General features: G+C 64.7%; 95 protein-coding genes, 5 tRNA genes and 1 pseudogene (2 of these 101 running past the window's edge). 50 read left to right on the top strand and 51 right to left on the bottom strand.

All coding sequences use genetic code 11. The features are described 5' to 3' along the window. From AC56LV_RS04845 to AC56LV_RS04835, 3 genes are all read left to right on the top strand, one after another. Positions 1-123 carry the 3' end of a TonB family protein gene (locus tag AC56LV_RS04845; RefSeq protein WP_499556280.1) on the top strand. It extends 1185 nt beyond the left edge of the window, so only the last 123 of its 1308 coding nucleotides appear in the window; its start codon lies beyond the left edge, outside the window; its stop codon occupies positions 121-123. Positions 124-151: 28 nt separating this feature from the next. Further along, the gene (locus AC56LV_RS04840) at positions 152-391 is read left to right on the top strand and encodes a hypothetical protein (RefSeq protein WP_499556279.1); all 240 of its coding nucleotides are present in this window, start codon (positions 152-154) and stop codon (positions 389-391) included. Positions 392-472: 81 nt separating this feature from the next. Next, entirely contained in the window at positions 473-1375 is a 903-nt protein-coding gene (locus AC56LV_RS04835) for a YdcF family protein (RefSeq protein WP_499556278.1), read from the top strand. Here the strand turns inward: AC56LV_RS04835 and AC56LV_RS04830 are convergent. Continuing rightward, complete coding sequence (locus AC56LV_RS04830; protein WP_499556277.1) at positions 1372-1839, bottom strand: FKBP-type peptidyl-prolyl cis-trans isomerase; 468 nt, start codon at positions 1837-1839, stop codon at positions 1372-1374. The two genes, AC56LV_RS04835 and AC56LV_RS04830, sit on opposite strands and share 4 nt — an antisense overlap. Before the next feature lie 89 nt (positions 1840-1928). Next, the gene (locus AC56LV_RS04825) at positions 1929-5528 is read right to left on the bottom strand and encodes a hydantoinase B/oxoprolinase family protein (protein ID WP_499556276.1); all 3600 of its coding nucleotides are present in this window, start codon (positions 5526-5528) and stop codon (positions 1929-1931) included. Positions 5529-5637: 109 nt separating this feature from the next. On the opposite strand from AC56LV_RS04825, the gene AC56LV_RS04820 reads away from it, so the two are divergent. After that, entirely contained in the window at positions 5638-7182 is a 1545-nt protein-coding gene (locus AC56LV_RS04820; RefSeq protein WP_499556275.1) for an NAD(P)H-hydrate dehydratase, read from the top strand. Here the strand turns inward: AC56LV_RS04820 and AC56LV_RS04815 are convergent, their stop codons facing one another. Continuing rightward, positions 7183-7860 (bottom strand): ABC transporter ATP-binding protein, encoded by a 678-nt coding sequence (locus tag AC56LV_RS04815; protein ID WP_183553667.1) that lies wholly within the window; start codon positions 7858-7860, stop codon positions 7183-7185. Positions 7861-7909: 49 nt separating this feature from the next. Between AC56LV_RS04815 and AC56LV_RS04810 the strand changes: the two genes are divergently transcribed. Both AC56LV_RS04810 and mnmH read left to right on the top strand, forming a co-directional pair. After that, on the top strand, positions 7910-8566 hold the full coding sequence (locus AC56LV_RS04810; protein WP_499556274.1) for an arylesterase: 657 nt from the start codon (positions 7910-7912) through the stop codon (positions 8564-8566). Then, entirely contained in the window at positions 8563-9624 is a 1062-nt protein-coding gene (gene mnmH / locus AC56LV_RS04805) for a tRNA 2-selenouridine(34) synthase MnmH (protein ID WP_499556273.1), read from the top strand. The genes AC56LV_RS04810 and mnmH overlap by 4 nt, the downstream gene beginning before the upstream one ends. 2 nt (positions 9625-9626) lie before the next feature. On the opposite strand, the gene AC56LV_RS04800 is transcribed toward mnmH, so the two are convergent. The 12 genes from AC56LV_RS04800 to AC56LV_RS04745 all read right to left on the bottom strand — a co-directional run bounded on the left by AC56LV_RS04800 (position 9627) and on the right by AC56LV_RS04745 (position 25422). Then, the gene (locus tag AC56LV_RS04800; RefSeq protein ID WP_499556272.1) at positions 9627-11786 is read right to left on the bottom strand and encodes a beta-glucosidase; all 2160 of its coding nucleotides are present in this window, start codon (positions 11784-11786) and stop codon (positions 9627-9629) included. A 143-nt stretch (positions 11787-11929) separates the two neighbouring features. Then, complete coding sequence (locus AC56LV_RS04795) at positions 11930-13849, bottom strand: SurA N-terminal domain-containing protein (RefSeq protein WP_499556271.1); 1920 nt, start codon at positions 13847-13849, stop codon at positions 11930-11932. A 119-nt stretch (positions 13850-13968) separates the two neighbouring features. Continuing rightward, positions 13969-14045, bottom strand: a tRNA-Asp gene (locus AC56LV_RS04790). Positions 14046-14070: 25 nt separating this feature from the next. Beyond that, positions 14071-14147 (bottom strand) — tRNA-Asp (locus tag AC56LV_RS04785). 81 nt (positions 14148-14228) lie between these two features. Continuing rightward, positions 14229-14501 carry an HU family DNA-binding protein gene (locus AC56LV_RS04780; protein WP_499504351.1) on the bottom strand — a complete coding sequence of 91 codons (273 nt, stop codon included), beginning with the start codon at positions 14499-14501 and terminating at the stop codon, positions 14229-14231. A gap of 208 nt (positions 14502-14709) precedes the next feature. After that, positions 14710-17124, bottom strand: coding sequence for an endopeptidase La (gene lon / locus AC56LV_RS04775; RefSeq protein ID WP_499556270.1), 2415 nt, complete (start codon positions 17122-17124; stop codon positions 14710-14712). A 269-nt stretch (positions 17125-17393) separates the two neighbouring features. After that, positions 17394-18662 (bottom strand): ATP-dependent Clp protease ATP-binding subunit ClpX, encoded by a 1269-nt coding sequence (clpX, locus tag AC56LV_RS04770; RefSeq protein WP_183552143.1) that lies wholly within the window; start codon positions 18660-18662, stop codon positions 17394-17396. Positions 18663-18844: 182 nt separating this feature from the next. After that, positions 18845-19462 (bottom strand): ATP-dependent Clp endopeptidase proteolytic subunit ClpP, encoded by a 618-nt coding sequence (gene clpP, locus AC56LV_RS04765; protein ID WP_307732379.1) that lies wholly within the window; start codon positions 19460-19462, stop codon positions 18845-18847. Between the two features lie 78 nt (positions 19463-19540). After that, positions 19541-20881 (bottom strand): trigger factor, encoded by a 1341-nt coding sequence (gene tig, locus AC56LV_RS04760; protein ID WP_499502146.1) that lies wholly within the window; start codon positions 20879-20881, stop codon positions 19541-19543. Between the two features lie 31 nt (positions 20882-20912). Beyond that, positions 20913-20999 (bottom strand) — tRNA-Leu (locus AC56LV_RS04755). Between the two features lie 158 nt (positions 21000-21157). Further along, positions 21158-24256: an efflux RND transporter permease subunit gene (locus AC56LV_RS04750; protein ID WP_499556269.1), complete on the bottom strand. Its 3099-nt coding sequence runs from the start codon at positions 24254-24256 to the stop codon at positions 21158-21160. Then, positions 24253-25422 carry an efflux RND transporter periplasmic adaptor subunit gene (locus AC56LV_RS04745; protein WP_499556268.1) on the bottom strand — a complete coding sequence of 390 codons (1170 nt, stop codon included), beginning with the start codon at positions 25420-25422 and terminating at the stop codon, positions 24253-24255. The genes AC56LV_RS04750 and AC56LV_RS04745 overlap by 4 nt, the downstream gene beginning before the upstream one ends. 119 nt (positions 25423-25541) lie before the next feature. Here AC56LV_RS04745 and hpnC point away from each other — a divergent pair, with 119 nt between their 5' ends. The 6 genes from hpnC to AC56LV_RS04715 all read left to right on the top strand — a co-directional run bounded on the left by hpnC (position 25542) and on the right by AC56LV_RS04715 (position 30513). Further along, positions 25542-26351: a squalene synthase HpnC gene (gene hpnC / locus AC56LV_RS04740; protein ID WP_499556267.1), complete on the top strand. Its 810-nt coding sequence runs from the start codon at positions 25542-25544 to the stop codon at positions 26349-26351. 105 nt (positions 26352-26456) lie between these two features. Then, the gene (hpnD, locus tag AC56LV_RS04735; RefSeq protein WP_258837886.1) at positions 26457-27290 is read left to right on the top strand and encodes a presqualene diphosphate synthase HpnD; all 834 of its coding nucleotides are present in this window, start codon (positions 26457-26459) and stop codon (positions 27288-27290) included. Continuing rightward, positions 27277-28680, top strand: a complete 1404-nt coding sequence (gene hpnE, locus AC56LV_RS04730; protein ID WP_499556266.1) for a hydroxysqualene dehydroxylase HpnE — start codon at positions 27277-27279, stop codon at positions 28678-28680. The genes hpnD and hpnE overlap by 14 nt, the downstream gene beginning before the upstream one ends. A 31-nt stretch (positions 28681-28711) precedes the next feature. Further along, positions 28712-28861 carry a hypothetical protein gene (locus tag AC56LV_RS04725; protein WP_343028146.1) on the top strand — a complete coding sequence of 50 codons (150 nt, stop codon included), beginning with the start codon at positions 28712-28714 and terminating at the stop codon, positions 28859-28861. A 15-nt stretch (positions 28862-28876) separates the two neighbouring features. Continuing rightward, positions 28877-29701: a DUF1700 domain-containing protein gene (locus AC56LV_RS04720; RefSeq protein WP_499556265.1), complete on the top strand. Its 825-nt coding sequence runs from the start codon at positions 28877-28879 to the stop codon at positions 29699-29701. 17 nt (positions 29702-29718) lie between these two features. After that, positions 29719-30513: a GIN domain-containing protein gene (locus AC56LV_RS04715; RefSeq protein ID WP_499556264.1), complete on the top strand. Its 795-nt coding sequence runs from the start codon at positions 29719-29721 to the stop codon at positions 30511-30513. Between the two features lie 184 nt (positions 30514-30697). Here AC56LV_RS04715 and AC56LV_RS04710 read toward each other — a convergent pair whose 3' ends face one another. Next, positions 30698-31915 (bottom strand): YeeE/YedE family protein, encoded by a 1218-nt coding sequence (locus tag AC56LV_RS04710; RefSeq protein WP_499556263.1) that lies wholly within the window; start codon positions 31913-31915, stop codon positions 30698-30700. Between the two features lie 176 nt (positions 31916-32091). On the opposite strand from AC56LV_RS04710, the gene arfB reads away from it, so the two are divergent. Further along, a complete protein-coding gene (gene arfB, locus AC56LV_RS04705) occupies positions 32092-32499 on the top strand; it encodes an alternative ribosome rescue aminoacyl-tRNA hydrolase ArfB (protein ID WP_499556262.1) in 408 nt (135 codons plus the stop codon). A gap of 3 nt (positions 32500-32502) precedes the next feature. Here arfB and AC56LV_RS04700 read toward each other — a convergent pair whose 3' ends face one another. The 3 genes from AC56LV_RS04700 to AC56LV_RS04690 all read right to left on the bottom strand — a co-directional run bounded on the left by AC56LV_RS04700 (position 32503) and on the right by AC56LV_RS04690 (position 35437). Beyond that, entirely contained in the window at positions 32503-32862 is a 360-nt protein-coding gene (locus tag AC56LV_RS04700; protein ID WP_499556261.1) for a hypothetical protein, read from the bottom strand. Between the two features lie 52 nt (positions 32863-32914). Continuing rightward, positions 32915-34105, bottom strand: coding sequence for a tetratricopeptide repeat protein (locus AC56LV_RS04695; protein WP_499556260.1), 1191 nt, complete (start codon positions 34103-34105; stop codon positions 32915-32917). Positions 34106-34180: 75 nt separating this feature from the next. Beyond that, positions 34181-35437 (bottom strand): TIGR03862 family flavoprotein, encoded by a 1257-nt coding sequence (locus AC56LV_RS04690; RefSeq protein WP_499556259.1) that lies wholly within the window; start codon positions 35435-35437, stop codon positions 34181-34183. Between the two features lie 136 nt (positions 35438-35573). Between AC56LV_RS04690 and AC56LV_RS04685 the strand changes: the two genes are divergently transcribed. From AC56LV_RS04685 to dctP, 5 genes are all read left to right on the top strand, one after another. After that, the gene (locus tag AC56LV_RS04685; RefSeq protein WP_499556258.1) at positions 35574-35984 is read left to right on the top strand and encodes a hypothetical protein; all 411 of its coding nucleotides are present in this window, start codon (positions 35574-35576) and stop codon (positions 35982-35984) included. Further along, positions 35981-36184 (top strand): helix-turn-helix transcriptional regulator, encoded by a 204-nt coding sequence (locus AC56LV_RS04680; RefSeq protein ID WP_183552114.1) that lies wholly within the window; start codon positions 35981-35983, stop codon positions 36182-36184. The genes AC56LV_RS04685 and AC56LV_RS04680 overlap by 4 nt, the downstream gene beginning before the upstream one ends. Further along, positions 36181-37116, top strand: a complete 936-nt coding sequence (locus tag AC56LV_RS04675; RefSeq protein ID WP_499556257.1) for an alpha/beta fold hydrolase — start codon at positions 36181-36183, stop codon at positions 37114-37116. Before AC56LV_RS04680 ends, AC56LV_RS04675 begins: the two co-directional genes overlap by 4 nt. A 12-nt stretch (positions 37117-37128) precedes the next feature. Then, positions 37129-37353: a hypothetical protein gene (locus AC56LV_RS04670; RefSeq protein WP_499556256.1), complete on the top strand. Its 225-nt coding sequence runs from the start codon at positions 37129-37131 to the stop codon at positions 37351-37353. A gap of 179 nt (positions 37354-37532) precedes the next feature. Beyond that, positions 37533-38573 carry a TRAP transporter substrate-binding protein DctP gene (dctP, locus tag AC56LV_RS04665; protein ID WP_499556255.1) on the top strand — a complete coding sequence of 347 codons (1041 nt, stop codon included), beginning with the start codon at positions 37533-37535 and terminating at the stop codon, positions 38571-38573. A gap of 12 nt (positions 38574-38585) precedes the next feature. Here dctP and moaD read toward each other — a convergent pair whose 3' ends face one another. From moaD to AC56LV_RS04635, 6 genes are all read right to left on the bottom strand, one after another. After that, the gene (gene moaD / locus AC56LV_RS04660; protein WP_482898659.1) at positions 38586-38843 is read right to left on the bottom strand and encodes a molybdopterin converting factor subunit 1; all 258 of its coding nucleotides are present in this window, start codon (positions 38841-38843) and stop codon (positions 38586-38588) included. Between the two features lie 7 nt (positions 38844-38850). Next, entirely contained in the window at positions 38851-40110 is a 1260-nt protein-coding gene (locus AC56LV_RS04655; protein WP_499556254.1) for a molybdopterin molybdotransferase MoeA, read from the bottom strand. Position 40111: 1 nt separating this feature from the next. After that, positions 40112-41587, bottom strand: a complete 1476-nt coding sequence (thrC, locus tag AC56LV_RS04650) for a threonine synthase (RefSeq protein ID WP_499556253.1) — start codon at positions 41585-41587, stop codon at positions 40112-40114. A 160-nt stretch (positions 41588-41747) separates the two neighbouring features. After that, the gene (locus AC56LV_RS04645; protein ID WP_499556252.1) at positions 41748-43130 is read right to left on the bottom strand and encodes an L-serine ammonia-lyase; all 1383 of its coding nucleotides are present in this window, start codon (positions 43128-43130) and stop codon (positions 41748-41750) included. 37 nt (positions 43131-43167) lie between these two features. Then, positions 43168-44130: an NAD-dependent epimerase/dehydratase family protein gene (locus AC56LV_RS04640; RefSeq protein ID WP_499556251.1), complete on the bottom strand. Its 963-nt coding sequence runs from the start codon at positions 44128-44130 to the stop codon at positions 43168-43170. Positions 44131-44158: 28 nt separating this feature from the next. After that, positions 44159-45364 (bottom strand): glycine C-acetyltransferase, encoded by a 1206-nt coding sequence (locus tag AC56LV_RS04635; protein WP_499556250.1) that lies wholly within the window; start codon positions 45362-45364, stop codon positions 44159-44161. A 174-nt stretch (positions 45365-45538) separates the two neighbouring features. Between AC56LV_RS04635 and AC56LV_RS04630 the strand changes: the two genes are divergently transcribed. Then, positions 45539-46114, top strand: a complete 576-nt coding sequence (locus tag AC56LV_RS04630; RefSeq protein ID WP_482898654.1) for a helix-turn-helix domain-containing protein — start codon at positions 45539-45541, stop codon at positions 46112-46114. A gap of 79 nt (positions 46115-46193) precedes the next feature. Here the strand turns inward: AC56LV_RS04630 and AC56LV_RS04625 are convergent, their stop codons facing one another. The 4 genes from AC56LV_RS04625 to AC56LV_RS04610 all read right to left on the bottom strand — a co-directional run bounded on the left by AC56LV_RS04625 (position 46194) and on the right by AC56LV_RS04610 (position 51179). Continuing rightward, positions 46194-48365, bottom strand: a complete 2172-nt coding sequence (locus tag AC56LV_RS04625) for a prolyl oligopeptidase family serine peptidase (protein WP_499556249.1) — start codon at positions 48363-48365, stop codon at positions 46194-46196. A gap of 93 nt (positions 48366-48458) precedes the next feature. Continuing rightward, positions 48459-49106, bottom strand: a complete 648-nt coding sequence (locus tag AC56LV_RS04620) for a tetratricopeptide repeat protein (protein ID WP_499556248.1) — start codon at positions 49104-49106, stop codon at positions 48459-48461. A 108-nt stretch (positions 49107-49214) separates the two neighbouring features. After that, a complete protein-coding gene (locus AC56LV_RS04615; RefSeq protein WP_499556780.1) occupies positions 49215-49874 on the bottom strand; it encodes a 3'-5' exonuclease in 660 nt (219 codons plus the stop codon). 39 nt (positions 49875-49913) lie between these two features. Continuing rightward, the gene (locus AC56LV_RS04610) at positions 49914-51179 is read right to left on the bottom strand and encodes an Hsp70 family protein (protein ID WP_499556247.1); all 1266 of its coding nucleotides are present in this window, start codon (positions 51177-51179) and stop codon (positions 49914-49916) included. 203 nt (positions 51180-51382) lie between these two features. Between AC56LV_RS04610 and AC56LV_RS04605 the strand changes: the two genes are divergently transcribed. From AC56LV_RS04605 to cphA (AC56LV_RS04595), 3 genes are read left to right on the top strand one after another with little or no spacing between them, the layout of a single operon-like run. After that, positions 51383-52294, top strand: a complete 912-nt coding sequence (locus tag AC56LV_RS04605) for an isoaspartyl peptidase/L-asparaginase (protein ID WP_499556246.1) — start codon at positions 51383-51385, stop codon at positions 52292-52294. A gap of 8 nt (positions 52295-52302) precedes the next feature. Further along, positions 52303-53172: a cyanophycinase gene (locus AC56LV_RS04600; protein ID WP_499556245.1), complete on the top strand. Its 870-nt coding sequence runs from the start codon at positions 52303-52305 to the stop codon at positions 53170-53172. Next, positions 53169-55757, top strand: a complete 2589-nt coding sequence (cphA, locus tag AC56LV_RS04595; RefSeq protein WP_499556244.1) for a cyanophycin synthetase — start codon at positions 53169-53171, stop codon at positions 55755-55757. The genes AC56LV_RS04600 and cphA (AC56LV_RS04595) overlap by 4 nt, the downstream gene beginning before the upstream one ends. A gap of 410 nt (positions 55758-56167) precedes the next feature. On the opposite strand, the gene cphA (AC56LV_RS04590) is transcribed toward cphA (AC56LV_RS04595), so the two are convergent. The 4 genes from cphA (AC56LV_RS04590) to bcaP form a co-directional block, all read right to left on the bottom strand. Beyond that, positions 56168-58801: a cyanophycin synthetase gene (gene cphA, locus AC56LV_RS04590; RefSeq protein ID WP_499556243.1), complete on the bottom strand. Its 2634-nt coding sequence runs from the start codon at positions 58799-58801 to the stop codon at positions 56168-56170. A 90-nt stretch (positions 58802-58891) separates the two neighbouring features. Further along, positions 58892-60346 carry an iron-containing redox enzyme family protein gene (locus AC56LV_RS04585; protein ID WP_499556242.1) on the bottom strand — a complete coding sequence of 485 codons (1455 nt, stop codon included), beginning with the start codon at positions 60344-60346 and terminating at the stop codon, positions 58892-58894. A 132-nt stretch (positions 60347-60478) separates the two neighbouring features. Next, the gene (locus AC56LV_RS04580; RefSeq protein WP_499556241.1) at positions 60479-61105 is read right to left on the bottom strand and encodes an isochorismatase family protein; all 627 of its coding nucleotides are present in this window, start codon (positions 61103-61105) and stop codon (positions 60479-60481) included. Between the two features lie 114 nt (positions 61106-61219). Further along, positions 61220-62620 (bottom strand): branched-chain amino acid transporter BcaP, encoded by a 1401-nt coding sequence (gene bcaP / locus AC56LV_RS04575; protein ID WP_499556240.1) that lies wholly within the window; start codon positions 62618-62620, stop codon positions 61220-61222. Positions 62621-63084: 464 nt separating this feature from the next. Here bcaP and AC56LV_RS04570 point away from each other — a divergent pair, with 464 nt between their 5' ends. Then, positions 63085-65058 (top strand): GGDEF domain-containing protein, encoded by a 1974-nt coding sequence (locus tag AC56LV_RS04570; RefSeq protein ID WP_499556239.1) that lies wholly within the window; start codon positions 63085-63087, stop codon positions 65056-65058. Between the two features lie 26 nt (positions 65059-65084). Here AC56LV_RS04570 and AC56LV_RS04565 read toward each other — a convergent pair whose 3' ends face one another. The 6 genes from AC56LV_RS04565 to AC56LV_RS04540 all read right to left on the bottom strand — a co-directional run bounded on the left by AC56LV_RS04565 (position 65085) and on the right by AC56LV_RS04540 (position 69763). Beyond that, positions 65085-67052 carry an MHYT domain-containing protein gene (locus AC56LV_RS04565; RefSeq protein ID WP_499556238.1) on the bottom strand — a complete coding sequence of 656 codons (1968 nt, stop codon included), beginning with the start codon at positions 67050-67052 and terminating at the stop codon, positions 65085-65087. A gap of 278 nt (positions 67053-67330) precedes the next feature. Continuing rightward, positions 67331-67405, bottom strand: a tRNA-Val gene (locus AC56LV_RS04560). A 132-nt stretch (positions 67406-67537) separates the two neighbouring features. After that, positions 67538-67612 (bottom strand) — tRNA-Val (locus tag AC56LV_RS04555). Positions 67613-67694: 82 nt separating this feature from the next. Then, positions 67695-68396, bottom strand: a complete 702-nt coding sequence (gene dnaQ, locus AC56LV_RS04550) for a DNA polymerase III subunit epsilon (RefSeq protein ID WP_499556237.1) — start codon at positions 68394-68396, stop codon at positions 67695-67697. A 71-nt stretch (positions 68397-68467) separates the two neighbouring features. Continuing rightward, on the bottom strand, positions 68468-68932 hold the full coding sequence (rnhA, locus tag AC56LV_RS04545) for a ribonuclease HI (protein WP_499556236.1): 465 nt from the start codon (positions 68930-68932) through the stop codon (positions 68468-68470). 42 nt (positions 68933-68974) lie between these two features. Next, a complete protein-coding gene (locus tag AC56LV_RS04540; protein WP_499556235.1) occupies positions 68975-69763 on the bottom strand; it encodes a class I SAM-dependent methyltransferase in 789 nt (262 codons plus the stop codon). A gap of 26 nt (positions 69764-69789) precedes the next feature. Here AC56LV_RS04540 and gloB point away from each other — a divergent pair, with 26 nt between their 5' ends. Continuing rightward, positions 69790-70590, top strand: a complete 801-nt coding sequence (gene gloB, locus AC56LV_RS04535; protein ID WP_499556779.1) for a hydroxyacylglutathione hydrolase — start codon at positions 69790-69792, stop codon at positions 70588-70590. 7 nt (positions 70591-70597) lie between these two features. Here the strand turns inward: gloB and aceB are convergent, their stop codons facing one another. Beyond that, complete coding sequence (gene aceB / locus AC56LV_RS04530; RefSeq protein WP_499556234.1) at positions 70598-72187, bottom strand: malate synthase A; 1590 nt, start codon at positions 72185-72187, stop codon at positions 70598-70600. Positions 72188-72359: 172 nt separating this feature from the next. Here aceB and AC56LV_RS04525 point away from each other — a divergent pair, with 172 nt between their 5' ends. Next, complete coding sequence (locus tag AC56LV_RS04525; RefSeq protein WP_499556233.1) at positions 72360-73265, top strand: LysR family transcriptional regulator; 906 nt, start codon at positions 72360-72362, stop codon at positions 73263-73265. 92 nt (positions 73266-73357) lie between these two features. On the opposite strand, the gene AC56LV_RS04520 is transcribed toward AC56LV_RS04525, so the two are convergent. The 3 genes from AC56LV_RS04520 to upp all read right to left on the bottom strand — a co-directional run bounded on the left by AC56LV_RS04520 (position 73358) and on the right by upp (position 74910). Further along, positions 73358-73561, bottom strand: coding sequence for a cold-shock protein (locus AC56LV_RS04520; protein WP_137176112.1), 204 nt, complete (start codon positions 73559-73561; stop codon positions 73358-73360). A gap of 319 nt (positions 73562-73880) precedes the next feature. After that, positions 73881-74252 (bottom strand): Hpt domain-containing protein, encoded by a 372-nt coding sequence (locus AC56LV_RS04515; protein WP_499556232.1) that lies wholly within the window; start codon positions 74250-74252, stop codon positions 73881-73883. A gap of 7 nt (positions 74253-74259) precedes the next feature. Next, positions 74260-74910: a uracil phosphoribosyltransferase gene (gene upp / locus AC56LV_RS04510; RefSeq protein WP_499502106.1), complete on the bottom strand. Its 651-nt coding sequence runs from the start codon at positions 74908-74910 to the stop codon at positions 74260-74262. Positions 74911-75400: 490 nt separating this feature from the next. Here upp and AC56LV_RS04505 point away from each other — a divergent pair, with 490 nt between their 5' ends. Together AC56LV_RS04505 and AC56LV_RS04500 are read left to right on the top strand one after the other, a co-directional pair. Beyond that, positions 75401-77137 carry a putative bifunctional diguanylate cyclase/phosphodiesterase gene (locus AC56LV_RS04505; RefSeq protein ID WP_499556231.1) on the top strand — a complete coding sequence of 579 codons (1737 nt, stop codon included), beginning with the start codon at positions 75401-75403 and terminating at the stop codon, positions 77135-77137. Further along, positions 77134-78627, top strand: a complete 1494-nt coding sequence (locus AC56LV_RS04500) for an HDOD domain-containing protein (RefSeq protein WP_499556230.1) — start codon at positions 77134-77136, stop codon at positions 78625-78627. Before AC56LV_RS04505 ends, AC56LV_RS04500 begins: the two co-directional genes overlap by 4 nt. Before the next feature lie 42 nt (positions 78628-78669). Here AC56LV_RS04500 and aroC read toward each other — a convergent pair whose 3' ends face one another. Then, on the bottom strand, positions 78670-79764 hold the full coding sequence (aroC, locus tag AC56LV_RS04495) for a chorismate synthase (RefSeq protein WP_499556229.1): 1095 nt from the start codon (positions 79762-79764) through the stop codon (positions 78670-78672). A 216-nt stretch (positions 79765-79980) separates the two neighbouring features. On the opposite strand from aroC, the gene AC56LV_RS04490 reads away from it, so the two are divergent. Then, positions 79981-82290, top strand: coding sequence for a GGDEF/EAL domain-containing response regulator (locus AC56LV_RS04490; RefSeq protein WP_499556228.1), 2310 nt, complete (start codon positions 79981-79983; stop codon positions 82288-82290). 12 nt (positions 82291-82302) lie between these two features. Here AC56LV_RS04490 and AC56LV_RS04485 read toward each other — a convergent pair whose 3' ends face one another. Next, positions 82303-82755, bottom strand: coding sequence for a CBS domain-containing protein (locus AC56LV_RS04485; protein ID WP_343028101.1), 453 nt, complete (start codon positions 82753-82755; stop codon positions 82303-82305). 201 nt (positions 82756-82956) lie between these two features. Between AC56LV_RS04485 and AC56LV_RS04480 the strand changes: the two genes are divergently transcribed. Next, positions 82957-83745, top strand: coding sequence for an alpha/beta fold hydrolase (locus AC56LV_RS04480; RefSeq protein ID WP_499556227.1), 789 nt, complete (start codon positions 82957-82959; stop codon positions 83743-83745). On the opposite strand, the gene AC56LV_RS04475 is transcribed toward AC56LV_RS04480, so the two are convergent. Continuing rightward, positions 83738-85168, bottom strand: a complete 1431-nt coding sequence (locus tag AC56LV_RS04475; protein ID WP_499556226.1) for a YihY family inner membrane protein — start codon at positions 85166-85168, stop codon at positions 83738-83740. The two genes, AC56LV_RS04480 and AC56LV_RS04475, sit on opposite strands and share 8 nt — an antisense overlap. Before the next feature lie 78 nt (positions 85169-85246). Between AC56LV_RS04475 and wrbA the strand changes: the two genes are divergently transcribed. The 12 genes from wrbA to AC56LV_RS04415 all read left to right on the top strand — a co-directional run bounded on the left by wrbA (position 85247) and on the right by AC56LV_RS04415 (position 100506). Further along, entirely contained in the window at positions 85247-85858 is a 612-nt protein-coding gene (gene wrbA / locus AC56LV_RS04470) for an NAD(P)H:quinone oxidoreductase (protein ID WP_499556225.1), read from the top strand. Then, positions 85858-86256, top strand: a complete 399-nt coding sequence (locus AC56LV_RS04465) for a DUF2069 domain-containing protein (protein ID WP_499502097.1) — start codon at positions 85858-85860, stop codon at positions 86254-86256. Before wrbA ends, AC56LV_RS04465 begins: the two co-directional genes overlap by 1 nt. Continuing rightward, positions 86249-87670: an FAD-binding oxidoreductase gene (locus tag AC56LV_RS04460; protein WP_499556224.1), complete on the top strand. Its 1422-nt coding sequence runs from the start codon at positions 86249-86251 to the stop codon at positions 87668-87670. The genes AC56LV_RS04465 and AC56LV_RS04460 overlap by 8 nt, the downstream gene beginning before the upstream one ends. A 112-nt stretch (positions 87671-87782) precedes the next feature. Then, entirely contained in the window at positions 87783-88121 is a 339-nt protein-coding gene (locus AC56LV_RS04455; RefSeq protein WP_499556223.1) for a DUF4124 domain-containing protein, read from the top strand. Continuing rightward, positions 88109-90658: an FtsX-like permease family protein gene (locus AC56LV_RS04450; RefSeq protein WP_499556222.1), complete on the top strand. Its 2550-nt coding sequence runs from the start codon at positions 88109-88111 to the stop codon at positions 90656-90658. The genes AC56LV_RS04455 and AC56LV_RS04450 overlap by 13 nt, the downstream gene beginning before the upstream one ends. Next, a complete protein-coding gene (locus AC56LV_RS04445) occupies positions 90658-91737 on the top strand; it encodes a lipocalin-like domain-containing protein (protein ID WP_499556221.1) in 1080 nt (359 codons plus the stop codon). The genes AC56LV_RS04450 and AC56LV_RS04445 overlap by 1 nt, the downstream gene beginning before the upstream one ends. An 18-nt stretch (positions 91738-91755) precedes the next feature. Then, complete coding sequence (locus AC56LV_RS04440; RefSeq protein ID WP_499556220.1) at positions 91756-93585, top strand: ABC transporter transmembrane domain-containing protein; 1830 nt, start codon at positions 91756-91758, stop codon at positions 93583-93585. Positions 93586-93760: 175 nt separating this feature from the next. Continuing rightward, entirely contained in the window at positions 93761-95797 is a 2037-nt protein-coding gene (locus AC56LV_RS04435; RefSeq protein WP_499556219.1) for a methyl-accepting chemotaxis protein, read from the top strand. 102 nt (positions 95798-95899) lie between these two features. Next, a complete protein-coding gene (locus tag AC56LV_RS04430; RefSeq protein ID WP_499556218.1) occupies positions 95900-97033 on the top strand; it encodes a threonine aldolase family protein in 1134 nt (377 codons plus the stop codon). A 261-nt stretch (positions 97034-97294) separates the two neighbouring features. Then, positions 97295-98269, top strand: coding sequence for a thymidylate synthase (locus tag AC56LV_RS04425; protein WP_499556217.1), 975 nt, complete (start codon positions 97295-97297; stop codon positions 98267-98269). A 234-nt stretch (positions 98270-98503) separates the two neighbouring features. Further along, positions 98504-99367: a PAS domain S-box protein gene (locus AC56LV_RS04420; protein WP_499556216.1), complete on the top strand. Its 864-nt coding sequence runs from the start codon at positions 98504-98506 to the stop codon at positions 99365-99367. Between the two features lie 107 nt (positions 99368-99474). After that, positions 99475-100506 carry a diguanylate cyclase domain-containing protein gene (locus AC56LV_RS04415; RefSeq protein WP_499556215.1) on the top strand — a complete coding sequence of 344 codons (1032 nt, stop codon included), beginning with the start codon at positions 99475-99477 and terminating at the stop codon, positions 100504-100506. On the opposite strand, the pseudogene AC56LV_RS04410 reads toward AC56LV_RS04415, so the two are convergent. Beyond that, a pseudogene (locus AC56LV_RS04410) lies at positions 100488-101191 on the bottom strand (FAD-dependent monooxygenase). The gene AC56LV_RS04415 and the pseudogene AC56LV_RS04410 sit on opposite strands and share 19 nt — an antisense overlap. Before the next feature lie 456 nt (positions 101192-101647). Between AC56LV_RS04410 and AC56LV_RS04405 the strand changes: the two are divergent. Both AC56LV_RS04405 and AC56LV_RS04400 read left to right on the top strand, forming a co-directional pair. Next, positions 101648-102166 carry an AraC family transcriptional regulator gene (locus tag AC56LV_RS04405; protein WP_499556214.1) on the top strand — a complete coding sequence of 173 codons (519 nt, stop codon included), beginning with the start codon at positions 101648-101650 and terminating at the stop codon, positions 102164-102166. Positions 102167-102472: 306 nt separating this feature from the next. Beyond that, complete coding sequence (locus AC56LV_RS04400) at positions 102473-104059, top strand: Atrophin-1 multi-domain protein (RefSeq protein WP_499556213.1); 1587 nt, start codon at positions 102473-102475, stop codon at positions 104057-104059. Positions 104060-104071: 12 nt separating this feature from the next. Here AC56LV_RS04400 and AC56LV_RS04395 read toward each other — a convergent pair whose 3' ends face one another. Then, the gene (locus AC56LV_RS04395) at positions 104072-104836 is read right to left on the bottom strand and encodes a hypothetical protein (RefSeq protein ID WP_499556212.1); all 765 of its coding nucleotides are present in this window, start codon (positions 104834-104836) and stop codon (positions 104072-104074) included. 57 nt (positions 104837-104893) lie between these two features. Then, positions 104894-105169 (bottom strand): hypothetical protein, encoded by a 276-nt coding sequence (locus AC56LV_RS04390; protein WP_499556211.1) that lies wholly within the window; start codon positions 105167-105169, stop codon positions 104894-104896. Between the two features lie 159 nt (positions 105170-105328). On the opposite strand from AC56LV_RS04390, the gene AC56LV_RS04385 reads away from it, so the two are divergent. The 7 genes from AC56LV_RS04385 (at position 105329) to AC56LV_RS04355 (ending at position 113936) form a co-directional block, all read left to right on the top strand. After that, positions 105329-107182 carry an Atrophin-1 multi-domain protein gene (locus AC56LV_RS04385; RefSeq protein WP_499556210.1) on the top strand — a complete coding sequence of 618 codons (1854 nt, stop codon included), beginning with the start codon at positions 105329-105331 and terminating at the stop codon, positions 107180-107182. A gap of 147 nt (positions 107183-107329) precedes the next feature. Continuing rightward, a complete protein-coding gene (locus tag AC56LV_RS04380; RefSeq protein ID WP_499556209.1) occupies positions 107330-108298 on the top strand; it encodes an IS1595 family transposase in 969 nt (322 codons plus the stop codon). 278 nt (positions 108299-108576) lie between these two features. Continuing rightward, positions 108577-109764 carry a glycosyltransferase family 2 protein gene (locus AC56LV_RS04375; protein ID WP_499556208.1) on the top strand — a complete coding sequence of 396 codons (1188 nt, stop codon included), beginning with the start codon at positions 108577-108579 and terminating at the stop codon, positions 109762-109764. Next, positions 109757-110902 (top strand): WecB/TagA/CpsF family glycosyltransferase, encoded by a 1146-nt coding sequence (locus tag AC56LV_RS04370; protein WP_499556207.1) that lies wholly within the window; start codon positions 109757-109759, stop codon positions 110900-110902. The genes AC56LV_RS04375 and AC56LV_RS04370 overlap by 8 nt, the downstream gene beginning before the upstream one ends. Before the next feature lie 41 nt (positions 110903-110943). Next, a complete protein-coding gene (locus AC56LV_RS04365; protein WP_499556206.1) occupies positions 110944-111975 on the top strand; it encodes a glycosyltransferase in 1032 nt (343 codons plus the stop codon). 78 nt (positions 111976-112053) lie between these two features. Further along, positions 112054-112962, top strand: a complete 909-nt coding sequence (locus tag AC56LV_RS04360; RefSeq protein ID WP_499556205.1) for a beta-1,6-N-acetylglucosaminyltransferase — start codon at positions 112054-112056, stop codon at positions 112960-112962. Between the two features lie 29 nt (positions 112963-112991). Next, positions 112992-113936, top strand: a complete 945-nt coding sequence (locus AC56LV_RS04355; protein ID WP_499556204.1) for a glycosyltransferase family 32 protein — start codon at positions 112992-112994, stop codon at positions 113934-113936. A gap of 26 nt (positions 113937-113962) precedes the next feature. Here the strand turns inward: AC56LV_RS04355 and AC56LV_RS04350 are convergent, their stop codons facing one another. Further along, positions 113963-114823, bottom strand: coding sequence for a glycosyltransferase (locus AC56LV_RS04350; RefSeq protein WP_499556203.1), 861 nt, complete (start codon positions 114821-114823; stop codon positions 113963-113965). A gap of 61 nt (positions 114824-114884) precedes the next feature. Next, positions 114885-115343, bottom strand: partial view of an MOP flippase family protein gene (locus AC56LV_RS04345; protein ID WP_499556202.1) — the 3' end only. Its footprint extends 975 nt past the window's final position; only the last 459 of its 1434 coding nucleotides appear in the window; the start codon falls outside the window, past its right edge; its stop codon occupies positions 114885-114887.

Raw genomic sequence — 115343 nt, 5'->3', positions numbered from 1 at the left:
AGGTATGTGCAGTTGCGGCCCGCGGTGCTGGTGGCCGATCCCCGGGACAGCCATTCGCCGCAGTGGGCGCAGCTACAACGCTGGTGCAGTACCGGCCCCGCAATGCAGCCGCGCTTCGAATGATGCTGCAACCGGACCACAATCACATAGCATGGCACTGCCCTCTCTCGTTCTGACACTGCTGTCGGCGCTGACCTTCTGGCTCGCCATCACGATCTTCATCCTGCCGCCGCTGGCCGCGTATGCCGGTTATCGGGCGTATCGCATACAGCTGCAGCGGCAACCGCGCATGAGCCGGAGTCAAAAACTGCTGTGGATGCTGCCCATGCTGCTGGCCATCGTCGCCATGCCGCTCGAGTTGTACGTGCTCAATGCCGGCTATCGCGCCTAGGCCTGCCAACTTGACGCACTGCACAAGTTACGGTCTACTGTCGATGTCATTGTTATTACAGCGGCCCGATCGCCTTCCATTTTGCTCGACCTAATCAACGCCCTTCCCCGTAACCTCTTCCTGCCTCCCACCAGCCTGTTCCTGATCATCGCGCTGGGTTTATTGCTGTGGCGTTTCCGGCCCAGAGCCGGGCGCATCGTTGCCGGCACCGGGCTGGCCTTGCTGACCTTCATGTCGAGTAACGCCGGATCAAGCTTTTTGGTCGGGCCGCTGGAAAAGATGACCAAGCCGCTCGCGCGGCCCGAAAGTGCCGGCGCCCAGGCCATCGTCGTGCTGGCGGCGGGGCGATTGAGCAGCGCAGGCGAATACGATAACCGCGACATTCCCGACCACACCGCGCTGGCACGCCTGCGCTATGGCGCGCACCTGCAGCGGCGCACCGGCCTGCCCATCCTGGTCACCGGCGGCAATGGCGGCAGCGGCGCCGATCCGGCCACGATCGACATGGCCTATACCAAGGCCGACGCAATGGCCAGGGCGCTGCGCGAGGATTTCGGAGTACCGGTCAAGTGGATCGAGCGGCGCTCGCGCGATACAGGCGAAAATGCCATCTACAGCAATGTGCTGCTGCGCCCGGCAGGCGTCAAACGGATTTTGCTCGTGACCGATGCGATGCACATGCACCGCGCACGCAATGTGTTCGAACGCGAAGGTCTCGATGTGGTCGAGGCGCCAACGATGTTCGTCTATAGCCCGTACTACGGCTTCGATGCGTGGCTGCCGAGCGCGGAAGGCATGCGGCGCTCGTGGTATGCGACCTACGAATTACTGGGTTATGCGTGGTACCGAATCCGCGATCGCGAAGCACCAGGGGCAAAACAGGACCCGGTGGCGAGTCCGCCGCGCCGGACGGCGGTGGCGCCGCCGTTGACACCAGCGCCAGCGCCAGCGCTCGAACAAGCGCCGGCGCAGCTCGCCAATTAACGGACGTCGAGCAGCTCGACCTCGAACACCAGCGTGGCGTCCGGCGGGATCGGGCCTGCGCCGCCGGCGCCGTAGCCCATGTCGGCCGGCACGATCAGCGTGCGCTTGCCGCCGACTTTCATGCCCTGCACGCCCACGTCCCATCCCTTGATGACCTGGCCGGCGCCGAGCTGGAAGCTGAATGGCTCGCGGCCGATCGACGAATCGAACTCCTTGCCGCGCTGCTGCGGCGCCGCCGGCTCGTACAGCCAGCCGGTGTAGTTGACCACGGCGGTTGCGCCGGCAGTGGCTTCCTTGCCGGTGCCGACAACGGTGTCGATCTGTTGCGAGGCGACGGCTGGCGCGGTGGCGGTGCTGTCGGCGCTGGCAGCAGCGGGGGTAGCCGGTGCTTCGGCGCGCTTGCAGGCGGTGACCGTCAGGAGCATTGCCGCAACCAGGGCGGAGCAGGTCAGTACACGTTTCATGGTTTCTCTCGTAGGTGAATAATGTGGTGAAAATCGGTGCTGGTGCAGCATACAGGGCGCGCGGGCGCGCCACAATATGCTGCCCCTCGCTATGGCGTGCCGTAACCGCCGCCGCCCGGCGTCTCGATGACGAACACGTCGCCCGCGGCCATGTCGATCTTGCCGATATGCCCCACCTGCTCGATACGTCCGTCGGCGCGCTCGACGCTGTTCCGGCCGCGCTCTGCATCCCCGCCCCCAGCCATGCCGAACGGCGCGTGAATCCGGTTGTTCGACAGGATGGCCGCCGTCATCGGCTCTAAAAAGCGCACGCGGCGCACGCCGCCATTCCCGCCATGCCAGCGCCCCGCCCCGCCCGAACCGGGCCGGATCTCGTAACGCTCAAGCCGCACGGGGAAGCGGAACTCGAGGATTTCAGGATCGGTCAGGCGCGAGTTGGTCATATTGGTCTGGACCACGTCGGTGCCGTTGAAACCGTCGCCCGCGCCGGAGCCGCCCGAGATGGTCTCGTAATACTGGTAGCGGTCATTGCCGAACGTGAAATTGTTCATCGTGCCCTGCGCCGCCGCCATCACGCCCAGCGCGCCATACAGCGCATTGGTGATGCAGGTGGAGGTTTCGACATTGCCCGACACGACGGACGCCGGATAATGCGGATTGAGCATCGACCCGGGCGGAATGATCACCTCCAATGGTTTCAGGCACCCGGCGTTGAGCGGAATCTCATCGTCGACCAGCGTGCGGAATACGTACAGCACGGCCGCCATGCACACGGCCGACGGCGCGTTGAAGTTGTTCGGCAGCTGCCCCGATGTGCCAGTGAAGTCGATCTGGGCACTGCGCGCCGCAGCGTCCACGCGAATCGCGACGTCGATGTGCGCACCGTTATCGAGCTGGTAGTGGAAGCTGCCATCCTTGAGCGCCGAGATCACGCGCCGCACCGCCTCTTCGGCGTTGTCCTGCACGTGGCCCATATAGGCGCGCACGACGTCCAGGCCGAAGTGCGCGACCATCTTGTGCAGCTCTTCGACGCCCTTCTGGTTCGCGGCCACCTGCGCGCGCAGGTCGGCCAGGTTCTGGTCGGGATTGCGGGCCGGATAGCGCGCGCCCACCAGCAGCGCGCGCGCCGCGTCTTCACGCAGCACGCCATCCTGCCCGTCGATCAACTTGAAATTGTTGATCAGGACGCCCTCCTGCTCGATGTGGCTCGAGTCGGGTGGCATCGAGCCGGGCGTGGTGCCGCCGATGTCAGCGTGGTGGCCGCGCGAGCCGACGTAGAACAGGATCCCGGTGCCCGCTTCGTCGAACACGGGCGAGATCACCGTCACGTCGGGCAGGTGCGTGCCGCCGTTGTACGGGTCGTTCAGGATGTAGACGTCGCCTGCATGCATGCGGTCCGCGTTCTCGCGCATCACGGTCTTGATGCTCTCGCCCATCGAGCCCAGGTGCACCGGCATGTGCGGCGCATTGGCCACCAGGTTGCCGTCCTGGTCGAAGATCGCACAGCTGAAGTCCAGCCGTTCCTTGATGTTGACCGAGTGCGCCGTGTTCTGCAGGCGCAGGCCCATCTGCTCGGCAATCGACATGAACAGGTTGTTGAAGATCTCGAGCATCACCGGATCGGCCGTGGTGCCAATCGCGCGGCGTTCGGGCAAGGCTTCCACGCGCTGCAGCACCAGGTGGCCATACGGCGTCACGCGCGCTTCCCAGCCCGGCTCGACAACCGTGGTCGCATTGTCTTCGGCGATGATCGCCGGGCCGCGCACCGCGTGCCCCGGCTGCAGCGCGCCGCGCGCGTAGACACCGGTATCGTGCCAGCGGCCAGCGCTGTACATGCGCAGGGTGTCCTGCGGGGCCGCTTCGCCGCTTGGGGTGGTCGTCGCCACCACCTGCTCGGCCGGCGCATCGGACTGCCCAATGGCCTCGACCGACACCGCTTCGACGATCAGCGCGCGCGCCGGCATCAGGAATGAGTAGCGGCGTTTGTAGGCTTGTTCAAACTGCGCCGTCATCCCTGCCATGTCGCCCGCGAGCACGACGAGCGCCGAGTCGGTGCCTTCGTAGCGCAGGTGCACGCGTTCCACGAGCGTGATGCGCGCCGGCGCCACACCCTGCGTCTGCAACTGCGCGCGTGCGGCCTCGCCCAACACGCCGAGACGATCGGCCAGCGCCGGCAAGACCGCATCGACCAGGCGCTCTTCGACGGCCTGTTCGCGCATCGCACTCTGGTCGGCCAGCCCCATGCCGTAGGCCGACAGCACGCCGGCCAGCGAGTGGATGAATACCGTCCGCATGCCGAGGGCGTCGGCGACAAGGCACGCATGCTGGCCGCCGGCGCCGCCGAAACTGGTGAGAACATACTCGGTGACGTCGTGGCCGCGCTGCACCGAGATCTGCTTGATCGCATTCGCCATATTGCCCACCGCGATGGCGATGAAGCCTTCGGCCACGGCTTCCGGTGCAGGCCGTTTGCCCGTCGCGGCGCCAATCTCGTCGGCCAGTGCGTCGAAACGGCGGCGCACGGCGGCCACGTCCAGCGCTTCATCGCCGCGCGCGCCGAACAGGCGCGGGAAATAATCCGCCTGCACCTTGCCGAGCATGACGTTGCAGTCGGTGACGGCCAACGGGCCGCCACGCCGGTAGCTGGCCGGGCCGGGATTGGCGCCGGCGCTGTCGGGGCCTACGCGATAGCGGCTGCCGTCGAAGTGCAGGATCGAACCGCCACCAGCGGCGACGGTGTGGATGCTCATCATCGGCGCGCGCATGCGCACGCCGGCAACCTGGGTTTCGAACACCCGCTCGAACTCGCCCGCGAAGTGCGACACGTCGGTGGACGTGCCGCCCATGTCGAAGCCGATCACGCGCTCGAAGCCGGCCTGCCGGCTCGCGCGCACCATGCCGACGATGCCGCCGGCGGGGCCGGACAGGATGCTGTCCTTGCCCTGGAACGCGCGCGCATCGGTCAGGCCGCCATTGGACTGCATGAACTGCAGGTTCACGCCGGGCAGTTCGTCGGCCACCTGGTCGACGTAGCGGCGCAGGATCGGCGACAGGTAGGCGTCGACGACCGTCGTGTCGCCGCGCGCGACGAGCTTCATCATCGGACTGACTTCGTGCGAGACGGACACTTGCGTGAAGCCGATCGCGCGCGCGATGCGGGCCACCGCAGCTTCGTGCGCCGTGTAGCGGTAGCCGTGCATGAAGACGATGGCCAGCGAACGCAGGCCGGCGTCGAATGCCCGCTGCAGGCTGGCCTGCGTGGCCGCCTCGTCGAGCGGCTGCACGATATCGCCGTGCGCGCCGACGCGCTCATCGATCTCGATGACCTGCGCGTACAGCAGCTCGGGCAGCACGATGTGGCGGTCGAACAGGCGGGGCCGGTTCTGGTAGGCGATGCGCAGCGCGTCGCGGTAGCCGCGCGTGATCGCCAGCACCGTCGGCTCGCCCTTGCGCTCGAGCAGCGCATTGGTGGCCACGGTCGTGCCCATTTTTACCGCCTCGATGCCGGCCGCCGGCAGCGGCGCGCCCGCGGCGACGCCCAGCAGGTGGCGAATGCCTGCAACCGCCGCGTCGCGGTACTGCTCGGGGTGCTCGGACAGGAGCTTGTGCGTGACAAGTTGTCCATCCGGACGGCGCCCCACGATATCGGTGAATGTGCCGCCACGGTCGATCCAGAACTGCCAATCCATACTCACTCCCTGTGCTCACCAGATGATGGCAGCCATTGTAGTGCGGACGGCGCGCCAACGTTGGCGCGAATGCACGACAATGGTGGCATTCTCATTCACGCAAACGACCATGGCATACCCTCTTTACACCGTCGCGCAGCTGCGCGCCATCGAACACGCGGCCAGCAGCACGCTGGCGCCGGGCACCTTGATGACCCGTGCCGGCAAGGCCGCCGCTGACTATGCGCTCGAGTTACTGCGCGAATCAGCGGGCGCATCTCCGGATGACCTGCGTGGCGCGCCGGTGCTGGTGCTGGCCGGCCCCGGCAACAATGGCGGCGATGCACTCGAGGTGGCGGCCAACCTGGCCGAAGCGGGCGTCAACGCCACCGTGCTGCACTTGCCGGGCGAGGGCAACGACGACGCCTCGAGCGAAACCGCCGCGGCCTACGAGCGGGCGCGTTCCGGCACGGTCGGCTGGCTCGACATGCTGCCGCCCGATGGCCAGTGGGCGCTCGTCGTCGACGGCTTGTTCGGCATCGGCCTGACCCGCGCGCTCGCCGGCGAGTACCGCGACGTCGTCGCGGGCCTGGATGACGTGCGCTGTCCAATCCTGGCGCTGGACGTGCCGAGTGGCCTGGACGCCGACACGGGCGCCGTCATCGGCCCGGACGGTATCGCGGTGCGCGCCACACACACGATCACGTTCATCGCCGACAAGCCGGGCCTGCACACGGCCGACGGGCGCGATCACGCAGGTGTAGTGCGCGTGGACACGCTCGGCGTGGATGCTGCGGCCACGCCCACAACGGCAGCCATGAACGGGTTGCCGGCGTTTGCGCACTGCTTCACGGCGCGCCGCCAGAACTCGCACAAGGGCAGCTTCGGTGACGTCGCCGTGATTGGCGGCGCGCACGGCATGGCCGGTGCACCGGTACTGGCCGCGCGCGGCGCGCTGTATGCAGGCGCGGGGCGCGTGTATGTCGCGGCGCTGAACACGCCGCCCGGCTACGACAGCAGCCAGCCCGAAATCATGTTCCGCGCGGCCGACGACCTGGATCTGTTTGGGCGTACGCTGGTGCTCGGGCCGGGCATGGGCGACTCGGTCGACGCGATGCGGCTGGTGGCCAAGGCGCTCGACAGCGACTGCCCGCTGGTGCTCGACGCTGATGCGTTGAACCTGGTCGGCGCCAGCCCCGACCTGCAGGCGCGGCTGGCGCAGCGCACTGCGCCGGCCGTGCTCACGCCGCATCCACTGGAAGCGGCGCGCATGCTGGGCATGACGGTGTCGGTGGTGCAGGCTGACCGCCTGGCCAGTGCGCGCGAACTGGCGCAGCGCATGCATGCCGTCGTGATTCTCAAGGGGTCGGGCACCGTGATCGCCGGACCGGATGGCGCGGTGCTGATCAACCCGACCGGCAACGCGGGGCTGGCCACGGCAGGCAGTGGCGACGTGCTGGCAGGGATCTGCGGCGCCCTGCTCGCGCAAGGCTGGCCGGGCAAAGAGGCGGCAGCGGCGGCGGCCTGGCTGCATGGCGCGGCGGCCGACGCGCTGGTCGACGATGGCGTGGGGCCAATCGGCCTGACCGCGGGCGAGCTGCCGGCGGCAGTGCGCAAGGTGCTCAACGCGCAGGTGCGCGCAGGTGCACGCAGGTGCGCGCAGGCAGCTGATTAATTATTTGACGAGGCGGCCGGCGGCGATCGTGATCGTCCGGCCGCAGCGCGCGGCCATGCCCGGATCGTGCGTGACCAGCACCAGCGTCGAACCGCGCTCACGATTGAGTTCGAACATCAGCCCGATGATCGATTCGCCGGTGGCGGCATCGAGGCTGCCGGTGGGCTCGTCGGCAAACAGCAGCGGCGGCTGCGTGACAAAAGCACGCGCCAGCGCGACGCGCTGCTGCTCGCCGCCCGACAGAAACTTGGGGTAGTGCTTCAGGCGGCTGCCCAGGCCAACCCGGCCCAGCATGTCGGCGGCCTTTTCGCGTGCACCGGATTCGCCCCGCAATTCGAGCGGCAGCATCACGTTTTCGAGCGCGTTCAGGTGCGTGAGCAGCTGGAACGACTGGAACACGAAGCCCAGTTTGGCCTTGCGAAACGCTGCGCGGCCGTCTTCATCGAGCGCGAAGATGTCGGTGCCATCGAGGCGCACGGTGCCGGATGATGGCGTGTCCAGGCCGGCCAGCAGGCCGAGCAGCGTCGACTTGCCGGAGCCGGAAGCGCCGACGAGCGCGAGCGTCTCTGCCGGTTGCACGGTAAAATCAATCTCTTGCAGGATGGTTAGCTCGCCGCTGGCGTCTGCGACCTTCTTCGACAAGCCGCTGACCTCAATCGCGGGCGGCCGGCCTGTCATTACATCGACGTCAGTGACGTCATTTTTGAATGCCTCGGGATGATCACGCATGCTTGCTTTTCTTAAGAACGCAGTTCTCGGTAAATTAATTGTCGGCGCTGCACTGGGGTTGAGTCTGTCCCTGGCGGCGACGGCGAACGCTTATTCTGCACCAAAAACCGTCCTCGTGGTGGGCGACAGCCTGTCGGCCGAATACGGCATCGCACGTGGCGCCGGCTGGGTCGCGCTGCTCGAAAAAAAAATGAAGACCGAAAAAATCGACGCGAAGGTCGTCAACGCCAGCATCAGCGGCGAGACCACCAGCGGCGGCAAGGCGCGCCTGCCCGCCCTGCTGGGCCAGCACAAGCCGGACCTGGTCGTGATTGAACTGGGCGCCAACGACGGCCTGCGCGGCTTGCCCGTGCCGTCGGCGGAAGCGAACCTGCGCGCGATGATCGCCGCAGCACAGGCGCAGAAAGCGCGCGTGCTGCTGGTGGGCATGCGCATGCCGCCCAACTACGGGCGCGCCTACACCGAACGCTTCTTCGGCATGTTCCAGACCGTGGCGACGTCGACGAAGTCGCCGCTGGTGCCGTTCATGCTCGAGGGCGTGGCTGACAAACCGGCCCTGTTCCAGCAAGACCGCCTGCATCCGACCGCGCAGGCGCATCCCATCATCCTGAACAATATCTGGCCGACGTTCGAGAAAATGGTGAAGCAACCATGAAGTACCCGGAAGTCGCAGGGTTCGACGCCCTGCTCCCGCGCCTCGGTGAATTCGACACCATTATCGACGTGCGCAGCGAAGCCGAATTCGCACTCGACCATATCCCCGGCGCGATCAACTGCCCGGTGCTGAACAACGACGAACGCATCCTGATCGGCACGCTGTACAAGCAGACCAGCGCATTCGACGCCAAGAAGGCGGGCGCGCCGATCATCGCGCGCAATATCGCGCACCACATCGACACGCTGTTTCACGACAAGCCGCGCGACTGGCGTCCGCTGGTGTACTGCTGGCGCGGCGGCAACCGCAGCGGCGCGATGGCGCTGATCATGGCGCGCATCGGCTGGCCGGTGGCGCAGCTGGACGGTGGCTACAAGAATTACCGCGCCTGGGTCAGCGCGGCGCTGGCCGAGCCGCCTGCCGTTGATTTTCGCGTCGTCTGCGGCCCGACCGGCAGCGGCAAGAGCCGCCTGCTCGAAACGCTCGACGGCATCGGCGCGCAGGTGCTCGACCTGGAGCAGCTTGCCGCCCACCGCGGCTCGGTGCTGGGCCACTTGCCGAACGAACCACAGCCAAGCCAGAAGATGTTCGAGACGCTGGTGCTGGCCAGGCTGCGCAGCTTCGACCTGGCCCGCCCCGTATTCGTCGAGGCCGAGAGCAAGAAGGTCGGCAACCTGCGCGTACCTGATGCGGTGATGACCCGCATGCGCGCCGCGCCCTGCATCGACCTGCAACTGGCGCGTCCCGCGCGCGTGCGCCTGCTGATGGAAGACTACCAGCACTTCTGCGCCGATCCGTCGGTGCTGGCCGATCAGTTGACACACCTGACGCTGGTGCACGGCCGCGCGAAGATCGCCGACTGGCAGGCGATGGCGCAAGGCGGCGCGCTGCCGGCGCTGGTCGACGAGCTGCTGGTGCAGCACTACGACCCGGCCTACCTGCGCTCGATCGACCGCAACTTCGTGCAGTATCCGCAGGCGCAGGTGGTGGAACTGGCCGATATCGGCACCAGCGATTTTCTGGCAGCGGCGCGGCGCCTGCACGACGCGCCAGCCTGAGGCTACGGCGCGATAAGGCGGGTCTCGTCGATCGCAACATCCTGCCAGAGCGCGTCGTCGCCCGCGTGCTGCGCCGCCCACACGCGGTAGACGCCAGGTTCGATGGCAAAGCCCGGCGCGTCGTTGCCTACCCGGTAACGTGCAAGGATGCGCGGCTCGAGGTCGATCTCGACGCTGGAATGCTCGCCGGCTGCCAGCACCGTTTTGGTGAACCCGGCCAGGCGCTTGACGAAGCCGTCAGCGCCGGGTTTGGCGACATAGATCTGCACCACGACTGCGCCCGTGCGCGCACCGGTATTGGCCACCTCAACGCTCGCGGTGTAACGCCCGTCAACGCCCACGCGCAGAGCGCTCAGTGCAAACGTCGTGTACGACAAGCCGAACCCGAACGGGAACAGCGGCTGATGCCCTTCGCGCGCGAACCAGCGGTAGCCGACATCCGACCCGTCGATATCGTAGTCGAGCGCGATGATGCCGCCCTTGCGCGGCGTGGCGGGATTCGACGTCGTGGTCTCCGGATCGATCTGCCCGGGACGCGGCAACTGCGCCTCGCTGGCCGGGAACGTCACGGGCAAGCGGCCCGAGGGATTGACGCGCCCGAACAGCACGCCCGCCACGGCCGGCCCGCCGCCCGATCCCGGGTACCAGGCCGCCAGGATCGCGGCCACGCTGTCCCGCCACGGCATCGTGACGGGTCCGCCCGACTGGATGACGACGATCGTCGCCGGGTTGACACCGGCGATGGCCTCGATCAGCGCATCCTGGTCGTCAGGCAGTGCAAGGCCGACGGCATCCAAGCCTTCCGAGCGCCACTCCTGCGCGAACACGATCACCGCATCGGCCTCGCGCGCGGCGTCCAGTACCTGTTGCCGATCGGTGCCGTCGACGAACACGACGGCGCCTGCGCCGCTTTCTTCTTTGATTGCGGTAACGAGCGACGACGGCTGGACGACCTTGGCCACGTCCATCCCCATGATGCTGGTGCCGGACAGCTGCAGGCTGCCGATGGGCGTCACGGCCGACGAACCGCCGCCACACAGCACGCCATGGTCGGCATGCTCGCCGACGATCAGCAACCGGGCCAGGCGCTGCGGCAGCGGCAGCGTGGCGTTCCGGTTGGTCAGAAGTACGATGCCTTCCTCGGCTTCGCGCTGCGCAGTCAGCTTGTGCTGGCTGAAGTCGATCGGCTGCGTGCGATCGTCAGGCGGTGTCTCATCGAGCACCCCATCGAGCGCACCGACGTCAATCAGGCTCGTGAAGATACGCGCCACCATATCGTCGATGCGCGACTGCGGCACCTGGCCGTCGCGTACCGCGTCGCGCAGGGCCTGGCCAAAGTAATGCACATCGTCGAGATTGGCGCCCGATTGCACGTCCAGCCCTGCCAGCGCCGCCTTGACGGTCGAATGCGTGGCGCCCCAGTCCGACATGACCCAGCCGGCGTAACCCCATTCATCCTTGAGCACCTGCTGCAGCAGGAACGCGTTTTCGGATGCGTAATGGCCGTTGACCAGGTTATAGCCGGGCATGACGGCGCCCGGCTTGCCAATCTCGATGGCGATCTGGAACGCCAGCAGGTCGGATTCGCGCAGCGCCGCTTCGCCCAGGTTCGCGCTGACCATCACGCGCCCCGTTTCCTGGCCGTTGGCGACGAAATGCTTGACGGTCGAGACAACGCCCTGCGCCTGGATGCCGGCGACCGAGTGGCCAGCCACTACGCCGGTGAGCAGCGGGTCCTCACTGATGTATTCGAAATTGCGCCCGCCGCGCGGTTCGCGAATCAGGTTCGCGCCGCCTGCAAGCTGCACATTGAAGCCCTTGGCCCGGGCTTCGCGCCCGACCAGCGCGCCGCTGTCGTAAGCGAGCTGGCGGTTGAAGGTGGCGCCCAGCAGCAGCGAGCTGGGCAGGCCAGTCGCATGGTCGCCGGGGCGCACGCCGCCGATATTGCTGATTCCGAGACTGGCGTCGGCCTGCTGCATGGCAGGAATGCCCAGGCGCGGGATGCCGGGATAGAACGCGGCCGAGCCGATGGCGCCCTGCGCTTTGAGCTCGTCCGTAAGAGGAATGGCCATCGGGCCAGACAGCCAGGCGAACTTTTCGTCCCCGGTCATGCGCGCAACCAGGTCCTGGGCGCGCTGACGGCTCGTGGTGGCAGGGGTCAATGGAACGGTCCTTTCATGATTGCGCGTCGCTGATCCGTCCAGTGTTCCAGATGCCATCTTCCGGGTCGGTTAAGCACATCGCAAAAAAGCCCGGCTGCTTGCGCAACCGGGCTTTTTTCAGCTAGGGCCGAACAGGCGACGATTTACTGCGCGTCGGTATTCGTGCCCAGTTGCGACGCCGTGGCCGTTACCTTGGCCTTGGCCTTGACCTTCAGCGCTTCGACGTAGTCGACCATCTGCTGCTGGCCCATCATGTTGCCGATCTGGTCGGCTTCCTGCTTGCGGCGCGCCGCGTCGAGCTGCGCCGGCTGCGAGACCTTGTTGATGCGGTAGACCGCGTAACCCTGGCCCGGCACATCGACACCGACATACGCCGGCAGCTTGGTGGCGTCAGCCTTGAGCACGGCAATCGCGCCTGCCTGGTTGATCGTCGGCTTCATGGTGCGCGAGACCGTCACGGGAGGGCCGAAACCGGTTGCGTCGCCTGCTGCCTTGGCTGCGGCCAGCTTGGCTTCGCCGGCCTGGCGTGCCAGGCGCACAGCTTCCTCGATCGTCACGCGCTGACGAATCTGCGCCTCGACCTCGGCCAGCGGACGCTTGGCCGCCGGACGCAGTTCAACCACACGACCTGCCACCAGCACGCTTGGCGCGACTTCCACTGCTTCGGTATTGCGCTTGTTTTTCAGCGCATCGTTACTGAACAGCGCAGTCAGGAACTTGGCGTTGTTGAACGGTGCATCCCCCAGCGCCGGATTCGGCGTACGGGTCAGGTTGTCGACGGTCTGGATCTGCAGCTTGAGCTTGTCGGCCACCGGCTTCAGGCTGTCCGACTGGTCATACGCCGTCTCGCTGAACACGCCAGCCAGTTCGGTGTACTTGGCAGCCATCTTCTGCTTCTTGAGGTCGCCCGCAATCTGTTCGCGCGCCGTGTCCAGCGACTTTTGCGTCGCCGGCTTGACCGAGTTCAGCTTGATGATGTGCCAGCCGAATTCAGACTGCACCAGGCCGCTCGTTTCGCCTTCTTTCAGCGTGAAGATCGCATCGTCCATCGACTTGCTGAACGTGCCCTTCGCTACCACGCCCAGGTCACCGCCCGACGGGGCCGAATCGGTGTCTTGCGAGTTGGCCTTGGCAATGGCAGCGAAGTTCGCTGGCGCTGCGCGCACTTGCGCCAGCACGGCTTCCGCCTTGGTCTTGGCGGCTGCCTGTGCGGCGGCACTGGCGTCTTTCGACACCGTGATCAGGATGTGACTGGCGCTACGCTGCTCGGGCGTCGTGTAGTTCTTGAGGTTCTTGTTATAGAAGTCGCTGATTTCGGCGTCCGACACCTGCACCTGGTTTTCGACGGTGGCGGCATTGAAGACGACGTATTCGGCCTTGACCTGCTCGGGAATCTGGAACAGCGGCGCGTTCTTGTCGTAATAGGCCTTGACCATCGCATCGGTGACTTTCACCTGCGGCAGATAAGTCGCGATCGGGAACACGATCTCCTGCACTTCACGTTCCTGGTCGTTGATGTTCGACAGGCGCGTTGCGACGCTGCGCGGTGCGAATGCCGTGGCCTGGATCGAACCGGTCAGCTGCTGCACGGTGAGGTCGCGGCGCAGGCGCTGGTCGAACATCGCCGGCGTCAGGCCTTGCGCTGCCAGGGCGGCCTTGTAGCCTTCCATGTCGAAGCCACCGTCCGGCTGGCGGAACTGCTGGATCTCCATGATGGTCTTTTGCAGCGTCGCGTCGCTCACGTTCATCTTGGAACGGGCAATTTCGGCGCTGATGGCCCGCTCACCGACCAGATTGTTGAGGATCGTTTTCTTCGCTTCGGCCGTCTCGAACATCTTCTGGTCGAACTGGGCGCCCATCATCTGGCGTGCCTGGTCGATCTGGCGACGCTGCGCATCTTCCCATTCCTGGCGCGAAATCTTTTCGCCGCCAACGGTGGCAACGTGGGTTCCGGCATCATTACTCTGGTAACTCTCCATCCCGACAAACACGAACGATGGGACGATCAAAAGAAGCAGGATCCCGTACATCCAACGCTTGTTGTTCCGAATAAATTCAAACATGGTCAGCCATTCAAGGTTGAGAATGCAATAACAGCACAAGTTAAAAAAAAAGGCGAACTCGCGTTCGCCTCTTCTCATCATGAGGCGGCTCAGCGAGCCACCCCTATTTTACGCAATTCTGGCGGAGCGGACGGGACTCGAACCCGCGACCCCCGGCGTGACAGGCCGGTATTCTAACCAACTGAACTACCGCTCCAGACATAATGTTTGTGCGTTTTTTGTGGCGGAGCGGACGGGGCTCGAACCCGCGACCCCCGGCGTGACAGGCCGGTATTCTAACCAACTGAACTACCGCTCCAGCAAAAAACACACCAACGAACATCAGGGACTACACAACAACCCCTGTTGCTTTCCTTCGCTTGTCACCGCGAAGAAGGCATTAGTTTACAGCATCTTTCAGCGCTTTACCAGCCTTAAATTTCGGGACGCGTGCAGCCTTGATTTTGATGGGCTCCTTGGTACGCGGATCGCGGCCCGTGCGTGCCGCGCGCTCGCCGACCGTGAAGGTGCCAAAGCCGACCAGGGTCACGCTGTCGTTCTTTTTCAGGGTCTCGGTCACGGCGTCGATCACGGCGTCGAGGGCACGCGCTGCCGATGCCTTGGTAATGTCCGCGGACTTCGCGATTTCTTCGATCAGTTCTGACTTGTTCACTCGTTCCCTCGTTTCCCGTTCGTGACGCACATGCGCCGCTGCTGCAAAAGTGCAGGCCGTATTAAACAAGGGCAACATGACGCTGTCAAGCGAGGCCGCTTCAACGCAGGTTCATCTGTGGCATAAGACGCGCCATCCCGACGACGCAAAAAAAAACAGGCGCCACCCGGGCGCCTGTTTCAGAAAGCTGCAAGCAGCTCGATACTATTTAGTGCTTGACCACTTCGGGCTTGGCTTCCACTGGCGCCGGCGCGACGGCCACTGCGGGATCTTCCACCAGCGGCTGCGGCTGACGCTCCAGTGCGATCTCCAGCACTTTCTCGATCCAGCGCACCGGCACAATCTCGAGCTTGTTCTTGACGTTGTCCGGAATCTCGGCCAGGTCCTTCACGTTCTGCTCGGGAATCAGCACCGTCTTGATGCCACCGCGATGCGCTGCCAGCAGTTTCTCTTTCAGACCGCCGATCGGCAGGACTTCACCGCGCAGCGTGATCTCGCCCGTCATCGCCACATCGGCGCGCACCGGGATGCCGGTGAAGGCCGAAACCAGCGCCGTCGTCATGCCGATACCAGCCGACGGACCATCCTTCGGCGTCGCGCCTTCCGGCACGTGGATGTGGATGTCGGCCTTCTCGAACGCCTCGTTCTTGATACCGAGGCGTGCGGCGCGGCTGCGCACCACGGTGCGGGCGGCTTCAATCGATTCCTTCATCACGTCGCCCAACGTACCGGTGCGGATGATGGCCCCCTTGCCCGGCACGTTGACGGCTTCGATCGTCAGCAGATCGCCACCGACTTCGGTCCAGGCCAGACCGACCACCTGGCCGACCTGGTTGTCTTTCTCGGCCACGCCGAAGTCATAGCGGCGCACGCCCAGGAACTTGTCCAGGTTCTTGCCGTTGACGATGACGCGCTTGTCGGCGCCCGCGCCCGGCTTTTTGAGCAACAGCATCTTGACGACCTTGCGGCAGATCTTCGACACTTCGCGCTCGAGCGAACGTACGCCGGCTTCGCGGGTGTAGTAACGGATGATGTCGCGGATCGCGGTCTCTTCGACCTTGATTTCGTCTTCCTTCAGGCCGTTGTTCTTCAACTGCTTCGGCAACAGATAGCGCAGCGCGATGCTGGTCTTTTCGTCTTCGGTGTAACCCGACAGGCGAATGACTTCCATCCGGTCCAGCAGCGCTGGCGGAATGTTGTACGAGTTCGAGGTCGCCACGAACATCACGTCCGACAGGTCGAAGTCCACTTCCAGGTAATGGTCCGAGAACGTGTGGTTCTGTTCCGGGTCCAGCACCTCGAGCAGGGCCGACGACGGATCGCCACGGAAATCGGCGCCCATCTTGTCGATCTCGTCGAGCAGGAACAACGGGTTGCGTACGCCGACTTTCGCCAGCGATTGCAGCACCTTGCCCGGCATCGAGCCGATATACGTGCGGCGGTGGCCACGGATCTCGGCTTCGTCACGCACGCCACCCAGGGCCATGCGCACGAACTTGCGGTTCGTCGCGCGGGCGATGGACTGGCCAAGCGACGTCTTGCCGACGCCCGGAGGACCGACGAAGCACAGGATCGGCGCTTTCAGCTTGTCGACGCGTTGTTGCACTGCGAGGTATTCCAGGATACGTTCCTTGATCTTGTCCAGGCCATAGTGATCCTGTTCCAGCACGGCTTCGGCACTGGCCAGATCGATCGCGACCTTCGACTTCTTGCGCCATGGGAGCGACACCAGCGTATCGATGTAGTTGCGCACGACGGTGGCTTCGGCCGACATCGGCGACATCAGCTTGAGCTTGCGAATTTCGGCCTGGGCTTTTTCCATGGCTTCTTTCGGCATCTTGGCAGCGACGACTTTCTTTTCGAGTTCCTCGATGTCGGCGCCCTCTTCGCCCTCGCCCAGCTCTTTCTGAATCGCCTTGACCTGCTCGTTCAGGTAGTACTCGCGCTGCGATTTTTCCATCTGGCGCTTGACGCGGCCACGGATACGCTTCTCGACCTGCAAGATGTCCAGCTCGCCTTCCAGCTGGCCGAGCAGGTGCTCGAGGCGCTTGGCGACGTTGAAGATCTCCAGGATCACCTGCTTCTGCTCGAGCTTGAGCGGCAGGTGCGCAGCGACGGTATCGGCCAGGCGGCCTGCGTCATCGATGCCGGCGAGCGACGCCAGGATTTCTGGTGGAATCTTTTTGTTGAGTTTGACGTACTGGTCGAACTGCTGGACGATCGCGCGGCGCATCGCCTCGACTTCGGAGTCGTCGCCGATTTCCGATTCGACCGGCGTCAGTTGCGCCGTGAAGTGCGTGGCGCCGTCATTGATCGTATCGATGCGGGCGCGCTGCGAACCCTCGACCAGGACCTTGACGGTGCCGTCCGGCAGTTTCAGCATCTGCAGAATATTGGCGACGCAGCCGATCTCGTAGATGTCTGCGGCGGACGGTTCGTCCTTGGCGGCGGCCTTCTGGGCGGCCAGCATGATGCTTTTGCCCTGCTCCATCGCGGCTTCCAGAGCCTTGATCGATTTAGGGCGGCCAACGAACAGAGGTATCACCATATGCGGGAACACAACCACATCGCGCAACGGCAGAAGTGGCAGCGTCGTTTGCTCGGTTAATTTCGAAGTTGTCATGGCATACCTTATAAAAAGCGTGTTCTGAACTTGGGCGCTGGACAGCCAAAACACAAGACCGTCCGGTAAAAATATATTCTGTAAGTAAAAGAAAACGTACTTGTCAGAGCATATAGCCGTTCCAATAAAAGACCCTCGGAAAATGAAAAAGCCACCGCACGGCGTACCGCGAGTGGCTTTTCGAATGAAGCCGGGATCTCTTATTGAGATTGATTGTACCGAGTTGAATCCGTGCGGCAAGCAATTTGTCGCTTGCCGACGGATTTTTTTCAGTTTTCTCCCGAAGCTTTTGCCGTTTCGCTGTAAATCAGCAAAGGTTTCGCGCCGTTCGTGATCGTATTTTCATCGATCACGACTTTCACGACATTCGACTGGCCTGGCAATTCATACATCACGTCAAGCAGCGCGTGTTCGAGAATCGAACGCAGGCCACGTGCACCGGTTTTACGGGCCAATGCTTTCTTTGCAATTGCATGCAGCGCTGCCGGACGAATCTCCAGTTCGGCGCCTTCCATTTCCAGCAATTTTGAATATTGCTTGATCAAGGCATTCTTCGGCTCGATCAGGATCTGGATCAGCGCTTCTTCGGTCAGCTCGGACAAGGCAGCCACCACCGGCAGACGGCCGACCAGCTCGGGAATCAGGCCGAACTTGATCAGGTCTTCGGGTTCGGCTTCGAGCAGGATCTCGGCGTTGTAGCCAGAATCGAGACTCTTGACCGTGGCGCCGAAACCGATGCCGCTCTTGACCGAACGGTTCTGGATCACCTTGGCCAGGCCATCGAACGCGCCGCCGCAGATGAACATGATGTTGGTCGTGTCGATCTGGACGAAGTCCTGGTTCGGGTGCTTGCGCCCGCCCTGCGGCGGCACCGATGCCATCGTGCCTTCGATCAGCTTGAGCAGCGCCTGCTGCACGCCCTCGCCCGACACGTCACGGGTGATCGACGGGTTGTCGGACTTGCGCGAGATCTTGTCGATCTCGTCGATGTAGACGATGCCGCGCTGCGCCTTTTCAACCTCGTAGTTGCAGCTCTGCAGCAGCTTCTGGATGATGTTCTCGACGTCTTCGCCGACGTAGCCGGCTTCGGTCAGCGTGGTCGCATCGGCGATCACGAACGGCACGTTCAGCATGCGGGCGAGCGTCTGGGCCAGCAGCGTCTTGCCGGAGCCGGTAGGGCCGACCAGCAGGATGTTGCTCTTGGCCAGTTCGACTTCGTCTTTCTTGCCCAGGTGCTTGAGGCGCTTGTAGTGGTTGTACACCGCCACCGACAGGATGCGCTTGGCCGTTTGCTGACCGATCACATACTGGTCGAGCAGCTCGGTGATTTCAAGGGGCGTCGGCAGGTCGGACTTGGCGCCCGTGACCGTTTCGACGTTCGAGGTTTCATCGCGGATGATGTCGTTGCACAAGTCGATGCATTCATCGCAGATGAACACCGACGGTCCTGCGATCAGCTTCTTGACTTCGTGCTGGCTCTTTCCACAGAACGAGCAGTACAACAGTTTTTCGCCGCTGGAGGATTTTTTCTCTGACATGGGGGCAGGACTCTATTGAATTGCTATGAATATAACGCTTAACCGGAAACGCAACAAGGGCGAATCCAAGGGCGCAACTGGTGCGCATGCGAACATGCTACCCGAAATAAAAAACAAACGCCCGAACGTGTTCGCGTCCGGGCGTTTTTTTCCAACATCACGCTGGATGCTCGGGCAATTTCTTAACCGCGGTGCGTGAGGACCTTGTCGATCAACCCATATTCGACCGACTCTTCGGCCGACATGAAGCGGTCACGGTCGGTGTCACGGTGGATCTGTTCGATGCTCTGGCCGGTGTTATCGGACATGATGCGGGCCAGACGCTCGCGCAGGTACAGGATTTCCTTGGCCTGGATTTCGATATCCGAGGCCATGCCTTGCGAGCCACCCGATGGCTGGTGAATCATGACGCGCGAGTTCGGCAGCGAGAAACGCTTGCCCTTGGCGCCGGCTGCCAGCAGGAAGGCGCCCATGGAGGCCGCCAGGCCCGTGCACAGCGTCGAGACGTCGGGCTTGATGAAGTTCATCGTGTCGAGGATCGCGAGGCCGGCCGAGACCGAGCCACCCGGCGAGTTGATGTAGAGCGAGATATCCTTGTCAGGATTTTCGCTTTCCAGAAACAGCATCTGGGCGACGATCAGGTTGGCCATCTGGTCATTGACGGGACCGACCAGGAAAATCACGCGTTCTTTCAAGAGGCGCGAGTAAATGTCGTAGGCGCGTTCGCCGCGACCACTTTGCTCGACGACCATCGGCACCAAGCCGAGTGCCTGTGTATCCAGTGCTGGATTGTGCATCATACCTGTCTCGTTCCTTGTTAGGGGTTGGTCAAATGGGCCATTGAAAAAAGCCGGCCTCGAGGGGCCGGCCTGCTTTTCTTAAGCCTGTGGGACGCTGCCCATCAGTTCATCGAAAGCGACGGTCTTGTTCGAGACCTTGGCCTTGCCAAGTACGTAGTTGACGACGTTTTCTTCCAATACAAGGGCTTCGACTTCACCGAGGCGACGACGATCACTGAAATAGTACTTCAGGACTTCTTTCGGGTCTTCGTAGCTCTGCGAGAAATCTTCGATCTGGGCTTTTACCTGGTCTTGCGTGGCTTGCAGATCGTTGTCGGCAACGAGTTGCGACAGGATCAGACCCAGGCGCACGCGGCGCTCGGCCTTGTCCTTGAACATCTCGGACGGGAATGGCAGCTTGGCCACGTCCATGCCGCGCTGTGCCATGTCCTGGCGGGTCATTTCGGCCAGACGCTCCGAATCCTGCTCGACCATCACGGTCGGCACGTCCAGTTCGGTGGCCTTGACCAGTGCATCCATCACGGCTTCCTTGTTGCGGGCCTTGACGCGGGCGCGCACTTCGCGCTCCAAGTTCACCTTGATGTCTTCGCGCATTTTCTCGATCGAGCCGTCTTCGATTCCCAGCGACTGGGCGAATTCGGTGTCGACTGCAGGCATGTGCGCCCACTCGAGTGCTTTCAGCGTGATGGTGAACTCGGCGGTCTTGCCGGCGACGTCCTTGCCATGGTAGTCCTCTGGGAACGCCAGCGGGAAGGTCTTGGCTTCGCCGACTTTCAGGCCGATCGTTGCAGCTTCGAACTCAGGCAGCATGCGGCCTTCGCCCAGCACGAATGCGTAATCTTCAGCCTTGCCGCCGTCGAATTCGACGCCGTCCAGCGTGCCGACGAAGTCGACGGTGACGCGGTCACCCTCGGCTGCGACTGGCTCGCCGCCGGTGCCGTGTTCGCCCTCTTCGCCCTTGGTGTGGTAGTGCACACGCTGCTTGCGCAGGATGTCGATGGTCTTGTCGATTTCGGTGTCGGACACTTCGGTCACGACGGTTTCGACTTCAACGGCTGCCAGGTCGCCAATGACGACTTCAGGATAGACTTCGAAGGTCGCGTTGAATTCGAGGACGCCTTCAGGAGCGTCGTCTTTTGGCTCGATTTTCGGGAAACCGGCAACGCGCAGTTCGTTGGCGACAGCGGCTTCGTTGAATGCGCGGCCAACTTTGTCGTTGAGCACGTCCGATTCGATCTGGTAGCCGTACTGGGCAGCGACCATCTTGAGCGGCACTTTACCCGGACGGAAGCCAGGCGCCTTGGCGGTCTTGGCCTGCTGTTTCAGGCGCTTCTCGACTTCAGTGCGGACGTCAGCGACCGGAAAAGAGATCGTCAAGCGACGTTCGAGTTTACCCAGGGTTTCGACTGCAGTTGCCATTGTAAAAATCGTCCAAAAAAATAATTATTCGTGGTGCGAGGAGGGGGACTCGAACCCCCACACCATTGCTGGCGTCAGGACCTAAACCTGGTGCGTCTACCAATTTCGCCATCCTCGCTCAGGATTGCAATATCGCCTCAAAAACAAAGGGCGCCCGACAGTAGAACCCGGCCGCCCTGCACTCCATTGTTTAGGGGCTACAACTTCAATCGATTATTTTACTGGAATTTCTGACACTATTGGGCATCATTTTTTCCAGTGCGGGGGTGAGTGCATTCATTTGCCGCCCACCCCTGCCGGCTTTTTCACGCGGAACCACGCCGCGTACAAGGCCGGCAGGAATAACAGCGTCAATGCCGTTGCCACCATCAGGCCGCCCATGATCGCCACCGCCATCGGGCCCCAGAACGTCGAGCGCGACAACGGGATCATCGCCAGCGCCGCCGCGGCGGCCGTCAGCAGGATCGGCCGGCAGCGGCGCACGGCCGCTTCGACGATTGCATCCCACGGATGGCTGCCGGTGGCAATGTCCTGCTCGATCTGGTCGACCAGGATCACCGAGTTACGGATGATCATGCCGAACAGCGCGATCACGCCCAGATTCGCGACAAAGCCGAACGGCCGGTCGAGGATCAACAGCGCCATCGCGGCGCCCGCCACCCCCAGCGGGCCGGTGAGGAATACCAGCAGCGAGCGCGAGAAGCTGTGCAGCTGCAGCATCAGCAGCGCAAACACGATGAACAGCACCAGCGGCACATTGGCGGCGATGGACGCCTCGGCTTCGGAGCTGTCGGCGGCGGCGCCTTCGATCGTCAGGCGGTAGCCGGCCGGCAGCCTGGCGCGGATCTCACCCAGCTGTTTGTCGACCTGCGCCGTCACGGTCGGCCCCTGGATGCCGTCGATCACGTCGGCCTGGACCATGATGGCCCACTCGCGGCCTTCGCGCCAGACGACGCCCGGTTCCCAGACGAAGCGCACGCGCGCCACCTGGCCGATCGTCACGGCCTGCCCGCTGGCGGTGGGCACCAGCGTTTCGGACAGGCGCGTGATGGTCGAACGCTCTTCCAGTGGCTGGCGCACGACCATGTCGATCAAGCGGTTCGATTCGCGAAACTGGCCGACCGCCGTGCCGGTGAGCGTCGTGTTGACCGCGCGCCGCACGGCCTGCGACGTCACGCCCAGCGCGCGCAGCTTGTCCTGGTCCAGATCGAGACGCAGCACCTTGATCGATTCGTTCCAGTTGTCGTTCACGCCCAGCGTGTTCGGATTGGCCAGCAGCGTCGCCCTGACCTGGTCGGCAATCCCGCGCACGACGCCGATGTCCGGCCCCAATACCTGGAACTGCACCGGGTACGGCACCGGCGGGCCATTGGCCAGCAGCCTGACGCGGCCGCGCACTTCGGGGAAATCGTGCTTGAAGATGTCGACGATCTTCAGCCGCAGCGCGTCGCGCGCAGCCGTGTTCACGGGCAGCACGACCACCTGCGAGACGTTCGACTGCGGGAAGATCTGGTCCAGCGGCAGGTAGAAACGCGGGCTGCCGGTGCCGACATAGCTCGTCACGCTCTGCACGCCCTGCTGTTTGGCCAGAAACGCCTCGAAGCGCTTGACGGTCGCCTCGTTGGCGGCAAAGCTCGTGCCCTCGGGCGACCACAGCTCGACCATCAGTTCGGGCCGGCTCGAATCCGGGAAGAACTGCTTCTCGATGAACGTGAAGCCGAAAATGCCCAGCGCGAACACGGCGAGCGTCAGCGCGATGGTCGTCTTGCGCCACTCGACGCACCAGGTCACGATGCGCCGGAAGCGCCGGTAAGCCGGGGAATCGAACACTTCATGGCCACTCTCGCCATGCGCGTGCGGCTTGACCTTGAGCAGCATGAAACCGATGTACGGCGTGAACATCACCGCCACCACCCAAGAGATCAGCAGCGCCAGCCCGTTGACCGAGAACATCGTGAACGTGTACTCGCCCGCAGCCGATTCGGCAAGACCGATCGGCAGGAAGCCCGCCGCCGTGATCAGGGTCCCGGTCAGCATCGGCATCGCGGTGGACGTGTAAGCGAAGGTGGCGGCTTCGAAGCGCGACAGGCCCTCTTCCATTTTGCGCACCATCATTTCGACGGCGATGATGGCGTCGTCCACCAGCAGGCCCAGCGCGATGATCAGCGCGCCCAGCGAAATCTTGTGCAGCGAGATGTCGAGCATGCGCATGGCCAGGAACGTGATGGCCAGCACCAGCGGGATCGACAGCGCCACCACCAGGCCCGGGTAGATATCGATGCGCCACTTGGGCTTGGTGTGCAGGCCCAGGGCGAGGAACGACACGACCAGCACGATGACGACCGCCTCGATCAGCACCTTGACGAATTCACCGACCGACTCCTTGACGGCCTGCGGCTGGTCGGCCACCCGTTCGAGCTCGATCCCGACCGGCAGCTGCGCGCGGATGCGGGCCACCGTGTCGGCCAGCCCCTTGCCCATCGTGATGATGTTGCCGCCCTTTTCCATCGATACGCCCAGGCCGATCACTTCCTTGCCATTGAAGCGCATCTTGTCGGCCGGCGGGTCCTGGTAGCCGCGCTTGACGGTGGCGAAGTCGCCGAGGCGGAACGTGGTGCCGCCGGCGCGCAGTTGCAGCGCCTCGATCTGGTCGAGCGTGCCGAGCGCGCCCGTCACCCGCACCGACAGGTTGTCTGTCGGCGTGACCAGCACGCCGCTGGCCTCGACCGCGTTCTGCGTGGCGATCTGGTTCACGATCTGCTCGAACGGGACCCCGAGCTGGGCAAATTTCTTGCTCGAGAACTCGATATACACTTTTTCGTTCTGCACGCCGAACTGCTCGACCTTTGCCACCAGCGGCACGCGCAGCAGTTGCTGGCGCACGAAGTCGGCGTAGTCGCGCATTTCGCCGTAGGTGAAGCCGTCGCCTGACAACGCGAAGATCGACCCGTAGGTGTCGCCGAATTCGTCGTTGAAGAACGGACCGATGACGCCCTGCGGCAGCGTGGCGGTGATGTCGCCGATTTTCTTGCGCACCTGATACCACGCGGCCGTTGTCTCCTTGGGCGGCGTCGATTCACGCAGCTCGATCAGGATCGTGGTTTCACCCGGCTTGGAAAAGCTGCGGATCGTGTTGACGTAGGGTGTCTCCTGCAGCTTGCGCTCGAGCGGGTCGGTGACCTGCTCGGCCATCTGCAGCGCCGTGGCGCCCGGCCACACGGCGCGCACGACCATCGCGCGGAAGGTGAATGGCGGGTCTTCGTCCTGGCCCAGTTCGAAGTAGCTCAGGATGCCGAACAGCAGACAGGCGGCGATCAGGAAGCGCGTGAGCGGGATGTGTTCCAGCGCCCAGCGCGACAGGTTGAAGCCCTTCATTGTGCGGCCCCGCCGTTGGCGGTCATGGCGGCTTCGGCGTCTGCCCGGCGCGCGATGTCGGCGGTGAGGATGCGCACCTTCTGCCCCGGCTTGAGCAGGTTCACGCCGGCCGTGACCACGTTCTGGCCGGCGCGCACGGCCCCGGAGACCAGCACGTCGTTGTCGACCTGGCCGGCCACCTGCACCGGCACGAGCCTGACGGCGCCGTTTTCGACCACCCAGACGCTGCTCGCGCCCTTGTTGTTGACCAGCGCGCTCAACGGCACACGCAGGCCGCCGGTGGTCGCCGCGCCTGTTGCCAGCTCCACCATCGCGCTCATCCCCAGGCGCGCATCGGCGCGGGCGGGCAGCGCGACTTTCACGGTGTAGGTGCGGGTCGCCGCATCGGCCATCGGCGCGATTTCGCGGATCTTGCCCGGGATGGTCTGCCCGGCATCGGCCCACAGGCGCACGACCACGTCGGCCGACTGGCGCAATCCGTCCACCTTGTTCTCGGGGATGCCGATCACGACTTCCTTCTCCGCGGTGCGGGCCACGTGCACCACTGGCGTGCCAGCCTGGACGACCTGCCCCACTTCGGCATCAATGGCCGTGACGACGCCATCGACGTCGGCGACGAGGGTCGTGTAATCGGCCTGGTTCGACTGGCCGCGCAAGCCGGCGCGCGCGGCGTCGACGTTGGCCTGGGCCGCCTTGAGCGCGCTTTGCTTGGCGTCGAGGACAGCCTGGCTGACGAAATTCTGGGAGCGCAGATTGACGTGCCGCTGGTAGTCGGCAGCGGCCAGTTCGCGCTCGGTGTCGGCAGCGCGCAGCGTGGCGCGGGCCTGGGTTTCCGCCAGCTTGACGTCTTGCGGATCGAGCCGCATCAGCACCGTGCCGCGCTTGACGGTCGCGCCCACATCCACCTTGCGTTCGATGATCTTGCCGCCGACCCGAAAGCCCAGCTGCGACTCGTAGCGTGGCCGCACGTCGCCTGAAAACTGCGACCGCTCGGCGCCCGCATCCGCCACCAGTTGAATCACCCGCACCGGACGGATATCCTCAGTCGGCGGCGCGGGCTTGGAGCATGCAGCCAGGGCGCCGGCGGCGCAGAAGGCGAGCAAGGCCGCCCGCAGGATTGGGGAAGAAAATCGGACAAACACGGTGGTGATCCTTTGACTGGGCATGCGGCGTCTCGCGCCGAAGCTGGCTGCGCGTCGCATGCTGCGTTGGCGCCAGTTTGTAATTCAGCAATTATAATCATGCAAATAGACAATGTGACGACTTTAGCGTCTTCCCTCTAAACATGGCCGTCAATCACTACGAGAACTTTCCTGTTGCGTCGATCCTGATGCCGCGCCGCCTGGTGCCGGCGGTCGAGGCGATCTACGCCTTTGCGCGCAGTGCCGACGACCTCGCCGACGAAGGCGACGCCGCGCCCGGCGAACGGCTGGCGGCGCTGCAAGCCTATGACCAGCAGTTGGACCGCATCGAGGCCGGCGCCGTTCCCGATGAGCCGATGTTCGCGCGGCTGGCCCATGTCGTGGCGCAATACCAGCTGTCGGTCGGGCCGATGCGCGATCTGCTGTCGGCCTTCCGGCAGGATGTCGTGACGCCCCGCTACCAGGAGTACGCGAGCCTGCTCGATTATTGCCGCCGCTCGGCCAACCCGGTCGGACGCCTGATGCTGGCCCTCTACGACACGGACGACGCGGTCAATCTGCGCGACTCGGATGCGATCTGCAGCGCGCTGCAACTGATTAACTTTATCCAGGACGTCGGAATCGACCTGGCCAAGGGCCGGATCTACCTGCCGCTGGAAGACCTGGCGCGGTACAAGGTCAGCGAAACGGCGCTGAAGGCAGGCGTCGTCGATGCGCCGTTCCAGGCCCTGATGCGATTCGAGGTCGAGCGCGCCCGCGCGTTGATGCTGTCGGGCGCGCCGCTGGCCAGGCGGCTGCCGGGACGCATCGGCTGGGAGCTGCGCATGATCGTCCAGGGCGGCCTGCGCATCCTCGACCGGATCGAGCGGGCCGGTTACGATGTGTTCAACCGCCGCCCGACGCTGGCCACCCCGGACTGGGTCGCCGTGGGCTGGGGCGCGCTGCGCATGTAAAAGTCACGGCGCACATCGCCGGCAGCGCTGTCTACCCTGCTAGAATGCTCGCCTGACGGTACAGCCGTGCCGCAGCCGCCCAACCAGCACTCCACGACGATTTTCATGTCTCCAGACGAATACTGCCAGCAAAAGACCGTTCAAAGCGGCTCCAGTTTCTACTACAGCTTCCTGTTTTTGCCGCCCGAACGCCGGCGCGCGATCACGGCGTTGTACGCCTTTTGCCGCGAGGTGGACGACACCGTCGACGAAGCCACCGACGGTTCCGTCGCGCGCATCAAGCTGGCCTGGTGGCGCACCGAGGTCTCGAAGATGTATGCGGGCACGCCGACGCATCCGGTGATGCTGGCGCTGCAGCCCCATATCGCCGTCTACAAGCTCGAAGAACAGCACCTGCAGGCGATCGTCAACGGCATGGAGATGGACCTCGACCAGAGCCGCTACCTCGATTACCCGGGCCTGCAGCGCTATTGCTGGCACGTGGCGGGCGTCGTGGGCATCCTGTCGGCCAGCATTTTCGGCTACACCAATCCGCAAACGCTGGCGTATGCCGAAAAACTGGGCCTCGCGTTCCAGCTGACGAACATCATCCGCGACGTCGGCGACGACGCGCGCAAGGGCCGCATCTATCTGCCGGTGAACGAGTTGCAGCAGTTCGGCGTCACGGCGAACGACCTGCTCAAGCTTCAGCACAGCGAAAAATTCGAAGCGCTGATGGCGTTCCAGGCCAAGCGCGCGCAAGCCATCTACGACGAAGCGCTGGCCCTGCTGCCAAAGGAAGACCGGCGCGCCCAGCGTCCGGGCCTCATGATGGCGTCGATCTACCGCACGCTGCTCGATGAAATCCAGCGCGACGGCTACCACGTACTGAATCAGCGTATCTCGCTCACGCCACTGCGCAAACTGTGGCTGGCGTGGAAGACGTATGTCCGCACCTAGGCTGCGCGTTGCAGTCGTCGGCGCGGGCTGGGCCGGCTGCGCGGCGGCAGTGACGCTGGCGCGCAAGGGCGCAGACGTCATCCTGTTCGAAGCGGCGCGCACCCTTGGCGGGCGCGCCCGTGGGGTCGACGTACGCGGCCTGGCGCTGGACAACGGCCAGCACATCCTGCTGGGCGCTTACGCCGAATCGCTGCGCATGCTGCGCGAGGTGGGCGTCGATCCCGATGCAGCATTGCTGCGCCTGCCGGTGCAGATGCGCTATCCGCCGGGTGGCGATGGCATGGACTTCGTCGCACCGCGCCTGCCAGCGCCGCTGCACCTGGCGTTCGCGCTGCTGCGCGCGAAGGGCCTGGCCCGCGCCGACAAGCTGGCACTGGCCCGCTTCAACAGCGCCGGGCGCTGGATGGGCTGGGCGCTGGACGTCGATTGCACGGTGGCCGAACTGCTCGAACGCTTCGACCAGACCGAGCGACTCACAACACTGATGTGGCGTCCGCTGTGCATCGCGGCGCTCAATACGCCGCCCGAACGCGCATCGGCCAATGTATTTTTGGCCGTGCTGCGCGACAGCCTGGGCGCCAGCCGGCGCGCGGCGTCGGACATGCTGCTGCCGCGCGTGGCGATGGGCGCCCTGTTTCCGGAGCCTGCCGGCGCCTGGCTGGTTCGCCAAGGTCACAGTGTGCGCCCTGGCGTCAAGGTTGCGGCGATTGCGCGCGAGGGCGACGGCTGGTGCCTGACGACGGGCGCTGGCGACGAGCGGGTCGATGCCGTGGTGCTGGCCACGCCGGCAACGGCCAGCGCCACGCTGCTGGCGCCGTTTGCCGACTGCGCCGCGCTTGGCGCGCAACTGGATGGCTTCACCTACGAGCCGATCGCGACCTGTTACCTGCAATATGCACCGGGCACGCGCCTGGAGCTGCCGTTCTACGCACTGCTGGACGATCCGCAAGCGGGCCGCTGGGGCCAGTTCGTGTTCGACCGCGCCCAGCTCGATCCTGGCCAGGAGGGCGTGTTTGCCGTCGTGGTCAGCGCCGCCGCCGAGGCTGCTGCGCTGCCGCGTGAGGCGCTCGCGGGCGCCATCGCGGCGCAACTGGCGCACGACTTTGGCCGGCCCGAACTGGGCACGCCAGTCTGGACCCAGCTGATCACGGAAAAGCGCGCCACGTTCACCTGCGCCCCCGGCCTGGTCCGGCCAGCCAACGTCACGCCGCTCGCGGGCGTGGTGCTAGCCGGTGACTACACGGCCAGCGATTACCCGGCGACGCTCGAAACGGCGGTGCGCAGCGGCCAGGGGGCGGCGACGGCCATCCTCGCCTACGGCGCCCTGCCCCGCGAAAAGCGCAGCCTGTCGCACGGCGATGGTGCAGCGGCGGCCGGCGCCGTACAGTAGCACCATCGAAACACCCCTGATGGACACCACCATGACACCCCGACTCGGACTGCGAACGGTCGCCCTGCTGCTTCTTGTGGCGGCCAGCACGCTCGTACTCGTCATGCCCGAACTGATCGGCGGCGCCGCGCACGGCACCGCCAGCGCGATCGGTGCAATCCCGGTCCTCGGTCACCACTAGGCCGGCGCGTATCGTATGGCGTACTTTTTCTCCAAGCTCGACTACCTCGACGCGCTCAAGCGCGCGCTGATGGGGCTGCCGCCCGACGTGCAGGCCAAGACGCTCGCGTGGTACGAGCAGCGCTTCGTCGACGGCGCAGCAGTCGGACGATCCGAACAGGATGTGGCCAAGGAGCTCGGTGACCCGCGCGACGTCGCGCTGACGCTGCGCACCAACGCTCATTTCGCGCAGCTGGCGCAAAAGCCGGCGTCCCCGGCGAGCTCCTTGGCGCGCACCGTCGTGTCGGGCTTTGGCCTGCTGGTCTTCAACCTGTTCATGCTGATTCCAGCGGCGGTGTTTGCGTCGTTGCTGATGGCGCTGTACATGTCGGCCTTTGGCGTCTATGTGTCGGGCATCGCCGTCACCGCCAGCGGCTTGGCCGGCTCGAACGAGCTGGTGCTGAGTGCCCCGCTGAGCCGCCTGGAAATGACGAACGACGACGACGGCGCGAGCGAAACGCAGACCCGGGTGTCGATCGGCGAGCATGGCATTCAGGTCTATGAAGAACCGGTTTTGAGGCCGGATTTGCGCTCCGAGGCCGGTGACGGTGGATCGGCCGCCGACAGCGAGAACCGTCATCAGCGTTCGCGCGTGCTGCGCGGCGCCGAGGCCGTGGCCGAACGCCGTATCCAGATCACCACTGACCTCGATCCCGATTCGCGCACGACGCAGGTGGTGCTCGGGTGCGCGCTGATCCTGGGCGGCATTGCGCTGTTCCTGCTGTCGCTGGTGTTCAGCAAGTACACGATCGCCGGCATCCGCCGCTACGTGAACATGAACATGTCATTGTTGAGGGGATAGCCGCCATGCGCTCATTGATGAAAGTTGGTTTCAGCCTGCTGCTGCTGGCAGCGGTGCTCGTGGCGCTCAGCTACAGCATGCTCAAGGCCAGCGGCACGGTCAGCGCCGCCGAAGGCCGCGCCGTCGCGCAGGACACGCGTCCGGTGCCGGCCGGCGTGGAGATCGTCGAACTCGACGGCCCCATCGACCTGAACCTGCGCTACGGCGCCACGCCGATGCTGCGGGTCAGCGGCGAGCAGCGCATGCTGGGCAATGTCGAGGTCACGGGCGACGGCAAGATCCTGCGCATCGGCATCCGCGGCATGGTGCTGCGCCACCGCGAACCGCTGGTGGTCGAGCTGGTGCTGCCGGTACTGACGTCGGTGACGATCGAAGGCAGCGGCGACAGCACGATCAGCGGCTTTTCGGGCGACGCCATCGCAATCCAGCTCAACGGCTCCGGCAGCGTGCGCTTCAATGGCCGCTACCGCGACGCCACGGTCGGCCTGACCGGCAGCGGCGACCTTGACGTGAATGGCGGCGCCGCGATGGACCGCGTCGAAACCCGCCTGATGGGCTCCGGCAGCATCACGGTCTCCGGCACCACCCGCGCCCTCGAAGCCGACACGACAGGCTCCGGCCGCCTCGACGCCGAACACCTGCGCGCCAGCGAAGTCACGCTAAGCCAGACCGGCTCCGGCGACAGCGTCGTCCAAGCCCGCAACACCATCCGCATCACCCTCAGCGGCAGCGGCGACGTCGAAGTCTACGGCAACCCCGCCGAACGCAGCACCAGCCGCACAGGCAGCGGCAGCGTCACCTACGAAGAATAACCCCCCAACAAATAGGGTCAGTGTCGAATTGTTTGACAACTTCAGTAAATCAGTTGCTCAATAATTCGACTCTGACCCCAATTGTTGGGCAATTGTCTTTTGGATAATTGGGGTCAGAGTCGAATTGTTTGACAACTTCAGTTAATCAATTGCTCAATAAATCGACTCTGACCCTACTTTTTGCTTAGCAGGCGGTGGGTTTCAGGCGTTCGACTTCGAGGCCGAAGAAGGGGCGCAGGCGGGTGCCGACCACGTTGCCGATGAAGGCGACGACCAGCCACAGCCAGCCGTGCAGGCTGCCCGACAGGATGCCGCTGAAGTACGCGCCGATGTTGCAGCCGTAGGCCAGGCGAGCGCCGTAGCCCAGCAGCAAGCCGCCGACGATGGCGGCGATCAGCGAGCGCATTGGCAGGCGCCAGACTGGCGCGTAGCGGCCGGCCAGCGCCGCCGCCAGCATCGCGCCAAGCACGATGCCGATGTCCATCACCGACGTGACGTCCTGCGAGATTGGCGAGGCCAGTGCGGCGGCATTGGCTTTCGTGGACCAGTACGCCCAGCTGGCCGTGTCGATGCCCATCACCGCGGCCGCTTTCGCGCCCCACAGTGCGAAGGCTGATGTGACGCCCCACGGACGACCTGACAGCGCCAGCGTCGCGAAGTTGAGCACGACCAGCGCGAGCGCGCCGGCCAGCAGCGGCCACGGGCCATGCAGCCATGGGGAGCGATGCGGCGGCTGCACGTGCGCCGGGACCAGTTTGCCGTGGCGGCGCTTTTCGACGACGATCGTGATGAATGCGATCAGCGCGAAGATGCCCCAGTTCAGTGCCAGCGCCGGCGCCAGGCCCAGTTCCTTGACGGCCGATAGCGGCGCCAGTTGCGGCATCGAGGTCCAGAACGGCATGTGCGCCGTGCCGATCAATGAGCCAATGATGAAGAACAGCAGCGTGACGATCATGCGCGTGCTGCCGCCACCGACCGTGTACAGGGTGCCGGACGCACAACCGCCGCCCAGCTGCATGCCGATGCCGAAAAGGAACGCGCCGACGATCACCGACGTACCGGCCGGCTGCACCAATCCAGTTACCGGCGCGCCGAACAGCGTACCGGCGGCCAGCGCCGGGAAGAACAGCGCCACGCCGACGGCCAGCATGACCATCTGCGCGCGCAGGCCGGCACCGCGGCCGTCGGCGATGAACACGCGCCAGGCCGACGTGAAGCCGAACGCCGCGTGGTACAGCGCCACGCCGAGCAGCGCGCCGACGATGTACAGCGCCGACTGGCGACCGCTCACCGCTTGCGCGAGATACCACGCGCCAAGCACGAGCAGGAACAACGCAACGCCAAGCGGGCGCACATTGAGGTCGACACGGGGCGGCATCGACAGAGTGGAAGAATTGGACATGACAGGCACCGTGCAAATGAAAGTAGGCCGGTATTGTCGTCGCTTTTGACAATCATTGCAGGCAACCCGCCAGTTTTGCACATCGCAGACACGGCAGGCAGCAGGCCGGCACGCCAGCGCTTACAATGCGCCAGCTGCTGCGAACCTGCACGGCGCATCATGCAACCAGGACCAAGATGGCCGCAATCACTCCACATATCAATCCGGCCGAGGTCGAATTCACCGCGATCCGCGCCCAGGGCCCGGGCGGGCAGAACGTCAACAAGGTCTCGTGCGCCGTGCATGCGCGTTTCGACATCCCGGCGTCGTCGCTGCCACAGCCGGTCAAGGAGCGGCTGCTGGCGCTGCGCGACACGCGCATCTCGCACGAAGGCGTGCTGGTACTGAAAGCGCAACAGTCGCGCAGCTTGGAACAGAACAAGGAAGACGCGCTGCGGCGCCTGCAGGAGCTGGTCGACAAGGCCGCGATCGTTCCCGTCACCCGCCGCCCCACTCGCCCGACACGCGGCTCGCAACTGCGGCGGCTCGATGGCAAGACGCGCAGCAGCCAGACCAAGGCGCTGCGGGGCAAGGTTACCGACTGAACGTCACGCGGGAGCGTGCAAAGTCCCGGACTCCACGCCGTCCAGCGCCGCATACCACGCCGCATACGGCGTATTGACCGCCATGCGCCGGTTGTAATCCGGCGCGCCATCGGTCCACCAGACCGGCCCCCGCTCTCCCAGTGCCCGCTTGGCCTCGTCGACACCGGCGCGGGCCGTGCGCTCGGCCGCCTCGTCACGCACCTTGAGCGCCGCCCCGACCTGCCGCCGTGCATCCATCAACCGGTTTACCCATTGTTGCCGCTCGTCCGGCGCCAGATGCGGATTACTGCTGCGCCAGAGGCGCCCCTTGACGACGAAGTAGCGGCCGTCCGGCGTGTTCGGATAACGGGGAGAAGAAGGCATGATGTTGACTATACCCGCCAGCCCGGGATGCCAGCGCCCGGCAGCAGGATACTCAAGGCATCACGCCATAGCGGTCGATGAAGTACTTGACCCCGCCGGGATTGGCCGCCATCCAGGCCTGCAGCGCCGGCCGGTACGCCTGACGGAACATCAGCAGCAGGATGGCCGGTTCGAGCTGCCCTTCACGCGCCAGCGCCCGCACCTGCAGCAGGCCCGGATCAAGGATACCTTCGCCGCTATTGGCCTCGGCCTCGTCGGCGATCTTCAAGGCCAGCCGCCACGCTTCGAGCTCGATCCCGAACGCCGACTTGGCCTTGGCCTTGTCTTCGGTGCGTAGCCGGACTTCCGTCATGCCCAGCGCCAGCCGGAACGCGTGATCAGGCGTCTTTTCCGCATCCGTTTTCGAATCGAGACTGATCACGTATTTGCCGTCCGCGTTTTCCGCCACGCGCACGCCACGGCGCAGGCCCAGCGCCTTCAAGGGCAAGCCGGCGCCGGCACGGTACATGGCCAGCTTGCTCCAGTTCGGCCGCTGCGACGGATCGGCCTCAATGGCCTTGTACAGCATCGCCTCGGCCGCGCCCCGTTTGTCCTGGTAGAACAGCGCGTCGGACAAGTAGCGCCAGGCCTGCGAATTGTGCGGCTCGATTAGGGTCGCCTGGCGAAACAGCGCCTCGGCGCCCTTCCAGTCCCGTTGCACGTAATAACAATTCCCGGCGGCGACCCAGGCACTGGAATACTGCGGATCGGCCAGCATCGTCGCCTCGTACTTTGCCAGCGCGGCCTTGATGTCCTGGCGCGCGAACGCCGCCTCGCCTTCGGCCATCAATTTCGCCACCCTGGCGTTTGGCTGATGCAGCGGTGGCGGCGCCGGATCGTCCAGCATGCGCAACACTTCCTGCGCCACCGGATCGTCGGCTGCCAGCAGGGTTGCCCGCTCGGCCAGCGCGCGCGCCATGTCGCGCAGCTGCGGCGCCTTGTCCTGCGGCGCCACCGTCGAGAGTTTCAGCACCAGGCCTGCCGCCAGCGACAATGGGATCGACGCGGTCGGATCGGCCAGTTCGGCCTGCTTGTACTTCGTCAGCGCTTCCTGGTAGCGGGCGCGGCCCTCCAGCGCCTGCGCTTCGAGCACCAGGCCACGACACGGCTGGCCGCAGCCGACGTCTGCATGGGCGCTCGGGGCGCCGGCGACATGCGTAGCGGCGAGAAGAGCTGCGAGCGTCAGTACGCGAAGAGAAGTCATTAAGGGGCCGTGGCGCGAAACGCTGATGAAGCGCTTATCTTACCAAGCACGCGCGCCGGAATAATTCACGGAATGTCACCGCTGTGCAGCATCCAGCCAGGCCAGCACGTCCCGCCCCGCCGCACGTCCGCTGGCAAAGCAGGCAGTCAGCAGGTAGCCGCCGGTGGGCGCTTCCCAGTCCACCATTTCGCCGGCGACGAACACGCCCGGCAGCGCGCGCAGCATCGCGCTCTCGCCGTCCATCGCATCGAATTGCACGCCCCCCGCGCTGCTGATCGCCTCGTCGATCGGGCGCGGGCGCAGCAGCGTCACCGGCAGCGCCTTGATGGCAGCGGCCAGCCGCGCCGGATCGGCAGAATCGGCTTTCGACAGGCACTCGTGCAGCAACCCGGCCTTGACGCCCTTGATCCCGAGCCGGCTTTGCAGGTGACTGGACATCGAGCGCGAACCGCGTCCTCGCGTGACTTCATCAAACACCCGCTGCGCACTGTGGTCCGGCGCCAGGTCGAGCCACAGCGTGGCCTTGCCATCGCGCGCAATCGCGTCGCGTAGCGGTGCCGACAGCGCATACACCAGGCTGCCTTCGACGCCGCCTGCCGTGACGACGAACTGGCCCTTGCGCCAGGCGATGGCGCCGTCGGCACCGCGCACGCCGGCCGCCACTGTCAACAGCGGCGCGCCGGCAAAGCGGCTGCTGAAATGCGCGCTCCAGCCGGTGTCAAAACCGCAGTTGGCCGGCGCCAGCGGCGCCACCTCGACACCGCGCTCGCGCAGCAGCGGCACCCAGGCGCCGTCCGAGCCCAGGCGCGCCCAGCTCGCGCCGCCCAGCGCCAGGATCGTCGCGTCGGCCTCGACCAGCCGTTCGCCGTCCGGCGTGGCAAAGCGCAGGCGGCCATCCTGCCAGCCGAGCCAGCGCTGGCGCATGTGAAAGCGCACGCCACTTTCCTTCAGGCGGTGCAGCCACGCGCGCAGCAGCGGCGCGGCCTTCATCTCGAGCGGGAACACGCGGCCCGACGTGCCGACGAAGGTCTCGATGCCAAGGTCGTGGATCCAGGCGCGCACGGCGTCGGCATCGAACCCATCGAGCCAGCCGTTCACGTGCACCTGGCGGTCGCGGTAGCGCTGCACGAAATCGGCATACGGTTCCGAGTGCGTGATGTTCATGCCGCCCTTCCCGGCCAGCAGGAACTTGCGGCCGACGCTGGCCATCGCATCGTAAACGTCGACCTGCACGCCCGCTGCCGCCAGCGTCTCGGCCGCCATCAGGCCCGCAGGACCGCCGCCGATCACGACGACACGGGGCGAGAAGGTGGAAGCGGCGGGCTGAGTCATGGTGACGAACGAGAAAAAGCGGGACCCGCATTGTAGTCGACTTCCCGCTCCAAAAAACGCTGTAAAGGATGCTTGACATCACAAAATAACGGGCCTACGATGTAAAGCATCCTTTACTAACCAAGAGAGGCACCAGATGGCTGCGAGCAAGCATGAAAAACGGGTTTACAAGGCGTACCTGCGCGAGATGGCCGGCGCGTTTCTGGTCTATGCCGTCCTGCTGATGGCCTCCATCCGCTTCGGCCGGCCGATGGACGACGGCCTGCCCCGCATCCTGGTGCTGCTCTCGCCGATGCTCGGCTTTTGCCTGGCGCTGTGGGCGATCGCCCGTCATCTCGGCCGGGTCGACGAATACCTGCGCAGCTTTTTGCTCGAATCGTTTGCGCTGGCCGCCGGGCTGACCGCCGGGCTCACGTTCAGCTACGGGTTCCTCGAGACCGCCGGCTATCCGCGCATGTCGATGTTCTCGGTCTGGATGGTGCTGTGCGGCGCGACCATGCTGGTATGCCTGGTACGCTCGGTGCACGAGAAGCTGCAGACACGATGAAAAACCGTATCCGCGAACTGCGCGCCACGCAGGGCTGGAGCCAGGCCGACCTGGCCGAGCGCCTGGACGTTTCGCGCCAGAGCGTCAACGCGATCGAAACGGGCCGTTACGATCCCAGCCTGCCCCTTGCCTTTGCCATTTCCCGGCTGTTCGGCCTGCCGGTCGAAGCCATCTTCACACCTGATCAGGAGACCGCATGAAAGCTGCACTGTTGTTGACCCTGGCGCTCGGCGCCGCCCCCTTTGCCGCAGCACAGTCTCCGGCCCCGGCAACCCAGAGCGCGAACCGCTTTGCCGCCAGCATCAAGCCGGCCGAAACGTTCGAATCCGGCGCGCTGCTGGTCGAGCGCCATGGCAGCAAGGGCCGCCCGGTGATCCTGATTCCTGGCCTGGCCAGTGGCCCGTGGGTGTGGCAGGACGTGATCCGCCAGTTCAAGGACGAGTTCACGCTGTATGTCGTGACGCTGCCCGGCTTCGACGGCCGTCCCGGGCCCACTGGCGAACCCTTCGAAGGCGCGCGCGCCGCACTGGAAGGCTTGATCGCGCAGCGCAAGCTGAACAAGCCGATCCTCGTCGGCCACAGCCTGGGCGGTACGCTCGCCTACGCCGTGGCGCAGGACCTGGGCAACGGCATCGGCGGCGTCGTGGCGCTCGACGGCTTGCCGGTGTTTCCCGGCACCGAAAACATGCCGCCCGCACAGCGCCCGCAAGCGGCGCAACGCGTGCGCGACACGATGGCCGTCGCCGATCCGAACGCCTGGGCCGCGCAGCAGCGCCAGTATATGCGTGGCCAGGGCGTACTCGACATCGGCAAGGCCGACGACATCACGCCGCTGCTGCTGCGCAGCGACCGCGCCGCCGTCGGCGCCTACGTGGCCGACGCGCTGGCGCTCGACCTGCGTCCGGGCCTCGAAAAAATCACTGCGCCGCTGCTGGTGGTGGCGCCGTTTTACCAGTACGATGGGGCGCAGGACACCATGACGGCCGACGACAAGGTCGCGCACTACCGCAGCCTGGTCGAGGGCATTCCCTCGGTCGAGGTGGTGCCCATCGCGCCGTCCCGGCACTTCCTGATGATCGACCAGCCGCTGGCCCTGGCCGGCATCCTGCGCCGCTTTTTCGACCGTCGTTGAAAGGAGTTTTCCATGCGCCCTGTCACCTACTGGATCGGCCAGTTCCTGCTGGCCGCCGGCACCATGTTCCTGCTGCTCGCCGCCGTCGACCTGATGCGCGGCGACAGCCTGGCCGCCACCTGGCCCGCGACGCTGGGCTGGTCGGCCGCGGCGGCGGCGATCTTCGTCGCCTCGCGCTGGCGCCAGGCCAGCCGCGGGATCGGCTGCGCTGTCTGCAAGGATGAGCAGGCGCGCTGACGATTACCGGTCAGTCTATTCCTCCAGCATGTTCGGTTTGTCAGATCTGCAATATTCTGCTTGACATGCCGCGCAGCAGGCATATTCTTGTCGTGGCCAGCTGCGAACGATGACGCCCGCACCGACGAGGCACGCCACGATTCGCCCGGCAGTCCGTTACAACATCTTGGAGGATGTATATGTCGGTAGAAATCGAATCGTTCGCTACGCGCAGGACAGTACTCGGTGCGCTCGCCACCAGCCCGCTCTGGATCGGCTCGGCGTGGGCCCAGCCCAACAATCTCAAGATCTCGCACCAGTTCCCCGGCGGCAGCATCGCGCGGGGCGACTTTCGCGATCGCCTGTGCCGCATGTTCGCTTCCGAGGTCGAAAAGCGCACGCGCGGTGGCGTGAAGTTCTCGATCTATCCGGACTCGACCATGATGCAGCCGGGCGCGCAATTCGGCGCACTGCGCAGCGGCAAGCTCGACATGGCACTGGTGCCGCTGTCGTACGCGGGCGCCGAGGCGCCGGAAGCCAATATCGGGCTGATGCCGGCGCTGGTCACGTCGTACGAACAGGGTTATGGCTGGCGCAATGCACCGGTCGGGCGTGAACTGTCGCGCATCCTTGGCGAACAGGGCCTGGTCATCGTCAGCTGGATCTGGCAAGCGGGTGGCGTCGCGTCGCGCGGCGACCCGATCATTGCCCCGGAAGACGCGCGTGGCCTGAAAGTACGCGGCGGCTCGCGCGAGATGGACATGCTGCTGCAGAACGCCGGCGCCACGGTCGTCAACATGCCATCCAATGAAATCTACAACGCCCTGCGCAGCGGCGCCCTCGATGCGGCGCTGACGTCATCAACGTCGCTGATCTCGTTCCGCCTGCAAGAAACCGCCCGTTCGCTGACGACGGCGCGTGCCGGTTCGTACTGGTTCATGTTCGAGCCGCTACTGATGTCGCGCACCGTGTTCGAGCGCCTGACCAAGGCGCAGCAGCAGGCGGTGATGACGGTGGGTGCCGATCTGGAAAAGTTCGCGATGAATTCGGCGCGCATGGACGATGCCGAGGTTGCGACCGTCTACCGCGGCGTTGGCGCGCGCGTGGTCGACCTGAATCCCGACGCGTTGCGTAGCTGGCAGGAAGTCGCGCGCAACACGGCGTGGAAGGACTTCGCAGCCCGCAACAGCAACTGCGCCAAACTGATGGCGCTGGCCGAGCAGTCGATCGCCGCGATCTGACCTTGTGAAAGCCTACCCGCCTGTCACGGGCGGGAAGAATGCCACTTCAGCGCCGGCCGCCACGGGTGTGGCGCCGTCGCACATCACTTGCTGATGGGCCATGCGCACTGCGCGCTCGGGCGCCAGCGCCTCGGCCCAGACGCCACCGCGCGCGCGCAGCAATTCACGCACGGCACCCACGGTCGCCACATCAGGGGGCAGGTCCAGCTGTTCCTGCCCCGTACCGACTGCTTCGCGCAGCGCGGCAAAATACTTCACGTTGATCTTCATGACTATCCTAATGCTGTAGTTCTGCGAACGGAATGAAGCGCACCAGATCGCCCGCTGCAATCGCATTGCCCGGCGGGTTATCGATCAGGCCATCGCCCCACACGGTGGACGTCAGCACGCCGGAACCCTGGTTCGCAAACAGTTCGAGGCCACCGTCTGCATTGAAGCGCGCGCGCAGAAATTCGTTGCGGCGGTCGCCCTTGGGCAGATCGAAATCGGCGCGCACCAGATAGCCGCGCGGCTCGACCGGACCACGCACGCCCTGCAGGCGCAGCAGGAACGGCCGCACGAACAGCAGGAAGGTAACGAAGCTCGACACCGGATTGCCGGGCAAGCCGAGGAAGAACGCATCAGCCTCATTGCCCTCTACCTCGCGGCGCACCTCGCCAAACGCCAGCGGTTTACCGGGCTTGACGGCGATCTGCCACATCGACAGGCGCCCTTCCGCCTCGACGGCCGGCTTGATATGGTCTTCTTCGCCCACCGACACACCGCCCGACGTGATGATCAGGTCATGCGCCTGCGCAGCGTCGCGCAACGTGGCGCGCGTCGCGGCCAGCGTATCGGGCACGATGCCGAAGTCGGTGATCTCGCAGCCGAAGTTTTCCAGCAGCGCGCGCAGCGTGAAGCGGTTCGAGTTGTAGATCGCACCCGGTGCCAGATCCTGAGCCGCCACTTCACCCGGCATGGCCAGTTCGTCGCCCGTGAAGAACACGGCCACGCGCAGGCGCCGGTGCACGGGCAGCGCGGCCAGACCGACCGAGGCCGCCAAGCCCAGCTCCTGGCTGCGAAGACGGGTACCAGCGCTCAAGATCACGCTGCCGTTGCCGATGTCTTCGCCTTTGCGGCGGATCCACTCGCCGTCGGCCGGCGCGTGGCGCACGGTGACGCTGTCGCCTGCGGCCTCGCACTGCTCCTGCATGACGACGGCGTCGGCGCCCGGCGGAATCAGCGCGCCCGTAAAGATGCGTGCTGCCGTGCCGGGTTCGAGTGGCTGGCCGACGTGGCCGGCCGGGATGCGCTGGGCCACGCGCAGCGTCGCCTCGCCGCTCGCGCAGTCGGCGGCGCGTACGGCGTAGCCATCCATCTGCGTGTTGTCGGCCGATGGCACGTCAATGGTGGCCAGCTGGTCGTCCGCCAGCACGCGGCCGTTGGCGTCCAGCGTGGGGATCGTTTCGATGTCCGTCACCGGGCGCGCGGCGGCGAGCAGCACGTCCAGCGCCTCGCGCACCGTCAGCATCGGCGGTCGTTGTCCTGGTGCGTTCATGTTACAGCCCCGTGTGGTCGGCGATGTACGCCTTCATTTGCGCCACGTCGGCAGGCATCACGACATAGCGCTGCGGCAGCGCCTCGATGTCGTCGAAGCCGGCCGGCCGCTCGGCATCGGTGCCCAGCGCTTCGAGGATCGTCTCGTTGAACTTGGCGGCCAGCGCTGTTTCCAGCACGATCATCGGCACGCGCGGCGCCATGTGCTCGCGCGCGACCTTGATGCCGTCGGCCGTGTGGGTGTCGATGGTGATGTCGTAGTCGTCGGCCACGTCGCGGATCGTATCCAAACGGTCGTTGTGTGTCGAGCGGCCCGAGGCGAAGCCGAAGCGGGCCACCTGCTTGAATTCGTCGCCATCGGCGCCCGGCTTGCCGGACAGGTCGAAGCCGCCATGCGTGTCGACCTTGCGGAACAACGCGTGCGTACGGTCGGCGTCGCGCCCGACCAGGTCGTAGACGAAGCGCTCGAAGTTCGACGCCTTCGAAATATCCATCGACGGGCTGCTCGTGTGGAACGTCTCGGCCGCCTTGCGCACGCGGTACACGCCGGTGCGGAAGAATTCGTCGAGTACGTCGTTCTCGTTGGTGGCGGCCACCAGCTTGTCGATTGGCAGGCCCATCATGCGGGCGATGTGGCCGGCGCAGATATTGCCGAAGTTACCCGACGGGACGGTGAACGAGACCTTCTGGTCATTGCTCGTCGTCGCTGCCAGGTAGCCGCGGAAGTAGTACACGACCTGGGCCACGACGCGCGCCCAGTTAATCGAATTGACAGTGCCGATCTTCTGGCGCGCCTTGAAGGTGAGGTCGTTCGAGACGGCCTTGACCAGGTCCTGGCAATCGTCGAAGTTGCCCTTGACGGCGATATTGAAGATGTTCGGGTCTTGCAGGCTGAACATCTGCGCGGTCTGGAACGCGCTCATCCGCTCGTGCGGCGACAGCATGAACACGCGCACGCCCTTCTTGCCGCGCATCGCGTATTCGGCGGCGCTGCCGGTGTCGCCCGAGGTCGCGCCGAAGATGTTCAGTTCATCGCTGTTTTTGGCCAGCGCATACTCGAACAGGTTGCCGAGCAACTGCATCGCCATGTCCTTGAACGCCAGCGTCGGGCCATTCGACAGCGCCTGCAGGATCAGCTTGCCATTGCGGCCGTCTTCCAGCACGCGCAGCGGGGTGATCTCGGCGGCGGACTCGCCGGCACGCGCGTTGCAGTACACGGCGGGCGTGTAGGTGCGCGTCGTGATGGCTTTGAGGTCGGCATCCGGGATATCGGTGGCGAACTTGCGCAGGATCTCGAAGGCCAGGTCGGCGTACGACAGCGTGCGCCATGCGTCAAGCTCGGCGCTCGTGACCTGCGGGTACTCGGCTGGCAGGTACAGGCCGCCGTCCGGGGCCAAGCCGCCGAGCAGGATGTCACAGAAGTTCTCGGGATTGCGTGCTGCGGACGCGCTCGTCGCGCGGGTGGACACATAGTGCATACGGTTGTAGATCCAGTTGGCTCGGGTGGATCGTCAATTATAGTGGGAGCCAGAGAAATTGTATGCTGTGCTGCAAAAAAGTCATGTCACCCAATAAAATTGGGCGGCCGATGCTCTGGCCGCCCAACGATTGCCGAACCGGCCTTAGTCAGCAAGCGAATCAGCAGGCGGCGTGATTCACCGTCACGACGTGGATGGCCAGGCCGCCCAGCGACGTTTCCTTGTACTTCACCTGCATGTCGGCGCCCGTCTGGCGCATCGTTTCGATCACGCTGTCCAGGCTCACGAAGTGCACGCCATCGCCCTTGAGCGCCAGCGACGCCGCGGTGATCGCCTTGATCGCGCCCATGCCGTTGCGCTCGATGCACGGGATCTGCACCAGGCCGCCGATCGGATCGCAGGTCATGCCCAGATGGTGTTCGATGCCGATTTCGGCCGCGTTCTCGATCTGCTCGTTGGTACCGCCCAATGCTGCCACGAGGCCCGCCGCCGCCATCGCGCACGCCACGCCGACCTCGCCCTGGCAGCCCACTTCGGCGCCCGAGATCGACGCGTTCTTCTTGCACAGCATGCCGATCGCGGCCGACGTGAGCAAAAAATCGCGCACGCCGCGCTGCGGATCGATCGGGCGGCAGTCTTCCGCGTAGTAGCGCAGCACGGCCGGGATGATGCCGGCTGCGCCGTTGGTCGGCGCCGTGACGACGCGGCCACCGGCGGCGTTTTCTTCGTTGACGGCCATCGCGTACAGACTGACCTGCTGCACGGCGTCGTGCGGCAAGGCGTTCTGCGGCTGGGTTTCCTGCGCCTGCTTCCACAGCGCGGCCGCGCGGCGGCGCACGTTCAGGCCGCCGGGCAGGCGCCCTTCTGTCTTCAGGCCCTGGCAGATACAGTCGCGCATCACGCGCCACAGGCGATCCAGGCCGGCATCGAGGTCGGCGTCGCTCATGCGCACGCGCTCGTTCGCGCGCAGCATGTGCGGGATCGTCAGGCCGTGCATGCGTCCGTGCTCGAGCAATTGCACCATCGTGTCGAACGGGTACGGCACCGGTGTGCCGACCGGTTCCGCGGCGCGCGCCTGCGCTTCGCCGGCTGCCGTGATGAAGCCGCCGCCGACCGAGTAATAGATGCGCTCGATAATGCTGCCGTCACGCAGCTGCAGCACGAAGCGCATGCCGTTCGGGTGTTCGGGCAGCGTCGAGGCCTTGTGCCAGACCAGGTGGACACGGGCGTCGAACGGCACGGTCTTGATGCCCAGCAGTGCGATCTGTCCATCGAGCGCGGCGAGATCGAGCTTGTCGTCGACCGACGCTGGATCGAGCTCCTGCGGCGTCTCGCCCATCAGCCCCAGGATCACGGCCTTGTCGGTTGCATGGCCGACGCCCGTCAGCGCCAGCGAACCGTACAGGTGCGCCTCGACGCCGACCGCCTCGTCCAGCATGCCGCTCTCCAGCAGAAAGCGGCGCGCGGCGACCATCGGCCCCACCGTGTGGGAACTCGACGGGCCAATGCCGATCTTGAACAAATCAAACACGCTCATGTCCATCTTGTGTCTCCTGCTTTTTTATTATTGAGGCGAGGTCTTACGCTGCCGCCTTGATGCCGACATCGATATTGGCCAGCATCGAATCGACCATTTCATCGATGCCGATGCGGGATTGCCAGCCCCAGTCCGCCGTCGCGCGGCTGTCGTCCAGGCTTTTTGGCCACGAATCGGCGATCTGCTGGCGGCTGTCCGGGGCGTAGGCAATGGCGAACCCGGGACGCGCCTTTTGAATGGCGGCGGCCAGTTCGCGCGGGTTGAACGAGACGCCGGCCACGTTGTACGACGAACGGATCGCGACCTGTTCGGCGGGCGCTTCCATCAGCTCGATGGTGGCGCGGATCGCGTCGGGCATGTAGATCATCGGCAGCGTGGTCTCGGGGCCGAGGAAGCATTCGTAGGTCTCGCCGCGCAGCGCCGCGTGGAAGATCGCGATCGCGTAATCGGTGGTGCCGCCGCCCGGTGGCGACTTGTAGCTGATGATGCCCGGGTAGCGAATGCTGCGCACGTCCACGCCATACTTGCTGTGATAGTACTCGCACAGGCGCTCGCCGGCCAGCTTGCTGATGCCGTAGATCGTGGTCGGGTCCATGATCGTGAACTGCGGCGTCTGCTCGCCCGGCGTGTTCGGGCCGAAGGCCGCGATCGACGATGGCCAGAAGACTTTCAGTGGCTTGCCGGCCTCGCCCCGTTCACGCGCGATTTCGAGGATGTTGAGCAGGCCATCCATGTTCAGGCTCCAGGCCTTGAGCGGCGCTTTTTCGCCGGTGGCCGACAGCATGGCGGCCAGCTGGTAGACCTGGGTGATGTCTTCGGCGGCGATCAGGCTTGCCAGCGCATCGTTGTCCAGCACGTTCAGGCGGGTGTAGCGCGCGGCGCCGTACAGGTTGTTCTCGCCGATGTCCGACGCGATGACGTTCTGCGCGCCGTGGCGCTCGGCCAGCGCGCTGACCAGTTCACTGCCGATCTGGCCGTTGGCGCCGATGATGAGGATGCGTTCCATGCTGTGATTCCTTGCGTGTATTTATTATTTATTGTTGCTTGATGATGTCCAGCTCGCGGCCGGCTTGTTCGAATGCCTTGAGCACGAAGTCCAGTTGTTCGCGGGTGTGCGCAGCCGACAGTTGCACGCGCACGCGCGCCTGGCCCATCGGCACCACCGGATAGAAGAAGCCCGACAGCAGCACGCCCAGCTCGAACATGCGCGCCGCGAATTTCTGCGCGACCGGCGCGTCGAACAGCATCACCGGCACCACCGGGTGCGTGCCCGGCTTGATGGTAAAGCCGATGCGCTCGATCTCTGCGCGGAAGTACGCCGTGTTCTCCATCAGGCGGTCGCGCAGTTCGGTCGACTTGGAGATGCGCTCGAGTACCGCGAGCGAGGCGCCGGCAATCATCGGCGCCAGCGTGTTCGAGAACAGGTATGGGCGCGATTTCTGGCGCAGCGTTTCGATCACTTCTTTTTTGCCCGACGTGAAGCCGCCCATCGCGCCACCCAGGGCCTTGCCCAGCGTACCGGTGATGATGTCGATCTTGCCGATCACGCCGCAGTGTTCATGCGTGCCGCGGCCGGTCGCGCCCATGAAGCCCGATGCGTGGCACTCGTCGATCATCGTCAGCGCGCCGTACTGCTCGGCCAGTGCGACGATCTTGTCCAGCTGGGCAATGGTGCCGTCCATCGAGAACACGCCGTCGGTGACGATGATCTTGTGGCGCTTGCCGGCTTCAGTGGCGGCGATCAGCTGCTTTTCCAGGTCCGCCATGTCGTTGTTGGCATAGCGGTAGCGCGCCGCCTTGCACAGGCGCACGCCGTCGATGATCGACGCGTGGTTCAGCGCGTCCGAGATGATCGCGTCGTTCTCGTCGAACAGCGGCTCGAACACGCCGCCGTTGGCGTCGAACGCGGCGGCGTACAGGATCGTGTCTTCGGTGCCCAGAAAGTTCGACAGCGCCGCTTCCAGTTCCTTGTGCACGGTTTGCGTGCCGCAGATGAAGCGCACCGACGACAGGCCGTAGCCGTACTTTTCAAGCGCGGCGGCGGCTGCCTGCTGGGTCTCGACGTCGCCCGCCAGGCCCAGGTAATTGTTGGCGCACATATTGATCAGGGTTCGGCCATCCTGCGCGACCACTTCGGCGCCCTGGCGCGAAGCCAGCACGCGTTCCGGCTTGAACAAGCCATCGCTACGCAAGGTGTCGAGTTTTTGCTGCAGGCCGCTGTAGAAAGTCTGGTCGCTCATGGTGTTTTTCCTGTTCCGTGGATGGTCCGGCTTGACCGGCAGTTGGCGGATGCTGTACCGTGGGTTTGTTCGAAGTAGAAGACTTATCCTGTATATCGAACAAAGATTCAATATAGTGGATATTACCCGCGCCCAATCGACTTGGCAAGCCGGCCCTTATAACCTTATGCGGCAATGAATACAATTTCAACCAACAACGCGCCACCCGAAGTCGGCGCCACACTGCAACGCCTGCGCCTGGCCCGTGGCCTGACGCTGGAAGACCTGTCGCGCATTGCCGGCGTATCGAAATCGATGCTGTCGCAGATCGAACGCGAAAAAGCCAACCCCACCATCGCCATCACCTGGCGCCTGGCCAATGCGCTGGGCGTGCAGATTGGCGAACTGCTGTCGTCCGAAGTGCGCCCGACGGAGCTTATCCGGCTGGTGGACGCGCACGAAATCCCCACCCTGCCCGGCGCGCATGCCGGCTATTCGCTACGCATCCTCGGCCCGATGGATTTGGCAGGCAAGTATGAATGGTATGAGCTGACGCTGGCGCCCGGTGGCGAACTGGCGTCGCAGGCGCATGATCCGGGGACGGGTGAACACCTGACGGTGATCACGGGGACTGTGGAGCTGGAAGTGGGACCGGAGAAGAAAAAGGTGCGCCACGGCGCGACGGCGCGCTACCCGGCCGACCAGAATCATGTGATCCGCAATACGGGCAAGACCGAGGCCAAGGCGGTGCTGGTGGTCGTGCACCGATAGTGTAAGCCCCAGGCAGCGGCTGCACAAAACAACATGGCCGCCGGATCGCTCCGGCGGCCATGTTTGCATGCGCCCGGTATTACTTGGCGCCGGCGGCCGTCACGGCGGCGTCATTCATGTGCAACTCGCGCGACAGGAAGCCCCAGCGATCTGCCACTTCCTCGATCTGCTTGCCCGTCGGCTTGCCCGCACCGTGACCCGCCTTGGTGTCGATGCGGATCAGGATTGGCGCGCTGCCGGCCTGCGCCGCCTGGGCAGCGGCGGCGTACTTGAAGCTGTGCGCCGGGACCACGCGGTCATCGTGATCGGCCGTCGTCACCATCGTCGCCGGGTAGCAGGTACCGGCCTTCAGGTTGTGCAGCGGCGAATACTTGACCAGCGCCTTGAATTCATCCGGGTTCTCGGACGAACCGTAGTCCGAGGTCCAGGCCCAGCCGATCGTGAATTTGTGGAAGCGCAGCATGTCCATCACGCCCACCGACGGAATCGCCGCCGCGAACAGGTCCGGGCGCTGCGTCGTTGCCGCGCCGACCAGGAGGCCCCCGTTACTGCCGCCGCCAATGGCCAGCTTCTGTGGCGACGTGACCTTGTTCTCCACCAGCCACTCGGCCGCGCCGATGAAGTCGTCGAACACGTTCTGCTTCTGCAGCTTGGTGCCCGCCTGGTGCCACGCTTCGCCGTATTCGCCGCCACCGCGCAGATTGGCCACGACATACACGCCGCCCATTTCCATCCACGCCAGATTGGCCGGCGAGAAGGCGGGCGTCAGCGAGATATTGAAGCCGCCATAGCCGTACAGATAGGTCGGGTTCTGGCCGTTCATTTTCAGGCCCTTCTTCGACACGATGAACATCGGGACCTTGGTGCCGTCGCGGCTCGTGTAGAACTGCTGGCGCGTTTCATAGTCGGCCGGATTGAACGCGACCTTCGGCTGGCGGAAGACGGTGCTCTGGCCGGTGGTCATGTTCAGGCGGTAGATCGTGGTCGGATTGGTGAACCCCGTGAACGAGTAAAAGGTTTCGGTGTCGCCACGCTTGCCCGACAGGCCGGCGACGGTGCCGATCCCCGGCAGCGCGATCTCGCGCACCGGCTTGCCGTCGAGCGAGACCACACGCACGACGCTGCGGGCATCCTTCAGGTATTCGAGCACCAGCTGGTTGTTGACGATGTCGGCGCCGGCCAGCGTGTCGGCGCTTTCGGCAACGACCTCTTTCCAGTTGGCCTCCGCAGGTTTGCTCACGTCGATCGCGATCACGCGCTTTTTGGGCGCCTTGCGGTCGGTGCTGAAGTAGAACACGCTGCCGACGTTGTCGATGAAGTCGTAGCCGGCGTCGAAGTTGTCGATCAGGTCGACCACCTTCGCGTCAGGCTTCGACAAATCCTTGTACGACACGCGGTACTTTGGCGCCGTGCCCTTGGTGGTGGTGATGATCAGGTAACGGCCGTCGTCCGTGGTCTGGCCGCCGAAGCCCCATTCCTTCTGGTCGGCGCGGTCGTATACCAGCGTGTCGGCGCTTTGCGGGGTGCCGATGCGGTGGTAGTACAGCTTCTGGAAGTAGTTGACGTCGGCCAGCTTGGTCGCTTCCTTCGGCTCGTCGTAGCGGCTGTAGAAGAAGCCCTTGCCATCCTTGGTCCAGGCGGTGCTCGAGAACTTGACCCACTTGATGTGGTCCGGCAGGTCCTTGCCGGTCTCGATGTCGCGCAGCTTGATTTCGTTCCAGTCCGAGCCCGACGCGGCGATGCTGTAGGCCAGCAGCTTGCCGTCGGGGCTCACTTCGGCGCCGGCCAGGGCGACCGTACCGTCGGCGGCCAGCTTGTTCGGGTCAAGCAGCAGGCGCGGCTCGTCATTCAGGTTTTTCAGCGTGTACAGGACCGCCTGGTTCTGCAGGCCATCGTTGCGCGTGTAGAAGTAGCGGCCGCCTTCCTTGCCCGGCACGCTATAGCGCTCGTAGTTCCACAACTGCGTCAGGCGCTGGCGGATCGCTTCGCGTTGCGGGATCGCGGCCAGGTAGGCCTGGGTGACCTTGTTCTGGGCGTCGACCCACATCTTCGTTTCGGCGCTGTTGGCGTCTTCGAGCCAGCGGTACGGATCGGCGACGACGGTGCCGTGGTAATTGTCCGTCTGGTCGACTTTCTTCGTCACCGGATAGGTCGGCCCGGTGCCTTGGGTGGAACAGCTTTGTGCGAGCGCCGGATTGGCGCTGAAGGTCGTGGCCAACACGGCGGCAAGCGTGGCAAGTTTCATGTGCATGTTGTTCTCGGTCTGTGAATGATGAGGTCGGCTTGTGGCCGCAGGGCATCATAGCGCGAAACGACAACAGTGCAAACCGCCCGCCGGCGGCGCCTACATCAGGTCAAGGGCGCGCCTGGCCACGGGATTGCCGGCGCCCGCCGCATGGCGGTACCAGTACAGGGCGCGCGCACTGCTGGCCGTCACGCCCAGGCCACGCGCGTACATATGCGCCAGCTGGACCTGCGCGGCCACGTGCCCCTGCAGTGCGGCCTTGCGGTACCACGCCATCGCCAGCGGATGGCTGACCGTGACGCCCAGCCCATGCAGATAGCCGTGTGCCAGCTGCGCCTGTGCGCGCGCCATGCCCTGCTCGGCCGCCCGGTAGAACCAGCTCAGTGCAGTGGGATGCGACAGGGTCACGCCGCGGCCCTTGCGGTAGAGCAGGCCGAGATTGTATTGCGCCGAGCGATCGCCCTGCTGCGCTGCGCGGCGGAACCAGCGTGCAGCGAGCGCGTGGTCGGGCGGCACGCCCCGGCCGCTGTAGTGCAAGGCACCGAGATGGTTCTGGGCATAGGCCAGGCCTTGCGAGGCGGCGCGCGCCAGCCAGGCGGCGGCCTGCGCGTCGTCGCGCTCGACGCCGTGGCCGCGCAGGTAGAGCTGGGCCAGGTTGAACTGGGCGTACGGGTTGCCTTGCCAGGCAGCGCGGTGGTACCAGGAGAACGTGGCGGCGCCGGCGCGGGCGGCATGGTCGGAGCTCATCCAGATCCTTTCGGCAAGTCGTGCGAACGGCCGCACTTGCGACCGATTCCATTGCCAAAAGTTTAAGTAGATCGGCGCTGCGCGGTTTGCGAGCGCGCAATCAGCGCTTCAGGTGCAATCAGCTGCAGCTGCCATCCGGCGTTCGCGCACGGTGGCCGCATATTTTTCGAGAAATACCGGGATCTTGGCGGCAGCAACCTTGTTGATCGAGACCAGCAGACTCGGCTCGACGCGCTCGATGCCGCAGGTGCGGCCAAGATGCCGCGCAGCATGCAGCAGCACGTCGGCCGCGACCTGGGCGTCGGCCTCGGCCCGGTGGGCGGTGCCGACAAAGGGAATGCCAAGCTGGCTCGACAGCTGGCCCAGCTTGTAGCTAACCAGGCCGGGGAACAGACGGCGCGACAGTTTCAGCGAGCACACGAGGCCCACGTGCTGCGTCGTGCGGCCCAGGCGCGCACCTTCGGCCTTCAAGAATTTTTCGTCGAAGCTGGCATTGTGCGCCGACAGCACGTCGCCGCCGATGAAGTCGAGCAGCTCGGGCACGACCTGGTGCGAAGGCGGCGCGCTGTCGACCATCTGCTGGGTGATGCCGGTCAGGGCCGTGATGAACGACGGCACGCGCACGCCGCAATTGACGAGCGAGACATAACGCTCGGTCACTTCGCCGCCAACGATGCGCAGTGCCGCCACTTCCGTGATGCGGTCGCCCATGTCGGGCGACAGGCCGGTGGTCTCGAAGTCGAGCATCACCAGCGGTCGGTCGTACATACTCATCCTTGCTCCTTTGTGTGCTTTTCCAGCGGGGTGTCAGCCGAACTTGCGCAGCGCGTCGAGCGCCAGCCCGGTGCCGATGCTGCCGAACAGGTCGCCCTCGACGCGGCGCGCATCCGGCACCATTGCACCAATCCGCGCGCGCAGCAAGCCCACGCCGCTCGAACCGCCGGTGAAAAAGACCGTGTCGACATCGCTAGGGCGCACGCCAGCATCGGCGAACAACTTGCCGACGGTGGTGGCGACCTGCTCGACCAGCTGCGCGATGGCCGCTTCGAACTGCGCGCGCGCGATGTCCAGCGACTCGGGCGGCGACAGGCGGTCGAGCTGCAGATTGACCATGTCGGCGTCGGACAGCGCAATCTTGGCGCCCTCGACCTGCATCGCCAGCCAGTGGCCGGCGCGGTCTTCGATCAGGTTCTGCAGGCGCGCGATGCGGGCCGGTTCGGCCGCGTCGCGCGCCAGGTCGGCCAGTTGCGTCACGCTCTTGCGCGTGTAGGCCTGGTTGATCGTGTGCCAGGTGGCCAGGTTGAAGTAATAACTCGACGGGATCTCGGCGCCCGAGCGCAGCTTGCTGCCATAGCCGAGCAGCGGCATGACGCTCGCGAGGCTCAGGTATTTGTCGAAATCGGTGCCGCCAATGTGCACGCCGCCATTGGCCAGGATGTCGTCGCGGCGGTCGGGCCGGCCGGCGCGCTCGGGGCCCAGGCGCACCAGCGAAAAGTCGGACGTACCGCCGCCGATGTCGGCGATCAGGACCAGTTCTTCACGGTCGATGCGCGATTCGTAGTCGAAGGCGGCGGCGATCGGCTCGTACTGGAAACCGATGTCGCGAAAGCCGACCGAACGCGCCACGTCGAGCAGTGTATCCTCGGCCAGCTGGTCGGCCTGGGCGTCGTCGTCGATGAAGAACACGGGGCGCCCGAACACGGCGCTCTCGAACGGCTGGCCGGCCTGTGTTTCGGCGCGGTGCTTGACCTCGCCGATGAACTGGGCCAGCAGCGAACGGAACGACACCGAACGGCCCGCGACCTCGGTCTGGCCGTCGATCAGGCTCGTGCCCAGCAGGCTTTTCAGCGAGCGCATCAGGCGGCCTTCGTAGCCTTCGAGATATTCGGCAAGCGCGGCGCGGCCATAGCTGACGCGGTCGTCGTCGGCGTTGAAGAACACCACCGACGGCAGCGTGGGCTTGCCGTCCTCGAGGGTCAACAGCGCCGTCGGGGCGGATTGCATCATGCCGGGCCGATACCAGCCGACCGTGGAATTTGACGTGCCGAAGTCAACGCCGCAAGCGTGCACCATAGGAACCTTTATCTTGAAGGGGCGGTATGGTAACAGATTCCGTCAAGTATCGCTTCGCCGCTTCCCGCTGTAAGCAAGCTCTTACAGGGAGGCGGCAGGCGTACCGATATGGTGTGGTTGGTGAACACCGGATAATCGCCCGGCAATGCACTGCCGGCGCTGTACGCTGGCCACGACAACAATAAAGCAGAAAGATTGACCGCATGAGCAATACCCCCCACGCTGGCGCCGTTGTCGTTCACGGCGGCGCCGGCACGTCGCGCGACCATGAAGACGGTTGCGTGCTCGCCGCGCGCCGCGCCCTGGCGCAACTGGAAATCAATGGCGATGCCCTCGACGCCGCCATCGGCGCCGTGACCACGATGGAAGATGATGGCCGCTTCAATGCGGGCAGCGGCTCGGTGCTGGGCCTGGATGGCGCCACGGTCGAAATGGACGCGGCGATCATGGACACGCGCGGCCGCCTCGGCGCCGTCGCCTGCGTGCAGTCGGTGAAGAACCCGGTGCGCCTGGCGCACGCGGTGGCCGACACGCCGCACTGGCTGCTCGTCGGCGAAGGTGCGAGCCGCTTCGCGCGCACGATCGGCATGCCGGACGCGGCCCCGGTGACAGAACGCCAGCGCACGGCGCACCGCAAGCTGCTGGCGCAACTGGCTGGCTCGATGCCGGTGATGCCGGGCCTGGACCGCAATCTGATCGAGCACTACTGGAATTACAATACGCCGGTGTGCTTGCCTGCAGGCGTGGCCTGCGACACCGTTGGCGCCGTCGTACGGGGCGCCGATGGCCACTTTGCCGTGGCCTGTTCGAGCGGCGGCTCGGCGCCGGCCCTGCTGGGCCGCGTCGGCGATGCGCCGATCATCGGCAGCGGCTTTTTTGCCGGCCCGGAAGGCGCCGTCGCCGCCACCGGCATCGGTGAGCAGATCGTGCGCCATCTGCTGGCGCGTACCGTGTACGGCTGGATTGCCGATGGCATCCCGCTGGCCGATGCGCTGCAGCGTGGCGTCGCCCTGTTCACCCCGGACATCAAGGTCGGCCTGATTGCGGTGAGCCGCACGGACGCCGGCGCCTTCAGCAATAGTGATATGCCTACTTCGAAAATGGTACAACGATGACCCAGGAAATGAACGCACCGCGCAACGGCCACCTCGTCATCATCGGCGGCCACGAAGACCGCCAGCACGACATGCAGATCCTGTCGCGCTTTGTCGAACTGGCCGGCGGCGTCGACGCACGCATTGTCGTGATCACGGCCGCCAGCCAGATCGCCGACGAGATGTGGAAAATCTACGATGACGCCTTCGGCTCGCTTGGCGTAACGCGCCACAGCCACCTCGAAATCACGAGCCGCGACGATGCCAACGACGAGAACTTCGTGCGCCAGGTCGCCGAAGCCGATGGCATCTTCATGACGGGCGGCGACCAGAAACGCCTGCTCGCGCTGATCGGTGGCACGGCGCTGGACGCCGAAATGCACGCCGCACTAAAGGTGCGCGGCGCCACCATTGGCGGGACCAGCGCCGGTGCATCCGCCATGTCCGGCCACATGCTCGCGCAGGGCCGCACCGACCTGCTGCCCGAAAAAGGCTCGGTTAGCCTGGGCGCGGGCCTGGGCTTTCTGCACCGCGTGGTCGTCGACCAGCATTTCTCGGAGCGCCAGCGTCTGTCGCGCCTGTTGTCGATCGTCGCGCAGAACCCTTACCTGCAAGGCATCGGCATCGATGAGGACACGGCGCTCGTGATCGAGCGCGGCGTGGGCATCGAGGTGCTGGGCGAAGGCGCGGTGACCGTCGTCGATGGCCGCTCGATGAGCAGCAACGTCGCCGAGATCAAGGACCGGGCCATCCCGGAACTGATCGACGTGCGCCTGCACCTGCTGCCTGCCGGCGCCAAGTATTCACTGCCGATTGGCGACGAACAGGTCGGCAGGCGCATTCCGGCTTCGCTGCTGGACTTCCTGCAGATCGTCACGAAGCGTACGCCTCTCTCATGAAAGTGATCGAAAAGCGCCTGCTGCGGGGCCCGAACCTGTATGCCGGGACGCCGTGCCTGATGGCGGTGGTCGACAACCTGACTACGAAGGGGCGTGGCTTCGGTGCGCGCCTGCTGGCGCTGCTGCCGGAGCTGCCCGCTGCGGCGGCCGTGCGCTTGTCTGACGATGCGCTGCCCGTCGATGCGCTGGAACCGGCCATCATGGAACTTCAGCGTCTGGCGGGCATCCCGGGTGAGCACAGTGCGACGCTGGCAGTGCTCGGTTACGAGCAACGCCGCCGCATCTTGTGCGGCTATGGCGTCGAGCAGGTGGCCAGCGAAGCGCTGCGCACCGGCGTCAAGCTGCTGGCCGCGCTGACGCGCGATGAAGCATTCGATCTCGATGCCGCTGTCGCGGCGTTGCGGGAGATCGCTTCGGCGCATGCGATCGGCACCAGCACCGGCGCCGTGCTCGATGCGGCGCACCAGCGCGGCATTCCATCGCGGCGGCTGCTTGATGACACCAACCTGTTCCAGCTGGGCTGGGGCAGCCGCCAGAAGCGCTTGCAGGCGACGATCACCGGCGCCACCAATTCGATTGCGGTGAGCATCGCCAGCGACAAGCACCTGACCAAGACGCTGCTCGCACAGGCCGGCGTGCCGGTGCCGCGTGGCGAAGTCGTGACCACAAGCGTGGCCGCCCAGCGCGTCGCACGCCGGCTGGGCTGCGCGGTGGTCGTCAAGCCGCTGGACGCGAATCAGGGCAAGGGCGTGACAGTCGATTGCGCCACGCCGGACAGCGTCGAACGGGCATTCGAGCACGCGCGGCGACACGGTCGCCGTGTAATCGTCGAGCAGTACTTACGGGGACGCGACTACCGCGTGCTGGTCACGGGCGGCCGCATCGCCGCTGCCTCGTGGCGGCGCCCGCCTGGCGTGACGGGCGATGGCCACTCGACGATCCGCGCGCTGGTCGAGCGTGAAAACAGCAATCCAGCCCGGGGCGACGGGCACACGAATATCCTGACAAAAATTCCGCTCGACGCATTGGCGCTCGAGACGCTGGCCAGCCAGGGTTACGAGCTCGATACGGTGCTCACGGCCGGCATCGGCGCCGACCTGCGGGGCAACGCCAACCTGTCCACCGGCGGCACCGCCGAAGACGTGACCGACCTGCTGCCGGGTGAAACGCGCGACATCTGCATCCGCGCTGCGCGCACGATTGGCCTGGACATCGCGGGTATCGACATCATCTGCGACGACATCGCCCTGCCCTTGCGCGATCAGCGCGGCGGCGTCATCGAAGTCAATGCCGCGCCGGGGATCCGGATGCACCAGTATCCGAGCCGCGGCGCGCCGCGCGATGCGGGTGACGCGATCGTCGAAGCCCTGTTCGGGGCCGACGACGGCCGCATTCCCGTGGTCGCCGTGACGGGCACGAATGGCAAGACCACCACCAGCCTGTTGATCGAACACGTAGTACGGCTGGCCGGACTGCGTACCGGCGTCACGACGACCAGCGGCGTGTACCTGGACGGGCAGCTGGCCTATGAAGGCGACTGCACCGGCTACCACTCGGCACGCAGCGTGCTGGGATCGCCCGATGTCGATTTCGCCGTGCTGGAAACGGCGCGCGGCGGCATCCTCAAACGGGGCCTGGCCTACGACCGCTGCGATGTGGCGGTGGTGCTGAATGTCTCGGCCGATCACCTGGGGCTGGATGGCATCGACACGATCGAGGATCTGGCCAGGGTCAAGGCGGTCGTCGCGGCCAGGGCGACGCGCGCGGTGGTGCTCAATGCCGAAGACGTCCTTTGCGTAAAGATGGCGGACACGCTGGCCGACGGCGTCGAGATCATCTATTTCGCGCTCGACGCCGAAGACCCGGTACTGGTGCCGCACATCGAACATGGTGGCCGCGGCGTGTACCTGCAGGATTCGACCATCGTACTGGCTGGGGGCGTGCGGCACGAGGCCTTGCTCGACGTGCGCGACATGCCCGTGTCGCTGGGCGGTCGTGCGCGCTACAACATCGCCAACGCGATGGCGGCAGTGGCAGCGCTGATGGCCAGCGGCTTCAGCAACCGTGACATCGCCGCCGGCTTGCGCGGGTTTGTCTCGGACAACAAGCACAATCCGCTGCGCTCGAACCTGTACGACGTCGACGGCGTGACGGTCGTCGTCGACTACGCCCACAACTGCGCCGCCTACGCCGCGCTGGCCGAGATGGCGCGCGCCATGACGGCCGGCCGCCTGGTCGGCGTCGTAGCCGCCCCGGGCGACCGCCGCGACGCCGACCTGATCGACATCGGCCGCACCTGCGCCGCCGGCTTCGACGAACTGGTCGTCTACGACAGCGAAGCACGCGGCCGCGCAAAGGGTGAATCCGCAAGACTCATCGCCCGCGGCGCCCAGCTGGCAAAGATTGCGCCAGACCACCTGCAGATCGAGCACGACGTCCACTGCGCCATCCGGCTTGGCCTGGCACGCTGCGTCCCGGGCGACGTCCTGGTCTTCGGCTGCGGCTCATCCATCTCCGAACTCACGGAAGCCCTCCGCCCCACCCGTCCGGACCTGGCTAATAAAATCGAAGCCGCCGCAATTTAATCCCCAACGACAAACGGCCCCAAAAGGGCCGTTTTTTTACACACCGTCAGTGCTCCCGAATCAATTACCCAACAATTCGACACTGACCCCAGTTAATCATTGCACTAGGGCTCTACCCAAAGAAACTGAACAATTAGGGTCAGTGTCGAATTCTTTGATAACTTTTTCGAATAGGCAAGCCTGTATAAGCTGAGACTGCTTCACTCGGGAGAAATTGCCCAACAATTCTACTCTGACCCTGATTAAATCTTTTGCCTCAGATTTGCAATTAGAAACTGAACAATTAGGGTCAGTGTCGAATTGTTTGATTACTTTTCCAGATTAGACGGACTCAATTGGCTGAGTCCGTCTAAATCCGGAGCAATTGCTCAATAATTCTACTCTGACCCTAATTGTTCGTGATCTTCGGGTTAGGCGGTTTGGGCGGCGATCAGGGCTGCGCTTTCGGGGTCGGTGACGCGGATGGCGTCGATGAACACTTGCAGGGATGAGCCGCAGGCGAAGATCAGGACGTCGCCGGGGTTGCACAGGTCGAGGCCCAGGCGGATAGCGTTGCCGACGTCGAGCTCGCGGTGCAGCGTGTCGCTGATGCCGACCACTTCTTCGGCGCCGGACAGGATCAGGTCGACCGCTTCGCCGGGTTCGCGGCCGCGGCTTTGCGATTCGTAGACCACGAGTTCGTCGAACCGCTCGCCGCAGACGCGGCCAACCTGTTCCAGGTCGGTGTCGCGGCGGTCGCCGGGCGCCGTCACGATGCCGATCAACTGGCCGGGCAGCATGCCGCGCGCCATGTCGGCCATGGCGGCGTAGGCGGCCGGGTTGTGCGCATAGTCGACGATGACCGTCACGCCGCGCACGTCGAACATGTTCGTGCGCAGCGGATTCGTGCGGCCGTTCGAGACGAACGTCGACAGGCCGGCGGCGATGTGCAGGTGGTTGAAGTTGGCGGCCATCAGGCCAGCGGCGGCGGCCAGTGCATTGGCGATATTGAAGCGTGCCAGTCCGCCGAACGAGATCGGCATGCTTTCCACCCGCAGCAGCGCTTGCTGGCTGTGGCCATCGGCCAGCACTACCGCGCCATCCTGCAGATACGCGCCGCGCCCGCCGTCTTCCAGGTGCTTGAGCATCACCGGGCTTTCCGGATCCATCGAGAAGAACAGCACTTCGGCGCCCGGCTTGATGCGGCGCGCCATCTGCACGCACAGCGCGTCTTCCGCGTTGAGCACAACGGCCTTCGAGGCCGACTGTGCCACCACGGCCTTCACCTGCGCCAGATCCTCGATCGTGTCGACGCCATCCAGGCCAAGGTGATCGGCCGCGATGTTCAGCACGATTGCGACGTCGCAGCGATCGAACGCAAGGCCACGTTTGAGGATGCCGCCACGCGCCGTTTCCAGCACCGCGACCTCGACTTCCGGTGCGCCCAGCACCGTGCGCGCCGACCAGTAGCCGGTGCAATCGCCCTTGACGACCTGCTTGCCGTCGATGAAGACGCCCTCGGTGGTCGTCACGCCCGTCACCTTGCCTGCCATGCGCGCCGCGTGCGCGACCAGCAAGGTGGTGGTGGTCTTTCCGTTGGTGCCGGTCAGTGCGATGACGGGAATGCGCCCGTCCGTATTGCCCATCAAGCCTTCGACGATGGCGTCGCCTGCATCGCGCGGTTCACCGGCGCTCGGGTACTGGTGCATGCGGATGCCCGGTGCGGCGTTCACTTCGATGACGGCGCCCCGCTGCGCTGCGAGCGGCTGCGCGATGTCCTGGCACACGATGTCGATGCCGGCCACGTCCAGGCCGATCTTGGCGGCGGCCCGCACGCACAGCAGGCGTGTCGATTCCGGCAACTGGTCGGTCACGTCTTCGGCGGTGCCGCCGGTCGACAGGTTCGCATTGCCGCGCAGTTCGGCCGTGACGCCCACCGGCAGCACGCTGTCGAGGTCGAAACCCTGGCGCGCCAGCATGTCGTTCGCGTGCTCGTCAAGGGTGATGCGGGTCAGGATGGTCGCATGCCCGGCGCCGCGCGCAGGGTTCGCGTTTTCGATCTCGACCAGTTCGCGGACCGTCAGGTTGCCGTCGCCGACAACATGCGCCGGGCGGCGGCATGAGGCGGCCGCCACGCGCCCGCAGGCCACGAGCACGCGGTAGTCGCGTCCTTCGACATGGCGTTCGACGATCACGCGCCGGCCGAAGCCACGGGCAAATTCGAACGCCAGCGCCACGTCTTCCGGTGTCGCGCAGGCGACCGTGACGCCCTTGCCCTGATTGCCGTCGAGCGGCTTGAGCGTGACCGGCACCGCCAGGCGCCGCGCCACGCGCTGCGCTGCCTCAACGGTGGTGACCACGTCGCCCTCGGGCACCGGCACGCCGGCTTCCTTCAACAACGCTTTCGTTAACTGCTTGTCGCTGGCGATCTTGACCGCGATGAAGCTGGTCTCGCCCGTGGTCGTCGCTTGCAGGCGCTTTTGCCGTACGCCCCAGCCGAGCAGGAACAGGTTCGCCTCTTCGGTGATGCGCTGGGTCGGGATGCCCCGCTCGTGCGCCGCCGCCAGTACGGCCGCGGTGCTGGTGCCGATGACGTAGCGCCCGGCGATGCCGCGCAGTTCTTCCAGGCGCGGCTCGAGTGCAAACGCTTCGCCGCGTGCCAGCGCCGTCACCAGGTCGACCGCCAGCTCGAAGGCCGGCTCGGCCAGCTTTTCGCAGGTGTACGCGACAACCACGCGGAACTGGCCCGGATGACCATTCACCGGGCGCGTACGGCCAAAGGTGGCGGGCGCGCCGGCCAGCGATTGCAGCTCGAGGGCGACGGTTTCGATCACGCGACCCAGGTAGGTGCCGGCCACCAGGCGCTGCGCGAAGCCGCCCGGGGCGCCATCGGACAGGCGCTCGCCGCGCAGTGCCGGCAGCAGGCCCAGCAGCGCATCGTTGAAGCCAGGGATATCCCGCGTCGAGAGGCCGTACAAGTCTTCCAGATCGACGACGGACAGCAGGCAGGGTGAATCGGCGTGGACGTTCGGTCCGCGCAGAAAGCGTTGTTCCAGGATTTGCACGTTGGTGTTCCCTTGTTATGGTGTTGATGAAGCGACGGCCGGCACACGCTCTCTACGTGTACCGGCCGCTTTGTGCACTGTACGGACGCCTCAGGCGTCGAACAGTTGCGTGTACATCCGGGTAGCCATCAGGCCCACCGTGGTGTGATGCACTTCCGGCGACAACAGGCGCGCCAGCAGCGCCATGGCCTCCTGCTTGCCGCTGCTGGCCGCGACTTGCTGTTCCAGCACGCGCAGCTCGTTGCCTGTATCTTGCGCATCGGCGCCCGTGTGGCGACGGATCAGGCCACGCACCGGGAATGCGGTCCCGCGCTCGGTGCCCAGACCGTGCTGGTCGAGCGTGCGCTGGCGCGCCCGGGCGGTCAGCACGCGCGGGCCGGCGGCCTGCCCGCCGTCCGGGTGGCTCGTGATCCAGTCGCGCAGCACCTGCAATTCGTAGGCATTGAAGACACCGAACATCTCGGCGCGCTCGCCTTCGACCAGGCGCCAGAAGCGGCTGTGCTCGACCGCTTCACCGCGCTTGATCCAGCCAGCTTCTTCGAGCGCGGCCAGGAAAGCGGGAATCCGCGCAGGTTCGGCCAGCCAGTCGTTGACCGAGCGCCCCGCCACACGGCAGTAGTCGGAGTGCATGTTCTTGCCGACGATGCTCTTGGCCGCCATGATGTCGACCAGCTCGTCCTGCAGATCGAACTCGCCAATCACCGACGTGGTGCTCGCGCCCAGCTCATTGAGCCGGTAGCCATTGACCACGCGCTGCCAGAAGGCATCGCGATCACCCACGCGCGGCATCAGATCGTGGACCGACTGGACCGCCTTGCGGGCATGGCCGCTGCCGGCGTTGTCGACCGTCACGTGCAGCGTGAAGTAATACGGGTCGATGCCCAGCTCGTTGAGCTCGTAGGACGTGATCAACAGGTGCAGCGGCAATTGCTCGTAGCCGAGGTTGTAGCCGATGATCTCCGGCAGGTAATGTTCGGCGTTGTGACCCAGCGCCAGTTGCAGCGCGCCCTGCAGGAAATGGCTGTCGCTCAGCCCTGCCCAGCTGTCGCAGCCGTGCGTGGCCAGCAGCTTGCGGTACAGCGTGACGTGGTTCTTGTCCGGCAAGCCGTCACCCAGCTCTTCGAGATACGTCTTGATCAGCGGGTGGAATGCGACGTCGTCCCACTGGCGCACCAGGCCATACAGCCAGGCGCCGTCGACCAGCTTGGTCGGGGCCACGCCCTTGATGAAGTACAGCGCATGGGCGCGGGTGCTGAAGTAGCGGCGCGGCGCGCCATTCTTGCGCGCAGCCAGGTATTCGCGGTATTCCTGTCCGACGATGTCGGCGCGCTCTTCGATCCACGCTTGCAGGTCATTGATATTCGATGGCAGGTCGACCGGCAGCTCGCGCGCGAGCACGAGCTGGTCATCGACAAACGCCCTGGCGACGTCGGGCTGCGCTGCCGGATCGGCATACAGCGAGAAATACAGATTCCGCGCACCCTGCCCGGTAGGCAGTGGCGCGTGGTGGACGCCTGGCGCGTCGGCTAACAGCATTGGGCTCATGTCTCGATTCTTGAAATGCGTTCTATGGACGGTGATGCATTATCCGTGCTGAACCGTGTCAAGAAAATCGGTAGGCGCCCTGTGAGCCTGTAAGATAGGGATTACAAAAATATTATCGAGTGACGCAGGTAATCACGCTGCTGCGCCCAGAGTCAAGTGTGCAACCGGGTCTGCAACCAGGCCTGTGCCCGACAGTTGCACCGGTACGGCACCGGCATCGAGCATGCGCGCCTGCGCACGCGCGCCATCACCCGTATTGACATTTACCGCGCGCATCGCTTCGGTCGCGAGCAACACCTCGAACCCTGCCGCCAACCCATCGACCACCGTATTGAGCACGCAATAATCCGTTGCCAGGCCGCACACAGTCAGGCGCCGGATGCCGCGCTCACGCAGCGTGGCGGCCAGGCCAGTACCGTTGAAGGCCGAATAGGCATCGACATCGACGGTGGTCGCCTTGGAGACGACCACGGCATCACCGAGCTGCAGCGCGTCGGCAAAGCGCGCGCCATCGCTGCCTGCGACGCAGTGCACGGGCCACGGGCCGCCCTGGTCGGCAAACGAACAATGCAATGCAGGATGCCAGTCGCGCGACACATACACCGGCAGCGCATGCGTGCGGTACAGGTCGATCAGGCGATTGATCGGGGCCAGCACGGCGTCGCCTTGCGGGACGCCCAGGCTGCCGCCGGGAAGGAAGTCGACCTGCGGGTCGACGATCAGGAGGGCGTCGCCCCCACCCAGCACGATGGCACTCATGGTTGTTTCCTTTGCTGTTCGTTCACATGACGCCATGACAGCGTCGCCAACGAAAGCCTACCATGAAGCCCCCGTGCTGGCAGGGGCGCAAAACATGCAACTTATTGTGGTGCCTTACTGCGGCGTGTTGTTCAGCAGCGAGTGCTTGCGTGCATAGCCGAAGTAGACGATCGCGCCGATTGACAGCCAGATCGCGAACGCGACCCAGGTATGCCAGCTCAGGAACGACATCAAGACCAGGCAGAAGATGATCGCCAGGATCGGGATCAGCGGGACGGCCGGGCAACGGAACGCACGTGGCAGGTCAGGACGCTTCTTGCGCAGCACGATCACGGCGATCGAGACCAGCGTGAAGGCGGCGAGCGTGCCGATATTGACCAGCTCGGCCAGCACCGTCAGTGGCACCACGGCAGCGATCAGGCCAAAGATGATGCCCACCAGCCAGGTCGCGAAGAATGGCGTGCCGTATTTCGGGTGCACCTTCGACAGGCGCGCCGGCATCAGGCCGTCACGCGACATCGCAAACAGGATGCGGGTCTGGCCATACGCCATCACCAGCATCACGGTGCTCATGCCCAGGATCGCGGCCAGGTCGACGAAGCCGGCGACCCAGTCTTCACCAGCCACCTGCAGCGCCAGCGACACCGGATGGTCGACGCCCTTGAAGTTCATGTGCGGCACGATGCCGGTCATGATCGCGGCGACCACGACGTACAGGATGGTGCAGATGATCAGCGAACCGATGATGCCGATCGGCAGGTCGCGCGCCGGGTTCTTGACTTCCTCGGCAGCCGAGGTGACGGCGTCGAAGCCGATGAAGGCGAAGAACACCAGCGCGGCAGCGCTCATCACGCCCGTCATGCCGTATGGCATGTACGGCTGCCAGTTCTCCGGCTTGACGTGGCCCACACCGACCGCGATGAACAGCAGCACGACGCTGATCTTGATGATCACCATCACGTTGTTCAGGCGGGCCGACTCACGCATGCCGAGCGACAGCAGGAACGTGATGGCCATCATGATCAGGAAGGCCGGCAGGTTGAACAGGGTCTCGACGCCGGGGCGCGCGCCGGGGGCGGCGGTCAGCGCATCAGGCAGCACCAGGCCGAAGCCCGACAGCAGCGACTGGAAATAGCCCGACCAGCCGACCGCAACGGTCGATGTGGCCAGGCCGTATTCGAGCAGCAAGTCCCAGCCGATCATCCAGGCGACGAATTCGCCCAGCGTGGCGTAGCTGTAGGTATAGATGGAACCAGCGACCGGAACGGTCGAGGCGAATTCGGCGTAGCACAGCGCGGCGAAGCAGCACGCCATGGCCGCGATGACGAACGACAGCGACAGGCCGGGGCCGGCCGTGACGGCGCCGGTGCCGGTCAGCACAAAGATACCGGTGCCGACGATGGCGCCGATGCCGAGCAGGATCAGGTCGGTCGGGCCGAGCACTTTCTTGAGGCCGCCCGGCTTGGCGCTTGCGGCGATCATCGCATCCAGATTCTTGGTTCTAAAAATACTCACTACGTGTTCTCCAATCAAATAATGGTGTGGTCCCGCGTCTTGTCATTACTGCGCCTGCCTGATGGGCGGGCGCACTCCCGGGATCCTGCCTGGTGGGCCGGCTTGCCTGACCTTGAAACCGCTGCTGCTTGTACCTGTCATCTCCAGCTTTTTTGCAGGTGTGCCAATATAACCAGAATGTTGTCTCGAATCAAAGCAATCTGCGGAAACAAGTGCAATTTACGTGCCTGCTGGCAAATCCGACAAGCGTTGCGTAAACAGCGCGCCCGCGTCGAGCGCTCTTGATTTCCCAAGTGCAACATTCGATAATGGGTGGTAGCCACCGCCCCAGCTCGCATGGGCCGCCTCCCGCCGTTTGGACACCGCTGTCCCCCGCCATGATTGTCACCTCAGGACACTTGATTACCGGACTGCTCGCGCACGCCTCGAGGCAGACCGGACTGCGGCCACGACTGCGGACTGGAATGCGCCGCGCATTGGTAGCCTGCAGCGTCACACTGGTGCTCGGCGGCGCACTGGCAGCGCCGCATCCGGCTTCGCGCCTCGAGGACATTGCCGTCATCGCTGAACAACATCATGGGCAGGCCCGCACCCTGCTGGTGCAGGAAGGCCCGGCACTGATCGCCGGCGCGTCCTATGCGGTGCGGATCCGGTATCTGTTCCTGCTGCGCCGGGTACAGGTCGATGGCGGCAATTTCCGCGAAGCGTACGAGACCAACGAACAGATCATCAAGTTGGCCACGACCGCGCACGATTCACGCAACCTGGCACTGGCCAGCCTGGGCCGCGTGGTTCGCCTGATTGAAAACAATGATCCCGCCGCTGCGCTGGCCTTGCTGGAAACGCTGGGCGCCCGCTACCGTGATCTCGACAGTCTGGAATTCAAGGCCGGGTTCGATGCACTCCAGGGCGCCGCCTTCAGCGCCGTCGGCCAGTACGATCGCGCGCTGCAGCGCTTCCTGCCCGCGCTCGAGCTGGTCAACAACCATCCCGACCTGTGGAGTCCGCGCAAAGCCGATATCCTGCTGGCCATGGCGCGCATGTACGTCAACGCGCGCGATCCCGTGCGCGCGCTCGAGGTGCTGCGCGAAGTGCGCGCCAGCAAGGCAAGCCTGCCGCCGCGGCTGGATGCGGCGGCGTCGTTCTTCGAAGGCCGTGCGCTCATTACGCAAGACCAGCCCGATGCCGGCCTGGTGGCGCTCGAGCGGGCGCTCGGGCTGGCGCAAACGCATCAACTGCTGTCGGTCCAGGCCAATGTGCTGGGCAATATTGCCAACGCCTACCTCAAGCTGGGCCGCTACGCCGAGGCCGAAAGGGCCGCGCGCGCCGCCTTGACCCCTGCTAAAGACAGCGAAGACAGGATCAGCCTGCAGATGGCAACAGCGAACCTGGGCTTTGCGCTGTTCGGCCAGCGCCGCTATCAGGAAGGCATGCACCTGGTCGACGAGGTCAGCGCGGCCATGCGCCACGCCGGGGCCCTGTCCACGCTGGGGCGCATTCTGGCCGAAAAAAGCCAGGCACTGGAGCGGGCTGGCCGTTTCAAGGAAGCGCTTGCCACGCTGCGCGAGCGCGAAACGGTCATGCAGCAACTGGCGCTGAATGACCGCAACAAGGCGATCTCGGCGCTGCAAGAACAGTTCAAGTCGCGCGAGCGCGTGGCCCAGATCGACAGCCTGCGCCTGGAAAACGCCGCGAAGGACGCCGCACTGCGTCACCGCACGCTGATCCAGACGGCCGCATCGCTGGGGACCGCGCTGGCGCTGCTGCTGTGCTCCGGCGTGCTGTGGCTGTATCGAAAATCGGAACGTACCGGCCAGCGCCTGTCGGAACTGAACGCCGAGCTGGCCCACCATTCGGCGCACGACCCGCTGACCGGGCTGCACAACCGGCGCTCGTTTCAGGACCGCATGCGCAGCCGCACCGGCGAAGCGGCGCCGCAGCCGGACGCCGCAGACTGCTTCACGCTGCTCGACATCGACCATTTCAAGCGCATCAACGACGACTACGGCCACGCGGCCGGCGACGCCGTGCTGGTCGAAGTGGGCAAGCGCCTGCGCGCCACGCTGCGTGAGTCGGACATGGTGCTGCGCTGGGGCGGCGAAGAATTCCTCGTGTATTCGCAGGGCGTCACGCCGGCGCAACGGCCGCTGCTGGTGCAGCGCATCCTCGACGCGCTGGCGAGCGCCCCGGTCCTGCTGGCGGACGGCACACTGCTGGCCATCAGCGCCACGGCCGGCGCCGTGGCGCTGCCGTTTGCCACCGATGAAGATGAGCTGCCAGCGCCGTCGATGGATTGGCAGCAAGCCATTGCGCTGGCCGATCGCGCCATGTACAAGGGCAAGGAAGCAGGCCGCAACCGCGCGTATATCGTGGCCGGCCTGCGGCGCCCGGAAGGCGCCCTCGAGCTCGACCTGGTGTTGCCGGGCGTGGCAGCCTGAAGGTAGACCTGGGCCTGGACCTGGACCTAGACCGGCAGCGGGGTGCGGCGCGCGTTGACGGCCGCCACGGTCTGCAGCAGCGCCGCCGGCACCAGCGGCTTGGCCAGAAATTCATCGAATCCTGCCGCCAGCACCTTCTGTTCGTCTTCCTTGCGCGAAAACGCGGTCAGTGCGATCACCGGCACGCTGGCGATCAGGCGATCCGGCAAGGCCCGCACCTTGCGAATGAAATCGAACCCGTCGATGACCGGCATGCCGATGTCGCTGATGATCAGGTCGGGCCGGTACAGCGCGATCAGGTGCAGCGCTTCCTGGGCGCCGGTGGCGGTCAGTATCCTGGCCTGGCTGGGCGCCAGCACGGCCTGCACCAGTTCGAGCGAATCGAGCGCGTCGTCGATCACCAGTACTGTCAGGCCCTGCAGCGCCAGCGCCGTCAGCGGCAAGCCTGGCGCAGGCGCCGCCGCGGCGGGCGCCGGGGCGCAACCGCTTGCCAGCGGCATGCGCAGCGTGAAGGCCGCCCCCTGCCCTTCGCCCGCGCTGGCCACGCTCAGCGTACCACCCTGCAAGTCGATCAGCTGGCGCGCAATGGCCAGCCCAAGGCCCAAGCCGCCATGGCGCCGTGAAGATGAGCCATCGGCCTGGCGGAAGCGGTCGAACACGAATGGCAGGAACGCGGCCGGGATCCCGGCGCCGGTATCCTGCACGGTGATCACGCTGGCGTCCGCGAGGGTGCGCAGCGTCACGGTCACGACGCCGCCCGGCTCACTGAACTTGATGGCATTGGACAGCAGGTTCACCATCACCTGCTGCATACGGCCGCTGTCGCCGAGGATGCGCCCAGCCCCGGCGTCGAGATCTGCGAGCAGCGTCACCTGGCGCGCCAGGGCTGCCGGCCGCGTCGTGTCGAGCGCAACGTTGATGAAGTCAGGGGGCGACAGTGGCACGGTATCGATGCGTACCTTGCCGGCCAGCAGGCGGCTCATGTCGAGCATGTCTTCGATGAGTTCGGACTGCGCGCGCGCATTGCGCTCGATCGTGGAAAGGCCGCGCTTGAGCGACGCGTCATCGCGCCCGCCCTGCAACAGCAATTGCGACCAGCCGAGCATGGCGTTGAGCGGCGTGCGCAGCTCGTGCGACAGCGTGGCCAAAAAATCATCCTTCATCTGGCTGACATTTTCCGCGTCGAGCCGCGCCTGCTGCTCGATCAGGAACAGCTTCTGACGCTCGGCCGCGGCGACGAGCGAGGCGGCAATCGTCTGGTTGCGCTCCTCGAGGCGCGCGTCGAAAATCGTTGCCAGCAGCGTGATGCTCAATAGCGCCACCGTCGTGACCGTAACCAGCGCCGCCAGGTAATCCTGGTCGACGCCCACCAGCGCCGCGCCGCAGACACTGCCCGGCGCAAAGTTCGCGGCGGCCATGCCGGTGTAGTGCATGCCGGCGATCGCGCCGCCCATGACGACGCTGGCCGCCAGTTGCAGCGTGCGGCGCGAGCGGGCGCCCTCCTGCATGCGCATGCCGATCTGCAGCGCCAGCGCCGACGCGCCGATCGCGATCGCGACCGAGAGTCCGAACAGCCAAGGCGAATAGGTGATCGCAGGATGCATCTGCATGCTGGCCATGCCGGTGTAATGCATGGCATTGATGGCAAGGCCCATCAGCAGCGCACTGGCGACAAGATGCCGCGGGCGCACCGTGTGGTATCGCAATTGCCAGAGCGCGAGGCCAGACGCCACCACCGGCAACAGCCACGAGACGAAGGTCGTCGTGGTGTCGTAGCCGATCGGCAGCGGCAGGCGAAACGCCTGCATCCCGACGAAGTGCATGGCCCAGATACCGCTTCCCATGGCCATGGCGCCGCCGGCCACCCAGACATACCGTGTACGTCGCTGCGCCTGCCTGACGCGCATGGCCAGACTCAGTGCAGTGTACGACGCAAGTATGCCGACCAGAATCGAGACGACGACCAGCAAGGGTTGGTAATGCCCATTCACCATGAAAGCTTCGCTGCTTGAGTGTTTCGGACGCCGGCACGTGCCTGGAGGCACGGTGTATGCCGCGTGGTTGTACGACAAGTGTACAGGGCGAAGCCACGGGCGCGGTTGGATTCCGGTCGTCTTGCGACCTGTTTGACCGCGTTTTTGTGACAATAACGCATGTCAAAAACATGCGTGACGGTCGGCGGGCTGACAGGCTAATCGGCGCGAAGGGGGATGCACAATGCAAAAAAGGCTTGCACAGTAAAGTGCAAGCCTTTTTGGTCAACCATATTCGTTGGTGGGAAGTGCAAGTTTCGAACTTGCGACCCCTGCAGTGTGAATGCAGTGCTCTACCCCTGAGCTAACCTCCCAGCGAGGCCGTATTATGCCACAGCCGATAAATTATGCCAAATGGCAATCGACTGCGTGCATCCGGTTGGCGCACCGTAAAAACCTGCACAGAAACGAACAAGGCCAGCATCTCTGCTGGCCTTGCAAATTCTTGGTGGGAAGTGCAAGTTTCGAACTTGCGACCCCTGCAGTGTGAATGCAGTGCTCTACCCCTGAGCTAACCTCCCGAAGCGAGGCATATTATGGCACAGAATTTTCTTGGCGTCACCCCTGCGCCGCGCAATCAGCTCACTTAATCAGCTCACTTAATCAGGCCCCGTAAGTCCGCCAGACGCAGTTGCCCTTCACACTTTTGTCCAGGCCAGCCAGAACCGTATCGTGCTCGGCCAGTTCATCGCTGCTGGCCGCCACGACGATGATCTCGCCCAGCGGCACGATCTCGAGCGCCTCACCGTCGTTGCTCGTCTCTTCTTCCACATCCATGGTCAGCGAATTCTGGCCACGCGTCATCGCCAGGTACACATCGGCCAGCAATTCCGAATCGAGCAGCGCGCCGTGCAGCTTGCGGTGCGCGTTCGAGATGTCGTAGCGGTCGCACAGCGCGTCGAGCGAGTTGCGCTTGCCGGGATGCAGCTCTTTCGCCTGCACCAGCGTGTCGATGACGCCGGCGCAATACTGGACGAACGGCGGCAGCCCCATGCGCGTGAACTCGGCGTTCAGGAAACCCAGGTCGAACGGCGCGTTGTGGATGATGACCTGCGCGCCCTGGACAAAGTCACGCAGTTCGTGCGCGATCTCGTGGAACTTCGGTTTGTCGCTCAGGAACTCGGTCGTCAGGCCGTGCACGGCCAGCGCGCCCTCGTCCGACTCGCGCTCGGGATTGATGTAGCAGTGGTAGTTATTGCCGGTCAGCTTGCGGTTGAAAATTTCAACGCAGCCGACTTCGATGACGCGGTCGCCGGTGCGGGGGTTCAGGCCTGTGGTTTCGGTATCGAGAACGATCTGACGCATGGTGCAATTCTTCAAAGTGGGTGCGGGCGCAGTATAACAACTGCGGCGGCGGGATGCTCAGCAGCGGCTGCTCAGCGCCGTACCGATGCAGCGCCCTTGTTGGCCAGCACATCGGCACGCTCGTTGCCCGGGTGGCCATTGTGGCCGCGCACCCAGCGCCATTCGACGGCGTGCTGCTGCTGGGCCAGGTCAAGGGCCTTCCACAGGTCTTCGTTTTTGACGGGCTCTTTCGCCGCCGTCTTCCAGCCACGCGCCTTCCAGCCGTGGATCCACTCGGAGATGCCTTTCTGGACGTACTGGCTGTCGGTGTGCAGCACGACCTCGCATGGCCGGTTCAGCACGCCCAGCGCTTCGATCACGGCGCGCAATTCCATGCGGTTATTGGTGGTGTTGGGTTCGCCGCCGAAGATTTCCTTTTCGTGCCCGTTCGACACCAGGAGCGCGCCCCAGCCGCCCGTGCCCGGATTGCCCTTGCAGGCGCCGTCGCTGAAAATCTCGACGCGGGTCGGGTTGACGTCGCTCTTTGCTTCAGTCATTGCCTCAGTCGTTGTTTCGTTCGTTAAGTCGCTCATGCCCTGCTAATCACTTTCTATTCGTTCAATGCGGTTTGCCGCCGGCACTGCCGCCGGCCGCTTGCTGGTTTTCTTGTTCCATGCGGGGCCGATCAGATGCATGCCCTTGACGCGCTTGATCGCATGCACGACGTAGACGGCGCCAAGATATGGCCACCAGCGCCCGCCGGCCGATTCCATCATCGCAAAGCGGCTGAGCCAATGGGCGGTGCGGCATGGTGGCGCATAACAGCCGAAGTGGCTGCGCGTCGCGCTCAGGTTGAGCAATTTTAGCCAGTCTTTCAGGCGCGGCATAGAAATGAATTCGCCCGTGTCCGGCAAGTAGCCATTGCGCGTGACCCGCCCGATCCCCTGGCGCATGCCCCACAGGCTGGCCGGATTGAAGCCGCAGATGATGACCTGCCCTTCGGGAATCAGGATGCGTTCGACTTCGCGCAAGACCTGGTGTGGTTCTGCAGCGAACTCGAGCACGTGCGGCAGCACGACCAGGTCGATGCTGCTCGACGCAAATGGCAGCTCGGCGAAGTCGGCCGCGGCGGCGATCTGGCGGCCGCTTGAGGCAAACGCGAGCTCGTCCGCATTCGACGTGCGCGTGGCCACCTGCCACCGGTTGGGCATGCGGCTAGCGGCCAGCGCATCGAGCTGCGGCACGCCAATCTGCAGCGCGTTGTAGCCGAAAATATCCGCCGTCAGTTCCTCGAGGCAGGCTTGCTCGAATGCGCGCACGTACGCGCCGGCTGGCGATTGCAGCCAGTTGTCGAGCGCTATAATGGATTTCTCGGCAGCGCTATCCATGCCACCTCTTGACCATACACATGACCATGACACCTCCACGGCAGCCGGCCCTGTCGGTAATGACAGTGCCGGCCTTCAAAGACAATTACCTCTGGCTGGTTCACGACGGCACCCATGCAGCCATCGTCGACCCGGGCGACGCAGCACCGGTACGCGCGGCGTTGGCCGCGCACGACCTGCGCCTGACTGCCATTCTACTCACCCATCATCATGCTGACCATATCGGTGGCGTGCCCGCCCTGCTGGCTGAATGGGATGTGCCGGTGTTCGGCCCGAAGAACGACGGCATCGATGGCGTGACGCACCCGTTGGCGCAGGGCGATCGCATTACCGTGCCGGGCATTGACCTGACGCTCGATGTGCTGGATGTACCGGGCCATACGCTGGGGCACATTGCCTATGTGCGACGCGATGCGGACGCGCCCTGGCTGTTCTGCGGCGACACGCTGTTTGGGGCCGGCTGCGGACGCCTGTTCGAAGGCACGCCGGCGCAGATGGCCGCGTCGCTGGAGCAATTGGCGCAGTTGCCGGACGAGACGCTGGTGTATTGCGCGCACGAATACACGATGTCGAACCTCGCATTCGCGCAGGCCGTCGATGGCGGCAACACGGCACTGGCTGCGCGCGTTCAAGCCGATGGGGCCAGCCGCGCTGCCGGCCAGCCGACCATCCCCTCGACGATTGCGCTGGAAAAAGCCACCAATCCGTTCCTGCGCACGACGAGCGCGCCAATCGTGCGCAGCCTGATCGCTGCCAGCCGCGTGACTGAAGGGGCAGCGCCGCTCGAAGTGTTCACAGCGCTGCGGGAGTGGAAGAATACGTTCTGACGCGGCGTCAGATTTCTTCGTACAGCGGCAGCGTCAAAAATTCCGCGAACGCCTCTGCCGTCGACATCTCTTCGAAGATGGTGGCGGCGCGCTCGTAGCTCGCGTGCGTGCCATCGGCCGCCACCAGCTTCACATTCTCCAGCTCCTCCGGAATCATCGCGCGCACCATGTCGGCCGTGACCTTGCGGCCGTCTTCCAGCACGCCCTTGGCTGACCGGATCCACTGCCACACCTGCGAGCGGCTGATTTCGGCCGTCGCGGCGTCTTCCATCAGATTGTGGATCGGCACACAGCCATTGCCGGCCAGCCAGGCGCCCAGATAGTGGATGCCGACGTTGATGTTGTAGCGCAGGCCCGCCTCGGTGATCGGCGCTTCCGGCTTGAAGTCAAGCAATTGCGCGGCCGTCACGACGACGTCGGGTCGCTGCTTGTCGAACTGGTTCGGCCGCTCGCCCAGCACCTTGGTGAATTCTTCCATCGCCAGGCCCACCAGCCCCGGATGTGCGACCCAGCCGCCGTCATACCCATCGGTCGCATCGCGCGCCTTGTCGTTGCGCACGCCGCCCATCGCGATCTCGTTTTTCTCCGGATCGTTCTTGATCGGGATCAGCGCGGCCATGCCGCCGATGGCCGGCGCGCCCCGTGCATGGCAGGTCTTGAGCAGCAGCAGCGCGTAGGCGCGCATGAACGGCGCCGTCATCGTCACTTTCGCGCGGTCGGCCAGGCAGAAATCGTTGTCGCGCTTGAACTTCTTGATGCACGAGAAAATGTAATCCCAGCGCCCCGCGTTCAGGCCAGCGCTGTGCTCGCGCAGCTCGTACAGGATTTCGTCCATTTCGAACGCGGCCAGGATGGTTTCGATCAGCACTGTCGCCTTGATCGTGCCCTGCGGGATGCCGAGCAGGTCTTGCGTCATGACGAAGATGTCGTTCCACAGCCGCGCTTCCAGGTGCGACTCGAGCTTCGGCAGGTAAAAGTACGGACCGGCACCCCGTGCCAGCAATTCTTTCGCGTTATGGACCATGAACAGCGCGAAGTCGAAGATGCCGCCCGAGACGCGCTTGCCGTCGACCAGCACGTGTTTTTCATCCAGATGCCAGCCGCGCGGACGCACCAGCAGCGTGGCCACCTTGTCGTTCAGGCGGTACGACTTGCCATTTTGTTCGAGCGAAATGGTCTTGCGGATCGCATCGAACAGATTGATCTGGCCGCTGATCTGGTTATCCCAGTTGGGCGTGTTCGAATCCTCGAAGTCGGTCATGTAGCTGTCGGCGCCCGAATTCAGCGCGTTGATGACCATTTTGCGCTCGACCGGGCCCGTGATTTCGACGCGGCGGCAATGCAGCGCGGCCGGAATGGGCGCGATGCGCCAGTCGCCGTCGCGCACTGACGCGGTCTCGGGCAGGAAATCCGGACGCTCGCCGGCATCCAGGCGCTCTGCCCGCTCGGCACGCGCGGCCAGCAGGGCCTGGCGCCGCGGCTCGAATGCGCGCGTCAGCGTGGCCACCAGCGCCAGCGCGTCGGGTGTCAGGATCTGCTCGTAGGCCGGCTGGATGGTGCCGGTAATTTCCATGCCTTGGGGGATGCTGAGGGACATATCGACTCCTGAAGATGAATGAAAATCGCGTGCGGCGCTGCGCCGGGACTGGCCCTGCTTGGCGTTCCTGTTGGCATCCAGTATATTCACCCGCGTAACGCTAAACGAGACAAATACGCACTTCATCTGTGTGTTTTTGTATTAAATCAACGCCAGCAGCAGGATCGTTTGCATGAGCAAGTTCACCCAGATGGCCACCTTTGTCGAGGTCGTGGCGCGCGGCAGCCTGTCGGGCGCGGCGCGCGCCGAGGGCATTGCACCAGCGATGATCGGGCGCCGGCTCGACGCACTGGAGGCCCGACTGGGCGTCAAGCTGCTGCGCCGGACAACGCGCAAGCTCGTGCTGACCGACGAAGGCGTGGCGTTTCTCGAGGATTGCCAGCGCATCCTGGCCGAGGTCAACGAGGCAGAATCGGCGATCTCGGAGCGCAGCGGTCGTGCATCGGGCCACCTGACGGTGTCGGCCCCGGCCGGCTTTGGCCGTCAGCACGTGGCGCCGCTGCTGCCCTCGTTCCTGGCCGAGCACCGCGACGTGACGGTCAACCTGAACCTGAACGACCGCGTCATCGACCTGATCGGCGATGGCGTCGACGTCGCCATCCGGATTGCCCGCCTGGGCGACTCGAACCTGGTGGGCGTGAAGCTGGCCGACAACGGGCGCGTGCTGGTTGCCGCGCCCGCTTACCTGAAGCGCCACGGGACGCCACGCACACCGGGAGACCTGGCGCGCCATAACTGCCTAGCAATGAGCAGCGAAGGCAGCCAGCGCGGCTGGACCTTTCTCGAGAACGGCAAACCCGTCACGCACAAGGTCAGCGGGAATATGGTCTGCAACGACGGCGCCGTGCTGCACGCCTGGGCGCTGGCCGGCAAGGGCCTGGCGTGGCGTTCGATGTGGGAAGTGGGCGAGCAGATCGCCAGTGGCGAACTGTGCACGGTGCTGGACGCCTTCGCGGCGCCCGGCAATGACATCCACGCCGTGTTCGCGCAGCGCCGCCACCTGCCGCTGCGTATCCGCGCCTTCGTTGACTTCCTGCGCCGCAGCTACGCGGCGCCCGACTACTGGCGTCAACGCTGACGCGCGGCCCCCAAGCGAAAACGCGAAAGGTACAGACGAAAAAAATCCCCGGCAGTTCCGGGGATTTTGGTCTCGCAACGCCTGTTAGGCGATTACAGAGGCTGGATGTTCGAGGCTTGCTTGCCCTTAGGGCCGGTGGTCACGTCGAACGAGACGCGCTGGTTTTCCTGCAGCGACTTGAAGCCGTTGCTCTGGATAGCCGAGAAGTGCGCGAACAGATCTTCGCCGCCTTCATCAGGGGTGATGAAGCCGAAGCCCTTCGAGTCATTGAACCATTTAACGATGCCAGTTGCCATTACAATTTCCTATTTCGGTTAGTTGGGCTTGCGCCCGTTTTAGATCGTTTGAAGAAGCAAGAAAGAAATGACAGACAGACTGCACTACTACCTCGAACCCAACGATCCCACATTATACCGAATATTTCTCGCGCATGCCCTGTTCGTTGAATAAAAATACGTAAGTAGGCCTACGATTCCTAGTGTCAATAAATACGACAGCGGGATTTTTTAATTCGGTATGCAGCAAAGAATAGAGGCAAGGACGGTTAATTTGTTTGCGCTTGATCAAATTCCGGTCTGCCCGACAATTGTGCGCGCGGCTTGCGCGGCCTGTATTTCAGGTCAGTGCCTTGGGGTCGCGCAGCGCAGCGGCAATGTACTCGTCGAGCTCGGCGCGCCAGGCTTGCCACTCGCCCGCGGCCACGGCATCGAATGCCCGCAGCACGCGCAGCCGCTGTTCGAGCAGGCGCGCGTGATGGCCCAGGCCGCGAAACCCGAAGGTCGCTGCTGAACCAGCCAGCGTGTGGAGCATCGCCTGCAGCTCCCCGGCTGGCCCGGCCGGGTCGAACCCGGGCGCGCCGGCCGGTGCGAGTTCTTGCGACAACTGCGCCAGGCGCCCGAACGTGGATGGCAGGCGCGCCGCGAACTTGTCGTTCAGTTCGGCCAGGCGGGCGAAGAATTGCTGGTCAGCCGGCTGCGTCATGGTCATGCCGGCCTTACTTGGTGCCGAAGATACGGTCGCCCGCATCGCCCAGGCCCGGGATGATGTAGGCGTGTTCATTCAGGTGCGAGTCCAGCGAAGCGACGTAGACCTTGACGTCCGGATGCGCGTCCTGCACCACCTGGATACCTTCGGGCGCCGCGACCAGCGCCAGGAACAGGATCTGCTCGTCCGGCACGCCGCGCTTTTTCAGCACGTCGATCGCGTGCACCGCCGAGTTGCCAGTGGCAATCATCGGATCGCACAGGATGAAGGTGCGATCGGTCGTGTCCGGCAAGCGGACCATGTACTCGACCGGCTCATGCGTATCAGGATCGCGGAACACGCCGATGTGCCCGACGCGCGCCGATGGCACCAGCTCCAGCAGGCCATCGCTCATGCCGATACCGGCGCGCAGGATCGGCACCACGGCCAGCTTCTTGCCGGCGATGACTGGCGCATCGATCGTCACCAGCGGCGTGCGGATCTGGCGCGTCGTCAGCGGCAGGTCGCGTGTGATCTCGTAACCCATCAGCAGCGTGATTTCGCGCAGCAGTTCGCGGAACGTGCGCGTCGACGTATCGTGCTCGCGCATGTGCGACAGCTTGTGCAGGATCAACGGGTGGTTCAGGATGAAGAGGTTCGGGAAGCGCGGATCTTGGTTCATGGCGGGGCTCGACGCAGTCGATGAAGCTTGTAAGCCAGCATTATCACAGGCACAACGTAATTTGTCCCGGCTCTGGCCGAAATAATTCTGGGTCGACGCTGCCAGCATGCAGTTGCCGACGGTCTGCGGTCCCCTGCCCGTCAGCCGTCCGTCTTCGCCGTTCATCATGCCGGATGACGCAGGCAGCCTGGTCCAGCACATGAATGTGTCACGATGACACAAATCTGGTTGCATTAAAGCATTAAATTAAGCGATAGATATTTTCTACTCAGCAATAATCAGCGACAATACGCAGACGCCGGGCTTGCCTGTGAACCTGCAGGATGCACACAGGCGCAGGCCGGCAAGCGAACGCGCCGTACGTTGCTCATTCTGATGCAGTACGGAATTTTTCAGTGATAGACTCGTCCCTGGTTTGTTGCCCGGCACGGATAACAAGATGATATCGGCATGGTTCGAGCATGCCGCGAAACGAGAGCCCTGACCGACCATGCTGACCCCACCTTCCGCAGCTTCCCATCCGCCGACGGCGCACCTGCCGCCGGCGACGCTGCTCGACGGTCTGCTGGAGAGCGCGGGCGACGCCGTGTTCCGGGTGGTGCCCAGCGGGACGATCCGGGCCGCAGGCACCCGAGCCCAGCGCCTGCACGGGTATGCGCCGGGCTGTTCGCTGGTCTCGCTCGTGCACGATGTCGACCAGGCGGCTTTGCGCCACGCACTGGACGGCGCCGCGACGGCGCACGAAGCAGCGCTGGTCGAAGCGCGCTTTCGCAGCGGCGAGCGTGACATCTGGTTCGAACTGCGCATTGCCCAGCTGACCACGGGCGACGATGCGCAAATCCTCGTGATCGGGCGCGACATGTCGGCGCAGCACGCGACCGAAGAGCGGCTGCGCCACATGGCGACCCACGACGCGCTGACCGAATTGCCGAACCGGCTGCTGCTGGCCGACCGCATCCGCGTCGTGATCTCGAATGCGCGCCGGTCCGGCCAGGGCTTTTCGGTTGTCGCGATCGGCATGGATGGCTTCAAGAAGGTCAACGATGGCCTGGGCCACCCGCTGGGCGACGCCGTGCTGCAGATGGCCGCCACGCGCCTGCGCCGCGTCTTGCGCGACAGCGATACGCTGGCGCGCGTCGGTGGCGATGAATTCGTCGCCGTGCTGCCCGGCACCTTCGGCGACGCCCAGATCAAGCTCGTGACGGGGCGCCTGATGGCCACGCTGCAGTCGCCGTTCGAGACGGGTGTCCACACGATCTACCTGGGCGCCTCGATCGGCGTGACGGTGTACCCTGACCACGCCGAAGACGAGGTGCGCCTGGTGACGCTGGCCGACGCCGCGCTGTCGCGCGCGAAGGAGACCGGCAAGGGCCGCATGGTGCTCTACAGCCCGCGCGACCAGGGCCCGCCCGAGCACGACATCTCGCTCGAGGCGGCCATGTTCAAGGCCGTGCGCGAAGGCGAGTTTCTGCTCTACTACCAGCCGATCGTCGACGCCCGCACGAAGGTCATCGAAGGTTTCGAGACGCTGATGCGCTGGAAGCACCCGACGCTTGGCATGGTGCCGCCGGTGCGCTTCATCCCGATTGCCGAAAACAATGGCCTGATCAACCTGCTGGGCGCCTGGGCGCTGAAGGCGGCCTGCATGCAGATCCGCCAGTTCCAGGAAGTGGCGGGCCGCGAGCTGTACATCTCGGTCAACATCAGCCCGCGCCAGTTCCGCAGCGACCGTTTTCTGTCGGAGCTCGACGACGCGCTGGCGATGTCCGGCGCCCAGGGGCACCAGCTGGTGCTGGAAATCACCGAAGGCACGCTGATGGTCGACCCGGCCCACGCCGAGGCCGTCATGGCAAAAATGGTCGAGCGTAACGTCCGCATCGCGATCGACGATTTCGGCACCGGCTATTCGTCGCTGGCCTACCTGAAGCGCTTCCCGATCTCGGTGCTCAAGATCGACCGCGCATTCGTCAAGGACCTGCCCGGCTCGCACAAGGACGCCGCCATCTGCAAGGTCGTGCTCGACCTGGCCCGCCACCTGAGCCTGGCGGTCGTGGCAGAAGGCGTCGAAACCGAAGACCAGCTGGCCTGGCTGGACGAACAGGGTTGCCACTATGTCCAGGGCTACCTGACGGGCAAGCCGATGCCGGCCAACGTGGCCGTCACGGCCCTCAAGGAAAACCTCTATACCGCTCTTCTGCCGGCTGACACCCGGACAGGGAAACCATGACCACACCAATGACCACCGCGCGCTCGGCGAAAGCGCAAGCCACTCTCGCCCTGCTGTGGGAACGCATTCGCCGCCAGGGCGACATGCCCGGCTTCACCAAGGCCATCAATGCCATCCTGGCGTCGATGCGCGGCGAAGACGAGCGCGATTTCTCGATGACGCAAACCGTTCTGTCCGACCCGGTGCTGACCCAGAAGGTCCTGCGGCTGGCCAACAGCAGCATGTACGCGGCGTTCGGACAACACGTCAACACGATTTCCAGGGCCGTGCTGGTGCTGGGTACCGAAAGCATCGGCCACCTTGCGCTGGGGCTCAAGCTGATCGAGGAGCTCGGGCGCAGCACGCCGGACACCGAGATCGCGCACATCGAGATGGAAAAAGCCGTGCTGGCCGGGATGGTGGCGCAGCAACTGGCCACCGGCGCGCAGGTGCGCAATCCCGAAGAAGCCGTGGTCTGCTCGATCCTGCACTCGCTGGGCCGCATGATGATCACGTTCTACATGCCCGAGCGCTGGACCCTGATCCAGGCGGGGGCAGCGGGCGGCGACGACACGGCGGCGGCCCATGATGTGCTCGGGTTGCATCTCGAGGAACTGGGCCGCGCCACCGCCGCTCACTGGGGCCTGCCCGGCAACCTGGTGGCCGGCATGCGCCGCGTCGAACCGGGCGAACGGGATGAAGGCTTCGACCACGACGACTGGCTGGCGGCGCTGGGCACGATATCCACCCGCGCCGCCGACGCGCTGTGGGCCGACGACGCCGCGGGCGCCGGCAAGGTGGCCGAGCTGGCCGAACAGTTCGCACCGATGCTGGGGATCTCGCCGGCAGGCATCCTGGCTTCGATCGACAGGGCCCGGACCGAAGCGGCGGCCGATCTGTCGATCGCGCCGCTAGCCCGGCCGGCCGAGAAACGCGCGCGCCTGGCCGCAGCCACGCGCGACCGCATCGCCGGCAACCAGATCCTGATGGGCGGCGTGGCCGACATGCGCGACGCGGGCCTGAACGCGACCGCCGGCCAGATGATGTCGCTGGCGCTGGAAACGATGCACGAGGGGCTGTCATTCTCGCGTTCGTTTGCCTTCCTGCGCAACCGGCGCGAAGGACGCTACGCTGCGCGCCTGGCGCTGGGCGAGAACGCCAAGGCGCTGCAGCATGACCTGACCTTCGACGACACCTTTGAGGCGAACGTATTCCACGCGGCGCTGGCGAGCGACCGCGTGATCTTCATCGAGAATGCGCACGACGCCAAGTTCGCGGCCAAGCTGCCGGACTGGTGGAAGGACACGCTGTCGGAGGCGCGCTGCTTCATCGTGATTCCGCTGTGCGCACACGGCCAGCCGGCCGGCTTCATTTATGGCGACTGGGACGGCACCTATCCGCAGGTGATCCTGAGCCAGACGGAATTTGGACTGCTCAACGACCTGCGCACGCTGGTCGTGCGCACGGTGGAGCGCCGCCACCAGATGGACGCGACCGCGACCCGCGCCTGAGCGGGCGGGCCTGGCAGAGCGCTCAGGTGCAGTCCCCGGCCGTTACGTCAGGCGGGGCGTGGCGACCTTCACGTCGCCGCACTGCGCGCGGTGCATCAGGGCGTGATCGATCAGCACCAGCGCCAGCATGGCTTCGGCAATGGGCGTTGCGCGGATGCCCACGCACGGGTCGTGGCGACCGAAGGTTTCCACCAGCGCCGGATTGCCTTCCTTGTCGATCGAACGGCGTGGCACGCGGATCGACGAAGTCGGCTTGATCGCCAGCGACACCGTGATGTCCTGCCCCGTTGAGATCCCGCCCAGCACCCCACCGGCATGGTTGCCGATGAAACCTTGTTGCGTCAATTCGTCGCCATGCTCGGAACCGCGCTGCGCGACCGAGGCGAAGCCGGCGCCGATTTCCACGCCCTTGACGGCATTGATGCCCATCATCGCGTAGGCAATGTCGGCGTCGAGCTTGTCGTAGATCGGCTGGCCCCAGCCAACCGGCACGCCGCGCGCGACGACGTCGATGCGCGCGCCGATCGAGTCGCCATCGCGGCGCAACTGATCCATTGCATCTTCCATGCGCGCCAGCAGCGCGGCGTCGCCCGTCGCAGCGAAGAACGGATTGGCGTGCACGTGCTCCCAGCCGTCGAACGGCACGTCGATGTCGCCCAGCGCGCGCATGCAGCCCATGAATTCGGTCCCATACTGCTCGCGCAGCCACTTCCTGGCGACGGCGCCGGCGCCCACCACCGGCGCCGTCAGGCGCGCTGACGAACGCCCGCCGCCGCGCGGATCGCGCACGCCGTACTTGTGCCAGTACGTGTAGTCAGCGTGGCCGGGCCGGAAACTCTCGGCGATATTGCCGTAATCCTTGCTGCGCTGGTCTTCGTTGCGGATCAGCAGCGCGATCGGCGTGCCGGTCGTGACGCCCTGGTAAACGCCGGACAGGATCTCGACCCGGTCGGGCTCCTGGCGCTGCGTGACGTGGCGCGACGTGCCGGGTTTGCGGCGGTCGAGGTCGGCCTGGATATCGGCTTCGGTCAGCGCCATGCCGGGCGGGCAGCCATCGATGACGCAACCGATCGCGGGACCGTGCGATTCGCCAAAAGTGGTGACGGAAAACAGCTTGCCAAATGTATTGCCGGACATGGATATGGAGGGGTGCGGTTTAATCGAAAAAGCATTTTAACAGGCCATCCGGGGAGCAGAAACGGACAATCTGCAATCGACCCTCGCCAAAATGTTTCTGTCAGGATATATTTACCAATATATATTCATTCTTCAACGATCGCCGACTCACTTTCCTGTTTACAAATGCCTATATACTCGACGTATACATGCCAAGCCTCCCTGGAGACGTAGCACATGCCAGCTTCGACGCCGCCCTCCGATGCACCGCAGAATGACCCACTGAACGATGACCTCGTCTTCGCCGACGAAGTCGATGCCATCGACGTCAGCAGACGGCCACCGTGGCGCATCCTGATCGTCGACGACGATGCCGATGTCCATTCGACGACCACCTTCGCGCTGGACAACGTCGTCATGCAGGGCCGTGGGCTGGCCTTCCTGCATGCCTACTCGGCTGATGAAGCATTCGCACTGCTGGGCCGCGAAAGCGAGATCGCCGTCATCCTGCTGGACGTGGTGATGGAGCGCGCCGATGCCGGCCTGCAGCTGGTGCGCCGTATCCGCGACGAACTGGACTTGCATGACGTGCGCATCATCCTGCGTACCGGCCAGCCCGGTTATGCGCCCGAGATGGAGGCGATCCGTGGTTACGACATCAACGATTACCGCACCAAGTCGGAACTGACCCGCACCAAGCTCTATACCGCCGTGGCCGCCGCCATCCGCTCGTACGAACAACTCTGCGCGCTCGAAGCAAATCGGGTCGGCATGGAGCGCATCGTCGCGGCCTGCGCGCAGTTGATGGCGCTGCACGGCGTGCGCGACGTGGCATACGGCATCCTGGCCCAGGCCGCCGGGCTGGTCGGGCAGCGAGTCGACGGCGTGCTGTGCACGCGGGAGTTCAGCGATGGCACTGGCACCGGGGCCTTCGGCCCGCTGTCCGTGGTGGCCGCCTGTGGCGACAGCCGCGACCTCGATGGCTGCGAGCTCGGCGCGCAGTACGGCGATCCGCACGTGACCCGGCTCGCATTGGCCGCCCAGCGCACGCTCGCGCAGCGCGGCTGCACGACCGACGACGGCATGCTGACCTTGTTCTTCCCTGGCAAGGCCGGGCGCGATTTCGTGGCCTGCATGCCACTCGAACGCGCGATCAGCGACGTCGAGACGCGCCTGCTGAAGGTCTTTTGCGGCATGGTGGCCGTCAGCCTCGACAATTGCGAACTGGTGACCGACCTGAACAAGTCCGCGTTCCACGACCCGCTCACCGGCCTGCCCAACCGCACGCGCATGATTGAACTGATCGATGCCACGCTGGCCGCCGGCGCCGACAATGACGCCGTGCTGGCGCTGGTCGACATCGACCACTTCGCCGAAACCAATGACGCGCTCGGGCACCGCTTCGGCGACCTGCTGCTGGCCGCCGTTGCCCAGCGCCTGTCCACGCGCCTGGCGTCCCCGCTGGCGCCCGGTCTCGCACCGACCGTGCATATCGGCCGCATCGGCGGCGACATCTTCTGTGTGCTGGGCAGTGCCGACCTGGTCCGGCCGGCCGCGCTGCAGACCCTGTTTCTCGACGCATTCCACATCGATGGCCAGGGCGTGCAGGTGTCGTCGACGCTCGGCCTCGTCTGCCTGCGCGAACACGATGGCAGCGGCGCCGATGCACTCAAGGATGGCGACATCGCGCTCAAGCGTGCCAAGCTGCAGCAGCGCGCCGGCCACTGTTATTTTTCGCGCAGCATGGGCATCGAGATTCGCGAGCGGGTGCGCATGATGCATGCGCTGCGCAGCGGCTTCCAGCGTGGCGAACTGTTTCTTGATTACCAGCCGCAGATCGACCTGGTCACCAATCGCGCCGTCGGCGCCGAGGCGCTGCTGCGCTGGCGCCAGCCGGACGGCAAGCTCGTCCCGCCCGACCGTTTCATCCCGATTGCCGAATATTCGGGCCTGATCGTCGAGATCGGCGAATGGGTGCTGCGCCAGGCCTGCACGGAACTGCTACGCCTGCGCGCTGCCGGCCACACGGCATTTACGATGTCGGTCAATGTCTCGCAGGTGCAGTTGCGGCATCCGCACTTTCTCGACATGCTGCGCCGCGCGCTCGACGATACGGGCGCGCCGCCCGACTTCATCGAACTGGAAATCACGGAATCGATGGCCATGGAAGAGCCGGCCGCGCTCATCGAAAAACTGGCGCACGTCAAGCGCACCGGCGTCTCGATCGCAATCGACGATTTCGGCACCGGGTTTTCCTCGTTGTCGCACCTGCAGCGGCTGCAGGTGGACCGGCTCAAGATCGACCGCACGTTCGTCACCGAGATTACCGGCTCGGCGCGCGGCAGCAGCATCGCGCAGATGGTGGTGCAGCTGGGCCGCAACCTGGGCTTGTCGGTGATTGCAGAAGGTGTGGAAGACGAGCGCCAGGCGCAGATCCTGCGCGAACTCGGTTGTCCGCTGGCCCAGGGTTACCTGTATTCGCGGCCGTTGTCGCCCGAGGCGCTGCTGGCCTGGCTGGCCGGTGAGTCGGTCACGCGCGCGGCGTGACCGTTGGGGTGGTCAGTCCGGGGCGTTCTGCTCGGCTGGCCAGTCGCGGATATAGGCCTTGAGCATGCGGTTTTCAAAGCTTTGCGCTTCCAGCACCGCGCGCGCCACGTCGTAGAACGAGATCACGCCCAGCAGCGTGCGCGCGTCCATCACCGGCAGATAGCGCGCGTGCTTTTCCAGCATGATGCGGCGCACCTCGTTGACCTCGGTGTCCGGCGTGACGGTGATCGGGCTGTCGTCCATGTGACGGCGCACCGTGCCGGCACCGACTGCGCCGCCATTCGCGTGCAAGGCCTTGAGCACTTCACGGAACGTCAGCATGCCCACCAGGTCGCCGTATTCCATCACGACGAGCGAGCCGATATCGTTCTCGGACATCGTGGTTACGGCCTCGACCAGGGGCTGGTCAGGCGTCACGGTGTACAGGATATTGCCCTTCACTTGCAGGATTTCCGAAACTTTCATGCTGGCCACCCCCGCGCGGTCAATACTGCTGTTGGATAAATTTGTATAAGGCATAACGCCGACTGTAGCCTATGCCCGGTAAAAAATCCAGCATTGCGCCACCTCAAGGTGCGGGCACGGCCGCAGAATGGTGCAGTGCAGATTGCGCAAATAGCCAACGCTGCTAGGATGGCGCTCTTCCATCCAGACAGGCTATCTGACATGCAATTCACGATCGACGGGCATACCGCCTTTTGCCATACCGGCGACAACCCGTTCGACCCGGCGCTGCCCACGGTCGTGCTGGTGCACGGCGCCCTGAACGACCACACGGTGTGGACGCAGCAAAGCCGGGCGCTGGCCGCGCGCGGCTTTGCCGTGCTGGCGCCCGATTTGCCCGGCCATGGACATAGCAGCGGGCCGGCCCTGCGTTCGGTCGCGGCGCTGGCCGACTGGCTGATCGCCCTGCTCGATGCGGCGGGCGTCGAGCGTGCGCTGCTGACCGGTCACAGCATGGGTTCGCTGGTCGTGCTGGAAGCGGCGTCCCGGGCGCCGCAGCGCGCCGCCGGCCTGGCCTTGCTGGGCGCCACGTTCCCGATGAAGGTGGCCGACGCCCTGCTTGCCACGGCGCTCGAAGATCAGCAGGCCGCCATCGACATGGTCGTGACCTGGTCGCATGCGGCATGGAGCGAACCGTCAGTTGCCGACGCCGCGCGTGACATGATGCAGGGGCTGGCAGCCGGTAGCAGTGAGCCGTTGCTGCACATCGATCTGGCCGCGTGCAATGCGTACGCCAACGGCATGACGGCCGCCGCGACAGTCACCTGTCCGGTCGTGTTCGTGCAGGGAGCGCAGGACAAGATGACGCCGCCGCGCAAGGCTGCTGCACTGACCGATGCGATTGCCCATGCAACCATCGTCACGGTCGATACGGGCCACGCAATGATGCAGGAAGCGCCCGAGACGGTGTCGAACGCGCTGCTGGCACAGGCTGAACGACTGATCAGCTGACCGGCTCGGCAGCTGCGTCGACGTCGGCTGCGGCGTCCCCGGCATCGCCAGTGTCGCCGAAGTGCTCACGCAGGGTTTCGCCCAGCCCGGCCTCGACCGCCTCTTCGACCCGGCGCGCCAGCGCGCCGGTGTCGAGCGACAGGGCGGTATCGGGGCTGGCCTCTTCTTCGCGCTGCACGGCCTCCTCCACCGCGAAGTCGAACACGAACAGGCGGTACACGTCGGCCAGACGCAGCGTATCCGGGTCGGCCAGCAGCACCCAGTGCTCCTGACTGGCGCGCTTGGTGTGGCGCCAGCTGATCTTCGCCGGCGCCTGGTCGTGCACGCGCCCGACCCAGCCTTCGGCCACCATCCGGTGCAGCAGGCGCGCCAGTTCGTTGTAACCGATGCGCGTGTGATGGCGGATGGTGCTGCCGGACACGAGCGCCGTGCCACTGAGCTTGGCGCTGCCGTGCAGGACCTTCAGCACCGACATCGCGTCGACGAAGGCGCCGCCGGGCGCGGCCTGGTACCACCAGCGTTCGTATTTGACGACCGGCAGCGCCGCCGTCAACAAGGCGCCCACCAGCGTGATCATCCAGGTGACATAGATCCAGACCAGGAACAACGGCAGCGCGGCCAGCGCGCCGTAGATGATCGCGTAGGTCGGAAACTGGCGGATAAACAGGCCAAACACGCGCTTGGCGACTTCGAACGCGATCGCGGCGGCGAGCGCGCCCCAGAACGCGTCGCGCCAGGTGACATGGCGATTCGGCACCGCCACGTACAGCAGCGTGTAGCCACCTGTCGTCGCGGCAATCGAGGCCAGCGTGAAGGCCAGCGTGGCCAGCACGCTGGCATCGCGCTCCAGCCCGCCGGTGACGTCCACCAGCTGCGACGTGAAACTGAGCGACGCGCCGAACAGGATCGGACCCAGCGTGATCAAGGCCCAGTAGACCAGCAGGCGCTGGGTCCACGGACGGGGCTGGCGCACGCCCCAGATCTGGTTGAAGACCCGCTCGATCAGGCTCATGGTCGCGGCCGTCGTAAACAGCAGCGCCACGGCGCCCAGCGCCGACAGGCCCTTGGCCTTGCTGGCAAACTGCGTCAGGTTGCCGCTGATCGTGCTGGCAATGGCCGGCGGCATCAGGTTCTGCACGAACCACGCGTCGACCATCGTGCGCACCTGGCCGAACGCCGGGAACATCGTGAAAATGGCCAGCACGATCGTGAGTAGCGGCACCAGCGCCAGCGTGGTCGTAAACGTCAGGCTGCCGGCAACCTGCGGCAGGCGCTCTTCACGCAGACGGCGCAGCGCAAAGCGCACGAGATCTTTGGCCTCGGCCCGTGTCAGGCCGCGTTCGAGGCTGCCGTCGGCGCTGTCGGCGCCGGGGTGGGACAGATGGTGGGAAGGATGCTGCGGCGGTTGGTTCGGCATGGCCATGAAAATACCCGATTCAGGCCGCGAATTGGGCGTCAACCCGGGCATGTCACTTCAACAAAGCGCACTATAATACCAAGGATGAACACGATCCCTTTGAGCATCCTGGTTTTGTACTACTCCCGCCACGGCGCCACACGCAAGCTGGCAGAGCTGATCGCCCAGGGCGTCGACAGCGTCCCCGGCGCCGAAGCGCGCCTGCGCACCGTGCCCGCCGTGTCATCGGTGGCGGAAGCAACTGCCCCGTCGATTCCCGAGGATGGCGCGCCGTATGTCGAGGCGGCCGACCTGGCCGAATGTGCGGGCCTCGCGCTGGGCTCGCCCACGCGCTTTGGCAATATGGCCTCGAGCATGAAGTACTTTCTCGACGGCACGGCCGCCGAATGGGTCAATGGCACGCTGTCCGGCAAGCCGGCCGTCGTGTTCACCTCCACCGGCAGCCTGCACGGCGGGCAGGAGGCGACACTGCTGTCGATGATGATTCCGCTGCTGCACCACGGCATGCTCGTGATGGGCTTGCCCTACACGCACCCCGAACTGATGAATACCGCGAGCGGTGGCAGCCCGTATGGCGCCACCCACTGGGCCGGCGTCGATGGCAAGCGCGCCATCACCGAGGACGAGCGCGCCTTGTCGATCGCGCTTGGTCGCCGCCTGGCAACCGCGGCCCTTAAACTGCACGAAGGTCAATAATGGGCAAAGGCAGAGTCTTTCATATCGGCGCGGTACTCAGCCTGGTCTGGCTGATCGGCTGGCTGGTGGCGTGGGAAGCGTTCGTCGCACCGCTGCAGCCGGGCAGCTGGCTGCTGGCACTGAAAGCGCTGCCGTTGCTGCTGCCGCTGCGTGGCGTGATCAAGCGCGACCTGTACACGCTGCAATGGTCGTCGATGCTGATCCTGATCTACTTTGCCGAAGGCGCCGTGCGGGCCTGGGCCGATACCAGCCCGCTGTCGCGCCAGATGGCCATCGGGGAAGTCGTGCTGGTGGTCGTGTTCTACGTCTGCGCCCTGCTGTATCTGCGCCCGTTCAAGAAGGAAGCGCAGCGCATGGCCAAGGAACTGCTGGACAAGGTCAAAGTCCCGCATGGTTGACCAGTCAGCGGCCGCCTTCCTGCAAGGGCTGCGCTCCATCGTGGGCGTCGACCACGTCATCACGATTGATGCCGACATGGCGGGCTACCTGGCCGACTGGCGCGGCCGCTACAGTGGCCGTGCGCGCGCCGTCGTTTTGCCGCTGGACACCGATCAGGTCGCTGCAATCGTGCGCCTGTGCGCTGATGCCGGTGTTCCCATCGTCCCGCAAGGCGGGCGCACGGGCCTGGTCATGGGCAGTGTGCCCGATACGTCGGGCGACGCCATCGTGCTGTCACTGCGCCGCCTGAACCGTATCCGCGCGATCGACCCGGCCAACCGCACCATGACGGTCGAAGCCGGCTGTATCCTGGCCGACATCCAGGCCGCCGCCGCAGGGGCCGGCATGCTGTATCCGCTGTCGCTGGCCGCGGAAGGGTCATGCACGATTGGCGGCAACCTGTCGACCAATGCCGGCGGCACCGCCGTGCTGCGTTACGGGAACACGCGCGACCTGTGCCTGGGCCTCGAAGTCGTCAACGCCGAGGGCGCCGTCTGGGATGGGCTGCGCGGCCTGCGCAAGGACAACACGGGCTATGCGCTGCGCGACCTGTTCATCGGCGCCGAAGGCACGCTGGGCGTCATCACGGCGGCCGTGCTAAAACTGTTTCCGGCGCCGCGCGGCATGCTCACGGCCCTCGTCGCGCTGGACTCGCCGCGCCAGGCGCTGGCACTATTGAACTTGCTGCAGGCGCGCTGCGGCGCGGCGCTGACGGGCTTCGAGCTGATGTCAGCCGTCTGCATGGATCTGGTCGCGCAACAGTTCCCTGCCCTGCCACAACCGTTCGCGACGTGCCACCCGCAGTATGCGCTCGTGGAATTGTCGAGCAATGAATCCGAGGCACATGCGCAGGCGCTGCTCGAATCGGGCATCGGCGCCGCGCTGGAAGACGGTATCGCGCGCGACGCCGTCGTGGCAACGTCCAGCCAGCAAGCGCTTGGCCTGTGGCGCCTGCGAGAACACATCCCCTTGGCGCAGGCGGCTGCGGGCAAGAACATCAAGCACGACATCTCGCTGCCGGTCTCGACGATTCCGGATTTCATCGCGCACACCGACGCCGCACTCGAGCGCGCGTATCGCGGTTGCGTCCTGGTGACGTTCGGCCACCTGGGCGATGGCAACCTGCACTACAACGTCGCGCCGCCACCCGGTGTCGCGCACGACACCTTTCTGCTGCAGCAAGATGCCGTCAACCGCATCGTGCACGACGCGGTGGTCGCGTTTGCCGGCTCGATCTCGGCCGAGCACGGCATCGGCGCGCTGAAACGCGACGAACTGGCGCGCACCAAGTCGCCGGTCGAACTTGGCATGATGCGTGCCATCAAAGCCGCGCTCGACCCGCTGGGCATCATGAATCCCGGGAAAATACTATGACCGGGAGCCTGCCATGCGTTGCCTGTGGTGCATTGTGTTGTGCGCGACGTGCTGCGCCATGTGCCGTCTGGCCATGGCAGGCACGGTCTACAAATGTCATGACGGAGCGCACGTGAGCTACGCTGACCGCCCCTGCCCTGGCGCTGGCGTCCCGCTCGCGCTGCCGCCCGCCCCTCAGCCCGATCCGGCGCAGGCCGCGCGCCTCGCTGCCGCCCGCACCGCATTGGCAGCCATCGACGGAGCACGTACCGCGCAGGCTGCGCGTGATGCGCATGAATTCGAGCGCACTGCGCGCGCCGCGCTGGCCCTGCGCAAGCGCGGCGACAAGCTGCGTCTGCAGGCACGCTGGGCCGACGAAGACCTGACGCGCAGCACCGATGCGGCAAAAGCCATCGCCCGCATCAAGGCGCGCCGCATGTCTGAAACACTGGCGGTCGAATGCCCGGGTTGAGCCGGCTCACGCGCTGGCTGCTGCTCGGCGAGTGGCGTGCGCACCCGGTCCGCGCGCTGGTGGCGATTGCGGCGATTGCCGTCGGCGTGTCGATGGGCTTTGCCATTCACCTGATCAACGCTGCCGCCTTCAATGAATTCTCGGCCGCCGTCAAGAGCCTGTCGGGCCAGGCGGATATTCAGGTCCAGGGGCGCGAACTGCTGTTCGACGAAGCAGTGTACCCGCAGCTGGCCAACCATCCGGACGTTGCGGTGGCCGCGCCTATCCTCGAGGTGCAGGCCGGCGTGCCGGGCCAGGACACGCCGCTGCGCATCATCGGCATCGATGCCTTCCGCGCCGGCTTCATCTCGCCCGACCTGACCGGCGTGCCGGGCAACGGCCGCATGCTGGACGTACTGGCCGACGATGCGCTGTTCCTGTCGCCGGCCGCCGAAGCGTGGCTGGGGAAGCGGCGTGGCGACTCACTGAATCTGCGCGCGGGCACCGGCGTCATCACGCTGCGCGTGGCCGGCCCCGTGCAGCGGGCGCGCAGCGGCCAGCGCCTGGCCGTGATGGACATCGGCGCGCTGCAGTGGCGCCTCGAACGCGTCGGCAAGCTCTCGCGCGTGGACCTCAAGCTGCGCAGCGGCGTCGACCGCGCTGCGTTCCAGCGCGCACTGACTGCCGATCTCGAGCGTACCTGGCCGGGCCGCTTCACGGTCGGCCAGCCGAACGACGCCGACCAGGAAAGCCGCACGTCGAACATGAGCCGCGCCTACCGCGTCAATCTGACGGTGCTGGCTTTGGTCGCGCTGTTCACCGGCGCCTTCCTCGTGTTCTCGACCCAGGCACTGTCGGTCATGCGCCGGCGCAGCCAGTTCGCGCTGCTGCGCGTGCTGGGCTTCGAACGGGGCCAATTGCTGCGCCAGGTGCTGCTCGAAGGCGCGAGCCTGGGCGTGGCCGGCAGCTTGCTCGGCATCGGCGCCGGCTACGCGCTGGCCGCCACGGCGCTGCATTACTTTGGCGGCGACCTGGGCGCCGGTTACTTCCCCGGTATTCGTCCGCAGGTCGCGTTCACGCCCGGCGCTGCGATCGTCTTCTTCGGCCTGGGCCTGGGCGTGGCCCTGCTTGGTTGCCTGGCGCCGGCGTGGGAAGCGGCGCGCGCGCGCCCGGCCGTGGCGATCAAGTCCGGCGCCGACGAAGCGCCGCTGTCGCGCCTGGCGCGCGTCTGGCCGTCGCTTGCCTGCCTGGCGATCGCTGCGCTGTTCGCCTTTGCGCCGCCCGTGTTCGAGCTGCCGCTGTTTGGCTACCTGGCGATCGCGCTGCTGCTGGTGGGCGGCATCGGCCTGATGCCGCGCTTTGCCGCCGTCACGTTCCGCGCGCTCGAAGGGTTGCTGTCCAAAAAACGGCATCCGATGCCGGTACTGGCGCTGTCGCTGGGGCGCCTGGCCAATGCGCCGGGCCAGGCCTCGATTGCGCTGGGCGGCATCCTGGCCAGTTTCAGCCTGATGGTGGCGATGGGGATCATGGTGTCGAGCTTCCGGGTCTCGGTCGATGACTGGATGGGCCACATCCTGCCGGCCGACCTGTATGTGCGCACGCTGGATGCGGGCGGCACCGGTTACCTGAGCCCGGCGCAGCAGGCCGCCTTGACCGCGCTGCCCGGCGTGCAGCAGATCCAGTTTCTGCGCACGCGGCGCGTGTCGCTGGCGCCCGAACGCCCGCCGGTGGTCGTCATCGCGCGCGACATCGACGTGCGCGATCCGGCGCGCCTGTTGTATCTGGTGGGCGACAGCGCGCCGATTCCTGCCGGCGCGCGGCCAGCCTGGGTATCCGAGGCGCTGCTGGACCTGTACGGCGCGCGCGTCGGCCAGACGCTGCGCCTGCCGCTGGGCGGCGCCGAGACGCCGTTCTTTGTGGCCGGCGCCTGGCGCGATTACGCCAACCAGAGCGGCTCGGTCGTTATCCAGCTGGCCGACTACCGCAAGCTGACCGGCGAAGGCGATGTCACCGACGCGGCGCTGTGGACCGGCGACGGGGTCGACGCGGCCGCGCTGGAAACCCGTTTGCGCGCGCTGCCGTTCGGCGCGGCGCTCACCTTCATGCGCCCGGGCGACATCCGCGCCGCGAGCCTGAAGATTTTCGACCGCAGTTTCGCAGTCACGTACTTACTGGAGGCGATCGCCATCGCGATCGGACTATCGGGCATCGCGGCCAGTTTTTCGGCCCAGACTTTGGCACGGGCGCGAGAATTCGGTATGCTGCGCCACGTCGGCGTCACGCGGCGCCAGGTCTTGCAGCTGCTCGCCTTCGAAGGCGGCCTGCTCACCGGCCTGGGCGTCATCGCCGGTTTCGTGCTCGGGCTGACCATCAGCCTGATCCTGGTATTCGTGATCAACCCGCAGTCGTTCCACTGGACCATGGGCCTGCACCTGCCATGGCCACTGCTGGGCAGCGTGGCCGCGGTGCTGGTGATCGCGTCCGTCGCCACCGCGCTCGTGTCAGGCCGCCAGGCCTTGTCGGGCGGTCCGGTGCGCGCTGTCAGAGAGGATTGGTAATGCGTTTCATCCTGGGTGTACTGCTGTCGCTGTTGACGTTGCTGGCGCTGCCAGCGCGCGCCGAACCACCCGTGTTTGCGCCCGTCACGCCCGGTGCGGCGCTGACGTTCCCGCGCGACTACGGCGCCCATCCCGAGTTTCGTACCGAATGGTGGTACGTCACGGGCTGGGTCGAGACGCCCGACAAGCGCCCGCTGGGGTTCCAGGTCACGTTCTTTCGCAGCCGCACGGGCGTCGACGGCGCCAATCCGAGCCACTTCACGCCGCGCCAGCTGGTGATCGGCCACGCGGCGCTGTCCGACCCGGCGGTCGGGCGCCTCGTGCACGACCAGCGCAGCGCGCGCGAAGGCTTCGGCCTGGCCTGGGCCCGCCCCGGCAACACTGACCTGAAACTGGACGACTGGCGCATGGTGCGCGACCAGGACGGCACCTACCGCGTGACCATCCGCTCGAACCAGCTGACGCTGGAACTGCGCCTGCGTCCCACGCAACCGGTGCTGGCGCAGGGCCAGGGCGGCTATTCGCGCAAGGGCCCGAGCGCGCAGCATGCCAGCTACTACTACAGCGAACCGCAACTGGCCGTCACGGGCAGCGTGGGCCGCGCCGGCATGGCCGCCACGGCGGTGACTGGCAGCGCTTGGCTCGATCACGAGTGGTCGAGCGAAGCCCTGCAGCCCGATGCCGTGGGCTGGAACTGGGTCGGCGCCAACCTCGACGACGGCGGGGCGCTGATGGCTTTCCAGATCCGCGACAAGCAAGGTGGTAAACTATGGGCGCACGCCACCCGGCGCGACAAGGCAGGCAAGGTCACGCACTACGCGCCGGAGCAGATCACGTTCACGCCGAAAACGCTGTGGACGTCGCCGCGCACGCAGGCGACCTACCCGATCGCCACCACGATCACCACCGGCGACCAGGTATGGCAGATCGTCCCGCTGCAGAACGACCAGGAGCTCGATTCGCGCCGCTCGACGGGCGCCGTGTACTGGGAAGGCGCGGTCACGGTCCAGCAGAACGGGCGCCGTGTCGGCCGCGGCTACCTCGAAATGACCGGCTATGTGCAGCCGATGAAATTATAAGAATCCCACGAAGACACGATGACGACGCGTACCACCAGCTCCACCGCCTCCCCCGACGCAGACATCCCGAGCAAGAGCAGCCTCTCGACCCTCAAGGGCTTGATCCCGTTCATGGCGCCCTACCGGCGCCAGTTCATCCTGGCCGGCATCGCGCTGCTGTTCGCGGCCGGCGCCACGCTGGCCATCCCGGCGGCGTTCAAGCAGATGATCGATCTGGGCTTCGGCGCCTCGGCCACCGCGCGCGGCATCGAGAACGTCAACGCGACCTTCCTGGCGCTGTTCGGGGTGGCCGCCGTGCTGGCGGTGGCCACGGCTGCGCGCTTCTACATGGTCTCGTGGCTCGGCGAGCGTGTGACGGCGGACATCCGCAGCGCGGTGTACCGTCATGTGGTGCGCCAGAGTCCCGAATTTTTCGAGACCACCCGTACCGGCGAAGTCCTGTCGCGCCTGACGACCGACACGACGCTGATCCAGGCGATCGTCGGCACCAGCATCTCGCTCGCGCTGCGCAACACGCTGCTGTTCATCGGCGGCCTGGTCATGCTGTTCATCACGAGCCCGCGCCTGACGTCGATCATCCTGGGCCTGCTGGTGCTGGTCGTGCTGCCGATCGTGCTGTTCGGTCGCCGCGTGCGCAAGCTGTCGCGCGATTCGCAGGACCGCATCGCCGATGCATCGGCCGTTGCCGGTGAAATCCTCAACGCCATGCCGACCGTGCAGGCCTTCACGCGCGAAGGCTACGAGGCCGGGCGGTTCAAAGTCGAAGTCGAAAGCGCCTTCACCACCGCGATGCGCCGCATCCGCGCACGCGCAACCCTGACGCTGCTGGCGATCGTGCTGATTTTTGGGGCGATCGTGTTCGTGCTGTGGCTGGGCGCGCACGCCGTGATTGCCGGGACCATGACCGGGGGCGAGCTGGGGCAATTCATCCTGTACGCCGGCATCGTGGCCGGTTCGGTCGGCGCCCTGTCCGAAGTCATGGGCGACGCCCAGCGCGCCGCCGGCGCCACCGAGCGCCTGCTCGAACTCCTGGGCGCGCGCTCGGACATCCAGGACCCGCTGCACCCGGCCACGCTGCCCACGCGCACCGCCAACGGCGCGCGCGTGACGCTCGACGGGGTCACCTTCGCCTATCCATCGCGCTTGCAGGAAGCAGCGCTGTCGCATCTGGCGCTCGAGATCCAGCCTGGCGAGACGGTGGCCGTCGTCGGCCCGTCCGGCGCCGGCAAGACCACGCTGTTCCAGCTGCTGCTGCGCTTCTACGATCCGCAATCGGGCAGCATTCGCCTGGACGGCGTCGACGTGCGCGACCTGACGCTGCAGACGCTGCGCAGTGCGGTCGGCATCGTGCCGCAGGATACGGTCGTGTTCTCGCTCGACGCGATGGAAAACATCCGCTATGGCCGTCCCGACGCCACCGATGAGGAAGTGATCGCGGCGGCGCGCATGGCGGCTGCGCACGAATTCATCGAGCGCCTGCCGGAAGGCTACCGCTCGTTCCTGGGCGAACGCGGCGTGCGCCTGTCGGGCGGCCAGCGCCAGCGCATCGCCATTGCGCGCGCACTGCTGAAGAACCCGCCACTGCTGCTGCTCGATGAGGCGACGAGCGCGCTCGACGCCGAGTCGGAACGCCTCGTGCAACGGGCGCTCGAAGCGGCCATGATCGGACGCACCACGATCATCATTGCCCACCGCCTGGCAACCGTGCAGCGCGCCGATCGCATCGTCGTGCTCGATGGTGGCAGGATCGTCGAGATGGGCACCCACCACGAACTGGTCGAGCTGCGCGGCGTGTATGCGAACCTGGCCGCGCTGCAGTTCCAGGCGCATGCGCCCGTGGCGGCCTGACCGAAGCGCCAAACGTATTGCGGGTGTTGGCAACTGAATCGTAACTTCTCGTCACATTCCGTTGCATCGTTGCATCGGCACAGCGTAAAGACTGCCAAAACTCACTAAATGTTGCCATGAGAAAAGGTTGAAGCGTATGATCCGGGGTTATACCCTCCGTCATCACTCGACTACCATGAGCAACCAAAAATATAGTTTAGCCAGCTGGAGCGTAGGCACCCGCATCAGCGCCGTCACCTTCGCCCTGGCAGGGTTCATCATTGCCGTGCTGATCGGCACGATCACGCTGTCCACATCGAGCATGCTGGAAAAGCGCGCCATGGAGAGCGTGACGAGCGAACTCAAAGGCGTGGCCAACACGGTCGAACTGTTCAACAAGACCGTGTCGAGCCAGGCTGTCAGTTTCGGCCGCATCTTCAGCGCCGGTCTGCCGGGCGTGTATGCGCTCGACGAAGCAACCACCGTGGACATCGGCGGCCGCCAGGTGCCAACCTTGAGCCTTGACGGCAAGCCATTGAACCTTGACTTCGCCGTCCCCGACAGCTTTACCGAACGCACGGGTGCCAATGCCACCGTGTTCGCCGTCGCCGGTGACGATTTCGTGCGCGTGACCACGTCGGTCAAGAAGGAAAGCGGCGAACGCGCCGTCGGCACGGCCCTCGACAAGACCGCGCCGGCCTACGCCGCGCTGCGCGCCGGCCGCACCTATGTCGGCCTGGCCACGCTGTTCGGCAAGCAGTTCATCACCCAGTACGAGCCGGTGCGCGACGCCGCAGGCAAGGTCGTCGGCGCACTCTACGTGGGCGTGAACATCAGCCAGGACATCGCCTTCCTCAAGGAACGCATCAAGGCGATCAAGGTCGGCGACAGCGGCTACTTCTACGTGTTGTCGGCAGCGCCCGGCAAGACCTACGGCGACCTGCTCGTGCATCCGAAGAGCGAAGGCAAGAATATCCTCGACAGCAAGTCGGCCAACGGCCATGAGTTCGTCAAGGAAATGCTTGAGAAGAAGGAAGGCACCGTGCGCTACGACTGGCAGAACCCGGGCGAGAGCGCTTCGCGCGAGAAATTTGCGGCCTACAGCCACATGAAGGACTGGAACTGGGTCATCGCCGGCGGCACGTATATCGACGAGATCACGGCCGCCGCCACGGAACTGCGCAACCGATTCATCCTGCTCGGCCTGGGCGCACTGGGCGTGCTGGCCACCCTGCTCTACCTGCTGGTGCGTTCGACCGTGACGCATCCGCTGGCTGCTGTCGAGGAAATCGCACGCCGCATTGCCGGCGGCGACCTGACTGCCCGGATTGCGCCCCGTAACAACGATGAAATCGGCCGCCTGACAGTGGCGATCAACGAGATCGGCGAGAACCTGTCGGGCGTGGTCGGCAAAGTGCGCGACGGCGCCGAGCACATTGCCGCGGCCTCGCAGCAGATTTCGACCGGCAACCTGGACCTGTGCAGCCGCACCGAAGAACAGGCCGCCAGCCTGGCCACCACTGCCTCGTCGATGGACGAGCTCACCACGACCGTGCGCCAGAACGCGGACAATGCGCGCCAGGCCAACGAATTCGCTCAAACCGCATCGAACGTGGCCCAGAAAGGCGGCGACACCGTGTCGCAAGTGGTCGCCCGCATGGATTCGATCACGGTTGCCTCGCGCAAGATTTCGGACATCACGAGCGTCATCGATGGCATCGCATTCCAGACCAATATCCTGGCACTGAATGCCGCCGTCGAAGCGGCACGCGCCGGCGAACAGGGTCGCGGTTTCGCTGTCGTGGCGTCCGAAGTGCGCAATCTGGCCCAGCGCTCGGCCGCAGCAGCCAAGGAAATCAAGGGTCTGATCGACGCCTCGAACCACGAAGTCGGCGCCGGCAGCGCGCTGGTGGCGCAAGCCGGCACCACGATGCAGGATGTGCTCACGAGCGTGCAGCGCGTCACCGCCATCATGGCCGAGATCAGCAACGCCAGCCAGGAACAGACCCAGGGCATCGAGGAAATTAACCGCGCCGTCGTCGAGATGGACACGACCACGCAGCAGAACGCGGCACTGGTCGAAGAAGCCAGCGCCGCGGCGCAGGCGATGCACGAGCAGGCCGACGCCCTCGCCCGTTCGGTGCGCAGCTTCCGCCTGGCTGAAGACGGCCCGAATCTCGGCCACGATGCGCTTGCATCGACGCCACGCCGCCCGGCGCTGACCCACGGCTGAAGTTCGGCCGATCAAGAGCCTCGCGCCCGGCCATCGTGCCGGGCGCTTCCTGAAGCATCCCCGCGCGGTGTAGAGTAGCGTTCCTGTCTTTCGGAGTGCACCTTGTCAGAATCCGCCCTGCAGCGCCGCTGCCACACCATCTTCCCCGGCCATCGCCAGCGCCGTCCTGCGGAACATTTTGCAGCGATGGCCGCCTGGTGCGAGCAGCACGACATCGAGCACGACGTGTACGGCAATGGCGACCTGATCCAGTCCTTTGAAGCCAAGGTTGCAGCCACGCTCGGCTTCGAGGCCGCCGTGTTCTGCGTCAGCGGCACGATGGCGCAGGTGACGGCGCTGCGCCTGGCCTGCCTCGAGCGCGCCAGCCGCCTGGTGGCGCTGCACCCGACCTCGCACATCTTCGTCCATGAACGGGCAAACTACCAGTTACTCGACCACTTCCAGGCACTGCCCGTGGGCGACCGGCACCGGCCATGGACGGCCGCCGATCTGCTGGCCGTGCCGGACCGCCTGGGCGCCGTGGGCCTGGAGATCCCCATGCGGGAGATCGGCGGGCAGCTCTCGCCCTGGGACGAACTCGAGGCGATCAAGCGCGGCTGCCGTGAGCGCGGCATCCACCTGCACATGGATGGCGCGCGCCTGTGGGAGGCAGCAGCCGGGTACGGGCGCAGCGCGGCGCAGATCGCGGCCGGCTTCGATTCGGTGTACGTGTCGCTTTACAAGGGCCTGGGTGGCCTGGGTGGCGCGATGCTGGCCGGCAGCAGCGCGTTTGTGGCGCGCTGCGCCGAATGGTTCCGGCGCCAGGGTGGCAACGTGATCCATCGCTCACCGTACGTGGTGGCCGCCGCGATGGACTTCGACGCGCGCCTGGCGGCCATGCCCGATTACTTCAGGCGCACGCAGTTCGTGTATGCGGCGCTGCGCGCGCACCCGGCAATCCGCGTCAATCCGGCCGCGCCCGAGGCCAATATGCTGCACCTTCACCTGCCAGTATCGCGCGATCATGCGCTGGCGATCCGCGACGCGCTGGCCATCGAGGATGGTATCTGGATGTACAACCGCGCCGCCCATGGCGCGCTGCTAGACACCAGCGTCGTGGAAATCTACGTGGGTGACAACCTGCTGGCGATGCCCGATGACGCGCTGCGCCAGGCGTTGCAGCGCTTCGCCGATCGCCTCGGCGAGCCCGCTAGCGGCGGCGTGGATAGCCCGTCTGCCGCCACCTGCACCGGATGATAGAATGGCAGGTTGTCCGTCTCCTCATACCGTCTACCCGCAATGCGCCACCATGCCGACTTCCTGAGACCTGCCCGACAATATGGCGCAGGCGCCCGATGCCGGATCCAGCCATCTCGCGGCGCAAACAACGCATCCGGCCACGCTTACCGGTAACGTGCGCGCCCAAGCCCGATCACTGCCGCTGACCGGCGCACGAAGGGTACAGGCCAGCAGCGCTGCGCTCACCGGGCCATCAACACCAATCTTTTTTTGCACATCATGAAACAATATCTCGACCTGATCCAGACTGTTCTCGACAACGGAGACTGGCAAACCAATCGCACTGGCATCCGGACCCTCAGCGTTCCCGGCGCCATGATGCGCTTCGATTTGCAGAAAGACGGCTTCCCCGCGATTACCACCAAGAAGCTGGCCTTCAAATCGGTGGTCGGCGAGCTCGTTGGCTTTCTGCGTGCGAAAAGAAGCGCTGCCGATTTCCGCGCGCTGGGCTGCAAGGTCTGGGACCAGAATGCCAATGAAAACAGTGCATGGCTGAACAACCCGTTCCGGGAAGGCCCGGATGACCTGGGGCCAGTTTATGGTGTTCAGTGGCGCCAGTGGCCTGCGTACAAGCTGCTGGACGCAGCAAACGAGCGGCAGATTGCCGACGCAACAAGCCGGGGTTACAGCATCGTATCGACTGTACAGGAAGATGGTTGCACCAAGGTCTTGCTCTACAAGGCCATCGACCAGTTGCGGGAGTGTCTGGATACGATTATCGATAATCCGACGAGCCGCCGGATTCTGTTCCATGGATGGAATTGCGCAGAACTCGATGCCGTCGCGCTTCCCGCATGCCATTTGCTGTATCAATTCATGCCGAATCCGGCGACGTCCGAAATTTCTCTGTGCCTGTACGTGAGGAGCAATGACATCGGATTGGGGACGCCTTTCAATCTGGCTGAAGGCGCCGCGCTCCTGCATCTCGTGGGGCGATTGACCGGCTACAAGCCAAAATGGTTCACCTACTTTATCGGGGACGCCCATATCTATGAGAATCATATCGGGATGGTCACCGAGCAACTGACGCGCGAGCCCTATCCGGCGCCGACCCTGGTTCTGTCCGAACGCATTCCGGATTTCGCGCTGACAAAAGAATATGCGCCAGAATGGCTCGAGAAAATCGAACCGGCAGATTTTTCACTGGTCAATTACATGCACCATCCGGCGATCAGTGCGCCCATGGCGGTATAACGCCCGTCGTGCGATAAAAAGGCAGCGCGCTTCCCGCGAACCGTGAGCGCGCTGCCAGACGTGGCAACGCGCACGCGGCCGCACGCAGCGACGCTGCGCGGTGCCACCCCCACACATCCTCATGCGCAGCCTTCCCCGGTTGCCGCCGCACGCAGTCAGCTTCATCAGCACTTGATGCTGAGTACGCCTTTCGGGCCTGTCGTCCTCCCCACGCAACAGCAAGCAGGGATATTATTGCCACTCATTGTCAATACAAACGAACCTGCCGATCCGTCCCTTTCTATCATGACCAAACCACCATTCGTTCCGAATGATGCCGAGTGCCGGGCGTGGCTCGATACGCTGGACATCGCCGCTCCCGATCCGGGCCCGGCCGTCGAGCGAAGCGCCCGGCTTGCGGCGCGCCTGCTCGATGCACCAGTGGCATGGATCACCTTGGCTGATGGCCCGGGCCGATGGATTCGATATGCAACCAGAGGCGCCGGCGCGCAGCTGCCCGGCCATTTCTCGTCGATCGCCGACACTGTCCGCCAGACAGGTCCGTTGCTGGTCATGGATGCCGGTCAGGACGAGCGCATCGGCGCCATCCTGGCATGGCCCGGCGGGCTGCCCTTGTCGTTCGTGGCCGGGGTGCCAATCAAAAACAGCGATGGTGAACCGATCGGCGCACTCTGCGTTGCGCGCAGCGGCGCCCCCGGCATGCAGCCGCCTGATCTTGGCGGGCTTGACGAACTTGCCGGCGTGCTCGCGCAGTGGGCCGAACTGCGGCAAATGCTGGGGCAGGCGCGTGCACACGTTGGTGAAGCAGGCCGGGTTGCACTGGAAAGCATTGCACGAATTACTGCAATTTTCGACGAGTCCAGTGTTGGCGTCGCCCTGATCGGCACGGACGGCTGCTGGCTGCGTACGAACATCACCCTGTCGACGATGCTGGGCTACGGCCGGGACGCACTCGACGGCAGAAATATCACCGGATTCAGCCATCCTGAAGACCTGCCATCGTATCTGGCCGTGCTCGATCGACTCGCCGCCCGTGAGGCCCCCAGTACGAGATCGAACAGCGCTACCGCACCGCACAGGGCGGTTACATCTGGCTGAAGATAAACATCAGCGGCAGGTTCGACCAGCATGGCAACGTCGAGTACTACACCACCGTCTACAACGACGTTTCAGCGCAGAAGGCGGCCCGGGCTTGCCTCGAGCGCATGCATGCCGAACTTGAACAACGCGTGCAGATGCGTACTGCCGAACTGCACGATGCCAATGAACGACTGGCCGCCGCCCTTGCAAACCAGGCCCTGACCAAAGAGTCGCTGCGAGAGCGCACGGCTGAACTGAGCAACATCCTCGAATACGCCAGCGATGTCTACGTGTCGCTGGACGACAGCGGCGTCGTCACGGCCTGGAACCGGCAGGCCGAACTGGTCCTGGGCTGGTCGCACGCCGAAGCGATCGGCAGACCACTGGCCGACCTGATCGTGTCTGCCGACACTGCCTCGGCTTATCATGAGGACATTGCACGCTTTCGACGAACCGGCGCCCTCGCGATCGCGAACCAGCGGGTGGAGTTTCCGGTACGCCGAAAAGACGGCAGCACGCTGACCGTCGAAGCCCGGGCCAATACGCTGGAAGTGCAAGGCCGCCGCATCATCAGTCTGTTCTTGCACGACATCACGGAGCGCAAGCGCATGGACGCACAGCGCGACTACGAGTCGCGCCACGACGCCCTGACTGGCCTGCTGAACCGCCGTGCACTGGGGGATTCGCTGCCGCTGGCCCAGGCCAGGGCGCACCGCAATCGTCAGGCCATGGCCCTGCTGTTCATCGACCTGGACGGGTTCAAGGCGGTCAATGACCGCTGGGGCCACGACGGTGGCGACCTGCTGCTGAAGGTGATCGCCGAACGCATCGCCAAGTCCCTGCGGCAGAGCGACGCCGCATTTCGTCTGGCAGGCGACGAGTTCACCGTGATCCTTGAAGGCCTGGTCACGGGCTACCAGGACGCCGCGGCGGTGGCCCGCAAGCTGATCGACGTGATCTCCGCGCCGGTCCCGGTGCCGGGTGGCACCGCACAGGCCGGCGCCAGCATCGGCATTGGCATCTTCGTTCCGGACAGTACCGATACGGCCGACGAACTCGTCAAGAAGGCGGACGCATGCATGTATCGCGCCAAGCACGCCGGCCGCGGCCAGATTTTCCCGTGCCCCGGGGCCTGGGATCAGAATGACCCGACATAGTTTTCCGCCAGCGCGGTAGCCATCGCACGCGACGCGACAACGTTCTCCAGTTCGGCACGCTGAACCTCGCGCTGGAACGACGACGCATCCGCGAACGTATGCAGCATGCTGGTCATCCACCGTGAGAAATACTCGTCGCGCCAGATACGCTTGAAGGCGTCCTGGGTGTAGCGCTCCAGGCGCTCGCTGGTTCCCCGCTGGTAGAACTGTTCGATGCCCCTTGCCAGCAGATTCACGTCCGACACCGCCAGATTCAAGCCTTTCGCGCCGGTTGGCGGCACGATGTGGGCAGCATCGCCGGCCAGATACAGGCGGCCTGCCTGCATCGGCGTCGACACGAAGCTGCGCATTCCGATGATGTTCTTCTGGAAGATCTTGCCTTCGGTGAGGCGCCAGCCGTCGTGACCTTCGGTACGCGCGTGAAGCTCGGACCAGATGCGGTCGTCCGACCAGTGATCGACACTGTCGTTCGGTCGAACTGGAAGTACATGCGTTGCACAGTCGGGGAACGGGTGCTCACGAGCGCAAAGCCACGCTCGTGACGCACGCCGGCGCGAATGGTCGACTCGATGTCTTGCCTGGTACGACTCTCCCGGACGATCGACTCGATACCTTGCAGTTGAAGCAGGTGGGAAAGCAGCAGGCCTGCCGGGCCGGCGCCGATAATCGCGACTTGGGTACGCATGGTTGTCTCCGATGAGTGTTGCTAGCAATCATCGTAGCGCCGGGCAGGTGCAAAAAGAATGGATCAATCTGGACATGACTTGTACTATTTTTACACCCAAAATTGCTTGCGCACTTCACATGACGACGTCGATCACGACCGGCAAACGGGCCCGCCCCGCCCGCGATATTCCCCAGTTCGCGCTGTATGGCGAGCCGGCGAAGGCCGGGCGCGCCGAATTTGCTCACAACGAGCTGATCGAGACGCGCAGCCGGCTGTATGACTGGCATATCCGCACGCATGTGCACCGGGGACTGTTCCAGGTACTTTTCCTGTTTGGCGGCCGTGTCACGGCCAGCATCGGCGATACCACCTGGGAACGCACGGGGCCGGTGGCGATCACGATCCATCCTTCCCTGGTCCACCGTTTCGATTTTTTTCGAAGCGCAGGGCTATGTTCTGACGATCGACCAGCAAGTGCTGTTCGACTCGGCGCGCGACCATGGCGATCTGTTCATGCCGTTGGTCATGGAGCCGCTTGCGATCGCACTCGCGCCCGCCGGGCCGACACGTGTGCGCCTGGAGTCACTGCTCGAACAGTTGCTGGCGGAAGCGGCCTTCCCGCAGCAGGGCCATGAGCTGATCCAGGAGTGGATGGCGCGCTCTGCGCTGCTGCTGCTGGTACGGGCCCAGGCCGAGCGCCGCCTGGCCGACCAGTCCGGTCGCGGCGACTTCGCGCTGTACACCCGTTTTCGTGAAGAGGTCGAACTGCATTACAAGGAACAATGGCCAGTCGGTCAGTACGCAGCGCTGTTGCGGTTGACGCCGACCCGGCTCAACCGGCTGTGCCTGAGAATCGCGGGACGCTCCGCTTTCGACATCGCGCAGGATCCGGCCTACTTCAGCCGCCTGTTCAAGAAGCGCTTCGGGGTATCGCCCAGGGAGTACCGGCTCGCACCGCGCCAGGGCAGTACCGTGCTCGTCGGGACAGAATGACCTGCAGAAGTTCGTTGCCAGTGGCAGGCATGGCGCAGGTACATCCCCATCGCGGCGCCAGCTCAGCGCACCGTCTTCAATCTCGCTGAACTGGTAGAATGCCTGGTTCGCGGCGCCACATGCTGCTTCCATGTCCGATGCGCACGCGCCGTACATGGCTTCACGCCCACTCATCCACAGCGATGAACAAAATCACGGGATACGACCCGCATCCGGGTAGCAAGGCGCCGGTTTCCGTCTGCCGGCGGCCAGCTTGACCCGCCTGCGCCAATGCGTCGGCCACGACGCCATTCTGATTGGATCGACATGACATTTCCACCGAACGCGCTGATCCTGCGCGTGCTTGCGCCCCTCTTCTGCACTGCGCTGACCGCCTGCGACGTAGCCACCCCCGCCACCGGCGCACACGGCGCCGTGTCCAATACAGCGCCGGCACCCGGTGGCAACCTGCCGCTGCAAGGGGCAGCCGGCAACATCGAAGCGTCGGTGCATGTCGCCACGGTAGCGCACTCGAGCGCGGCGCGAACATCTGCGGCCACGAGCGGGGGGCAGGCGCCCTTCGGCAGTTATCTGCGCCCTTACGCGGCAACGTCCTTGTGGAATGCACGTCCGGTCAATCCGACGTTTGGCACGTTCGTGATTCCCCGATCGAGTTACTTCCCCACCGTGGCGTCGGGCGCTTATTCGACCGGGGTGTTCCTGGCGTCGGCGACGGACAAGCCCATGACCATCGTCGGGCCTGGCTCCACCGGCGCACACACGGTGGGGGTGGCCGACCCTGACAATGGCGGCAACCGCGTCATCACGCTTCCCCGCTGGCCTGCGGGCGTGTTGCCGGCCTCGGGCACGGATGGCCATGCCGACATCGTCGACCCGGTAACGCAGACCATCCATTCGTTCTGGCAGTTGAAGCAGAAGGATGGCCGCTGGACGGCAGCGCTGTATTCGTGGAGCAAGCTGTCCGGCAACGGATGGGGCGATCCAGCGCACTACTACCAGGGCGCCCGTGCCGTGGGCATTCCGGCGTCCGCTGGCCTGATTCGCAAGCATGAAATAAAGGATGGTCTTGCCGCCTACCCGCATGCGCTCGCGATGTCACTGACGAAGAATGGCCTGGCCAATGGTGTCACCAGCCCAGCCTATGTCTTTCCCGCCACATCGGCCGACAATACGGCAGCGGCCAATACCGGCGCCATTCCCCAAGGCGCGCTGATCATGTTGCCGCGCAATTTCGACAGCAGCGAAATCACCAACCCCGACCTGAAGAAGATCGTCGAGACGCTCAAGTTGTACGGCGCCTATGTGGTCGATTACAACACCGGCACGCCGTTCGTGATCTATGTTGAAAACGACGCCGGCTTCAACCTGATGCCCACAGGCTGGGACGGCAGGGTCGCCAGCCAGCTCGACGAGATTCGCGCCAGCCTGCGCCAGGTGACGGCAGTCCAGGGTTGGATCGATGGCAACGGCAACACGGCAAACGCGGCGGTCAAGGCGCAGCAGAACATGAACATCCTGTCGATGCGGGGTCCATGGTCGCGCCAGTCGGGCGCCGGCACGGCAGCCTACGACTCGGCCGGACAGCGTCTCGTGTTCGAACCGGCGAGCGGCAAGAGCGTGTATGTCAATGCAAGTAACGCGGGCCTGACCCGCGTTACCTGGGCAAAACCACCGGAAGGCGCCCACGTCGAACTAGCGGTCAGCGCAACAGGCGGCGCCACGTTGCGCCTGCAGGTCAGCAGCAATGGCGTCGTGACCGAAGAAACCAAAGACCTGCAGAACGGGCAATCAAAACGGTTCATATGGCCTGCCGACGCGAAGTTGACGCTGACGGCGACCAGTGGTGCCAGCGGCGCATCGTCCGTCAAGGCATCGCTGGTCAAGCTGCCTTGAGATCAATTGCAATTACAACCATAAGCCCGGCGCGATGGTCCGGGCGACCATACGCAGTTTCTCTTTTGCCCTGTAACTGGCACTGCGATAATTCGCATTGGAATACCCGGAATACCCGTCGATAATCGGCTGCACACGAAAACGCGGGATGATCTGCTTGTTCCGCTTTTCCAATTCCTCTTTCATGGTTTGAAAAAATTTCTTTTCAAGCACAAATGATTTGGAAAACTCGCCGCGGAAATACCGGTCGTAGGCATCGCGCCGGAATGCAAAGGTGCGCAATTCCATCCACAGGTTGCCACCCAACGACTCGCCAATGAGTGGCACGTCCCTGAGGTCACAATACACCTCGTAGTCTGCTGGCGCCGAGCAGATCAATTGCTTGATATTTAAAATTTTCAAGCGCCCGGTTACCTTCCAGATGTGATCGTCCGACTGGATCAATTCACTGGCCAGCAGGCCTTCATCGAACATTCTGAATTCGCCATAGCCCTTGCCTCTGGACGGCGGATAATCCGAGCTGACGCTGAGGAATTCCACGTTCTTGTACGACTTGCGCTGCAAGGCGTTTTTCAGCGGGGTCAGGTCGGTGTCGGAGTTCTCCAGAAAAACGATCCGGTCGACGACCTCGGGCGCGACTGCCTCGTAGTGCCGGAGCGCTTCGATATAGTCGTTCATGCGGATGGCCGGATCCATCCGCGTCGAGCCGGGCATATCCTTTGATGGCGTGATGGTTGCCGACATCAGGATCACATTCGGTCTCGGTGGGTTCGTCATCGTTTCCTCGCGCTCTGGCTGGCCTCGATCATGAAGTCTTCTTGCAATTTCCATATCCTACCGCTTTGACCCCAGCTCAGCCAACACAAATTCTGGCGCGCCTACCCCAGCAAGCCGGTCTGGCCATTTGATTCGGCCAGTATTTAAACAGTGATGCTCGTCAATACGATTGCCGCTGTGTAATAACGGGGAAATTTCTGACGGCAGGCTGAAGTTTCCCAATCTCAGTTTATGAGAAACACAAGTGTCTTGAGTGCGTCCTTTCAATTCGATCACATCATCCGGTAATACTTTTTTAATGCCCATAGCAAGACGGGCAATCTTCTGTTGCAAATCCCCAATAGTTTCCTATAAAAATCTTTTTTGCCGTGTGGAATTGCTTTCCCTAACGTAATATTGGCGTCATCTAACAGGCTGAGAGCGAAGAGCCTGATACCGCATCCGATACTCCCTGATATTGAAGATACCCATATGACACTATTTTCACGTACGGTGACCGTCAAGGTCGTCTCCACGCTACTGTGCACGTCGCTGGCTGCATGCGGCGGTGGCGGCGCTGACACTGATTCTGCTACTGCGGCAATGACTGTATCGAACATCGCCCCGCCAGTCGCTGCCGCGACGGCGCCTGCTGTCAACAACGGCGACTCTGCCAAAGACACGCCTGAGAATGTCGTGCCAACGGACAGCGCCAGTCAACCCGTGTTCCAGTCGATTGGTTCGGCCTCCACTGCGCCCGTCCCATCCACGGTGAGCCCGTCTGTACCTTCCTCGACGACCCCATCCATCGTACCTTCGGCGCAGGTCCCTTCGGCGCAAACGACGCCTGCGCCGGTCACGCCGACGACCGGTGCCAGTCAACCCGCTTCCCAATCGGCAGGGTCGGTCGTCCCCGCGCCCGCCGCATCCACGGCGCGCCCGAATGTACCATCCTCGACGACCCCATCCGTCGTACCGTCAACGCAGGCGCCCTCGGCACAAACGCCCTCTTCCACTACGCCCGATGGCGTATTTGGCACCTATCTGCGTCCTTATGCAGCAGATTCCCTGTGGAACTCGCGCCCACTCAACCCGGTCTTTGGTACATTCGAGATTCCGAAGTCCAGCTATTTCCCGACCGTCGCCTCCGGCGCGTATTCCACTGGCGTCTTCCTCGCTTCCGCGACCGATGCACCGATGACCATCGTCGGCCCGGGTTCGACTGCCACCAGCACCGTCGGCGTCGCTGACCCCGACAGCGGGACCAATCGCGTCATCACATTGCCTCGCTGGCCTGCGGCCGTGTTGCCGGCTTCCGGTACCGACGGCCACGCGGATATCGTCGATCCGATCACGAATATCGTCCATTCATTCTGGCAGCTGAAGCAGCAGAACGGTCGCTGGACTGCGTCGATGTACTCCTGGAGCAAGCTGGGCGGGACTGGCTGGGGCGATCCTTCGCACTACTACCAGGGCGCACGCGCGGTGGGCATTCCTGCTTCAGCCGGCCTGATTCGCAAGCATGAAATCAAGGATGGTCTTGCCGCCTATCCTCACGCGCTTGCCATGTCGTTGACCTTCAATGGCCTGGCCAACGGCGTCAGCAACCCAGCCTATATATTCCCGGCAACGGCGGCCGACAACTCGGCAGCCGCCAACACCGGCGCCATTCCGCAAGGCTCGCTGTTAATGCTGCCGCCGAATTTCGACAGCAGCGCGATCGTCAACCCGGATTTGCGGAAGATCGTCGAGACGCTCAAGTTGTACGGCGCCTACGTCGTTGACCGGAACACGGGTACGCCGTTCGTGATTTATGTCGAAAACGATGCCGGCTTCAATCTGATGCCAAAAGGCTGGGACAACTCGGTTGCCGACCAGCTCGACAAAATCCGCGCCGCCCTGCGTCAGGTGACATCGGCACAAGCCTGGGTCGACGGCAACGGCGACATGGTGGCTGCAAGAAACACACCGCAGCAAAACACGAACATCGTGTCGATGCGCGGCGGTTGGTATCGGCAGTCCGGCACGGGCACAGCCGCCTACGACCCGGTTACGCGGAATTTCTCATTTGATGCGACGACGACCAAGACGGTCTACGTGAATGCCAATAACACGGGTTTGACGCCAGTCAAGTGGGCCACGCCGCAAGCGGGCACGTATGTCAACTTCACGGTGCGCGCCACCGGCGGCGCCCGGTTGCGCATGCAAGTGAAATCGGGCAACTCGTTCACGCACGACACGTGGGACCTGGTCGACGGAAAATCGGTCCGCATCCTGTGGCCAGCCAACGCGTCGATCGTGCTGATTGCATCCAGCGGGACGGCTGGCCCATCGTCTGTCAACGCGACGCTCGTTCCGTCAACCTGACTTTTTTTGCTGTATCAGTGTCAAGCCGCGCCGTGTGCGCGGCTTTTTTTCGGGCGCAGTCAACGTTAAATAGAGACCAGCTTTGAACTGAAGAGCACTTCAGCACTTCAACGGTCCAACTCCTGTCCCCAGCGTCAGGAGTCAATCATGAAAGCGCCACGTTTCAAGGGTTGGTTCGCAAAACTGCCTTCGCTGAACCAGCCCCAGCGCCGGCAAGTTCTCGATGCCCTGCATCCTGCAGCCGGGCTGGCTCAGGTGGTTGCGCTCATCACTGAGGTCAGAGAACCAGGCCGCTGCTGTCCCCGATGCGGCAACGACCACTGCTACCGGCACGGGTTCGCCAACGACTTGCAGCGCTACCGCTGCTGCGCTTGCGGCCGCACCTTTAATGACCTGACGAACACGCCGCTGGCGCGGCTCAGGCACAAGGCCAAATGGCTCGCCTATTCGCAGGTGCTGCTCGATTCACTGCCCGTGCGCAAGGCAGCAGATCGGGTCGGGGTACACCGCAACACGGCCTTTCGTTGGCGCCACCGCTTCCTGCATTGGGTCAAGCTCGACCGGCCTGCGGCGCTCAATGGCATCGTCGAAGCTGACGAAACATTTCTGCTCGAGTCACAAAAGGGTTCGCGCACGCTCGATCGGCCACCGCGCCGCCGCGGCGGTCATGCTGCCAAACGGGGCATTTCCAGTGAACTTGACTGCATCCTGGTCGCGCGCGACCGCGAGGGGCGCACGGTCGACGCCGTTACTGGCCGCGGTGCACTCACGGCTGCGCAACTCGACCGTGACTTGCTGCCCAGGCTCGATCGGCAGGCGTTGCTGGTCAGTGACAGCAACGCCGCCTACCGCGCCTTTGCACGCAAGCACAGGATCGCGCACGAGACGGTCAATCTGCGCGCCGGGGTGCGTGCGAGGCGGCTGGGCAACCTTGCCATCCATGTGCAGAACGTGAATGCCTACCACCAGCGTTTCAAGACCTGGCTGCAGGGCTTTCGTGGCGTGGCGTCGCGCTACCTGCCCAATTACCTGGGCTGGCGCTGGGCGCTGGATGGAGAGCGGGTTACGTCTCCAGAACAATTGCTTCGTATCGCTATCAGCGTCATCAACAGATAACGCTGACTGCGCCTTTTTCGCAGATGCGCCTCATCGATCGATACGCCAGCCGATGCCCCCTCGATCGCACTAGCCTGGCCAGTACAGCGCGACACGTGTGTTCGTTACCATTCATACATCTGAAATTTCGCTTATGATATTGCTACTGATCAAAATAGCGGTAAATAGCGCATTCAGCCGTATGGCTGTCAGTGCTGCCGCGCCGGTGGGGTTGCCTTTGCAAGCCACCGTGTCCAGCCTGACAGGCCCCGGCCATCCATTTTTAGGAAAACATTCCCTTGATTCAAGCGTTTTCGATCGCCCTGCTGATGTTGCTGTGCATCATTTTGGTGCCAGTCATGGTCCTGCTGGCTCAGGCACTGCTGGCCTGGCGCCCTGTGCGCAGTGCAGCACCGGTGCCCGGCCCGCGTCCGAGCATTGCAATCCTGATACCTGCCCATAATGAAGAGGGCGGCTTGCTTGCCACCCTGTCGAGCCTGCAGCCCCAGCTGAGCGCCAACGACCGTATTCTCGTCGTTGCTGACAACTGCTCCGACCGCACTGCCGAGGTGGCCCGTCAGGCCGGGGCCCAGGTCATCGAGCGCAGCCACGCGCAACTGCGCGGCAAGGGCTATGCACTGGACTTCGGCGTGAACGCCCTGGCTGCCGCGCCGCCGGACGTCGTCGTGATTGTCGACGCCGACTGCATCGTTGGCGAAGGCGCCATTGCGCGCCTGGCAACGCTGGCCGCCCACCATCGCCGGCCAGTCCAGGCGCTGTACCTGATGCACGCGCCGGCCGGAAGCGGACCGTTGAAAAAAATCGCTGAATTTGCCTGGCTCGTGAAAAACAAGGTGCGACCGCTGGGCTGGTTCCGGCTGGGCTGGCCATGCCAGTTGATGGGCACCGGGATGGCTTTTCCGTGGCAAACGATCCGCAGTGCCAACCTCGCGACCGGCCACATCGTGGAAGACATGAAGCTCGGCCTGGACCTGGCGCTGGCCGGCCCCCCCCCACTGTTCTGTCCGCACGCGCTGGTGTACAGCCATTTCCCGAGCAGCGCCGAAGGCGTGCAAAGCCAGCGTACGCGCTGGGAGCACGGCCATCTAAGCGTCATCGCCAGCGCCGCCCCGGCTGCGCTGTTTGGCGCCATCCGCCGCCGCCGTGCCAGCCTGTTCGCGTTTGGCCTCGACCTGTGCGTGCCGCCGCTGGCGCTGCTGGTGCTGCTGGTCTGCGCGATCACGGGCTTGAGCTTGCTGCTTGCCCTGGCCGGCGGCCCGGTTGCGCCGCTGCTGCTGGGCGTGCTGGCAGGCGCCGCGCTTGGCGTGGCGATCCTGCTGTCGTGGTGGCGTCATGGCCGCGCGGTGCTGAGCGGCAAGGAGCTGGCACTGGCTGTGGTCTACGTCCTGGCGAAAATACCGTTGTATTTCCGCTTTCTGTTCCGTCGTCAAGTCGCATGGGTGAGGTCAAAACGTGACAGTGAATAATCTTCTGCTGACCCCGCATGAGCGTGCGCCTGTCGTCACCGACTTCACGCGCCCCGTGTATTGCGTACTGGGCCTGCCATTCGACGCGCTGGACATGGGGCAAACCGTTGACTTGCTGCTGGCGCGCGCCGGCAGTGGCGAGCGCTGCTTCTTCTCCACGCCCAATCTGAATTTTTTGATCACCAGCCAGCAGGATCCGGCGTTCCGCGACTCGGTGCTGCGCTCGTCGCTGTCGCTTGCCGACGGCATGCCGGTCGTGTGGCTGGCGAAGTTGCTGGGGTTGCCGTTCACGGCCCGCGTTGCGGGGGCAACGGTCTTCGAACGCCTGCGTGACCAGCGCGCGATGCCGCTCAGTGTGTTTTTCTTCGGCGGACCGGATGGCGTCGCGCAGCAGGCAGCCGATGTGCTCAATGCCGGCGAAGGCCGCATGCGGTGCGTGGGCGCGTACTCGCCAGGCTTCGGGACGATCGGCGACATGAGCACGCCCGCCATCATCGAGCGCATCAACGCCAGCCATGCCGACCTGCTCGTCGTGTCGCTTGGCGCCAAGCGCGGCCAGGCGTGGATCGAACACAATCTGGCCGCGCTGGATACGCCGCTGGTCAGCCATCTGGGCGCCGTGGTCAACTTTGTCGCAGGCACGGTCAGCCGCGCCCCTTCCCTCGTGGGCCGGCTGGGCCTCGAGTGGTTGTGGCGCATCAAGGAAGAGCCGGCACTCTGGCGGCGCTACTGGGGCGATGGCATGGCGCTCGTGCGCCTGCTCGCCACCCGCGCGTTGCCCGCGGCACTGGACGCGCGGCGTCTGCGCGCAGCCAGCGCTGCCCCCGTCCTGCAAGAGAGCGACGATGGCCAGCTGTACACACTGACTCTCGGCGGCGCCTGGCGTGATGGTGCGCTTGGCGAACTGCGGGCTGCGCTCGCGCGCGCCACGGCGCAACCACGCCGGATGCATGTCGTGCTGCGCGACGATTGCAGCCTCGACAGCGCTGCGCTTGGCCTGCTGCTGCTGCTGTACGGGCATCAGAGCAGAACGGGCATGGCCCTGAGCGTGGACGCTGCCAGCGCTTCGCTGCGCCGCACGATGCGCCTGCAGAATGTCGATTTCCTGCTCCGTGGCCTCCCTGGCCACGTTGCCTGATACCGGCAACCCTTGTTTTTCACTTGATTGGATCGTGCAGCATGGATTGGCTCGTATTGTCGCCGTTCGTTAAGACTACCTGGCCTGGCTGGTTGATGCCGTTCATCGACGCGCGCCTGCACCGCACCCGGCAGGTGCCGGCCGATTACGATCACGACCGTTCGCGCGCCGTGTCGTCGCGCCGCGAGTGGTTCGATTACCTGCGCCACGGCTGGCGGGGTTTCAGGCAAACGTTCGGCAAGCACCCGACCGGCATCGTCACGGCATTCCCGCAGCTGGCCGTCATCGTCGCACTGCTCAAGACGCTCAGTGGCCGCAAGAACGTGCCGCTGATTGCGTGGTGCTTCAACCTGGCCCAGCCTTACGGCGGGATCAAGGGCAAGCTGGCGCGCTTCTGCCTGCCTGCGGTCGACCTGTTCGTCGTGCATTCCCGGGCCGAGATCGACATCTACAGCACCTGGCTGCGGCTGCCACGCGAGCGCTTCGTCTTCGTGCCGCTCAGCGCCGAATTGCCGGATACCGACATCTGGACAGACGAGCTTGACGACCCGTATATCGTTGCGCTGGGTACTGCCAACCGCGATTACGCGCTGCTTGCCGACGCGGCCGGGCAGCTGGGCTACAAGACCATCATCGTCGCCGGGACGCACGCCACCGCCCATATCCAGGCACCACCCTGCGTGAGCTTTCGCTCCAACCTGACGCTGGCGCAGTGCCACCAGCTGGCGCTGCACTCGCGCGTGAACGTCATTCCGATCGCGGACGTGAATGCGCCCTCCGGCCAGGTCACGGTCATCGAATCGATGATGCGCGGCGTGCCCATGGTGGCGACTGCCTGCGCCGGGACGGATGATTATGTCGTCGACGGCGTCGATGGTTTATTGGTCGCACCAAACGACGTCCCGGCCATGGTGAAGGCGCTGCGCACGGTCTGGGAAGATGCCGCACTGCGCGGTGCACTGTCGCGCAACGCGCGCCAGGCGTCGCTCGACAAGTTCACCTTCCCGGCGGCTGCGGCGCGCCTGACGGAATTGATGACGCAGCTGGCCAATCGCCAGCCACGCCGCGATTGACCTGATGCTGGCAGTTGAAACACGTGTCGGCGCCGGCGTCTGGACAAACACTTCATCGTGGTTTACACGGAGACCGAATTGATCGCTTATTTATTACTGGCGCATGGCAACCCCGCACACCTGCAACGGTTGATCGCGCGCCTGCGCTCGGACGGAACGGCGTTCTTTATCCATGTGGACAAGAAAGCCGACCAGGGTGCATTTGGTCACCTGCGGGCAAACGACGTCACGCTGTTGCCGGCACCAGTTGCCGTGCACTGGGGCGACTTTTCTCAGGTGGAAGCGATTCTGCTCCTGATGAAAACGGCACTCGCGGCAGGCCCTTTCACACGCTTCGTGCTGCTCAGCGGCGTTGATTATCCGTTGTGGCCAACGGCGTCCATCAGCGCCTTCTTTGCCGGCCAGCCGGACGCCGAATACATCAATCTCGTGCCGATGCCCTGCGCAGCCGCCGGCAAACCACTGGCGCGCTTGACGACGTACACGCTGCGCCCGACCTTGTCGCCCCTGCACCGCTTGACCCTGCGCGTGTTGCTCAAAGCCCGCATCATCCCGCGCGAGCGCGATTACCAGCGGGGTTTGGGCGCATTGAAACCCTATGGCGGCTCGACCTGGTGGGCACTCACGCGGGCGGCGTGCGAATACCTCGTTGACTACGCCGGGCGCAATCCGGCACTGGTCCGGTTTTTCAAGGGCACCCAGTATGCGGACGAGACGTTCCTGCATACGATCCTGGGAAATTCACCGTTGATGTCAAACGTCAGGCGCAACCTGACCTATACGGATTGGAGCGCAGGCGGCGCCAGCCCGGCCAATATGTCGGCACGGCACGTGGATTACTTCCGGACCACGACGCAATTTAGCCCCGGCGATGTCTACGGCAGTGGGCCGATGGTGTTCGCCCGCAAATTCAGCGACGGTGACGACACGCTGTTGCAGGCAATGGATGCGCAGCTGGCGCATGGCGATCGCGTCCTGCGCCAGTGATGGTTCGATGGTCGCCGATGACCGAATAAATGAAGATTGCAATGGATGGCTGCGCCTGGAGGCAGCAGACCGGATCAGGAGAAGATTTGTTGAACACGAAGCACGCAATGGTTAACCGCGGCAAAAAATACGGACTCCCTGTCTTTGCGATGGGTGATGCCATCCCAAAACTGATCCACCAATGCTTTTTTGGTGCGCGGACCTTCACTGAAGAGCTGGCGAACAACGTCGACTACATCAAGGGTCTCAACCCTGACTGGACGCACACCCGGTATGACGAGCCCATGATGAAGCAATTCATTCTGGATCACTATGGCGCGAAGATCCTGCGCTATTACGAGCGGATCAATCCAGACTACGGTGCAGCGCGCGCTGACCTGTTTCGCTATCTGCTGCTGTATAAATTGGGCGGCGCCTATCTGGACATCAAGAGCACGATGACGCGCCCATTCGACGACTTCATTACGCCGTCGGATCGCTATCTGCTGGGGCAATGGGACGATCCGGACAACCTGGACCGCCTGGGCTGGGGCATCCACCGCGAGCTCGCGCATATCGACCGCGGCGAATACCAGCAATGGCACATCATCTGCGTGCCGGGCCACCCATTCCTGCGCGCCGTGATCCTGTCCGTGCTGGCCAATATCGATCGCTATCTGCCATGGCGTAACGACACCGGCGCACACGGTACGTTCAGGCTGACCGGGCCGGTCGCCTATACACTGGCCATTCATCCTTTGACTGCTTCTCAGCCATACAGACTCATCGACAGCCGCGAGAGTGGCCTCGTGTATTCGATCCTGACCCAGCGCAGCCACGCCAAGCTGTTCACGTCCCATTATTACCGGCTGACGGAATCCATCGTCAAGCTCAGTACATTCTGGATCGTCGTCGGCAAGCTGCGCGATTTCCGGGCGCAAACGAAAGCGCTGATCAAGCGCCGGCTGAAAAAATTGATCGGTCGACCGACTTAGCACGCTGCGCTGCGCAGCGATGCATGTTAACGGATCGAATTGGCCAACGACATCTTGAACTTGCCGGCCCTGATCTTCTTCAACGCGAATTTGGCATGTTTTGAACGCAGCATGACGCCCAGATCGCTGAGCGTCAGCCGTATCTGGTCGTAACCTGCCAGCGAATAGAGCAAGCCGGCCCGGTCGCACGGCTGGCAATGCTTTTCATAAAACAGGTGGGCAGCGCGGACGATTTTCTCGGATGACTTCTTGGTGATCCGCTCGAACTCGTGCGAAATATCCATGATGTAGGTGTTGGCCTGGATGCTGTACGCCGGGCCACCCGTCTTGATCAGCCGCACCCACATATCCCAGTCCTGCCACGCGGGCATCGCCGGATCGAAGGAGCCGGCGTCCTTCATGCGCTGCGGTGTCGTAAACACCTGATTGCCAACGGCGTTCGACTGGACGATCTCTTCGGCCGAGACCGATGCTTGCGTATCCCACAAGGCCACGCTGTCGCCATCGTTGATGATGCGCCGGTCGAACAGGCATGAGAAGCGCACGCCGCTTTCCTGCTGGCGGCGCCAGGCTGCCAGAAAGGTCGCCAGCCGGTGCGGAAGAAAAATATCATCGTCGTCCAGACCGGTGATGAACTCTCCGCGCGCCACCTGAATGGCCTGATTGCGCGCCGCGCAGGCCCCCACCGACGTGTCATTGTGAATCAGCGTGATCGCGATGTTTTCGTCCAGCCCGTTCACATAGTCGCACGTGCCATCCGTCGAACCGTCGGACACGATAATGAGTTCGATCGGCCGGTGCGTCTGCGACAAGACGGAATTGACAGCGCGCTTCAACAGATCGAGGCGGTTCTTGGTGGGTATATAAACGGTAATCAGGTTTTCCATATGAACGTCGTCGATCTCGATAAGGTGTAACAGCGCGGGACTCGCAACATGCCGGGCACGATCACCCGGCTTTCATGCCAATCATTTGTTTGCAGCTCTGTACCACTGCTTTCGAAAACAGCATGATCAATGCCCCGTAGATCACGACGCCTGTTACGGTGACCGCGATCAAAATCGTCTGTGGCGCATGACCGCCGTTCGACAGCACGTTGAACAGCGGATAAATCACCGCGACCATCACCATCGAATACATCACCGGTTGCCAGATCACGCGCAGCAAGCTGGCCAGGCTGGTGTGCAATTCACGCGTCGCGTAATAGAAATGCGGCAGGCCATTGAGGATATTGGCGACCAGATAGCAAGCCGCAACGCCCTCGATACCCCAGTTGACACCGATGAAAAAGCTGCCGACCTGCAGGACGGAGCCCAGCAAGCCCAGCCGCATCATCAGATCGGTGCGTCCGGTCGACATGAAGACGGAACCCGTCGTGGAAATCAGCGATTGCAGAAAGCCGACGGG

It is taken from the genome of Telluria sp. RB2R28 (genome assembly GCF_059685835.1).
Note: the sequence above shows the minus strand (reverse complement) of the source record. Positions and strands in the feature narration are given on the sequence as shown.

Bases quoted from the DNA above. Each gene is read 5' to 3' on its own strand.
- AC56LV_RS04840 (WP_499556279.1), top strand. From the start codon at position 152: ATGGCACTGCCCTCTCTCGTTCTGACACTGCTGTCGGCGCTGACCTTC.
- AC56LV_RS04830 (WP_499556277.1), bottom strand. From the start codon at position 1,839: ATGAAACGTGTACTGACCTGCTCCGCCCTGGTTGCGGCAATGCTCCTG.
- AC56LV_RS04825 (WP_499556276.1), bottom strand. From the start codon at position 5,528: ATGGATTGGCAGTTCTGGATCGACCGTGGCGGCACATTCACCGATATC.
- AC56LV_RS04820 (WP_499556275.1), top strand. From the start codon at position 5,638: ATGGCATACCCTCTTTACACCGTCGCGCAGCTGCGCGCCATCGAACAC.
- AC56LV_RS04815 (WP_183553667.1), bottom strand. From the start codon at position 7,860: ATGACAGGCCGGCCGCCCGCGATTGAGGTCAGCGGCTTGTCGAAGAAG.
- AC56LV_RS04810 (WP_499556274.1), top strand. From the start codon at position 7,910: ATGCTTGCTTTTCTTAAGAACGCAGTTCTCGGTAAATTAATTGTCGGC.
- mnmH (WP_499556273.1), top strand. From the start codon at position 8,563: ATGAAGTACCCGGAAGTCGCAGGGTTCGACGCCCTGCTCCCGCGCCTC.
- AC56LV_RS04795 (WP_499556271.1), bottom strand. From the start codon at position 13,849: ATGTTTGAATTTATTCGGAACAACAAGCGTTGGATGTACGGGATCCTG.
- lon (WP_499556270.1), bottom strand. From the start codon at position 17,124: ATGACAACTTCGAAATTAACCGAGCAAACGACGCTGCCACTTCTGCCG.
- clpX (WP_183552143.1), bottom strand. From the start codon at position 18,662: ATGTCAGAGAAAAAATCCTCCAGCGGCGAAAAACTGTTGTACTGCTCG.
- clpP (WP_307732379.1), bottom strand. From the start codon at position 19,462: ATGATGCACAATCCAGCACTGGATACACAGGCACTCGGCTTGGTGCCG.
- tig (WP_499502146.1), bottom strand. From the start codon at position 20,881: ATGGCAACTGCAGTCGAAACCCTGGGTAAACTCGAACGTCGCTTGACG.
- AC56LV_RS04750 (WP_499556269.1), bottom strand. From the start codon at position 24,256: ATGAAGGGCTTCAACCTGTCGCGCTGGGCGCTGGAACACATCCCGCTC.
- AC56LV_RS04745 (WP_499556268.1), bottom strand. From the start codon at position 25,422: ATGCCCAGTCAAAGGATCACCACCGTGTTTGTCCGATTTTCTTCCCCA.
- hpnC (WP_499556267.1), top strand. From the start codon at position 25,542: ATGGCCGTCAATCACTACGAGAACTTTCCTGTTGCGTCGATCCTGATG.
- hpnD (WP_258837886.1), top strand. From the start codon at position 26,457: ATGTCTCCAGACGAATACTGCCAGCAAAAGACCGTTCAAAGCGGCTCC.
- hpnE (WP_499556266.1), top strand. From the start codon at position 27,277: ATGTCCGCACCTAGGCTGCGCGTTGCAGTCGTCGGCGCGGGCTGGGCC.
- AC56LV_RS04725 (WP_343028146.1), top strand. From the start codon at position 28,712: ATGACACCCCGACTCGGACTGCGAACGGTCGCCCTGCTGCTTCTTGTG.
- AC56LV_RS04720 (WP_499556265.1), top strand. From the start codon at position 28,877: ATGGCGTACTTTTTCTCCAAGCTCGACTACCTCGACGCGCTCAAGCGC.
- AC56LV_RS04715 (WP_499556264.1), top strand. From the start codon at position 29,719: ATGAAAGTTGGTTTCAGCCTGCTGCTGCTGGCAGCGGTGCTCGTGGCG.
- AC56LV_RS04710 (WP_499556263.1), bottom strand. From the start codon at position 31,915: ATGTCCAATTCTTCCACTCTGTCGATGCCGCCCCGTGTCGACCTCAAT.
- arfB (WP_499556262.1), top strand. From the start codon at position 32,092: ATGGCCGCAATCACTCCACATATCAATCCGGCCGAGGTCGAATTCACC.
- AC56LV_RS04700 (WP_499556261.1), bottom strand. From the start codon at position 32,862: ATGCCTTCTTCTCCCCGTTATCCGAACACGCCGGACGGCCGCTACTTC.
- AC56LV_RS04695 (WP_499556260.1), bottom strand. From the start codon at position 34,105: ATGACTTCTCTTCGCGTACTGACGCTCGCAGCTCTTCTCGCCGCTACG.
- AC56LV_RS04690 (WP_499556259.1), bottom strand. From the start codon at position 35,437: ATGACTCAGCCCGCCGCTTCCACCTTCTCGCCCCGTGTCGTCGTGATC.
- AC56LV_RS04685 (WP_499556258.1), top strand. From the start codon at position 35,574: ATGGCTGCGAGCAAGCATGAAAAACGGGTTTACAAGGCGTACCTGCGC.
- AC56LV_RS04680 (WP_183552114.1), top strand. From the start codon at position 35,981: ATGAAAAACCGTATCCGCGAACTGCGCGCCACGCAGGGCTGGAGCCAG.
- AC56LV_RS04675 (WP_499556257.1), top strand. From the start codon at position 36,181: ATGAAAGCTGCACTGTTGTTGACCCTGGCGCTCGGCGCCGCCCCCTTT.
- AC56LV_RS04670 (WP_499556256.1), top strand. From the start codon at position 37,129: ATGCGCCCTGTCACCTACTGGATCGGCCAGTTCCTGCTGGCCGCCGGC.
- dctP (WP_499556255.1), top strand. From the start codon at position 37,533: ATGTCGGTAGAAATCGAATCGTTCGCTACGCGCAGGACAGTACTCGGT.
- moaD (WP_482898659.1), bottom strand. From the start codon at position 38,843: ATGAAGATCAACGTGAAGTATTTTGCCGCGCTGCGCGAAGCAGTCGGT.
- AC56LV_RS04655 (WP_499556254.1), bottom strand. From the start codon at position 40,110: ATGAACGCACCAGGACAACGACCGCCGATGCTGACGGTGCGCGAGGCG.
- thrC (WP_499556253.1), bottom strand. From the start codon at position 41,587: ATGCACTATGTGTCCACCCGCGCGACGAGCGCGTCCGCAGCACGCAAT.
- AC56LV_RS04645 (WP_499556252.1), bottom strand. From the start codon at position 43,130: ATGGACATGAGCGTGTTTGATTTGTTCAAGATCGGCATTGGCCCGTCG.
- AC56LV_RS04640 (WP_499556251.1), bottom strand. From the start codon at position 44,130: ATGGAACGCATCCTCATCATCGGCGCCAACGGCCAGATCGGCAGTGAA.
- AC56LV_RS04635 (WP_499556250.1), bottom strand. From the start codon at position 45,364: ATGAGCGACCAGACTTTCTACAGCGGCCTGCAGCAAAAACTCGACACC.
- AC56LV_RS04630 (WP_482898654.1), top strand. From the start codon at position 45,539: ATGAATACAATTTCAACCAACAACGCGCCACCCGAAGTCGGCGCCACA.
- AC56LV_RS04625 (WP_499556249.1), bottom strand. From the start codon at position 48,365: ATGCACATGAAACTTGCCACGCTTGCCGCCGTGTTGGCCACGACCTTC.
- AC56LV_RS04620 (WP_499556248.1), bottom strand. From the start codon at position 49,106: ATGAGCTCCGACCATGCCGCCCGCGCCGGCGCCGCCACGTTCTCCTGG.
- AC56LV_RS04615 (WP_499556780.1), bottom strand. From the start codon at position 49,874: ATGTACGACCGACCGCTGGTGATGCTCGACTTCGAGACCACCGGCCTG.
- AC56LV_RS04610 (WP_499556247.1), bottom strand. From the start codon at position 51,179: ATGGTGCACGCTTGCGGCGTTGACTTCGGCACGTCAAATTCCACGGTC.
- AC56LV_RS04605 (WP_499556246.1), top strand. From the start codon at position 51,383: ATGAGCAATACCCCCCACGCTGGCGCCGTTGTCGTTCACGGCGGCGCC.
- AC56LV_RS04600 (WP_499556245.1), top strand. From the start codon at position 52,303: ATGAACGCACCGCGCAACGGCCACCTCGTCATCATCGGCGGCCACGAA.
- cphA (WP_499556244.1), top strand. From the start codon at position 53,169: ATGAAAGTGATCGAAAAGCGCCTGCTGCGGGGCCCGAACCTGTATGCC.
- AC56LV_RS04585 (WP_499556242.1), bottom strand. From the start codon at position 60,346: ATGAGCCCAATGCTGTTAGCCGACGCGCCAGGCGTCCACCACGCGCCA.
- AC56LV_RS04580 (WP_499556241.1), bottom strand. From the start codon at position 61,105: ATGAGTGCCATCGTGCTGGGTGGGGGCGACGCCCTCCTGATCGTCGAC.
- AC56LV_RS04570 (WP_499556239.1), top strand. From the start codon at position 63,085: ATGCGCCGCGCATTGGTAGCCTGCAGCGTCACACTGGTGCTCGGCGGC.
- AC56LV_RS04565 (WP_499556238.1), bottom strand. From the start codon at position 67,052: ATGGTGAATGGGCATTACCAACCCTTGCTGGTCGTCGTCTCGATTCTG.
- dnaQ (WP_499556237.1), bottom strand. From the start codon at position 68,396: ATGCGTCAGATCGTTCTCGATACCGAAACCACAGGCCTGAACCCCCGC.
- rnhA (WP_499556236.1), bottom strand. From the start codon at position 68,932: ATGACTGAAGCAAAGAGCGACGTCAACCCGACCCGCGTCGAGATTTTC.
- AC56LV_RS04540 (WP_499556235.1), bottom strand. From the start codon at position 69,763: ATGGATAGCGCTGCCGAGAAATCCATTATAGCGCTCGACAACTGGCTG.
- gloB (WP_499556779.1), top strand. From the start codon at position 69,790: ATGACACCTCCACGGCAGCCGGCCCTGTCGGTAATGACAGTGCCGGCC.
- aceB (WP_499556234.1), bottom strand. From the start codon at position 72,187: ATGTCCCTCAGCATCCCCCAAGGCATGGAAATTACCGGCACCATCCAG.
- AC56LV_RS04525 (WP_499556233.1), top strand. From the start codon at position 72,360: ATGAGCAAGTTCACCCAGATGGCCACCTTTGTCGAGGTCGTGGCGCGC.
- AC56LV_RS04520 (WP_137176112.1), bottom strand. From the start codon at position 73,561: ATGGCAACTGGCATCGTTAAATGGTTCAATGACTCGAAGGGCTTCGGC.
- AC56LV_RS04515 (WP_499556232.1), bottom strand. From the start codon at position 74,252: ATGACCATGACGCAGCCGGCTGACCAGCAATTCTTCGCCCGCCTGGCC.
- upp (WP_499502106.1), bottom strand. From the start codon at position 74,910: ATGAACCAAGATCCGCGCTTCCCGAACCTCTTCATCCTGAACCACCCG.
- AC56LV_RS04505 (WP_499556231.1), top strand. From the start codon at position 75,401: ATGCTGACCCCACCTTCCGCAGCTTCCCATCCGCCGACGGCGCACCTG.
- AC56LV_RS04500 (WP_499556230.1), top strand. From the start codon at position 77,134: ATGACCACACCAATGACCACCGCGCGCTCGGCGAAAGCGCAAGCCACT.
- aroC (WP_499556229.1), bottom strand. From the start codon at position 79,764: ATGTCCGGCAATACATTTGGCAAGCTGTTTTCCGTCACCACTTTTGGC.
- AC56LV_RS04490 (WP_499556228.1), top strand. From the start codon at position 79,981: ATGCCAGCTTCGACGCCGCCCTCCGATGCACCGCAGAATGACCCACTG.
- AC56LV_RS04485 (WP_343028101.1), bottom strand. From the start codon at position 82,755: ATGAAAGTTTCGGAAATCCTGCAAGTGAAGGGCAATATCCTGTACACC.
- AC56LV_RS04480 (WP_499556227.1), top strand. From the start codon at position 82,957: ATGCAATTCACGATCGACGGGCATACCGCCTTTTGCCATACCGGCGAC.
- AC56LV_RS04475 (WP_499556226.1), bottom strand. From the start codon at position 85,168: ATGGCCATGCCGAACCAACCGCCGCAGCATCCTTCCCACCATCTGTCC.
- wrbA (WP_499556225.1), top strand. From the start codon at position 85,247: ATGAACACGATCCCTTTGAGCATCCTGGTTTTGTACTACTCCCGCCAC.
- AC56LV_RS04465 (WP_499502097.1), top strand. From the start codon at position 85,858: ATGGGCAAAGGCAGAGTCTTTCATATCGGCGCGGTACTCAGCCTGGTC.
- AC56LV_RS04460 (WP_499556224.1), top strand. From the start codon at position 86,249: ATGGTTGACCAGTCAGCGGCCGCCTTCCTGCAAGGGCTGCGCTCCATC.
- AC56LV_RS04450 (WP_499556222.1), top strand. From the start codon at position 88,109: ATGCCCGGGTTGAGCCGGCTCACGCGCTGGCTGCTGCTCGGCGAGTGG.
- AC56LV_RS04445 (WP_499556221.1), top strand. From the start codon at position 90,658: ATGCGTTTCATCCTGGGTGTACTGCTGTCGCTGTTGACGTTGCTGGCG.
- AC56LV_RS04440 (WP_499556220.1), top strand. From the start codon at position 91,756: ATGACGACGCGTACCACCAGCTCCACCGCCTCCCCCGACGCAGACATC.
- AC56LV_RS04435 (WP_499556219.1), top strand. From the start codon at position 93,761: ATGAGCAACCAAAAATATAGTTTAGCCAGCTGGAGCGTAGGCACCCGC.
- AC56LV_RS04425 (WP_499556217.1), top strand. From the start codon at position 97,295: ATGAAACAATATCTCGACCTGATCCAGACTGTTCTCGACAACGGAGAC.
- AC56LV_RS04415 (WP_499556215.1), top strand. From the start codon at position 99,475: ATGCATGCCGAACTTGAACAACGCGTGCAGATGCGTACTGCCGAACTG.
- AC56LV_RS04400 (WP_499556213.1), top strand. From the start codon at position 102,473: ATGACATTTCCACCGAACGCGCTGATCCTGCGCGTGCTTGCGCCCCTC.
- AC56LV_RS04395 (WP_499556212.1), bottom strand. From the start codon at position 104,836: ATGACGAACCCACCGAGACCGAATGTGATCCTGATGTCGGCAACCATC.
- AC56LV_RS04380 (WP_499556209.1), top strand. From the start codon at position 107,330: ATGAAAGCGCCACGTTTCAAGGGTTGGTTCGCAAAACTGCCTTCGCTG.
- AC56LV_RS04365 (WP_499556206.1), top strand. From the start codon at position 110,944: ATGGATTGGCTCGTATTGTCGCCGTTCGTTAAGACTACCTGGCCTGGC.
- AC56LV_RS04355 (WP_499556204.1), top strand. From the start codon at position 112,992: ATGAAGATTGCAATGGATGGCTGCGCCTGGAGGCAGCAGACCGGATCA.
- AC56LV_RS04350 (WP_499556203.1), bottom strand. From the start codon at position 114,823: ATGGAAAACCTGATTACCGTTTATATACCCACCAAGAACCGCCTCGAT.